The following is a 115,343-nucleotide window of genomic DNA, read 5'->3' as shown; positions in this document are numbered from 1 at the left end:
ATCTGAGGTATCGGAGTAAGCCAGTCTGCAGAGTAAGTTCTTGTAGGCTGTGTAAATCCAAAAGAAGAAATTACTACCAAAAACTTGCTGGAGTTGATCTTTGTGTCAAACTGGTTTACCCAATCTTTGTCTGTAGGATCACAGGTGATTTTAAACTGAATAAGATTAATGGGAGCCGGCGAATTAGGTACAAAAGAATCATTATACGCTGTAATTTTGTTTTCCGGCGCGGGAGATTTGATAATAAAAGTGTAATTCTCATCCGCTTTCAGTTTTTCCAGGGGTTGTTTAAAAACAATTCCTGATGTTTTCATTGTACCGTTTACGGTAAGTTCTTTTTCTGGTGTCGCAGTATTGATGCCAACCTGCGCACTCATCAACACATAGGTGCCCACCAGAGTGATCATCGAAATAATTTTTGTCATTGAGTTATGTGTTTATAAAGCTTATGCTCTTGGGTGGCTTATCTGAATTCTATTCTTATTTAAAAACAACAAAGAATGTCCATACCTCTGTAACCAGTGTATGAAATAAAAAGAATAAAATTTTGTGGATTAGCTAACAGCTTGGTTGCAAGAAGCATGCCATATGAAAGTGAATTAAGGAACTAAAAGGAACTTGATCCATAAAAAACAAAAATTATCACGTAACGGGGATAATTTAATTAAAGTAAACTTCTTTATAGAAGTAGCCAACAGACTTATGAAATTTGAAAATCAACATAATAATTTTAACAAACTTAAAAAAACTCTAGCTAGAGTGAAAAAAAATATAAAGATTCAATTTCAATATTTCATTATGAATTAATACAGATGCACAATTATTTATCGAAAAATAACTGAGAAGCATCGCCAGAGGCTATTGTTACAATATATTGAAATGGTATCAACGAAAAAAGACCACTTTAAAAGCAGTCTTTTTATATTTTATAAGTAATGTATTATACTTTTTCTACTTGCATGTAGCTCAGCTCCATCGGAGTTTTTCTACCGAAGATCAATACAGAAACTTCAATTTTCTTTTTGTCTTCAAGAATCTTCTCAACTGTACCATTGAATCCGTTGAAAGGTCCGTCGATTACTTTAACGTTTTCACCTACTACATAAGGAATTTCAACATCGCTTGCAAATTCTGAAAGTTCATCCATTCTTCCAAGCATTCTGTTTACCTCTGATTTTCTCATTGGAACAGGATCACCTCCTTTTGTTAAACTTAAGAAAGAAATAACTCCCGGGATATTTTTAATAACGTGAGGAATCTCTCCCATCAGGTCAGCTTCAATCATCAGGTAGCCAGGATAGTAAGGTCTCTCTTTAGGAACTTTTTTACCGTTTCTAATCTGGATCACCTTTTCCATAGGAATAACCACTTGAGTAACGTACTGCTCAAATCCTAAACGTTTGATTTCTGTCTCAATATAGTTTTTCACTTTATTTTCCTGTCCGCTGATTGCTTTCAGCACATACCATTTCAATTCGCTCATTATGGAAAATACTTAATTATTAATTGAACAAGTTGATTAGCATTCCTATTATGTTGCTGATTGCTTTTGAAAACAATTCATCAACTCCAAAGGTAAATAAAGCCAGAATAACTGTCGCAATAGTCACTACAATTGTAGAAGACTGAAGGTCAGCCCATTTTGGCCATTCAACTTTATGTCTGAATTCGTTATAAGAACCTTTTAAAAAATCGACAAATGAACTCATAATTTATATTTGCACGGGCACAAGGATTCGAACCCTGATCAACGGTTTTGGAGACCGGTATCCTACCATTGGACGATGCCCGTAGTTAAAAAAAGCTCCGTAAAGAGTGTTCCTTACGGAAGCTTTTTATATTGTTTTAGATGTGGATTAGTCGATGATTTCAGTTACCTGACCTGCACCTACTGTTCTACCACCTTCTCTGATCGCGAATCTAAGACCCTCGTTAAGAGCGATTGGCTGAAGTAATTCAACAGTGATTGTTAAGTTATCACCAGGCATTACCATTTCTACACCTTCTGGTAAGAAGATCTCACCTGTAACGTCAGTAGTTCTTACGTAGAACTGAGGACGGTATTTGTTGTGGAATGGAGTGTGACGTCCACCTTCTTCTTTAGAAAGGATATAAACCTCAGCTTTGAATTTTTTGTGTGGCTTAACTGAATCTTTCTTAGCGATAACCATACCTCTCTTGATGTCAGTTTTTTCAATACCTCTCAACAATAGACCTACGTTATCACCAGCTTCACCTCTGTCTAGGATTTTTCTGAACATCTCAACCCCTGTAATAGTAGAAGTTAATTTTTCATCACCCATACCTACGATATCAACTGGATCACCAGTGTTGATAACACCAGCCTCGATTCTACCAGTTGCTACAGTACCTCTACCTGTAATAGAGAATACGTCTTCGATTGGCATTAAGAATGCTTTATCCTGATCTCTAACAGGCTGCTCGATCCAAGTATCAACTGCATCCATTAATTCTTCAACAGTCTTAACCCACTTCTCGTCTCCGTTAAGAGCTCCAAGAGCAGATCCCTGGATTACTGGAGAGTTATCTCCGTCATATTCGTAAGTAGATAATAAATCTCTAAGTTCAAGTTCAACAAGCTCTAAAAGCTCAGCATCATCCACCATGTCAACTTTGTTCATGAAAACAACGATTCTTGGTACGTTTACCTGACGGCAAAGTAGGATGTGCTCTCTAGTTTGAGGCATTGGTCCATCAGTTGCAGCACATACTAAGATAGCTCCATCCATCTGAGCAGCACCAGTTACCATGTTCTTAACATAGTCGGCGTGACCTGGACAGTCAACGTGTGCATAGTGTCTGTTTTCAGTTTCGTACTCGATGTGAGCTGTATTAATAGTGATACCTCTTTCTTTTTCTTCTGGAGCAGAGTCAATAGAAGAGAAATCTTTCTTCTCAGCAAGACCCTTGTTAGCTAATACACTACTGATAGCTGCAGTAAGTGTAGTTTTACCATGGTCAACGTGACCAATAGTACCAATGTTCAAGTGTGGTTTGTTACGATTAAACGTTTCCTTTGCCATGATTTAAAATTATTTATTTATTGTTTTTCAAATTTTCGGTGTGCAAATATAATGAATTTTTAAATACCAAAAACTTTTTATTAAAAAAACTTTCAATATTATCATCCAGTGAAGGACAAACCTTATATTTCAACGTATTGAGACTGCAAATTTACACATTTTTCCGGATTGAAAAAATCTTTCTGAAACCTTTTATGAAAAAGCCTGAAACCCAATATAAAAAATAAGTTTCAGAAAGCAGCATTCACTCTTAGCTGTATTTATTTCAGAATATTATTCCGATCAGTCTTCCTTAATGACCGAATCAATAGATACAATGAAAATAAAAACGCACTTCCCAGCACAATAAGAGGTGTGGAAAGTTTGCAGAATGCAATAAGGGAGAAGAAACCGTTTATCACAGACCCCATTGTATTAATATTAAAAATTTTCAGTACTAAAAGGTACAGGATCACTACTGCAATAGCTGCTTTCCTATATTCCGGATTAAATATTCTGAGCATCCCATTCTTTATCCGGTTTCTGAAACCTGACGGCAGAAGCCATGCCGGAATAAAAAGACTGTAAAGTCCTATGGAATTCATAAAAGATATATTCAGCATCAATAATACATTAAGGTGAAAGAAAATAGTTACCAGCAACATATACCTGAAAAATTTCGGGGACATGAACGCTACAATAAAAACCATTTCAAAAATAACAGTAAAATAATCCAGGGCTTCCCAGAATATTTTAGAATTAATTCCTTCATAAAAATCCGAAAGCAGATCGTTCCACCCTATAATAAACCTATATTGCGTAAAAAATATCTGAGTATACTGAGTTTCAGTGCTTAGCCAGCCTCCCAGAATTTTAGAAAACCCGGCAGTAAACATTCCGAAGCTGAAAATCAAACTTATCATAAACAGAGGCCACGATTTTGCCAGCTCATCCGTTTCTTTTACGGGCTCAGGAAAGAAGCTAAAGGTTTTGTTCCAGGGAGAGAATGCCATTATCATGATCGGAAGTGTATAAATAAAATCGTGATTCACTTTTCCAAACGAATAGGCATAATTATTCGTCAGTACATACAGGATCATATACAATATTGCAAATATTCTAGGTTTATATCCTATCAGTATCAACAATAAACATGCGTAGATCATATATCTGCAAAGTACAAAAAATGCTTCAGAAGGGACAATATCAGTGAAAGACAGGATGCTGATAGGCGGATGCATAGCACTGTTAGGAATAGAATGGATCCAGCTGTTATCTGCTACTCCCGACCATAACAGAAACATGGAAAAGAATATCCTGTAAAATGCCAGGAACTCATAGCTGGGACGGTAAGAAACAAAGGGAAGTTCTTTTAGTTTATTCATCATTATTAGTTTAAAAAACGATAACTCAGTACAGTATCATACACTGATTTCTGGGTCATTTTTCTTGTGGTTATATCAAAATCTTTAGTTTCATTGATCACCTGTATAGCGGCGACTTTTTTACCGGGAAATCTTTTCTCCAGTCTGTTTACAATGAATTTTTTACTTTCTTCCATATCCACTTTTTTAATGTTCCGGTTAAGGATAGATTTTTTCAACAGGTAAAGCCTCTTTTTATAAGGAGGAAGGGAATTCACACGGCTGTCCAGAACCGGATATTTCCTTGGAAAAAGCAAATTCTGAATAAGGGTAATCTGTATGGTTCTCGGTATACTTTCTCCCAGGTAATCATTATTGACCAAAATACTGTCTGATCCGTCTTTAAAAAAGACATGGGAAGTGGTTTTGGTAAAATTAATATATTTTCCATCTTTTATGGGATAGGATGCAAATCCCGGAAAGTTAAATGAAGGATAGGTTTCTTCAATATTAATCTTAAAAACCAGTTGCAGAGGAAGCAAGACGATTAAAAAGCCAAACAAAAAAAGAACTCTTTTTTTGTAGCGTTTCATTTTGTGTTTTAACATTTGTGTATAAAGATGAGGGATTAATTATAAGATATCACTTGTTTATTTTTCTAATTGCCCAATTTAATTATTTTATTTGAAATCAGACGACAAGAAATAAAAAAAATCGCCTTAGGAATTTCCAAAGGCGAAATATTATAACAAAATTAAATTGATTGCAGTTTTCTTGTTCTGTTGAAGATCCAGAAAATAATCGGGAAAATAAGCAGGGTAAGCACTGTAGCTGTAATCAGTCCTCCGATAATGACAATTGCGAGAGGTTTCTGAGACTCCGATCCGATTCCTGTAGACAAGGCAGCCGGCATAAGCCCGATGGAAGCCATCAATGCTGTCATAATGACAGGTCTTGTCCTGGATTTTACTCCATTTAATATAGCGGTATCGATATCCATTCCGTCTTTAACATTCTGGTGGAATTCTGTAATAAGGATTACCCCGTTCTGGATACAAATTCCCAGGAGAGCAATCATTCCTACTCCGGCAGAGATTCCAAAATTGATTCCGGTAACATGTAAAGCGATGATTCCTCCAATCAAAGCAAAAGGTACGTTCGCTAATACCAGAAGAGAATCTTTCATATTGCCGAACAGAATAAACAAGAGGAAGAAAATCATCAGAATACTCACCGGTACTACCTGCGCCAGTCTGTGTGAGGCACGCTGCTGGTTTTCAAACTGACCTGTCCATCCTATTGAATAACCGTCCGGAAGTTCAATCGTTTCTGCTTTTTTCTGTGCATCCGCAATCGTACTTCCCAAATCCCGGTCACGGATGGAGAATTTAACCCCGATGTATCGCTTGATATTGTCTCTGTAAATAAATGCGGCTCCGTTATCTTTAACAATGGTGCTTATTTCTTTTAAAGGAATCTTTGCTCCATCCTGTGTAGGAACCATCAAAGCAGCAATGTCATTTTCATTGGTTCTGTATTCCTGAGAATACCGAAGACGGATCGGGAACTTTCTTTCCCCATCAAACATTTCAGAGGCAGTTTTTCCACCAAATGCCATTTCCAGCACAGCCTGAGCATCTGCGGGCATCACTCCATAAGCGGCCATTTTATCTCTGTCCAAAACCACGCTTACTTCCGGCTGGCCGATATTTTTAATAATTCCCGGATCCTTCACGCCTTGTACGTCTTTAATTTTAAGCAAAACTTCGTGGGCTAATTTGTCAAGGGTTTCCAGGTTATCACCATAGATTTTGATTCCGTTTTCAGCTTTAAAACCAGCCACTGCTTCTGCTACGTTATCGGAAATCGGCTGGGAGTAGTTGAACGTAATTCCCTGATAACTTCTGAGTTTTTTGTCTATTTCATTGATCAGTTCATCATAAGTAATTTTACGCTTCCATTCTTCTCTTGGCTTAAGATTTACCGCAAACTGTACAAATCCGAATCCGTTGGGATCTGTTCCATCATTACTTCTTCCCGTCTGGGCAAGCACATCTGTCACTTCTGAAAAGCTCATAATGTCCTTCTTTAAAAGATCAGCTGTTTTCAGAGATTCTTTTAATGAGGAGCTCATCGGCATTTCGGCTGTGATCCACAATGAACCTTCATTCAACTGAGGCAGGAACTCTGTTCCAAGGAATTTACCCGAAAACAGTGTAACAGCCAGAAAGGAAATCGCTACAATCATGCTCATCTTTTTATGTCTGAATGTTAAATTAAAGCCTTTCAAAACGATTCTGTCCCAGAAGTTCACAAACGGGTTGCTTTTTTCTCTTACATTTTTATTTAAAAGGATATGCGAAAGAACAGGAACAAGAGTTAATGTAAATATCAATGCTCCCATTAATGCAAACCCTAATGTAAATGCCAGAGGAGAAAACATTTTTCCTTCTACTTTCTGAAATGAGAAAATAGGAATCAAGGAAGTAATGATGATTAATTTTGAAAAGAAGATGGCTTTTCCCAGTCCTGTTCCGGTTTGCTTAATCCATCCTCCCTTGGCGAGTTTATTAAACTTCTCCGTCCCATACTTATGCGCTTTATGATCCAGCATTACGAAAAGGCCTTCCACCATGACGACGGCTCCATCTATGATAATCCCGAAGTCTACAGCACCTAACGAAAGTAGATTAGCACTCATCCCGGCCAGTTTTAAACATAAAAAAGCAAATAGCAAGGACAGAGGAATGATGATGGAAACAATCAGCGTAGTTCTCCAGTCTGCCATAAAGATCAAAACAATAACCGTTACCAGTACAATACCTTCAATAAGGTTATGCATTACGGTATGAGTGGTAAAATCCATCAGATTGTCACGATCGTAGAAAGTCACCATTTTAACATCTTTCGGAAGTACTTTCTCATTAAGCTCTTTAATTTTGGCCTTCACACCAACTAAAACTTCTCTCGGGTTCTCCCCTTTTCTCATAACAACGATTCCTTCTACCGTATCATCATGATGATTAAGAGCGGCCTGCCCTACTCTGGGCATGGAACTTTCATGAACTTCTGCAACATTTTTTACCAAAACAGGGTTTCCACTGTCATTCTGAATGGTAATATTTCCAATATCTGCAACAGATTTTACCAAACCTATACCTCTTACCACATAAGCCTGACCATTTTTTTCAATGACATCTCCTCCTACGTTCAGGTTACTTTTGGTGACAGCATCATATACCTGAAGCGGCGTAAGGTTGTATTTATCCAATGCCCTCGGATCGATACTCAGTTCAAAAACTTTATCCTGTCCTCCGAAAACATTGATATCCGCAACGCCGGGAACTCCTCTTAAAGCACGGTCTATTACCCAATTCTGCAAGGTAAGCAGCGCTCGGGAATCTTTTGTTTTACTTTCCAGCGTATATCTGAAAATCTCACCGGTTGGCCCGTAGGGTGGCTGTACTTCGGGATCTACCTCATCAGGAAGGCTAATGGTTCTTAACTGGTTATTGACCTGATTTCTGGCAAAAGTATCGTCCACCCCGTCGTCAAACAGAATTTTAACAATAGAAAGCCCAAACATGGTGGTACTTCTTACACTTGTTTTTTTCTGAACCGGGCTCATTGCCAATTCAATGGGAGTAGTAACAAAACGTTCTACTTCTTCTGCACTACGCCCATTCCATTGGGTAATGATGACAATCTGGGTATTGGTTACATCCGGAAAAGCTTCAATAGGCATATTTTTGAAACTGATAAAGCCGGAGATGGCTAAAATCGCTACCCAGATAAAGGTAAATGCTTTATTTTTTAATGAAAAAGCAATTATATTTTTTATGAATTTATTCATGATAGATACATTGATGACCTAAAAAAGCCGTTAAAGAAAAATGTCAGTATTCTTAATGGTTTAATAAGACTAGCTGTTCAGTGAACGGTAGATCAGCAGCTGGTTGTTGATAATTACTTCTTCTCCTTCTTTCAGACCGTCTGCAATATAGGTGACATCACCAACCTGCTTTAATACTTTGATTTCCCTGATCTTCACATCTGTCCTGGATTTAAAAATCACTACGAAGCTTTTATTATCATCAAAAATCACTGCTTTGGAGGGAACGGTAAGTGTAGAGTTGCTTTCCAGGCTGGTAACTTTTATCGTGGCTTTACTCTCTGGGATCAAAAGTCCGTTGGCATTGTCCAATACGACTCTTGCCTGCATGGCATTGGTCTGCGGATCAATAATCTTGAAAATTTTATCAATTTTCCCATCAAAAACTTTGTCCGGATAAGATAGAGTAGATACCTGAGCTTTCATTCCCAAACTAATTTTATCAATATCAGATTCATTGACATTCATAATGGCCCATACATTGGTGGTGTTGGCCACATCAAAAATATTATCACTTCTGTCACTTCTCAGCTGCATATCTTTATTGATACTTTTCTGAACAATATAACCGCTGATAGGTGCTACCACACTGTATATATTTCCGGTTTTCACATTATAAACCGTACTTACTGCGGCAGCTCTCTGTAACTGATCTTCGGCTTTTTGCAACTGGCTTTTAGCTTCCAGTACATCTCTTTCCGTATTAAGCTTTCCTTCGTAGAGTTCTTTTGCAACACGGAGGTTATTTTTGGCCACTACCAGATCTGTTTTTGCATCACTTACATCCTTCTGAATTTCTGCAAGCTCAGTACTTCTGATGGTTGCCAGTACCTGCCCTTTTTTCACATAGTCACCCAATTCTACATTGACGCTCATCACATTTCCTCCAACCAATGGGTATACATCTATATAGCTGTTTTTGTCTGCGGAGATTTTTCCGTAAAAACTGTATTCGTCTTCTATATTTCTTTTTTCAACCTTTGCCAGGGAAATAGAGTTCAGCATTGTATTGCTGAGTTCAAACCCTTTTTTGGTGTGGATATTTTTCTCTTCCTCTTTTTTTGAACAGGCTATTAATGAAAGAACCATCAATACGGGAATAATATATGTTTTCATGATTTAATAGAAGATTTTCGTTTGCACTAGTTGATTAAGTTGTTCTGCCGACTGCATGATCTCATTTTTCATATCGTAGATCTGAAGGGCTGTTTCCCTGTAGCTGTCCATAAAGTCTGTGAATTCAATCAGGTTAACATTTCCCTTTCTGAAATTGTTCAGCATTCCGTTATAAACAAGCTCCATATTCTGAAGATCTGTCGTTTTCACATCCTGCAGCTGATCATATTGTGCTTTCCAGGTTTTGTATGCAGACTGAACTTTAGTTTCCAGAGTCAGCTTTTGAAAGTCTGCATTTTTCTGGTTTTGTTGAATCGCATAATTTGCTTTTATCACATTCCCCTGGTTGGCTTTCCATAAAGGCAAAGGAATTCCCAGCGTAAGATTAGCTTCGTTATTAAAAGTTCCTCCCGCCTGATCCCATGCAGCTCCTACCGTAACATCAGGAACATTCAGTGATTTCTGCCATTGTGCATACAGCTTACTGTTATCAATAAGCTTCAGATTATACCGGTAATCTGCATTATTTTCCAGGGCTTTACCTTTCAACTCTTCTTCATTACCGAAAGGCTGTGCTGCCAAAGCTTCTTTAGCTTCGGTTTCGGACATCGTTGGCTCTATTTCTTCTGAAACTCCTGTCAGAACTTTCAGATTCTGTTCAAAATCAAGAATATTTTTGTTGATCTCCAGCTTATCATGATTAAGTTGGATAACTATGCTCTGTAATCTGACAGCATCTTTAAGAGAAACATTTCCTTTGGAAGACTGCACACGGTAAGCATCTAAGAGATCATTCATATATCCCAGCTGCCTGTTGGTGTTTTCCAGTTTTAGTTTTTCATAATAAAGATTGAAATAAGCAGAACGAAGCTGATATCGTAAATCTACCAGCAATTGGGAAAACTGAAGCTGGGCCAGTTCTTTATTGGACCTGGCAAAAGCAATTTCATTTTTCTTTTTGCCACCCATATAAATCAATTGAGTAATACCTGCTCCCTTAGAATGTCCTACATCAAAAAACTTTTTGTCCTGCGGATTGTAAGCATTGAACTGTCCGCTTAATTGAGGTAATTCCCAGATTTTAGCCTGCAGAATATCCGCATCAGCCATATTGATATTGTATTGTTCGGCGAGCAGCTGGAGGTTGTTCTTCTGAAACGCTTCTTCGCATTCCAAAAGAGACATCTGCTGTTGTGCCGCCATGAATGAGGAAACGGCGAGGCACAGCACTGCAATTCTGTTCATTATTTTTATTTTTAAATTACAAAATTGCTTTGATGCGATTAAAAGAAACTTAAATGACGCTTAAAAAAATATTAAAATAGGCTTGAGCAGGCCGTTTATCCAATAAATCACCAGATAAAACAAGTGAATTTTTCTCTAATTATTGAATTTTTATTAAAAAATCAATCGTAGGTTTAACAAAAAAACAACTGTTTTATATCAGTTGTTTTTCATTTATTTTTTAAAACTTAGGGTAAACTTATTGATGAAATCTGCTGGTGAAGAGTATAGAATGTCTGCATCATGATATTCCAGAATCCTTTTGACAATTCTAAGACCTAAACCAGAGCCTGCTATATTCTGTGCATTGTTTCCTCTTGTGAACGCTTCAAAAAGTTTAGTCTGCTCATCTTCAGAAATCGTGTTACCATGGGAAATTACTTCAACAGAAAGATTATCATTGGTTTCAGTAATCAGGACTTTCACCTCCGTATTGTCTGAATACACAGCAGCGTTTTTAAACAGGTTGATAAAGACAATCACCAATAATGACTGAATTCCCTTGATGGTTAAGAATGCATTTTCAAAACTATTTTCATTGATCAGAAAATCCAGTTTCAGTTGTGGATAACTTTTCTCTACAGCTTCAAAAGCTTCAAAAATAACTTCATCAATTCTTACTTCCTCATAAATACTCTGGATATTTTCTTTATCAAATTTTGTCAGCAGCAAAAGCGAGTTGGTCAGATCGGACAGTTGATATACATCTCTCTGGATTTGCTTTAAAGATGATAATGTCTCCGGAGAATGTTCTTCAAACTTAATCAGGTTTTCCAGTTGAAAGGCCATTCTTGTTATTGGGGTTCTGATCTCATGCGAAGCACTGGCAGTAAAATCTTTTTGGGACTGAAATACATCATCCAGCCTTCCAATCATTGTATTAAAGGATTTTGCCAGAACGCTTACTTCATCATTGGATTGCTCTACCGGAATCTGCGTGGTGAGTTTATGAGCCGTAACTTCAGAGATTTCTTTGTTCAGGTCTTCCAGAGGTCGGAGAAATTTTTCGACAAAATAATAACTGAAAAAACCGATGAGCATAGTACTCATCACATACGCTGTTATCAAAAGATATTTAAGATAACCTAATTTGGATTTTCCATTGGTATCAAAGGCACTTGTAAGGATATAGTAATTTTCACCGTTGATATTCCTGAGCGCAGCGTAGATTTCCGGGACGGTTTTTTCAGTATAGATAATCTTCTTTTTATCCAGCTCTTTAAGCATGGCACTGTCCCAAATGACATTCCGGTCTTTAATCGTGCTGTAGATGAGTTCTTTTTTTTCGTTGAAAATTAAAATCTTTTCATTCAAAAGGATATTATCTGAATTTTCATTGAAAAAAACTGGTGCTTCTTCTTCAAAGTCTTTGGATTTTGAAATGAAATGAGAAGTAAACTCAAGCCTCTGCCTGAATCTTTCTTTAAACTCATCTCTTCTGAAATCATTAAACGATAAATAAATGACTGCCATCACCATCCCAAATAATAATGAAAAGGCGATACTGATCGTTAGGGCTATCTTTCTCTTTAAAGACATTTATAATGGACTTAGGTAGTATCCGAAACCTGAACGGGTGTGGATCAGTTTTATTTTAAAATCTTTATCAATCTTTTTCCTCAGAAAATTGATATAAACTTCTACGGTATTGGTATTCGTATTAAAATTGTGTTCCCATACATGTTCTGTAATCTGTTGTTTGGAAACCGTTCTTCCCTGCGCTTCCGCAAGATAAACCAACAGCTGGAATTCTTTTAATGTAAGTGTTATTTCATTTCCTCCACGATAGACCTTCTGTTCTGTTTTATTGATAATAAGGTCGTCAACTCTTAGAATATCCTGATCTGAATTATCAGAAGGTGCCTTTCTTCTCAACAGCGAATTGATTCTTAGCAGAAGTTCTTCAAACTGAAAAGGTTTTACCAGATAATCATCGGCCAGTCTTGTGAAAGCATCTTTTTTATCAGAGATATCCCCATAAGCAGAGATGATAATGATGGGGGTATTTTTGTCAAAAGAGCGGATCGTCTGGCAGACATCAAGTCCATTTATCTTAGGAACATTAATATCGAGTAAATACAGATCATAACTACTGTTTTTTATCTGGCGGAGAAAAGTTTCCCCGTCATAGATTTTATCACAATTAAAATTATTTGATTCTAAAAATCTGCACAATTCTGCAGACAGAATGAGATCATCTTCCAGTAAAAGAATATTCATCAAAAATTTATTTTACACGAATTTAACGAAAATTTTATGATTGTGATTGTAAAGATGAAGTAAAAATTGGATCGACCTACAATATATTAAGCCCAACAGTTGGAGCTCCGTTGGAAGCGTTTGAATAAAATTAAAGAATTTTATGAAGCGAAAAACCTTTTTCACTTAGTATGTATTCTATATATTAAAGAAGTTTTAGAAAATGAAGATTCCCGCAATAGTGATTAAAAAAATATTTGTATACTTGTAAAGATCAACATATTAAAAACTAACAATTTAATATAAAAAAAAAACATTATGAAAAAAATCTATTTGCAGCACTTTTAGTTGCTGGAACAACTTTAGGGTTCGCTAAAGAAGTAAAAACAGAAGGTAATAAACCCAACGAAAAATCTTTTGCTACAAAAATTTTAAAGAAGGATTCTAAATTTCCCCTTCACGTCTTTTATTATTATACGACTTCTAATCCAGATGGAACAATAGATATGCATGTTGTTGATATGTGGATAGATGTTCCTATGTAGACAAAAATAGAGACTCTCGGAGAATATCAAAAATACTATATTACAAAAATGTAAGATAGGAGTCTAAAGAGAGTTTTTCGGATAGTCTCCTCTATTTTTTAATTAAAATTAATATAAAATGAAGATTTTATTTTCTATATGCTTTAGCTTGCTGTGTTCATTTGGATTTGCCCAAAATTCTGTTGAAAATAATACTCAGAAAGGAAATTTGATAAACAGTGTTTTTTATGAAGAATTACCAATTACTAATTTGGATGACTTAAAAGATATTCCAAAACAGTATCAGGAAATGATAAAAACAAGCAAACAAATTCCTAAATATTATGAACTATTATTTAATGGATCCGAAGCTTTGTATAAAAAGGAAGAGAAAAAGAGAGAAAACCCAGAGGATTTGAACACTGGAAATATGCAAATGAAAGAAACGGTAATTAAATTTGGTGGAATTGCTGAAATGTACAAAAACTTTAAAACAAAAACTTCAGTATCTTCAAGAACTATATTAGACAAAGAATTTTTAGTTTCAGAAAATCTTCAAAAAATTAATTGGGAATTAATTAATGAAACAAAAACAATAGGCAGTATTGACTGTAGAAAAGCACAAGCAAAAATAGGAGGAGATTTGATAGAGGCTTGGTATGCTCCCGGCATTCCTACTATGGCTGGACCAAGTATTTATTGGGGATTACCCGGGCTCATTGTAGAAGTTAGAAATAAGACACAACATTATTTAGCAATTCAAATCAAAGAGAATATAGCTGGTACGATAACAATACCAACAAAAGGTGAAAAAATAAGCCCTCAAGAGTTTCAAAAAAAGGTAATACAACATGCTGAAGATTATAAAAAAACAATGCCTCCAATGACTTTCGGCAGAAATTAGGAATCAAATTAAATATTCAAAATCTCCATAAAGTTTATGGAGATTAATTTTTGTAAAAGCTTTTAAATCATATGAAGAGTTCTATTTTTCTTATTTTCTGTTTTCCTGTTTTCTTTTTTTCTCAGATAAAAGTTAATGGAAAAATTTTAAATAAAAATCATAATCCTGTGGAAGATGCTATTGTTCAGATATTAGACAATAACGGAAAAACACTTTCTTTTCAAAACTCTGATTCAAATGGTAATTTCACTTTTCAGGTTAACAAAGAGCCCTCTTATACATTAGAGGTTAATAAAATACTTTTCGAACCTCTAAAAAGGAACATTACTATAAGCAATGATCAAAAATCAGTAGAATTAGAAATAATTCTTTCAGAAAAAATAAATCAGGTTGAGGAAGTTAAGATTATCGGACAGGCTTCAGCTTTAAAGCAAAGCGGTGATACTATATCCTATAAAACAAAATACTTTACAACGGGTTCGGAACATAACCTTAAAGATATTCTTAATAAACTTCCAGGGTTTGAAGTAGGAAATGATGGGCAAATCAAAATAGGAGGAAAAAAAGTAGATAACCTTCTTGTAGATGGAAAGGACTTTTTTGGTGATAATCATCAACTTGCCACTGAAAATTTAGATGCAGATATGATTGATGATATTGCAGTTATCAATCATTATTCAGATAATGCGAAAATAAAGGACTTGGAACCTTCGGATAAAACAGCCATAAATATTGGAATCAAAAAAGAATATAAAGGTAAAATAACGGGAAATACTACTTTAATCTCTGCATATGAAGGACGCTACAAAGCCGGAGTAAACTTGTTTAAATTTGATAAAACTACAAACATGAGCTTTATAGGAAATTCAAACAATATAAATGATGAAGTAATTACATTTGATCAATACTTTCAAATGATTATTTCTTCTAAAAATGATTTTGTAAGCAAACGCAATGTTGGCAACACAGATTTTATAATGCCAACAACTCTTATTAGTGATGACAGGATGACGAAAAAATATAACAATTTTGGAGCATTGAATCTCACTTCTTATCTCTCAAAAAAGACAAAACTTAACATATACAGTATCTTTAATAATGTTAACCAAAATAAAAACATCCTAAATAATACGCTTTTTTTCGACCAAAATTCAAGTTACAGCACTACTGAAAATATAAAAACAAAAGAGCAATTATTTTTTAACCGAACAAGAGCCAATTTGGACTATTTAGTCTCAGATAACAGTCTACTTACATATAGTTTAGCATTTGATCCATACAGTGGAAAAAAAGACGTTCAAATAGATCAAACTTTTGGTAATATAGAAAATAGAATTGACGAAAAAGTACATGATACCCCTTATACGCTATCTCAACAATTAAGCTATACTTCTAAATTATCTCCAACAAAGCTTTTGGCTTTGTATATTTTCAATGACATTAATTACCAACAAAATAACTTTCAGTTAGATAACTTCCCCAATGTTTTAAATTTAGATTCTCCGTTACTACAGGATAAAAAATATAATCAGGAAACTTATGGACTTTTGAGTACTTATACCTTTAAGCCCAAAAAACTGATTTATTATATAGGATTAGGATATTCTTTAACTCAAGATAGTTTTTTATCTTCAATCGAAAACTCTCAATATTCAAATAACAATAAAATCAGTAGAAATTTCTTCAATACTGAATTTAGTATTTATAAGCGTAAAGGTTTTTTTCAATTTTCTTTACAGAATACACTTTTATACTATACTTCTTTGAACAGGCTTTTATACTTGCCAAAAGCCAATGTAAAATTTCAGTTAAATCAATTATCTGAACTTAATTTATCTTATCAGGTAAAGAATGATTTTGCAAATACTAATCAGACTTTTATACAACCCATACTGGATGATTATAACAGAATTCTGCAAAATAACATCTTGGATTTAGGACTTCCTATGCGAAGTCATAATTTCAGCGTTTATTTAAGATATTTCAATTTGTTTTCAGGTACTATATTAAATCTAAGTTTCAATTATACTAAAAATGAAAAATCAATTATAACCGCTAGCCAATTGCTTCCACAATATATTGTAATAAGCCAAGTTCTTAACTCAACACCTACACAAAACTGGTTTACAAATATTAATTTAGATAAGAAAGTTAGTTTCCTTAAAGCTAAAATAAAATTAAATGGGTCTTATTCACACTCAAATTCAATAAATATAATAGATCAAATAGAAAATCCTATTACTTCACAAAATATCATTTTAAAAGCAAGTTTAATGAGTGTTTTTAAAAATGGAATTTTTAATTATGAAATAGGAGTTTCTAAACAAAAAAATATAAGTAGCTATACAAATTTAAATAAAAAAATATCTAATGATAGAACTGAACTATTTGCAGATTTTGATGGTATTATTAATAAACATTTTAAATACTACTTCCGAAATCACTATAATATTTATATCTCTGAACAAAAACAGCATTTTTTAAAGACCGATTTTGAAATTTCTTATGATTATAGTAAAAAATGGGAATATAGTGTCATTGGAAATGATATTTTAAATTTTAATAAAACTCAAATTATCTTATCTACACTACAAAATGTAACTCTTCAAACAAGTATTATTCAAAGATTACCTGGATATATTGGCGTAAAAGTAAAATATAACTTATAAAACTCCTACAATATTACTTATCTATTGTAATTTAGCCCTGAGTCAGGGCTATTTTAATGACACTATACCCAGTGTATAAGTTCAAAATTAATTTCACCGCTTTATAGTGTGAACTTCCCATTTTGTAAAGTTCAAAGACAATATTAAACACTTACCTTTTTTATATGTAAGAACCAAAATACTTCAGAACATATAAATCTTCCGTGATTCTTTTAGAACTCAGCAAAATCCTGTTTCATGCGGTTCCTTTTGCAATGAGATTCCATCTAAAATTAGGGCATAAAAAATCCCGAAGAAATTCGGGAAAATTAAGAGCCAACTACGGGACTTGAACCCGTGACCTCTTCCTTACCAAGGAAGCACTCTACCGCTGAGCTAAGTCGGCATCAACTAAAAAAATCACACTAAGTAGCGTGATTTTCGTTGAGCGGAAGACGGGGGTCGAACCCGCGACATTCAGCTTGGAAGGCTGACGCTCTACCAACTGAGCTACTTCCGCAATTTTGTTTCCAAAACTATTGGTAAACGCTGTGCAAAACTAAGAAAACTTATTTAATCTTGCAAGTTTTTTTTATAAAAATATAAAGTGGGGAGAGCAGGATTCGAACCTACGAAGCCGAAGCAACTGAGTTACAGTCAGTCCCATTTAGCCACTCTGGAATCTCCCCAGATATTTTATATTAAAATGAGCCTCCAGAGGGATTCGAACCCACGACCCCGAGATTACAAATCACGTGCTCTGGCCAACTGAGCTATGGAGGCATTTTAATAAAGGACTGAAACTGATCGAGAAACTCTACTCTACACATTCCAGTGTTAAAAAAATCACTCTTAATTGTGTGATTCTATTGAGCGGAAGACGGGGGTCGAACCCGCGACATTCAGCTTGGAAGGCTGACGCTCTACCAACTGAGCTACTTCCGCAATTTTGTTTCCAAAACTATTGGTAAACGCTGTGCAAAACTAAGAAAACTTATTTAATCTTGCAAGTTTTTTTTATAAAAATATAAAGTGGGGAGAGCAGGATTCGAACCTACGAAGCCGAAGCAACTGAGTTACAGTCAGTCCCATTTAGCCACTCTGGAATCTCCCCAGATATTTTATATTAAAATGAGCCTCCAGAGGGATTCGAACCCACGACCCCGAGATTACAAATCACGTGCTCTGGCCAACTGAGCTATGGAGGCAAATATAAAAAAGAATTCAAAAGATCGCTGTTCCTTTTTTGCGAGTGCAAATATAGAACGGATTTTTTGAATTCTCAAATTTTTTATAAACTTTTTTTAACTTTTTTTTCTACGCCATTTCTTTTTTCTTGATTAATAGCTTTTTAGCAGTATCAACGCAAAGGTCCAGACTTTCTTCAAAACTTGTAGTGGTCTTCTTTACTACGATATCGTCTCCCGGAACCGCTAAAATAATCTCGGCAGTTTTGTTGGCTTTATCCGAATTATTTTCAACTTTCAAGAACACCTTACACTCCTGAATTTTGTCATAGAAGGTATCCAATTTACTTACTTTTTTGTCGATGTGTGATTCTAGTGGTTCGTGTGGAGTTAAACCAATTGATTGTACTGAAATCTTCATAATTCTTCTTTTTTTGATGCTCGAGGGTGAGCCTGATTAAACACTTTTTTCAATTGTTCAATATTAGCATTCGTATAGACTTGAGTACTGGCAAGGCTGGAATGCCCTAATATTTTTTTCACTTTGGAGATCTCCGCCCCATTATCCAATACGTGGGTAGCAAAGCTATGCCGAAGGATGTGAGGACTTTTTTTTTCTTTCGTTGTTACAAGACTAAGGTACTTATTAACTACCACATAAACAAATTTTTCATTGAGTTTTTTCCCTTTCTTATTGACGAAAAAATATGATTTAAATTCTGTCTGCGGATTTCTTATTTCCAGATAACTTTTCAGAAGTTCAGACAATTCATTGGAAATGGGAATTACCCTTTCTTTGTTCCCTTTTCCTATTACTTTTAATTCATTTCCATATAAGTCAACATTCTCAAATATCAGGCCACAAAGTTCCGCTTTACGCATTCCCGTCTGATAAAGAACCTCCATAATGCACTTTTCAAGCACGTCATGTACCTGTTCAAAAACTCTTTCATTGAGATCTGTCATTTCCTCTTTAGACATAGGAATCTGTTTTTCAGCATAAAACTTCAGGGAAGAAATCCCTTCAACGGGAGAAACTGTAATTTCACCTATTTTTAAAAGAAAAAGATAAAAACTGCGGAGAGAAGATAATTTTCTATTGATACTTCTTTTCGAAATGTCGTTTTCACTCAGTTCGACAATAAAATTCCGGATAATTTTTTTGTCTGCCTTGGCTAAATTGTCAGAAGATTCTGTTCGGAGAAAGAAATGGGAAAAGTCTTCAAGGTCTTTTTTGTAGCTTGTGATGGTATGAGGAGAATATCTTTTTTCGAATTGTAAGTATTCTAAAAACTTTTCCAGCATCATAGGGTATAAAAATAAAAATTCACTCCTCAAATATAAGAATTTAAGAAGTGAATTAATATATGGTTAAGAAAAAATCTTAAGCCTGCTCTTCTTTGCTAAGCGCTCTTTGTTTGTAAGCCGCTTTTAGTCTAGCTTGTCTCAAAGTTACAGAAGGCTTAATAAACTGTTGTCTAGATCTTAATTGACGAACAGTTCCTGTTTTATCAAATTTTCTCTTGTATTTTTTTAAAGCTCTGTCGATGGATTCACCATCTTTTACTGGAATTATTAACATATTTTACATCTCATTTTGGATTGCAAAAGTAGACATTTTTTATCAGAACACAAAATATATTGCCATAAACAATCACTAATCCACCCTATAACTGTTTAAAAACCCCGTATTAAAGCCTGTTAACAAACAATAATATTTTTATCACAATCACTGGATATTCAATTCTTACTACCTTCAGGTTACTCATTTTATTTCGTAATTTCTATTAAAACCATCGATATTAATGAAATGTAAACAAAAAGCACTATCTTTGTATTCACTTTATTCATGGGGTTGACTGGTTTCGACAGCAAGACCAATGGGTAAGTAAGCATGCAGAGAACCGTAGCGCGATCTCTATAATCCCTTGCTACAAAATTTTAACTGGCAACGAAGAGTTCGCTCTTGCAGCTTAATATCGAAGTATAGTAGATCAAGCGTTTTCCCGAAGATTTTAGTAGGGAAGCAAGATATTCCACAAATGCTCTGTTCTGCAGCGTTTGATCCTGGGATATAGGAATGCAGAAATAAGGTTTTAGAAGCTTTGGCTAAAGCTCGAAAATTTCAGAAGATAAGCTGGTCGTTGGGTGTCTATCCTCTGCTTCCAGTCGAAAACCAATGGTAGAATAAGCATGTAGAAAGCTTATGTATTGCTTGTTTGGACGAGGGTTCGAATCCCTCCAACTCCACTTAAAACCCTGTAAATTATTGATTTACAGGGTTTTTTATTTCAAGGTGCTATTTTAGGTGCCATTAATTTTCAATTCAATATAATTTGCACTGTTTGCGTAATATCGTTTTATAAGTTGCTGATATTATCTTATCAGCATCAATCATTCCACCATAATTAATCATAGTTTATATCATCAAATACCATTGCATAAACCTCCTTTACTAAAGTTATTATAGTAAGAAGATAGTTATAGAGAAAAATAAAGGATAATGTTTGTAAAAATAATAATACAATAGATTTTACTTTACTGTAGTCAATATCTCCCGTTTCAATAAATTCTTTGACTTCCTTAACAACTTGTAAACCTTGCAAATTTGCTTTCATTAAAAATATATATAGTAATAAAAAAACTATTGATATAATTGCAATAGCAACCGAAAACAAAATAAGAGTTGTAATTTGTTCTGTAAAATCTTTATATCTTTTGAGATAAGATTGGGCTTCATCACTTTGATTACGGCTCATCTGATTTTTTCTCTTGGAATAATTTTCAGTTACAACAAAAATTACAGAAAAAAGCAGACCGGAAAATATGCTAATTGCACTTATAATATTTGAAATGATGTCATTGTCAATAGTAACACCAAATAGTAAAAAGATAATTGAAAGCATTATAGGAAAAAAAAGATGCCAAAATATTGTATAGAATATCTTTGGACTTACTCGAATTTCAGAGAAGCCATCTTTTAATAATTCTATTAAATTAAATTTTGAAAACATTTAATTTTTATATCCTATTTCCCTTTTTATTTTATTCAGAATACCGTCTGTGAATTTTTTAATTTTCACATAATCATAATGATGTGTTTCATTTGATTTTATTTCATCGGGTAAGAATATTGTTGGTGTAATATCCAACGTCTTATTTATACCTACATTTGCTAAATGCCCGTCTTCATCCTTATAATAAGCTTTCAGGTCGTATCCGTTTTGTTCTGATATATCAAGATCTTCTAAGTTAGCACCAATTAATTTATTTATACCTTGACCTTTCAATTTGCTCCAAAAATCTGTAACGTTGTGTTTAAAACCACTTACTGTAACGGTGATTTTGAGATTTTTTTCATCTGCGAAAATTGGGTTAATTATTTTTCTTTTACCTCTTGAAATATTATCTTTAATAATTTTCATCTCGTAGACGTGGCTATTTTTGAGATATTGATCTTTTATATCTTTTGGAGTGAATGGTGAATAAACTAAAGTAAAACCGTAACCAGTAATAAATTTACGTAGTACTATCTTAAACAATTCCGAAACCGTATAATCCGAATAACTTTGTATCATTAAAATTCCGGAATTATGATCAAAAGGAGTCCAAAGTTTTACAAAAAACGGGACTGATGCAATTTGATCCAATCCTATCTTTCCTTTTTCTTCAATAGCATTATTTAAATCATAGATGGTTTCTAAGTTACCGATGCTTCCGCCAAAAATTTCCCCATCTATAATATTTTGAGTACTTCTGGGCGTGAAATTATTGTCATTTGTTGTAGAAATACTTTTAGTCCCTTTACCGTCAGTTTTAAATTTACCATCAAACAAGCCTCTGTAGTCAGAAATAAACTGTAAATATGCTTCTTCCTTCTCTTCTCCTATACTCTTAAACAGATCCTTAAAATTTAAAAATTCTTTAGATCTCGAATTTCGTTTCTTTATTGCAATTTTGAAAATTTCTAATTTTAAATTTTGTGCCATATATAGTTTTCCTTGGTTAAGTCTTCTTGTGGAATATTTTAAATTTGTTATTCAAAATAAACTCTTAAATCGCTCATATTTTCATTTTGAAAAATAATTTTCCTAATATCGTGTATAGAAAATTTATTTGGTAAGTTATCTGCAATTCTTTCTAGAAAAGGATTAGCTCTCTGATATGGAATTCCATATTCAAAAAGTTTATTCATAATAACAAGTGTTTCGTGAGTAGGATTATCTATACCTATAAATTTGGAATAAAACTGAGCTTTTTTCCTCTTAGCCTCAACAATGACTTCAGTAGGAATTAAATTTTTATTCGTGTGTTTTTTGTACAAATCATCTACATCAATTATAAAATTAATTAACGGTATTATCTTGAATGGTAAAAAGCTGTAAATCATATCAATTAAAATTGATATAATTTGAGATTTGAATTTCTGTTTGTTTTTTGAATGTAATTCATTAACCATTGAACCAAATGTATTAAATCGGGAACTTAAAATTGTATTAAGACTATTTATATCTGTTCCGCCGATAAGTTTCCCTATTATACCGAGAAGAAGAACATTTTTCGTATTGGCTACGTACTCAAGTAAAATTGTAAATTGATTAACTGTAAAACCGTGATTGTTTAAGAGCGAAATAATTTCCTTTGAAGGAACATTAGAATAACTCGAATTTTCTAAATGTTTTTGTAATTTATCTTCGTGCGAAGTTTTACCTTCAGTATTTTTTTCTTTATCAAAATTTTCATCTCTATTTATTTCAATAATATCTGATTTATTTTCTAATAGGAATTCAATATTAATATTTTCATAAGATACGTTTGCATTTTCAAATTGCTTTTGATGCTTCTCAAAATAATATATATTTCCAACCTTATGCTCTCCTAATCTGCCCGCACGTCCAATTAAATTTTTATATTTGACTAAATTTTTATCTCCTAAAATATCTCTCGAACTGTATATATAGATATTTTTTGTAGGCGTATTAACCCCTTCAATGACAGAATTAGTAGCTAATACATTTTTTAGTTGGTTTGATTTGAAAAGATCAATTACTTTTTTCTGAATAAATTTAGGCATAGGACCATAATGTATACCAATACCAGATTTTAGAGCTTGAATAGGTAACCATTCCGAATGAAAATCTTCTTGTACTCTTTGTATCCAACTATCATTTAATTCAATCGAATTTTTGATTGATTTTAATTTTGAAAGATAAATTCTTTCTAATTCTTTGGGAGAATTAAAATATACAAGGTTTGTTATTTCGTTTTTTGATATTTCTTGATATATTGTTTGATCTAATTTTTTTATACTGTTAAAGCTCTTTGCTACAGGAGCATAATCAGATTTTAGAACTTGAAAAGTAAAATTTTCTAAACCTGTAATAGAATTAACTAATGGCATTAACAATATAATCTTTTCTGAGTTTTCTATTGTATCAATAAAAGAACGGTTTAAAATAACCTCTCTACTTCCTTTAATTGAATCTGTCAGTTTATAAGCCTCATCAATTACAAATAGATCAATTTTTTCTTTATAGAATCCCTTCAAATTATAATATTTTTCCTGAGTCCCGATGAAAATGCTCTTTTCAGAAATGACTTCTAAGCTTTTTACAGAATCAAAAATAATATAATCTAAAGCTGTAAAAAGTAATTTAAAATCATCCAACAATTCATCAGCCAAAGAATTTGTAGGAACAATAAATACAACTTTATTTGGTTGATTATTAAAAATAAACTCCTTAATCAACATTGTTTTACCAAAGCTGGTGGGAGCTGAAACAATGCACCGCCGGTTTTCAAGAATTCCATTATAGATTTTAAGCTGTTCAGAAGTAAATGAAATCTTCGAATTATGGCTCAGCTGGTTTGTTTCCTGAATAAATTCAAGTTGTTTGGAAAAAAAAGAATTGTCCAAATTTTCTTTATAGTATGGTGACAAATCATAGAGAAATAGATCTTCTAATTCTACTTTTATTTTTTTTTCATCAAGAATTTTTATAACTTCTTCACGATTATTCTGATTCAGTATTGTTTCTTCAGAGTTTATCACGATATTATTTCTTTAATTATTAAATCTAATGCTTTTCGTTGTGCTTTAAAGATCAATTCATTTTTTGACTCTATTGGTAGATGATATAAATGTATTTTATAATGAGTTGGAAAATTGGAAATAGCAACTTTATCAATCAGATTATAAGACGTATCATACTTTTTTATATCAGTTTCAGATGTATGCAGAACAAATCCAGATAATGTAAGAGGCATCTTTTTTATATCCTCAGATGTCTTTTCTGATATTTCTCCTGTAATACCCTTTAATATTATGACACTATCAGTATTTAAGATATTTTTTATATAATCTTCTAATTTACTTTTAAATGAAACATCTTTTATAATTTTACCTACACCTCCATATAATAAACTATAAAACTTTGCTTCACCTAAAACCAAACTACTATTCGAAAACATACAAACATCTGCTCCTGTAGAGATTTTAGTCAGATTTTCATTTACTGAGATAACACCTGTTACTAAGTCTTTATCTATATAATCTATATTTAATCTTGCCAATAATGCTTCAGCAAAAAAAGAATAATATGTTTCATTCTTATTGTCTGAAATAAACTTTCTGATTTCATCATCATCCACATCTTTCTCCCTGTTTTCAAACGAAGTTTCTATAAACCTTCGTAATTGCCTAAGTCTATCTTTTCGAGATAATGGTCTATCTTTTTGAAACAAATAATTAAGATTAGTTTCTTCATACATTATATCAAGAATATAGGAATCTAGATCTTCGAATGTCAAAGAATGTTCGTAAATAGAAAAATTATATTTTCCACAACTACTTTTTTTCTTTTCCGCAATACTAAAACTCATAAATCTATTTAATCAATTTTTCAGTAGACAAACGCAATCAAAGCAAATTTTGTCATTGGTTAGTCATTTTTTTTAAGAAGTTATCAATAATATCTTCATTTTTTTAAAGCTTGAAAAATACTAAAAATAAAGGAAAAGAAAATACGGAAAACCATAAAACATAAATAATAAAAACAAGTAATTCAAAATTCCAATTACTTCTTTGAAATGAAAATCATTAGATACATTTCTATAAAGCTCTAAAATTCAAATATTTAAATAATATTTTATTCAAATACACAGTAATAAATGTAAAGTTTAAGCCAACTTAAAATATATTATTTACTTTAACTAGGAAGTTTTATGGATATAGATAAGCCTACTAAATCCATCAAATGATAAGTTATCATCAAACTTGGTAATAATATAATACCTGCATAAACTATTATTCCTCACAAAAAAATCCTAACTTTCGTCAGGATTTTTTACTTTTAATTTCTTTAATATCGTATTTCTTATCTGGGATCGGCTCATTAGGAAGAAAATCTTTTATGGAGCATCCTAATGCTATTGCAATTAGATTTAGATGGATTAAATTATATTTTGCTTTTTTAGATGGTGCTTCTATCTGTGATATAAATCCAATATTCTTCCCAATAGAAAGAGAAAGTTCCTCTTGGGTAATATTCTTTGATTCTCGTATTTCTTTAACACGTTTTATAACATATCTTTCTATTTCATCTAATGATTCATTCATAAATCAAAGTGAATGAAAAACATCAAAAAATATTATGTACTATAGTACATATTTTGTAAAATATTTTTATATTTGTAAAATAAGTTATTGAAATGTAACTTTGCGATACTTCAAAGAAATATAGAAGCTATTGCTTAGAATCTCGAACTGAAAACTGGTAATTTTTAATATGCGAGAGGATAAGTAAAGTAGCTCACGACCTAGGCGTGAGCTCACTTATCTGCATATAAGGTATACCAGTGCCCCAGTTCGGATATGTTGAGTTTCACGCCATTTATTTGGAGGCAAGATGTAGTGAGATAGTGAAGAAAATGGTACAGATAACTCATTCGGGTATCTAAGCAGTTCTTTTAGCAATAATTAAGCTGAAAAATACTGCTTATGAAGACAACAAACTCACAACCCAAAAAATTGACTGATTTTCAGCTATATGTACAGCTGAAAAAAGGTAATCCAGCCTCATTAGAACATATTCATTTAAGGTACAAAAGACTTCTCTTCTGGATCGGAAAACAAATGCTTGACGATGATTTTGTCGTGGAAACACTGGTGCAGGATACATTCCTTAAACTCTGGTTACACCGTGATTCCATTGAAACTCCAAATCATATTCTTGGCTTTTTGCGGTTTGTTTTGAAAAGAGATTGTATAACGTATTTCAACACTCCCAAAAATAAATTCGCACGATTAACGGCATCACTTGAAAATTTTGAGAACTATCAGGATTATCTTATAGGTTTTGATCCCCAGAATGATAAAGAGAATCTCCTCAATCAGGAATCTGAACAAAAGAAATTTGATGAAGTTAAAAAGGTTGTAAACGTACTCGATCCCAAAAGAAAACACCTTATTGAACTTTGTCTTGAATATGGTTTTCAATACAAACCAATCGCAGAAGCAATGGGAAGTAGTGTGACAAGCATCAGCAATGAGGTGAGCAGAGCTATAAATGATCTTCGGAAAATTCTTAATAGAAGTTCTCTAGAACTTCCAACGGAAAAAGCTTCCGGCAACAAAGAGCAAACTGAAAAACTCAGTAGTCAGCAAATCGACATTATAAATAGAAGATTTGAACAGAAATCTTCATTTGCAGTCATTGCTCGAGAACTCAAACTTTCTGAAAAAGAAGTCCATCAGGAGTTTCTTTGTGCTTATCAATATTTACAGAATCGAAATAACTCTGAAATAACTACCTGATATGGAAGAATCAACAATTACACTCACACGAAAAATTCAGTTATTGATCGATGTTCCATCCGATCAAAAAAATGAAATGTGGGAAAAACTTTATCGGTATCAGAACCGTTGTTTCCGAGCGGCAAACTTAATTTCTTCCCATTTATATATTCAAGAAATGATCAAGGATTTCTTTTACCTCACCGAAGAAATACAATACAAGTTAGTTGATGAAAAAAAAGATCAGATGGGAATGTTTAATCGTTCGAAAACTGGCACTACAGCACGAATGGTGTTTGATCGTTTCAAAGGGGAAATTCCGACAGATATTCTGGGAAGCCTTAACAATACAATTCAATCAACTTTCTCTAAAAACAAAGCCGATTATTGGCAGGGAGCAAAATCACTTAGAAATTATAAAAGAGACATTCCAATCCCACTTCCGGTTAAATGCATCAGCAAAATGAAATATGATCCTGATAAGAAAGCCTTTTGCTTCAATATGTTTGCGATTCCTGTCAAAACATACTTAGGAAAAGATTATACTGATAAGCGAGCGATAATGGAACGCCTGCTAAAAGGAGACATAAAGCTATGCACCTCACAGATCCAACTGAAAGACAGGAAAATATTCTGGCTCGCAGTTTTTGAATTTGAAAAGGAAGAGCATCTTTTAAACCCCGAAATTATTGCTGAAGCTTACCTATCTCTGGAACATCCAATAGTTGCAAAAGCAAACAATACGCGAATTAACATCGGCTCAAAGGAGGAGTTTTTGTATCGCAGGCTCGCAATTCAGGCAAGTCAAAAAAGGATTCAGGAGGGTATCGCCTATTCCCGTTCAGGAAATGGAGTAAAACGTAAACAGAAAGCATTGTACAAAACAGAAAATCTTGAAAGCAAATATGTAAGTCATAGGCTTCACCTATACAGCCGAAAACTTATCGATTTCTGTATCAAACAACAGGCAGGCACACTCGTTCTTAAAAATCAGGAGGACAAAATTGGGATTGCAAAAGAACAGGAGTTTGTAATTCGCAACTGGAGTTATTATGAATTGCAGACGAAAATAAAATATAAAGCAGAAAAAGCCGGTATCGAATTGATCATCGGATAGAAATAAAATAACGAGGGTGCTTGTACACCCGTAGGGTGAGGTCTTGAACACTCACTAAATACTTAACTGTATATACAACGGCGTGGGTTCTTTTTCTACCTCAAGATAGCATAGGAACATAGAAATATCTAACAATTATAAAGAAATTACTAACTTCCATTAAAGAGAAGATTTTAACTATCAAGAAGTAAAAATTTTCATAATATTTTTTTATTTAAATTAGTCAATACTTATAACTTAAAAAAAAATTATTAAAATTAAAACTCTATTCTTCTGTCATTCGTTTTAAATAATTTAAAATGTTCTCTTTTATTCCCAATACTAAACACTCCGTACTTCCTCTAAATTTCAACAATGGTTTATATGACAAACTTGCATATTTCTTTTTTAATTTGACTTCAATTTTCATAGCTTCTTCTCCAATTTCAATTTTTTTTGAAAATAATCGTGTATATGAATATGGTAATTCACCTTTTAATGTCCTTGTTTCAATATCAGTAATTGTAACACCAAATTTTAAGAATTTTTCATTGTTTCCGTAGCATTCAATTAAATATATATATTTGCTTTTATCATACCATATACTTTTATGAAATCCACTTTTATGACTATTGTCACATTTTGGACAACCTCTGTTTTCTGCGTAGTGAGCACGTGGTCTCATATCAAATTCACCGTGCTCTGGACAAATTATTATTACTCTAGATTCGGTTGTTTTATAAACTACCTTTGAATAATCATATTTGTTACCATGAATTTCTTTAGATCTTCTTAAAAAATCTTCTAATGTCGTTCTTTGTGCCATAATTTTCTATAAGCTAGCTGATAGCCATTTGCAGTTTGGTGAATTGACAAACCATGAAGTGCTAAACCTCATTTGAAATGCTGATGATTATTTTATTAGTTGTTTAAATTCTGTCGCATATTTTTCTGCTAATTCTCTGCTATTTTCGATACTTATTGTTTCTCTATTCCATTTCGCTTTTGTTGTCCAATTATATGAACCGTGTACTATTGTTTTCAAGTCAATTATGCAAAATTTATGATGCATGATATTCTGATAGATTCCTGTTTTATGAACTCGTTTTGTTTCAAAATATTTCTCGTATTGAAAACCATTTTTAGCATTTATTTCATCGTCAAGTATAACCAAGCGGACATTTATTCCATTTTGCTTTTGTTCATAGAGTTCCCTCATTAAATCTTTGTCAGTAAACCAAGCTACTGCTACCCATATAGTAAATTTTGCAAGTCTAATTTGTTCGATTATTTGCCTTTGAATTTCTTCGAAATGCACTTCTACTTCAATGTCATCCGGTAATTCAGCACCAATGATTTTATATTTACCATCAATATCTTCAAGTCTATAACCGTCTTGCTGTAATAATACATTTATTTTTTCAACAGCAGTTGCAATATCCTTATTTACATCTTTCGCAAAGTGTCTTGGGTCAAAAACTATTTCTAATAATTGAATTAATTCTTTTTGTCCATTGATTTCAGTAAGTTTTTCTATTATATAAGCATTTCGGCTTAATTTTCGTGGCATTCCGCCTTCTTCCCATTTATAAACATCTTTAAAACCAACTTGATTAAAAAGTTTCAAAATTAATGGTCCAGAAAGTCCAGGAGTCAAACCATTGTCGCCTGATATAAATTCTTTAATGCTTTCTATTGTTAGGTCGGAAAGTTTCATTTGCTTTTAGTCTAGGTTTAAATTGTAGCTTATCAAAATAAAAATCCAATTTGCAGAATAGTGGAAATATAACTTTATACTTAATTCTACATTTTGCAAAACCTATGTTTGGCGAGATTTAGTTTTTGGAATTGGAGGAAAAGTTACAATTTTACCGAGCCCTTTGTAAATGGCATCTCTACATTTTTTCTTATAATTATCGTTATCATTTTCTTTTAAATATTTAATAACAAAAAATAAATCCGACGTTTTTACTAATGCTATTTTTTCTCTTTCAGCACCAATTTTGCACTTTTCTGTAAAATCTAAAGTTCTCGAATTTGGTTCAGATAATCTTTGAGGGTTTCCAAATAAAATACCGAAAGCTTTTTCTTGAACTTCATCTCTTGCAAAATCAGCATTTAAAGATTCTAAGAGTTGTCTAAATTTTGTGATATTAATATCTTTAGTATCTTTTCCCTCACATTCACCTATGAATCGGTGCTTTTCGGGACTTACTATGACTTGATCAAGTTCTAATACGCCATCTTCATAATTTTGTGCTTCGTAGCCCAAAATATTTAGAGCATTAGTTACCGCATCCTCCAATGGTTTACCCGATTCGAAAAGTAAATCTTTAATTTTATTTTCTTCAAGCAGTAAATCATTGTATTTAATATTGCTTTCTTTCAGCTCAAGTATCTTCTTATTATTAGTTTCGATAGATTTTTCAATAGATTTTGCTTTTGAAGTTACAAACTCATCTAACGAAGCCCAATCTGGGATAGGGGTTTTATTCGAATTACTTGTGAGATTTTTGTCAATTTCTAATAAATTTTGAATGAAGTTTTTACCAAAACTAACTCCTTCCTTTGTCCAAAAATATTTATCCTTTTCCTCATCGTACTTTGTGAAGTCTTTATTAAACTCTATCATCGGTAATGTTATCAAATGACCATTTCCAACTTTTTGAATTGAACCTAAAATTTTGTTTGTGTCTTTTCCGGTGTATACAATATTGCAGTTCTCTGAATTTTCTACGTAAGCTTTATAAACCAAATTCTTATTGTATTCTTTATTAAAATTAGCAAAAATCGAATTTCCCGTAAAAATTATTTTGTCACCAGATGCAGAGGTTAGCTTCCCAATACTAATTGGTAAAAAATCATAATTTGATGAGGAGGTTGTGTTGTATGTAGTTTGTCCTTTTCTGGGATGTGAAGTGCTTAAAGCAATAAGGAATGTATTTTTTTCACTTAAAAGTATAAAGATTGTTTTCCCAAGTTTAAGCATGTCAGTTAATTCTTTTTTCAAATGCTGCAACTTGTTAATAAAATTTGTCGAAGCTGACACATCATAACAACCGCCGCCACCTGATGAAAAGCTCACCCAACTATGACTACTTGGCTTTATTATTTCTGGACAAATAACAACAATATCAGCATCCATAAGGGATACGTTGGATGTTATATTTTTTTCAAAATTTGAATAACCTGGAATCTCAAATCCAAATGTAATGATATCTTTTTCCATATGTATTTTTCATGATGATAAATATTGCCTAGTGGTTGGGCGCTTGCCGAACAAGTAATTTCATTTATAGAACTTCCTATTGTAATTCTTATCACTAATTTAAAATTTATTTTGATGATTTGATAAATAAGCGCTTACAAATATTTATTATTTTTTAATTTTCTATGGATTTAAAAATGTTTTGTGAGAACAAATGCAGATAAAATGAACTCCATTGCTCTTATAAAAAATTGAAGTATTAATTCAATTATGAAAACATATTTTTAGTTTGGTGATCTTACATAGGAAAAATTTCCGGAATGAATAGATTCTTTTAACTCAAAGGCAAAAAGACACATTTTGACACTACTTGTATTTACAGTCTTTTTCTCCTCTTTTGCTTGCCAATTGGAATATCCTCAGTCATATAATTTGCATCATTAGTACCGAAACGTAGTATAGAGAAAAGCTGAACTGCCATCTCATTATTTTTAAAAATCTCATTAATAGCAGAGAATGGGATATTATTTTCTTTACAAATGTTTTCTGCAATCTGCCCCATTTCCGATATTAACTTTTGATTTTCTGTCCTGTCAATATTAGGATATTTATATCTTTCAAATTTGACCTTTCTTTTAAGAATATTGGTGACAGAATCTAAATATTTTTTCTTTTCTGAAGCAAAAACATTTGGCTCAGTCAATAGCACGGAATACTTATTTTTGAATGATTGAACTTCTTTATTTAAGCTATCAACTTTTGTACTGAGTTCAGCAATCTGTTTGGACTTAGATTCCAAGTCTGTTTTACTTTTTTGAATTGTGCTTCTATAGATTCGAAATGTTTTTTCATAATTCGCAATTGTTTTATCAGTATTGAGTCTTTTAAAACCCAAAAAATCATTTTCCTTTACAATCAGTTGCTGGGATTTATCTAAACTCATCTCAGATTTCATTTTGTTATACATTTCTTCCAAAACTTTGAGATCTTCTTCTTTCTTTTGAATCTTAAACTCAATAGCTTCCAATCTTCCTCTAGATCCAGAAATCCCCCTTTCCATATTCAGGCATTCAGCTGTCAGATCTTGCATTTTTGAATAGTGGTAAGATTGATGTTTAAGTGTTTTACCCGTTTCCAAATCTTGCCAATCAGCCACCAAATGAGCGTGGTAATTTGGCTTCCATTCTTTCGTGTCCTTATCGGTATGACCTTCATCTTTATGTATAGCAATTTGAAAAACACGGATTTTCAGTTCATCTTCCAGTCTTTTTGCCAAGTTTTGAAGTTCCAACATCGTCGTATTTTCTTTTATAACAACTACAGCTTCCCGAATTGGCATTGCATTCTTTTGCAATTTTCTTCCTGACTTAGCTTTGCAATATGCTTCAATCTTCTGCATTCTAATAGATATTTTCTGTTCTAACCAATATTCATTGTTTGGTGTCAGATCTTTACGGATGTAGTCGAAAGTTTTCTTTCTGAAATTATGAGTTTCAGAGTCCGATTTGACTGCCTTGAAATTTATCGAAGTCTTCATTAGTTTTCATCTTTGAAGTTTGTGCTATATGTTTCCAATCAAAATTGTTGTATAAAAATTATACAGCAATTAAATTTACCTGTGCATTTTTTACACACCTTCGTTAAAGACCTGCGTATTTTTTACACAGGTTGGTAAGAATCAACCTTATGCTATTTTACTCAGGTTGAAGCCTCGCAGAGCGTATTTGAAACTTTGTTGGGAGGAACGACCTTCAAAGTTGCGAATGCGCTCCTAACTTCTGCAGGTAGTTGGTAAAACATACAGCAAGCTTTATCAACGTTTCCTTTTAAAACCATTTAAATTTTTAAGTTCAGTTTCCTGATGTCTTATTTGCAATTCGTCCGCTTCAGGAAATTTTTCAGATTGTTTTCCTAATTTATTAACTACATCATTTTTTATTCGATGTATCAAAAATTCGTTGAGATCTTTATGGTTGGAATAAATTCCGGAGTAATCTTTTGCTTGCGAAAAAGATTTTATGATCTGAGATTTACATTTAATTCCTGCATTATCGTTGTCGAGAAACAGATTGATATCAGAGTAGTTTTTCAAACGTTCTATGGATTTGTTTAAAAGAGCAATGGAATTCATTACGAGAAGATCTCCGGCGAAAGATCTTTGCATTTCTATAAAAGACAAGGCATCCATAAAGCCTTCAAAAACCGCCACGGCTTTGATGTTTTTATCTTGAACATTTGATAAAGCCATTGCATTATTATTGAGATCGATTATTGAAATATCCTTTTTCAACAATGAACCTTTGTAAAATGAATTACGAAGCTCAAAGCCTCCGGATAAATTTTCGAATCCAATTGCGTAGAGTTTCTTTTCTCCGACTGTAAATCGTATTTCTTTAATGTGATCGTATATTTTTGAGGTCAAGCCTCGTCCCTGTAAATATTTTTTCAGGTTTGGATTCTCTAAATTCAGTATTCCATCAATTCTGTAATTTGGTTCCGACTTTTTAAAATGTTGTTGTTGCTGATGAAAAAAAGAAAAATTTTGTTTTTGTGCCCATTCCAGAACTTCATTGACCGAAGTTTTCAAATACTTTTTCATAAAATCGGTGTTATTCCCACCTATACCCTCTGAGTGAAGATACCAAGCGTTAATTTTTTTATCCAATTTAAAAGAGGCTTGGGATTCGCTGGCAAAGGGGTTGAGATACCAAGCTTCTTTTTCATTTTGTTTCGTGGGAAGGTGTCCGAGAGAAAGGAGGACTTCTTCCAACGATATGCTGTTAAATTTTTTGCAGTTCATTGTTATAATAATTAATGTTTTTTAATAATAAATAGAATATCCCCTGTTGGCGAAAGCGGATGAGTTTGTATTTGAGTAATTTTTGATGAATTGATGAGAAAGCTTTGGAAAAAATTGAATAACAATAATTTAAATCCTCATCAAAGTCTCATCGTCTCATCAAAGTGGAAATATTCTACTCATCATACTCTCATCAAAAACCAATATTAAAAAATTTGATGAGGCTTTTGATGAGATGTAACTAATTGATTTTATTTTCATTATCAATTAACTCATCATTTCATCAAATCTCTGAAGAATAAAATTTCTTTCTATTGTAAAATACCGTCCTGCTTTGTTCTGTTGGAAAAAACTCAAACCATAATCGAGGTCGTATTTTACATATGCCAAAGAATTACTTTGAGGTTCAAGTTTCCAGTTTTCTTTCAAGATTTTCCGGACATCATTGACTGTCCAATATTGTTTGCTGAACATCTTACCGAGCATATTGAAAATATCCTGAGGAATACAATGGATCTTGCTGTCTTCATTACTTTCGAAAAACTCATATAAAAGTTCGATAATCTTGGATTCCAGTTTATTGTTGTTCTTCCAAACCAATCTTTGAAGAGCCTTTGTTCTGATCTGTGAATCCGTGAACCACATCCTTGTCTGTTTATGACTGTGGAAAGGTCTTTGAATTAGGTATCGAAGAAAATACGGGATCTCTTCATTGAGATTTTTTAGAAATTCTGTGTTCTCGCTTTTGATTGATTTTACTTTGATAATCCAGAATCTGATCTCATTTTCATCGATCTGAATAAAGTTGTCCTCGTTATTGGAACAGAGAATGAATTTGCCAAAGAATTCGACTTCTTCACGGTCTTTTCCCTTTGCCTCCTTCTTATCTTTGTCAGTCGTCGAAAGATATTTTAAGCGTTCTGTGATTTCCTTTTTGTCAAAGAATACTTCGTCAATCGCAACGATCAGCATCGAAGTCCAATCTGAATTGAACTGACTGCTGAATGAGTCACCTTTGATGTAGGTCATATTTAATCCAAAGATGGATTTCAGCCATTTTATGAAAGTTGATTTTCCGGTAGATCTTTCCTTACTTACCAAACATAGAATAGGAAGTATCTGTGTTGGATATTCAAGCAATATCTTTATGTAATCTAAACCTAATTCTAATTGCTCTCCGAAAATATGCTCCATAAATTTAAGTGAGAATGGAATTTTGTTTTCTAAATCTTCAGAATTAGTATTTTCATTGATTGGTTGATAAGGAATCTCATTATAAATATTGTAGAATCCGTCAATGATCTGCTTGTAGTCAAGATGAGAAGGAATACAGCAGAAGCCATCATACTTTGAAACTTTTGATACGTAGATTTTTCCGTGGTCGCTAATTATCGTTTCACGGTTCCAACGCACCAAAATTGAAATCTTGTCTCCGGAGATCAATGGTTTCTCGATAGTTTTATAATAGGTTGTGCCTACTCTGAGGTATGGGATTTTTTCGCTCATATTTTTAAGGTTTGATTCTGTACAGGAAGTACAGAAAGGTGAATTACAATGCTTGATAAATAAAGTCTAACCTATCTTCTGTACTTAAGCGATTTGACCTCGTTTAAAGCATCCATCAGATCAAAATGGTTAACCCTGTAGAATCTTCCTATTTGCTCCGCTTTGATGTTACCTTTTAAAATGTGTGAGCGTACGGTCTGATAATCAAGTTTAAGAATTTCTGAGCACTCTTTGATAGAGTATAGTTTTTTTTTCAACTCAATTTCAGGTTCTTTTTTGAGAGAATAGAGTAAGTCTTTTACTTCCTCTAATTCGTCGAGAATGGTTTGGAATGGATTTGTTGCCTGCATAATCTGTTGTATTTATTTGCAGACAAAATTGTATGATTGGAATAACTAATGATGCAATTCTACTCAATTGCGTAAAGTTTAATACTTAGAATCGAGTAGTTCTCATCAGTGAAATATAGCAAATGAAGACATTTGCTGTGAGTTAAAATAAATATTATTTGTGTATTTTTTTTAAACTATCATTGAAAAAAAAGAAAGTAGCAAGTAATTATTGTGTGCCTTTTGCTAAAACGGCAGTATAAATTTTCAAGTCAGGAGTTAAATTAGTTTTTGGATTAAAAAGTAAGTTAATGGTACATAGCCCAGCATCAGATTTAGTACTTTATGCACTATAGTTAAGTGTTATCTTACACCAAATCTTATTTTATAAAGTTTCTTTGCGACTCTTTGAAAGCTTCTATGTTATTAGCAATCCATAGCCACAGCGGCGTAACTTGTATTAACAAACCTTTTCCCAAGGAAGTTAATTCATACTCTACTTTTGGGGGTACTTCTGGATAGACTGTTCTTTCGACGAGACCGTCTCTTTCAAGTTCACGAAGACATTTAGTCAGCATCTTCTGACTGATTCCTCTAATGTGTTGCTCTAAATTTGAAAAGCGCATCTTCCCATCAATACCAAGGGCGTGAATAACAAATAGTGACCATTTATTACCGACGTGATTCAGTATGTCACTTTTAATTTCATCTTGATCCTTATTCAAAACTTTGCAAATATCATCCCAGGCACCTTCTATTTCTGCGTCTGTCATTTTTATATTTTTATTTTACATTACGATGTTTAAAGATAAATTTTTCTAACGATTAATTTTTTATAATACAATAAATTTTTAGGCTTAATGATTTAGTAATTTTTTTTCCAATCAACCAAAAAAAATTGAACTCAAAATCAAAAAACTAACATTCAGGTAAGTTACATACCAACTGGTTTCCAATTGATTCCTAATCCAGAAAGTCTTAAATTTGCGTCTGAAAATGAACAGATTACATTTTGTAAATAGTTCATATATTAACATTATTATAAAATGAAAGATACATCAATCTTAATTTTGGGGGCAGGTGAACTCGGTATGCCTGTCATCCGAAACATTGCAAAAAAAGCTAAAAATAACAGTAATGTAAAAGTTACTGTTTTGCTTAGAGAAGCGACAATCAATACTGAAGATCCTGATAAGAAAAAGAACGTAACAGAAATTAAAGAACTTGGAGTGACCTTGCTTGCAGGAGATCTTTCTGCTCCATCTTCCGAACTTATTGCTATTTTTAAAAACTATGACGCCATTGTCTCCTGTACAGGTTACGGAACCGGAGCAGGTGGCTTTCAGCTGAAATTAGCACACGCTGTACTTGATGCTGGTGTTAAGAGATATTTTCCTTGGCAGTTCGGAGTTGACTTTGAAGTGATAGGACGAGGCAGCGCTCAAGATCTTTTTGATGAACAGCTTGACGTACGAGAGCTGCTGAGATCACAAAGTAAAACAAAATGGGTTATAGTTTCTACAGGGATGTTTACCAGCTATCTCTTTGAACCATTCTTTGGTATTTTAGATCTTGAGAAAAAATCGATTAATGCAATCGGTGGATGGGATACAGCGGTAACTTTAACGACACCGGATGATATCGGCAGACTTACCGCTGAGATCTTCTTTACAGAACCTGAGATTGAAAATGAGATTGTCTATATTGCAGGTGATACGATCACTTACGGCGATCTGGCTGATATTGCGGAATCTTTATCGGGTCAAAAGTATGAACGTACACTTTCGGATATGACGGAAATTACCGATGATCTTAAAAACGATCCCACCAATTTTGTTAAAAAGTACCGTTCCATATTCGGTGCAGGAAGAGGTGTTTCGTGGCCGATGGAAAATACATTCAATGGTAAGAACGGAATTTCGACAATTTCCGCGAAGCAATGGGCTAAGGAGAACATTGATTGGAACTCTCACGAATAATATCAATATTTATTCGTCAATTTTGTAAGAGACAAAGCTAAAATTTTACAGCGATTTTAAAGATAATAAATGGCTTCATTTTTTTATGAAGCCATTTTGGTATTTTAAGATTATAGTTGAATCATTGAGCGTAAAATCGAAATCTGAATACATAATTCTAATCTTTAATATTGAGCAATCTAGATAGTTCTTCGTAAATACTATCCTCAAAATCATTAGGCTTTACAGTTATTGCCCTTGAAAATGTTCCTTTGTCAAAATTGGTATTATATTCATTTTCCATAGCCTCGATTATTGTAGTATCTTGAAAATCTGGGTTTATGATATGATTGTCTTTTAGAAAACGGTGAATTCTTATAAATGAAGATTTCTGATCTACTAGCAGATTGTGATTTTCATCGATGAATTTTTTGTCTTTTAAAAAAGCAAGGAAAATTTTTGAACTGTCATCACCAATCAGAATATCTGATAAACTAATTTTTCTATTTGTTTTGTGTTTTAAGGCGAAATATAGAAAAAGTGTAGTTTCGGCACCATTTAAAAAATTACCTTGTAATTTCATCAGATTACTTGAACTTAAAATGCTGTTTGATTCTTTTTTATATTGATCCAAACAGTATTGGATCTTTTCTTCAAAATTGTGATTTCTTGATTCATCAATATCTTTGAAATGAAAGCTGAAGAAGTTATCTAACTTTTCATATCTAATCAAAAATTCATTTCTCAACTTTTCATCGAGAACAATTTTAGAGGATTTTTGTTGTGCTTTTTCAATTCTCCGTTGCAACCTCTCCTGAATCTTTTCTCGCTTTATCAAATGATAAATCATCATAGGATAACCAACAAACTCCTCCCAAAAATTCCAACGTCCGTAAAGTTTTTTTTGATCCATAACGTAAAGTGGTGATTATTTAAAAACTTCATTCATATAGTTGATCTTATCATCTTCACTTGGTCTGTAATAAGCATTAAAGACTTCTAAGCTAGTATGACCAGTGTAACTCATAATTACTTTATCCGGAACTCGTTTGTTCTTCATTATAGTGATGAAGCTTCTCCTTGCAGTATGTGAGGAAATTCTTGTCCAGAATTCAGCTTTTTGGTCTACCAACTCATCACCATACTTCATAGTCTTCTTTATTTCATCAGTAAATTCTAGCTTTTTAAAAACCTCCTTAATATACTCATTCATCTTCTGATTTGTAATACTAGGCAGGCTATAATCATACTTTTCGAGTATTGATTTAGAAATACTGTTTAAAGGAATTGCTAAGTTTTTAGATTTACTTTTTAAATCGATAACTCGTATGAAATTACCATCAACATCACTTCTTGAGATCGTGCTGTAATTGCCAAACCTCATTCCTGTAGTGCATCCAAAAACAAAAAGGTCACGTACCTTTTCCAATCTTTTGTTATCACTGAAGTCATAATTATATATGAGCTCAACTTGTTCATAATTTAAAGCTATTTCATCAGTTGTGAATTTCGCAGGTTTTTTGAACGTAATAAAGTTGTTATTATATGTATACTTTTTATTGAGAGCCCAAAGAAGAAAAGTTTTAAGCAGACCGACATTTCTGTGTAATGTATTTGCAGAATGCCTTTTTTCTTCAATACAATATTTTAAAAACTTATTATAAAGTTTATCATCAAATTTTCCCAGAGTGATCTTAACTTTACAATTGCTTTCAAAATCTTCGAGTAAGTTTTTATTGCATTTGTAACGCTTTAGAGTTGAGTTTGAAATCGAATTTCCTGTATAGTCATTTTCCTTCTCATCCAAAAACTCCTGGTAAATTCTAAAGAAATCACTTTTGACAGTAATTTTTTTGAACTTTTCATCAAATCTTTGTTTAAGAATATCGACTGTAAGTTCTTCATTTATGTTCTTATATCGATTAACGATCTCTGTAAAAAAACTGCTGTATCGATCTAATTGCATTTTGACGCTTCGATGAATTTCTGCCCTCTTAGTTCTTCCGTTTAGGTCATTTGGTTGTCTGCCTTCAAAATCCCATTCACTTGGTTTTATTTTCTCCCCCGTCGAATAGATAAAATTCTTATTTTCATTGTTGAAAAAAGAACGGAAATAAATCAAAGATTCCTTTGTACCATTGGGTTGCTTAAGTTTAAAAGTGTAGTTCATCAGGTGCCAGTTTAGGTGCTACTTCTTCTATATTTAGACATAAAAACTAAGTATATTAGTTTATACAAATATAGCTAAAATACTGATAAATAGACATATTACATATTTTGAAATATGTTAAAATATAGTAGGTTCGAAAACCTCCAACTCCACTGAAACCACTGATTATTCAGTGGTTTTTTACTTTAAAACAAGCTTATACCAAACTTCAATGATAAAACTTACTGTTATATATTAATATATTATATATATGATGAGTTTTTTAAAAAAATCTTGAGATGTATAAAGCTTATTTGAAATCTCTTTTGTTATCACGCTAAAAACAACCCTACTTTTTTGACCTACCATTCATCAATCAAACCTAACAATGATGAAGTTCAGAAGAATTATCTTCTATTTCTCTCTCTGTCATTCCATGATTGGTTTTATATTCCCTGAACACTATAAATATAACCACCTGAAAACTAAAAGACTAAAGCGAAACAATCTAAAATGAAAGCTTCCGGTCCACAAAAAAGACTAAAAAAATGTTTTATCGTAAAGAATTTTATATATTTGCACCATCTAACAATTAAAAAAATAATTTACTATGTCAGACATTGCATCAAGAGTAAAAGCTATCATCGCTGATAAGCTTGACGTTGAAGAAACAGAAGTAACTCCTGAAGCTAGCTTCACTAACGATTTAGGAGCTGATTCACTAGATACAGTTGAGTTAATCATGGAATTTGAAAAAGAATTTAACATTCAGATCCCTGATGATCAAGCTGAAAAAATTACTACTGTAGGACACGCTATCGCTTACATCGAAGAAGTAGTAAATAAATAATATTCTTCAACAAAAAAAGAAATTAAACAAAGTTTATGGAATTAAAAAGAGTAGTTGTAACCGGATTTGGAGCAATAACACCAATAGGAAATAATGCAAAAGAATACTGGGAAAATCTTGTGAAAGGTGAGAGCGGTGCCGCTCCGATTACTCTTTTTGATGCCACAAACTTTAAAACTAAGTTTGCTTGCGAGGTAAAAAATTTCGATCCGTTACAGCATTTCGATAAGAAAGAAGCTAAAAAAATGGATAGAAATACTCAATTGGGACTTGTTGCTGCAAGAGAAGCAGTAGCGCATTCCGGCATTATTGAAGACAATGTAGATAAAAACAGAGTTGGTGTAATCTGGGGTTCCGGAATCGGAGGATTAGAGACTTTTGAAACTGAAGTGTTAGGATGGGCCAATACGGAAATTCCGAGATTCAACCCTTTCTTTATCCCAAAAATGATTGCGGATATCACTCCAGGACATATCTCAATTGAATACGGTTTCCACGGACCAAACTATACAACTGTATCTGCATGTGCATCTTCAGCAAATGCTATAATTGATTCCAAAATGCTGATCCAGTTAGGAAAAGCAGACGTGATTGTGTGTGGAGGCTCTGAAGCAGCCGTTACAGCAAGTGGTGTCGGTGGATTCAACGCAATGATGGCACTTTCTACAAGAAATGACGATCCAAAAACAGCTTCAAGACCTTTTGACAAAGACAGAGATGGATTTGTATTAGGTGAAGGGGCAGGATGTATTGTTCTTGAAGAATATGAGCACGCTGTAAAACGTGGTGCTACAATTTATGCAGAATTACTGGGAGGTGGTTTAAGTGCTGATGCACATCACATGACTGCTCCACATCCTGAAGGCCTTGGTGCTTATCTGGTAATGAAAAACTGTTTGGAAGATGCAGGCTTAACTGCTGATGAAGTAGATCATATCAACATGCATGGTACTTCTACTCCATTAGGAGACATCGCAGAATCCAATGCAATTTCGAAATTATTAGGCGAGCATGCTTATGACATTCAGATTAATTCTACAAAATCAATGACTGGCCATCTTTTAGGTGCTGCAGGTGTTATTGAAGCTATCGCTGCATTGGGAACTATTATTCATGGTACTGTTCCTCCAACCATCAACCATTTTACTGATGATGAAAATATTGACAGCCGATTAAACTTTACGTTTAATACAGCTGTGAAGAAAGATGTAAAAGTAGCCATGAGCAATACTTTTGGATTTGGCGGGCACAACGCTTGCGTTCTATTTAAGAAAATCTAAATTCAATGAATGGAGTTACAGAAATACTTTTCTAAATTCCTTCTCAAAAAAAGAAAAAGACAATTAACGGAGAGAGAGTATTTTCTCAGTACCGAGCTTAGAAAAGTATTGGGTACCGAGGTACAGAATATTGCTCTTTACCGCGAAGCTTTTTCTTTGAAAAATTCTTCTAAAAATCAAGACAGTAATTACGAAAGACTTGAATTTTTGGGAGATTCTGTTTTGGGTACAATTATTTCTTGTCATTTGTTCCAGACTTATCCTCAGGCCAATGAGGGATACCTGACACAAATGAAATCTAAGATTGTTAATAGGAAAAACCTCAATAAATTAGGAGAAGATCTCAAGCTTACCAGCCTTTTGCAAAAGCAGAACAGCTCATCAGCTTTGGGAGAGAATATCTCTGGAAATTTATTCGAAGCCTTAATCGGTGCCGTTTATTTAGACTTCCATTATGATACCTGTAAAAGGATTATTCTGGAAAAGTTACTGACCCCTTCCGAGATCAATAAGCTTGAAAACAAAATTGTAAGCTATAAAGGTCTCCTGCTCGAATGGAGCCAGAAGAAGAAAGTCAATATAAAGTACGAAACCTGCGAGGAAATACAGGCTAATAAATCTGTCGTATTCAGGTGCCATGTATGGCTGGGAGACGAAAAGATTGCTAATGCAACAGAGACTTCCAAAAAGAAGGCAGAGGAAAAAGCAGCACAGAGGGCATTTTATATTTTAAACAAAAAAGAAAATATACTTGGAAATTCAAAAACTTTATGATCTTGATGATATAGAATTTGAAGATATTGCCATAGGATTGGTAAGATTAGCCAAAGATATACCTGCTCACGAGTTTTTCTACAAAATAAATCAAATCAACAACCTCAGTTTTTCAAGAAAGAAAGATCTTGTCTTTCATGGGGGATATTATGATTATTTTTTTCCAAGATATGAAGCCTATCACAAGTTTTCGAAGACCTGTTTTACCTTCATTTCCAATAAATCTTCCGAAAGTAAGCAAAAAAAAATCCAGACAGAACTCTTTACAGAAGAAGAAAACATTAAATTTTTATTAAATAATCAGGTAGATGTGGAATATATTCTGCATAGTTCGGAACAGTTTCCTGATTTTTCCGTAATTTTGCTCCCTGAAAATCTTGTTTTTCCAATTCAAGATTATACATTGAGTTCTGAAGAGGAACTTTATCAAATTATCCAGTATTATGAATAAGTATTTAAAGAAGACAAAAATTATCGCAACACTAGGGCCTGCTTCATCGTCGAAGGAGGTAATGTTAGATCTAATGAAAGCGGGTGTTGATATTTTCAGAATAAATTTTTCACATGCAGATTACGACTTAGTTCGAAAAAATATTGAAATAATTAGAGAGCTAAACAGTGAGTATGGTTATTCTGTAGGAATCCTCGGCGACCTTCAGGGACCTAAACTGAGAGTGGGAGTTGTAAAGGAAGGATCTTACCTGAACCCAGGTGATATTCTTACCTTCACTAATGAAAAGATGGAGGGAGATTCCACAAAGGTATACATGACGTACCAACAGTTTCCACAAGACGTAAAAGTAGGTGAAAGAATCCTTATTGATGATGGGAAACTAATGCTGGAGGTTATCGAAACCAATGAAAAAGATACTGTAAAAGCAAAAACTATTCAGGGAGGTCCGTTAAGTTCTAAAAAAGGAGTTAATCTACCTAATACAAATGTTTCTCTTCCTGCCTTGACAGAAAAAGATGTTCAGGATGCTAATTTCATGCTTGACATGGAAGTTGACTGGATTGCTCTTTCTTTCGTACGTCACGCACAGGACATTATTGACCTGAAAGAATTAATTGCAAACCACCCGAACGGTAAATTCAAGACTCCTATTATTGCGAAGATTGAAAAACCTGAAGGCGTTAAAAATATTGATGAAATCCTTCTTGAATGCGACGGATTAATGGTAGCACGTGGAGACCTTGGGGTAGAAGTTCCTATGGAGGAAGTTCCTGCGATCCAGAAAAACCTGGTAGAAAAAGCAAGATTCTACTCTAAACCTGTTATCATTGCCACTCAGATGATGGAAACGATGATCAACAGCTTAACACCAACAAGAGCGGAAGTAAACGACGTTGCGAACTCTGTATTGGACGGAGCTGATGCTGTAATGCTTTCCGGAGAAACTTCAGTAGGCAGATATCCGGTACAGGTTGTGGAAAACATGGCTAAAATTGTAAAAAATATCGAAACTACTCATTTCTACCAACACAAAAATGAGCCTATCGAGAAAGATTATAACTGTATTGATGAAAGATTCATTACCAACAGGGTTTGTCTTGCAGCAGTAAGAATTGCTAAAACAACCAATGTTTCTGCTATTGTAACCCTTACTCATTCAGGATATACAGCCTTCCAGCTTGCAGCACACAGACCAAACTCCCACATCATCGTATATAGTGGTAACAGAAGAGTAATTACGATGTTGAACCTTCTTTGGGGTGTACATGCCTATTACTACGATATGAAGAAGTCTACTGACGAAACGATCATCCAGGTCAATATGTTAACGCATAACTATGGTTATATTGAAACCGGAGATTTCGTCATCAATATCAATGCTACTCCATCATATGAAGGTGGAAAAACGAATACATTGAGACTTACGACAGTATAAGCAATAAGCAATAAGCAATAAGCAATAAGCAATAAGCAATAAGCAATAAGCAATAAGCAATAAGCAATAAGCAAAATTACTTTTTGTCAAAGCATAAAAAACTCCCGGAAACAAGTTTCCGGGAGTTTTTATTTTATAGTGTAAAGTTTACTGTTAACTTATAAATGGTAGTTTGTCATTCTGAACGCAACGAAGTGAAGTGAAGAATCTCTGAGATTCCTTGTTTCCTCGGCATGACATTTTATCCTTTTAATTTCCTACAATCGTCTTAGCTGTTACAAATTCTTTTAAAGCCAGTAAAGACAATTCTGTTCCATATCCGGAAGCTTTTGATCCTCCGAAAGGAAAACGGGGATCAGAGCTTGTCATACGGTTGATATTGACTGTTCCAGATTCAAGGTTTTCAATGAAGAATAGCTGACGGTCTTTATTTTTAGTCCATACGGAATTGGAAAGCCCGAATGGAATATCATTGGCCATTTGTAAAGCCTCTTCATCATTTTTTGCAATCATCACCATACCCAGAGGTCCGAAAAGTTCTTCTTTTAAAATAGGATTTCCTTCCTTCACTCTGATTAAACCTGGTTTAAATTCATTTTCAGAAACTCTTTCCAGAGGAATAATAATTTCAGCACCATTTTCCAATGCCCTGTTGAACTGAGCTTCCAGTTCATCAGCAAGGTCAGGTCTCGCCATTCCGGCCAGTTTGGTTTCTTTATCTAAAGGATCTCCAATCTCATATTTCTTATATTCTTCAATGAAGATTGGTAAGAACTGATCTTCAATTTTTTCATCAATGATAAATCTTTTTGCCGCAGTACAGGTTTGCCCGCAGTTTTGAAGTCTTGATTTTACACCGGCTCTGGCTGCTTCTTCAAGATCTGCATCATCAAAAATAATAAACGCATCACTTCCACCTAATTCAAGCAAAGATTTTTTGATATTTAAACCGGCTATTGAAGCAACTTCTCCTCCGGCTTTTCCGCTGCCTGTCAAGCTTACCCCTTTTATAGTATCATGTTCAAGGATTTCCTTTACCGCTTTATGTCCTACCTCAAGATTCTGGAAAACACCTTCCGGAAAACCTGCTTCCAGAAGAACTTCTTCAATGGCATTTCCGCTTCCGAAACAAATTGAAGCATGCTTCAAAACTATTGTATTTCCTGCTAAAATGGCAGGAGTAGCAAATCTCAATACCTGCCAGAAAGGAAAATTCCACGGCATTACACCTAAGATTACTCCTTTCGGAGCATAGTGAACTTCAGAATAAGCAAATTCCGATTCTACTTTTTCTGGTTGTAAAGTATTCTCGGCGCCTGCATAATAATTCATCATTAAAGCACACTTTTCCACTTCAGCAATAGATTCTGAAATGGGTTTATTCATTTCTGTTGTAATTATCTTTCCAAATTTCTCCGAATTATTCTTTAAAATTTCCGCTGCTTTTGCAATTAACTTCTGCCTTTCCTCAAACGGCACTTTTCTCCACACTGAAAACGCTTTATCTGCTTTAATAAGCTTGCTTTCAATTAATTGTTCCATAATATAAATTTCTGTTTTAAATTCAGCTAATGAATTTATAAGCGCCTTTATTTTAAAAGCACGGTGAAATCAGCAAATTCCATTCCTTAAGGGTCAATAAAATAATGATTTTCTCTATCGGAAGAATATAACTTTATCTTAAATCATTAGCCATTCATTCACAAGACATGCTGCCAGTCTTGCTGTTCTGTCCTGGATATCGAAAGAAGGGTTCACTTCTGCCACGTCCAGCGCTACCAGTTTTTTATTTTTTAAGATATGTCTGTAAAAATGCATAAAAGCTGTATCTGCAAAGATACCGTTATATGCCGCCGCGGAAACTCCGGGAGCGACTGATGCATTAAAGACGTCCATGCAAATGGTAAGATAGGCATAATCTACACTGTCCAGCAGTTCGTCAATACGCTGATAGACGGAGGTAAGATTTTCAAAAAATAATTCGTCTGCCAGAATATATTTCATTCCATACTGATGAGCGGTATCAAAAAGCTTTAATGTATTGGAGTTTCTCTGGATTCCAATATGCAAAGAATGGATAGGTCCTTCCTGAGCAATCTGCCAAAACCCGGTTCCGGAGCTTGGTCCTACTCCTTTTTCCGGCTGTCTGTTATCGAAATGGGCATCGATATTGATGATTCCTATTTTCTGTTCCGGAAAGGCTGTTTTAACGCCCAGATAATGAGCATACGTCACTTCATGACCTCCACCTAAAACAAGAGATTTTCCTCCTTTTAAAAGTACTTTTGACACATTTTTGGCAAGGTTATTCTGTGTATTTTCCAGATTGCCGTCTTCACAGGTAACATTCCCAAAGTCCAGCATGGAAAAGTCAGGAAGAATCACCGGAAAATTAGACATATTTTTCCTGATCACATCTGGAGCATCTTTTGCTCCCTGACGGCCTTTGTTTCTTCTTACTCCTTCATCTACAGCAAAACCGTGCAATGCAAAATCTCCTGTAGAAATATTGTCGTAATTACGTTCTTCTTTTACCCGTTGAAATATTCTGTGATAGAGAAGTTCTTCTCCGTCCAATCTGCCTTGCCAAATAGTACTCATTATTCAGTCATTTGCCTATTGTCTGTTATTCAATCAGCATCGATTGAAGAACAAATATGGTTATTTAATAATTTTATATAAGATTTCCATCAATATAAACATGTTCAGTTTTCAGGCTTCCCTGGTTATACAGTATATTCTGGAAATTATTGGTTTTAAAAGTGACAAAATCTGCCTTTTTCCCTGTTTCCAATTGTCCTCTGTCTTCAAGATCCAATGCAAAAGCAGCACGGAAGGTCATCCCTGCCAAAACTTCAGCTGTTGTAAGCTTTTGGAAGGTGGCTAAAATAGATGCCTGGGTAATGAGATTTCCCATTGGAGCAGAGCCCGGATTCCAGTCACTAGCAATAGCCACGATAGCACCTGCGTCTAATAATTTTCTTGCAGGGGTAAATTTCTCGCCAAGTCCAAGGCTCGCTCCGGGAAGAGCTGTTGCTACGGTGTCAGACTCTGCAAGGAATTGAATATCTTCATCAATGGTTGCTTCCAGATGGTCTGCAGACTTCGCTCCTACTTCTACTGCAATTCTTGAACTTCCAGGGGTAAACTGATCTGCATGAACGGTAATTTCAAAACCTAATTCTTTTGCTTTTAATAAGAATTCTTTACTTTCTTCAGGCTGAAAAGCAGATTTTTCAATAAAAATATCTACTCTGTTTGCCAATTCTTCTTCTTTTACTTTCGGTAAAATTTCGGTAAGGATATATTCCAGATATTCAGGGTTGCTTCCTTCAAAATCTTTTGGTTTTAAATGTGCTGAAAGGCAGGTAGGAACTAAAGTGGCTTTAGTTTCATTCTGTGCTTTTTTAATAATTCTAAGCATCTTCAACTCGCTTTCCACATCCAGACCGTAGCCGCTCTTCACTTCAATGGTGGTAATTCCCAGATCAACCAAAAAGTTGATTCTTTCTATTAAAGTTTTTAACAGTTCTTCTTCTGATGCATTTCTTGTATGCTGTACGGAACTCCAGATTCCACCACCGCTTTCTGCAATTTCAAGATAAGTTTTCCCTGCATTACGCATCGCAAAATCGTTGGCACGGTTTCCTCCGAAACAAATATGGGTATGTGAATCTACAAAAGCAGGAAGAACAACCTGCTCTCCTTCAATATGTTCAATTTCTATAGTGGGATTTTCTGTTTTTAATGTTTCAAAACTTCCAACTTTCTGAATGGTATTCTGATCTACTACAATTCCTCCGTCTGCAATAATTTCAAGCTGTTCATCAGAAAGTTTTCCTCTTAAGGGTAAGTTAGCAAGTGTTACCACCTGCTTAAATGGTCCTATTAATTTCATTAATATGTATTAATAATTTCTTCTCTCAAAAATACTTAAAATATCCCAATTATTTAAATCTTAGCGGTTCTCATTTTCAACCCAGGCTTAAACCGCTGTATCAATCTCAACGTTTTCTCAATCTGGCCTTCAACCTTTGTCTAAATTTGCTATCTTTGAAGTAAATGAAATGAATTAATGCCAGATTTTTTACATCCAGATAAGGAAAACTACTCAAACGAGGAGCTGATGCAGGAAGAGCAGATCCGTCCCCAAAGCTTTAAAGATTTTGCGGGACAGAGAAAAACGCTGGAGAACCTTGAAGTTTTTGTTACCGCTGCGAAAAGACGTGGCGGAGCACTAGATCATGTTTTATTACACGGTCCGCCGGGGCTTGGTAAAACGACTTTGGCCAATATTATTGCTAATGAACTTGGGGTAAACTGCAAGATTACTTCCGGGCCAGTATTGGATAAGCCGGGAAGTTTAGCGGGCTTATTGACCAATCTGGAAGAAAATGATGTTCTTTTCATTGATGAGATTCATCGTCTTTCTCCTGTAGTGGAAGAATACCTGTATTCTGCTATGGAAGACTATAAGATTGATATTATGCTGGAAACAGGTCCCAATGCCAGAAGTGTACAGATCGCCTTAAATCCGTTTACTCTGGTGGGAGCTACTACAAGAAGTGGAATGCTTACGAAGCCAATGCTTGCCCGATTCGGGATTCAGAGCAGGCTGGAATATTATTCTATTGAACTTTTATCAACCATTATTCAGAGAAGTGCAAGGGTTTTAGGAGTTGTCATTTATGAAGATGCTGCGATAGAAATAGCAAGAAGAAGCCGTGGAACGCCAAGGATTGCCAATGCATTACTGAGAAGAGTACGTGATTTTGCCGAAATCAAAGGAAACGGTGAGATTGAGATCAAGATTACCAAATATGCTTTGGATTCTTTAAACGTGGACGAATTTGGTCTGGATGAAATGGATAATAAAATCATGCGTGTCATGATTGAAAATTTTAAAGGAAAACCGGTTGGTATTTCTGCCCTGGCAACATCAATTGCCGAAAATCCGGAAACCCTGGAAGAAGTATATGAACCGTTTCTGATCCAGGAAGGTTTTATTATCCGAACTCCAAGAGGACGGGAAGTTACCGACAAAGCTTACAAACATTTGAATATTACAAGACCTAAAAACCCGGGAGAACTATTTTAATTCAAAGTTTTGGGTTTGAAGTTCAACGTTTAAAGTTTAGTTTAAGGTTAATGAGAATTGATTAGTTTATGTTTATACCTAAATTATACAGAAGCGAAGATTACAATTTGATGAGAGAGATTATCAAAGAAAACTCTTTTGCTTTACTGATTTCTTCTGTTGATAAGATACGGGCAACCCATTCTATGATGATGCTTAATGAAGATGATCCTCAAAATGTCTATATTGAAACTCATATTTCAAGAGCAAATCCCCAGGCAAAAACCTTACAGGATGGTGATGAAGTTCTTTGTGACTTTTTGGGAGCCCACACTTATATATCCAGCAGCTGGTATGATCATATTAATGTTTCCACTTGGAATTATGAGGCGGTACAGATTCACGGAAAATTTGAAATAATGGGTCGTGATGAACTGTATGTCCATTTGGATAAATTAACGTCCAAATATGAAAATTTCCAGCAATGTCCAATGATGGTGAAAGACATGGGAAGGGAATTTGTGGAAAAGGAAATGAAAGGTGCTTTTGGGATTAAAGTTATTCCAACCGAAATATTCATCAAACAAAAACTTTCTCAGAACAGAAAAGAAAGTGATTTTAATAATATTATCAGCCAACTTGAACAGTCTGATGATAACGCAAGAAAAATTGCGGAGAAAATGAAATTAATAAAGAAATAATCAAAATATACATATGAAGTTATATCCAATACAATGTGGAAAATTTAAACTGGACGGCGGTGCTATGTTCGGAGTCGTCCCGAAGAGTCTGTGGGAAAAAACAAACCCGGCAGACGAAAAAAACCTGATCGAGCTGGGAACCCGTTCTCTGCTTATTGAAGATGGAAAAAAATTAATCCTGGTAGACTGCGGTCTCGGTAACAAACAGGATGACAAGTTTTTTGGACATTATTCTCTTTGGGGAGACGATACTCTTGATAAAAATCTTAAAAAATACGGCTTTATAAAGGAAGATATTACGGATGTATTCCTTACTCACCTTCACTTCGATCACTGCGGCGGAGCTATAGAATGGAATGACGACAGAACCGGATACAGACCTGCCTTTAAAAACGCCAACTTCTGGACGAATGAAAACCACTGGCAATGGGCTATAGAACCCAATGCAAGGGAAAAAGCCAGCTTTCTGAAGGAAAATATTATGCCGATGCAGGAAAGCGGACAACTTAACTTTTTACCACTTCCCACTACCGGAAATTACGGTTTCGCTCCTGATCTGAAGATGGATGTTATCTTCGTAGACGGACATACGGAAAAGCAGATGCTTCCGGTAATCCAATATCAGGAAAAAACGGTTGTTTTTGCAGCCGATCTTATTCCTACCGCAGGACATATCAATCAGGTATACGTGATGGGATATGATACCAGACCTCTTTTAACACTGGAAGAAAAAGGGAAATTCCTTAAGCAGTGTGTAGACAACGAATATTTATTGTTCTTTGAACATGATGCTCATAACGAACTGGCAAGTCTTAAAATGACCGATAAAGGGGTAAGACTTGATGAGACGTTTAGCTTTAATGATGTTTTTGGATATTAATTTTTAATTATGGAAGAATTACATTCAGAAACACAGCAGACAGAGCCGGAACCAGCACCCAAGATCATTGGTTTAACAGGAGGAATAGGTTCCGGAAAAACCACAGTTGCGCGCTTCATAGAGGAATTCGGCTTTCCGGTTTATTATTCCGATGACAGAGCAAAAGCTATAGTTAATGAGAGTGAAGATCTGAAAATAAAAATCAAAGAACTTCTTGGCGAAGATGCTTATGATGAAAACGGATTGTATGACAGAAAATTTGTAGCGGATAAAGTTTTTAATAACAGAGATCTGCTTCAGCAGTTGAATGAAATTATTCATCCCGCTGTAAGAATTGATTTTGAAAACTGGGTTAAGAAACAAAGCAAATATTTAGTTTTTAAAGAAACAGCTTTACTGTTTGAACTGAAACTTAACAGACAATGTTATAAGTCTCTTCTGGTAACAGCCGAGGATAACATCAGGATCAAAAGAGTAATGGACAGGGATAATAAAACCTACCGCGAGGTAGAAACGGTCATGGAAAAACAAATGCCCGAAAGGGATAAAATTAAAATGGCAGACTGCATTATCTACAATAATACCAATCTGGAAGAATTAAAAGAAGAAACTGAAAAAGTGATCTTCAGTATTGAATAAATAAAAACTCGTTAGAAACTTTTCTAACGAGTTTTTTTCTGCAAAAAATTTTTCCTGAGGGGACGGATTCTTCCGAGATCTTTTACAAAAAAATAAGCCTCCATTTCCGGAGGCTTATTCTATTTGAAATCTAAATGATTATTCTTTGATAAATTTCTTTTGGGTAGTAGTACCGTTGTCATCGATATCAATTACATAAACACCGTTAATCAATCTGCTTACATTGATCTGGTTGTTGAGTAGGATACCGTCTGCGATAACCTGTCCGGCTGCATTGTAGATCTTATATTTAGCCCTCTTGCTAACATTTTTTACAAACAGTACTGAGCTTACCGGGTTAGGATAAATCATAACACTTGTCTGATCAACCGGGTTAGCGACAACAGGTTTAGAGATTCTTACCGTGTAATCCTCTACTTCTCCGTTTTTGAAGTCAGTACAGTTTACAGGGATACCGTCTCTCGACATGGCTACTCTCATCACTACATACTTATAATCTGTCATACTTACAAAGGCATCTGCCGGTACATTGAATTTACCTGAAACAGGGCTGTTTGAGTTTGGTGAAGAAGTAAATACTCTTTCATTGATGTCAAACTCTCCGTTTCTGTTGAAGTCAATCCAAACTGCGATTCCTTCGTTGTAAGTAGTTCCTGTCCATTTTTTCTCAATGATGATCTCATTGTCAGTGGAGCCCTGGATCATCTCGATGAATGTTTTAGGAACTCCTGTGTAATCTGTATACGTCGATGCTCCGGATTCATTCTCCATTGTTTTCTTACCAGTAGGCTTCACTGTAACTTTAGAGATATGCTCTCCTGTTGAGTTTTCAGCCTTCATCTTACAGTAGATTACTGTAGGAGTTGTAAAGTAGTAAGGAGGAGTATAGTTTCCTGGTGTACCGTTACAGATATTCACTACCTGCATTTCATATTTTGTTAATTCTGTAAGACCTGTCAATACAAGGTTATTAACTAATGATGGTACTTCTGTCCAGCTCGGAATTCCTACTTTTCTATATCTAAGAACATATGTTGCTCCCGGGAACGGATCCCACTGAATTGCCGCTGATGTAGGAAGCAATTGGGTAATTGTTAGTCCCGGAGGCGGAATCTCACATATTCTTTCTGTTGTAAATACTTTAGGATTTGAATATGGATTTAATGTACTTTCACCGTTACACTGGTTAGCAATCTGTACTTCATAAGTTGTGTATGGCTCCAGAGGAGTTGCACTTCCTAATACATAAGTATTGGCAGGAGCTGCCGGTAAACTCACTATATTCCATGGCCCTGTACTACCTACTTTTCTCCATCTCATGGTATACGTAGAACTTGCTGCAAGCGGAGACCACGTAATCAATGCTGTTGTTGGAGTAATATTAGTTACTGTTACATTCGGAGGAGTAGGATCACATCTTGTAGTAAATGTTTTGATTGGTGTTGCCGTTCCAACGATATCTCCACAGATTGCCGCAACCTCTACTTCATAAGTAGTTGCTGGAGTCAATCCACTGATTACTAAAGGAAGGTTACCTAATTGTGCAGAAGCATATACCTGCGTCCAGACAGTTGTTCCCTGCACTCTGTATCTCACCACATAACTTACTCCTGCTCCTGTGATGGTAACAGTAGCTGTTGTATGCGTTGTTGTAAATGTTGGTGCGTTAGGAGTTGCATTGCTGCAAGGTCTGATTCTTACTCTGTAGTCTTCTACTTCTCCATCTACTGCGTTCTGACACATTACAGGAGCATTTGTACGTTTCAGTACAACCCTCATTGTAGTTGTTAATAGTCCTGTGTAAGCATTCGAAGGAACTGCAAAAGTAGCCGTCACCGGAGTTGTTGTGTTGGCTGGAGAAATTAAAATTCTCTCGGCATCTGTAAACTGTCCGTTTCTGTCAAAGTCGATCCAGGCTGTTACAGCATCGTTACCTGTTGCACCTGTCCAGCCTTTTGCTACGGAAATTTTATTATTCTGAGAATCTACATCTAAAGTAATAAGAGTTTCCGGAGAAGTATAACTGATATAATTGGTCTGTACCGAAGTATTATTCATCGGAGGAACTCCAAGGTTCGAAGAGGTAACTGTTACATTCGAAATATGGTCATTCGTACCCGTTCCTGTCATTTGACAGTAAGTTAATGGAGGGGTTGTGAATGTTACTGTTGACGAGTAAGAACCTGTGGAACCGTTACAAGTTGTAGAAACCTGAACATCATAATTAGTCTGCTCTGTAAGACCAGTAATTCCATAGAAGTTCTGACCCGCAGGAACTGTAGCTGTCTGCCACACTCCACCCGGAGAAACTCTCCATCTGATATTATAAGTAGCTCCTGCAGTAGCAACCCATGATACCGTTGCTGTAGTAGCTCCGATATTATTTACTGTAATATTTGTTGGAGCGGCCGTTGAACAAGGCTGAGCATCTACAAATTTTACTGCATAATCTTCTACCTCTCCCTGAGTGAATGTACCACAAGGGTTAGCATTATCAAAATATCTCATTACTACACGCATACGGGTAGGAAGAGTTCCTGTATACACGTTACCACTTGCAACGGTAGGTACTGAGAAAGTAGCCGTTACAGGAGTAGTTGTATTGTATGTGGTATTAAGAATTCTTTCACTGGTTTCAAATGTTCCGTTTCTGTTAAAGTCTACCCAGGCTGAAACTGCATATGAAGAAGGAGAACCCGGCCAGTATTTGTTTACAGAAATTTTATTATTTGCTGAACCTCTTTCAAAGATTACTACTCTTGTAGCATCCGGTGTATAATCTTTATAATTGTCAGATCCGGAATTACTCATCATAATAGGAGTATTCGTAGGAGTAACAGTTACATTATTAATATATCCGCTTGTTGCAGTATTGCTTGTAGGACCTGCTGTACAATAAGTAAGAGTAGGTGTTGTAAAGGTAACAGTTGGTGAGAATGCCCCTGTAGTACCTCCACAAACAGTGGCTACCTGTACATCGTATGCAGTCTGTTCCAATAATCCGGTAAGTAATTGGTTACTGATTAATGGTGTATTTACTGCAATCTGCTGCCATGCTCCGGAAGGAGAAACTCTGTATCTTACGATATAAGTAGCTCCTGTAGTGGATGTCCAAGTAACATTCGCTGAAGAAGGGGTTACATTATTAACCATGATATTAGATGGCGGTGCTGTAGAACATCCAGCCAAATCGATAAGTTTTACTGCATAGTCTTCAGTTTCACCATAATAATAAGTTCCACAAGCACTAATTGGGCTGTATTCATTTAATACAACACGCATTTTTGTAGTCAGGTTTCCTGTATAAGCACCACCGGCAGCAGTTGGTACTGTAAATGTAGCGGTAACCGGAGTTGTTGTATTACTTGGTGAAGTAAGTACTCTTTCACTCGCTTCAAAAACACCATTACGGTTAAAGTCAATCCAAACTCCTGTCAAGAAGCCGTACTGGTAGCCTGGCCACGTTTTTGAAACTGAAACGGTAGCTGTACCTCCTCTTACCAAAGTAACTACTCTTGCAGGATCTGTACTGTAATCTGTATAGCCACTCTGACCGGAGTTGCTGTACATAGACGGAGCACCTTGTGCATTTACAGAAACCTGATTGATATATCCATCAATATAGGTACTCGTAGCAGCGGAATTACAATAAGTAAGTGCAGGAGTTGTAAAGTTGACGCTGGAAGAGAATGCTCCCTGTGTTCCTCCACAGACAGTCGCTACCTGAACTTCATACTGAGTCTGCTCAGTTAATCCGGTAATAATCTGGTTTGCGACCATAGGAGTTGTCACATTGATTGTTGTCCAAGCTCCTCCTGATACAGGTCTGTATCTTACAACATAAGTGGCACCTGCAGAAAGGTACCAGCCTATATTAGCAGAAGTTGTTGTCAGGTTTGAAACTGTAATATTGGTAGGCGGAGCTGTTGAACAAGCCGGAAGCGGGTGGCTTTCCAACTGTATTCTGGGAATATCTGCAAGTCTGTCTTTTGCAGAAGGAGGTGCTGCAGGATCAGGATTTGCGCTATCTTCATAATAGATGATCCCCCTGTTTGCTCCTGCATTGTATGATCCCCAGGCCGTACCTGGAGAAGATGCATAATCAGGAGTTTTTTCATTTACAGCAACCACAAGGTTGTCTGTTCCATTCCATAAAAATGGTGTAGACAATTGAAGAGTTACCCAGCTTCCATTCGTTAAGTTAGGTAAAACTCCGTCAAACACCTGAGTCATAGAACTTACCGGAATCCAGCTTGTATTGGTGGCAAAGTTATTCTGGGTTGTATTTCCCATGTATACCACCCAATCCTTATATACAGCCTGAGAGGATGCAACGGTGGTGGAATAAAACTTTATAGCCGTGATATAGTTTGACGTACCTATAGCAGTCGTAAGCTCTGCAGCAGTATAAATCTGCTGAGAATAACTATACCCATAATAGGAACGTATGGGGAGATACACAGAGGTACCCGTTCCTGTCCCGATCTGGCCTGCCTGAGCCGAGACTTTGGATACAAAGCCTGTGCAAATCAAACAGAGAAACAGAATTAAAGAGGTAAAGAATTTCTTCATAATGTTTTCATTATAATATTAATCACACAAATCTAATCATTTTTTATTATTAATTTATAAGTACATTTATGTTTTTTTTATAAAAAAATAACAAATTAACTACTTATGATCTAAATAAAGAAATCCCCGGGTAGTTCCGGGGATTTACTAATATTTAAAGGTTATCTTTATTTCTTGATAAATTTAGATTTGAACTGTTCAATTCCTTTATCATCAATAGTAATTATATAACCACCTTTCACTAAAGCTGAAACATTTACTTTTCCATTATTGATATTTCCTCTGTCTACTAATTGTCCGGCAGCACTATAAATTTTATAAGTTGCTTTATCTGAAACTTTAGTAATATTTAAAACATCAGTTGCAGGATTTGGATAAATCTGAATACCATTATTTTTAACATCGTTTTCAGAAGTAGAAAGGTTACCTGTGATCACTACATTATAGTCTTCAATTTCTCCATATTGGAAGTTAACATCACATACATATTCTGCAGGTAATGACAGACCAACGTTTCCATTTCCGGTTCCGGCACCTACATAGAATGCCACAACTCTCATTCTTAATGGCTGTCCTTCTACTGCATTACTTGGAATCGCAAAGTTTCCACTTACTACCGTTGATGGCTGTGTTAAGGTCACAGGATAATTCAATACTCTTTCTGAATCACTGAAAACACCATCCTTGTTAAAGTCAATAAATGCTGCTACAGCATCGTAATCTGCAACATCAGGATTCCCCACTTTAACAGATATAGGATACGTATTTCCTTTTGTTAAGTTAATCTGAAGAGCTGAATTTGTTGTATAGTTTGTATAGGTACTGTTTGCAGAAGTATTATTTACATTCGCTACTGTTACATTCGCAATATACTCATAGTTTGCCTGAGCTGTAGAAGCTGTACAATAAGTAAGAGCAGGTGTACTGAAGTTTACAGAAGCAGAATATGTTCCTACTGTAGTACCGCAAACTAAAGCTACCTGAACTTCATACGTTGTATCATCAATTAAATTGCTAAGGTTGATTGAAGGAACTGCTGTATCAGCTTCAGTCCATACAGTTGTACCTACTTTTCTATAACGTACTTTATAAGTTGCACCAGTATAAGACATCCAGGATACACTTCCTGAAGACACGGTGATATTGCTTACCACAACGTTAGTTGGCGCAGCACTGCTACAAGCAGATAGAGGTGCGATAGTAACAGGTCCTACTGCATAGAAAACATTTCCTATTGAAGAAACTCTTACTTTAATAGTCTGACCGTTCAATGAAGAAGGGAAAGTAAAGTTTTCAGTTCCGTCGTTAAGTGTTGAAGCAGATAATACAGTCCAGTTTGTACCGTTATCTGTAGTATAGTCAATTTTTACATTCGTAACATTATAAGGAGATGCATTGGTATTGGCAACAATCCATTGAATTGGAGTTGGCGTATTCACATCAGCATATTGGTTAGCTAATCTGAAAGGACCATTATCTCCTACAACAATAGTCTGAATTTTAAAAGCAGATTGCTGTTGGGCTACATTGGAATTATTATCTCTTACCGTTAATGCAAAATTTGTAGTTCTTGCCTTAGTAGATACGGCTTCCCATGTATTGTTCGCGTTATTTAAAACTCCGCTCATTACAGAAGTAAATTTCGGGAAGTATCTTGTCGGGCTTGCGTTTGGAGCAGCAGATCTGAATGAAGCTCCTGATGTTGTATTTCCTAAATTATACTTATCAATAGAAACTGAAGCATCATCTACCTCTTCCCAGGAATAAGTCATTGGATCATTTTCAGGATCTGTAGCAGAACCTGTTAAAGCAAAAGCAGTACCTTTAGGTATAGTATATGTTGGAAGATCGGCAATTACCGGTGGATTGTTGGTAATTGTAGTTTCTACATCACAAGTTTTTGCAATTAAATTAGCCTGTACCTGACCGATACTTGCTTTATGGAAATAAGGATCAGAGTTTTGCTGAACATCTGTATCAGGGCCGGTAATACCTGCATATCCCATGATGGTAGTTCCTGAACCTGGTTCCATATTTACTCCGCTTCCTTCAAGATTATGAGAGAAAGTATGGTTAGCTCCTAACTGGTGCCCCATTTCGTGTGCAACATAATCGATATCAAAGGCGTCACCAGACGGAATTCCATTCGCCGGAGAAGTAAATCCTGAACCTTTTCCTTTAGGAACTGTAGTTGTAGGATTGATACATACACACCCGATACATCCGGCGTTTCCTCCACCTCCTGATTTACCGAACAAGTGTCCGATATCATAGTTTTCGTTTCCAACATTGGCTGTCAAAGCTGCTTGCAGCTGTGTGTTCCAAGCCCCTTGTGATCCCGTTGCAGCTGCTGCATATGGATCGGTTGCCGGATCAATATAAATTACATTTGGAAAATTCTGCAGGTTCAAGTGTAGTGCAAAATCTTTCTCAAAAACTCCATTTACTCTGGTTAGGGTATTATTGATAGCAACAAGAGCAGGAGCTCTTTTCTCGGCATCTGTAGCAGTGGCAGGCACGTTTGCAAGTGTCATAAAGTATTGTGTATACTCACCTGTAACAGACATTGCCAGTCTCATTGTTCTGTATTTCTTATCAGAACTTTTGTTAAAAGTTGTTGGCTGATTAGAAAAAGACTGCCCATTTTTCAATAAAGCATCTATTTCCTTCTTAGCAGCAGGAGATTCTTCTGTAGAACACAGGAAACCGTTCTTATCCTTTTTTGTTTTAGGATGAACAGCATAAATCGTTTTGTCTGCTGATGCCGGATCGATAAATTCATATTTATCTCCATGGATAATCATTGACTGAAAATCGTTAGGAGCGATACTGAATCTTAAGTATTTGGTAGGGTCATCGACACTTGTTCCAACATAAGATCCTAATTCATACTTGTCTGCCAGTTCTTTTACAACTACCGGAAAACTGTATACATTAAACCTTTCAATCTTCCCGCTCATAGTAGGAAGAGAAATTACTACAGGAGTGGAATTAGCTCCCATTTCCTGTGCATTCTTCAGCTGAGATCTCAGTAAGTTCAGGTCCAGTTTATAGTACCCGTTACCTCTTACATTAGATTGATCTACTCTAAATCCTGTACTTCTTTTGTTGTCGTCTCCTTTTTTAAGAGAAGTAGGTGTCCATTGCCCGAACACTGCCCCTCCTATGCAAGTTAACATTAAAGCAGTAAATACTCTTTTCATAAATTAAAACACAATTATAATTTCCGCCAAATATAGCTATTTTATAAATCAAACAAATGAAATAACTTAATATTTTTTAATATTATACATCTAAAAAACATATTCATTAAAAAAAACACAAATCAAAGAATATGATTAATTTTATATTCTATATATTGTACAATTCAAGAATTATCATTTATAAAAATTATAAGTAACATTCATTAAAAAAAACACAAACTTTAGGACAATCTAAAGTTTGTGTTTTTTTATATTTTAAATGGTAAGAGCAGTTATTTCTAGAACTTATAAGCAATATTCCATGCAAACCCCATATTAAACTTTGAGGAACTTCTTCCAAAGCCGGGAACGATCATTGGAGAAATATCATCCTGTTTGGAAGTGTAAACCATATATCTTGGCTGAAGATTTACATCTATATAAAAATTGGAACTAAACAATTGCACTCTGCCCCCCAATGTACCTTCAAGCCAGAAAGAAGACTGAGAGGATGAAGGAAATGCTTCAGAGGAACTGCTTCCCCCAAATCCGCGAACGGGAATTGCCATATATTCCTGGTTATAGAATGATCCTGCTGCTTTTCCACCAGCATAAAATCCGTTGAATTCATTCTCTGCATCTTTTGCCAGCATATAGAAAGCCCCCAACTTAACGAAGGGACCGCTTGCTTTTGCATCATAACCATTCTTCTGATACACATTCTTTTCAAAACCTGCTTCCGCAATAGCATGCAGATTTCCTTTTATCTTTGACGAAATAAATCCCTGATACAGTTTTCTGTCTGAAAAGAATCCGGCTCCGGTGTTCAGTACATCAAGGCCAACCATAAAATTGGGTTCATATTTCTCATGAACTTTCTTTTCTGCTTCCTTTTTTTTCTCTTGTGCCCAGCTTATTATTCCCAATAAACTAAAAAGAAAGGTAAAGATTAGTCTTGTCTTCATTCTCTATTTGATTTTGCCCGGCTTCCAGTTTCAGAACAGGATTCGGAGTTACTAATTCTGAACTTAAATTCTCATAAGATTTTTTGATTCCGCACCCCGGAGATACATAGGTAGACTTTGTACTATAGCTGATTCTTACATGAGACTCCGGCCCTTTGAATCTGGTTTTGAAATAAACATCCGTATAGGGTGAGTTGTCTACACGTAAAGGAATTAACCTGGAATCAATGTTGGCAAGTTTTCCCAAATCCACCTTTCCTCCGCCATAGTCTACTGATACATACAATGTATCTATGGTTGTATCCTTTCCTTCCACCAATGTTCTGAAACCTACCTTCATTCTGGGAGTTCCTTCTCCGCTTTCACAGATATCATCATCTCCGCCACAGGAAAAAAGCATTCCTAAAAAGCAGATTGCTATGAGAAATTTAAAGTACTTCATATTAAGATTTGAAATTCAAATTTAAATAATTTATTTTTTAACAAGCAATGCAATGTTCTCAACATGGTGCGTTTGCGGGAACATATCTACCGGTAAGATCTTTACTAAAGTATAATGATCTTTCATCAGGGCAAGATCTCTCGCCTGTGTTGCTGAGTTACAGCTTACATAAACTACTTTTTCAGGTGACAGTTTTAAAATCTGCTCTACAACCTTCTGGTGCATTCCATCTCTTGGAGGATCCGTGATTAACACATCTGCTTTAGGATGATTCGCCATAAATTCATCATTGAAAATATCTTTCATATCTCCACAATAGAACGTTGTATTTGTCAATCCGTTCAATGCGGCGTGTTCTATAGCTGCGTCTATGGCTTCCTGTACAGATTCTATTCCAATCACCTGTTTTGCATTTCTTGCTACATACTGGGCGATTGTTCCTGTTCCGGTATAAAGGTCATACACTACTTCATCTCCTTTAAGATCTGCAAACTCCAATGTTTTTCTGTATAGCTCCAGTGCCTGTTTGTAGTTGGTCTGAAAGAATGATTTCGGACCGATTTTAAACTGCAGTCCGTCCATTTCTTCCATAAGGTATCCTTCCCCGAAATATACATTGATATTTAAATCATAAATAGAGTCATTCTGCTTAGGATTAATAGCATATACCAATGTTTTAATCTGCGGGAATTTTTCTAATAAGAATTCAAAAAGTTTTTCTCTGTTTTCTTTTTCTTCTCTGTAAAGCTGGAAAAGAACCATCCATTCTCCTTTGGAGTTCTGTCTCATCATTAAGGTTCTTAAGAATCCTTCCTGATTTCTCACATCAAAAAAGTCAAGGCCAGTATTAACGCCATATTCTTTTACAGCCAGTCTAATGGCATTGGAAGGATCTTCCTGAAGGAAACACTCTTTCAAATCAAGAATCTTGCTCCACATTCCCGGAATATGAAAACCTAAGGCATCTTTGCTCCCGAAATTTTCTTCGGAGCTTATTTCATATTGAGTAAGCCATCTCGCATTGGAGAAGGAAAACTCCATTTTATTTCTGTAAAAATATTGTTCTTCAGATCCTAGAATCGGAACCGTTTCAAAGTCATCAATTCCTCCGATCCTTTTGATATTATTATAGACTTCTTCCTGTTTAAAATCAAGCTGTTTTTCATAGCTCATATTCTGCCACTTGCATCCTCCGCAAGTACCAAAATGAATACATTTAGGCTCAACTCTGTACGGTGATTTTTCAAGAACTTCAATGGCTTCGCCTTCATAGTATTTAGACTTTGCTTTCTTCACTCTCACATTCACAATATCACCTGGAATGGCGCCTGTTACCATTACCGTTTTACCTTCCTCTGTTTTTCCTATTGCCACGCCTTTTGCTCCAGCTGTCAACAATTTTATATTTTCAAGAGTTAGATCTCTTTTTTTCTTCCTACTCATTCTAAAATTTTCTATTTTCCTAATTGAAACTTTAACGTTCCGGTTTGCAAAAATACAATAAAAAAAACCTTATCCGAAGATAAGGTTTCTATACAGTGTTAAAGTTTATTATTTTGTTGGAGCCGGCTGTGGATTTGCTGGCTGTGGGGCTTGCTGCATTGCAGATGGATCAAGCTGCAGTTGTGGCTGCATTTGCGCATTCGGATCTACTTTCGGAGCAGAAAGACCTGTCAGCTTATCAAGAATTGTCACCAATTCCTGCTCACCAAGGTTGACGAAAGATCTGCTGGCAATTTTACCGTCTTTATCAATGATTACAAAGCAAGGTAATTTGAATCCGTATACCCCATATTTCTTAGCGATATCTGAGTTCAATCCTCCTTCTCCATAAACATTTACTCCCTGAATTCCTTTTAATAAAGAATTACTTGTTTTAATGAACTGGTCTTTTGTATCATCAACGTTTACAAATACAAAATTCATTTTAGACTTATAGAAGTTTACAACTTCTTTTAATACAGGTACGGTAGCTTCGCTGATGTAAGGATTCCATGAAGCATAGAAAAACAGCATATAAGGTTTCCCTTTGTTTTCAGAAAGCTTGTAAGCTTTTCCGTCTTGTTTTGCTAAAGCTGCTTCGGGAGCTGCCTCTCCGATTTTAAGTCCTGTAATCGCTACCTGCATTTTTAAAAGGTCGCTTTTAATAGTAGCATCTTTAATATCTGAATCGATGATCTTCTTAATCTTGTCGATATTAGCAGCCGGAGTTGTTGGATGAATATCAGCCTGAGCCATTACAAATGCAAGAAGATAATCTTTTGTTGTCTGAGATAAATCTTTTTTAGTTTTTAAATACTGGGCAAACATCTCAGAAGTTGTAATACCTGTTTTTCCTTTGCTGTTTGCTTCAGCATATTTCTGGAAATCAGGAGTCATTTTTACCAGAAGATACTGTCTGTAAAGAGGAATGGTTTTCACCATTGCTTCTTTGTCTGTTTCTAACTGGGTTTCATAATCTTTAAAAGCTTTAGAAGATTTGTAAGAAGGGTTTCCGGACATTGGGCCGTGAGACATTTCATAGTTGGCAAGCAAATTAAGAATGGTTACTTTCACATCATTTTTTTTCCACTCTAATAGTCCCTTGCTTGGATTATTTTTCTTAGCAAGGTCATCCACGTTTTTATTAATATCTGCTTCAATTTTATGCATCCCTTTTAAAAATGCAGCTTCATCTCCTGCCATCAAAGCGCCTAAGTTAACTTTATTACCATACTCAGCTAAAAACTTCTGAGAAGCCGTAAGGAAATCATTATTCTTTTTAGCATCTCCGGTAATCACATATTCATTTGGGAAGGTAGCTCCGTTTCCTGAGATATTCACTTTCTGTCCTCCTTCAAGATAGATCAGGCTTTGTCTGCCTGCATAGTTGATTACGTACATCCCATCCTTAGGAGCATCAAAACTTCCTGAAAAGTTTCCGTCTTTATCGAGACCTATATTAATTAAAGGCAGGGTTCCTACTCCTGAAGCTTCTACAAATTCAATTCTTTCCAATGGTGAGCTTCCGGTAATTTTTCCTTTTACTTCTACTTTTTTTGAACAAGACATCACAAAGAATGTGATGATAAACAATAAAAGATATTTTTTCATTTCAATTTTTAATATTACACAAAAATACGCTTTTTAGGGCTTGCTAATTCACACTAATTATTTTTTTTAAAAATTTTATTATTACCGTTCAAAAGGGGTATTCCAATTATTGAATGATACCTTTTTGATGGTAAAAAGCATTTGAAAGATTTTTCAGAAAAACGATTCAACTACCTTTCAAATATATAGTTTATAAATAAAGAATGACGAAGATCTGCCCATAAGTTAACAAACTTTAACAGAGTCTTCTTTTTCATAAAAAAATCGCCTCCAAAAATGAAGGCGATTTTCTATGTATTTGAATCAATTCTATCCTTGATCTACAAGAGCAGCCATGTATTCTCTGTTCATTCTTGCAATGTTTTCAAGAGAAATTCCTTTAGGACATTCTACTTCACACGCACCTGTGTTTGAACAGTTACCAAATCCTTCTTCATCCATAGCTTTTACCATGTTCAGAACTCTTCTCTTAGCTTCTACTCTACCTTGTGGAAGTAATGCATACTGAGAAACTTTTGCTCCAACGAATAACATTGCAGATCCGTTTTTACATGTCGCTACACAAGCTCCACATCCAATACAAGCTGCAGCATCCATTGCTTTGTCTGCATCTTCTTTCGGAACAGGAATAGCGTTAGCATCCAATGTATTACCGGAAGTGTTCACAGAAATGAAACCTCCTGCTGCCATTACTCTGTCGAATGCGCTTCTGTCTACCATCAAGTCTTTGATAACAGGGAAAGCAGCACTTCTCCAAGGTTCAATAACGATAGTCTCTCCATCTTTGAACATTCTCATGTGAAGCTGACAAGTTGTGATACCTGTATCAGGTCCGTGAGCTCTACCATTGATGTAAAGAGAACACATACCGCAGATTCCCTCACGACAGTCGTGGTCGAAAGCGATTGGTTCTTTTCCTTCGTTAATTAAATTTTCGTTCAGGATATCTAACATCTCTAAAAATGAAGAGTCTGTAGATACATCTGATATTTTATAGGTCTCAAACTGACCTTTAGTTTTACTATTTTTTTGTCTCCAAATTTTCAGCGTAAGATGTAAGCCTTTTTTTGCACTCATAATGTTATATTTATAGGTTGGAGATTATTTATAACTTCTAGTTTTAACCTCGATGTTCTCGTAGATCAGTTCTTCTTTATGCAACACTTCCGCGTTGATATCGTCTCCCTGATATTCCCAAGCTCCGACGTATTTGTAGTTTACGTCGTCTCTTTCCGCTTCTCCGTCAGGAGTTGAATGATCTTCACGGAAATGTCCACCACAAGATTCGTTTCTGTGTAGTGCATCGATAGCCATTAATTGTCCAAGCTCAAGGAAGTCCGCCACTCTGAATGCTTTTTCAAGCTCAGTGTTCATTCCTTCTCCTTCTCCCGGAACTTTTACATTTTTCCAGAAGTTGTTTCTTACTTCTTCAATTTCCTTGATCGCTTCTCTTAACCCTTCAGGAGTTCTTCCCATTCCTACTTTATTCCACATAATGTTTCCTAACTGCTTGTGGAAATAGTCTACAGAATGAGTTCCTTTATTGTTTAAGAAGAAATTAATTTTCTCTTTAATTCCTTTTTCAGCCTCGTCAAATGCTGCTGAATTGGTAGGAATAGTTCCTGTTCTGATATCTGCAGAAAGGTAATCTGCAATCGTGTAAGGAAGTACAAAATATCCATCAGCAAGACCCTGCATCAAAGCAGAAGCACCCAGTCTGTTTGCCCCGTGATCTGAGAAGTTAGCCTCACCGATTACGAAACATCCAGGGATCGTAGACTGAAGATTATAATCAACCCATACACCACCCATTGTATAGTGAACCGCAGGATAGATCTTCATTGGAGTTTTGTAAGGATCATCAGCTGTAATTTTTTCGTACATTACGAATAAGTTACCATACTTCTCCTCAACCCACTTTTTACCAAGATCATAGATCTGCTGATCTGTAGGATTATGAATATGTTTTTCGATAGCGGCTTCTTTACCTTTTTTCATGATCTCTGTAGAGAAATCAAGGTAAACACCTTCTTTAGTATCATTATTTTCAATTCCGTATCCGGCATCACATCTTTCCTTAGCAGCTCTGGAAGCTACGTCTCTAGGTACAAGGTTACCGAATGCAGGATATCTTCTTTCCAGATAATAATCTCTATCTTCTTCTTTAATATTTTCAGGTCTTAATTTACCTTCTCTGATCGCTACTGAATCTTCAATTTTCTTAGGAACCCAGATTCTTCCTGAGTTTCTTAATGATTCAGACATCAAAGTCAGTTTAGACTGCTGTGTTCCGTGAACTGGGATACAAGTAGGGTGAATCTGTACGTAACATGGGTTTGCGAAGTAAGCTCCTTTCTTATGGATTTTCCACGCAGCTGAAACGTTCGATCCCATTGCGTTGGTAGAAAGGAAATATACGTTTCCGTATCCTCCTGAAGCAATTACCACTGCGTGAGCAGAGTGTCTTTCAATTTCTCCTGTTACAAGGTTTCTTGCAATAATTCCTCTTGCTTTTCCGTCAACAATAACAAGATCCAACATCTCATGACGGTTGTACATCTTAATTCTTCCTTTACCGATCTGACGGCTCATTGCAGAATAAGCACCTAATAATAACTGCTGTCCGGTTTGTCCTTTTGCGTAGAAAGTTCTTTTTACCTGAACCCCACCAAATGAACGGTTATCCAGCTGACCACCGTAATCTCTTCCGAAAGGAACCCCCTGGGAAACACACTGGTCAATAATATTTGCAGAAACTTCAGCTAATCTGTAAACGTTAGCTTCTCTTGCTCTATAGTCACCACCTTTGATGGTATCGTAGAATAATCTGTAAGTAGAGTCACCATCTCCCTGGTAATTCTTAGCTGCGTTGATCCCTCCCTGAGCGGCAATCGAGTGAGCTCTTCTTGGAGAATCCTGGTAGCAGAATGCTTTTACGTTGTATCCTTGCTCAGCTAATGTAGCTGCAGCAGAACCTCCTGCCAAACCTGTACCTACAACAATAATATCAATCTTATCTCTGTTGTTTGGTGCAACAAGGTTCATATGGTCTTTATGATTTTTCCACTTGTCTTTAAGAGGACCCGCTGGAATTCTTGAATCTAATTTACTCATATTAGTATATTGATATTATTGAGTTATAAAATGGAAAACTGCTACGATGATGAATCCTGCAGGAATAAGGATGGAATACCATTTCCCGAAAGCTTTGATCACCGGCGTATATTTTGGATGTCTGGCACCGATAGACTGGAATGAAGACTGGAATCCGTGAGCTAAGTGTAATCCTAACAAAACAAAAGAGATTACATATAGAGCCACTCTCCAAAGATCAGCAAACTTTTCATGGAGCTCAGGCCAGAAACGTTCTGCATCAGGAGTCAATCCTTCTACATACTTGTAATTCATTTCGTGTAGCCAGAAATCATATAAGTGAAGCGCCAAGAAAGCTAAAATAACAGCTCCTGAAATAATCATATTTCTGGACATCCATGAAGAATTCACTGATGCGTTGTTTGCTGCATACTTTACCGGACGCGCTTTATTATTCTTGATCTCCAATACAAATCCCATTACAAAATGGAAAATTACTGCAAAACCAAGAATAGGCTGCATTAAGAACTGCACAAAAGGATTATAGCCCATAAAGTCGGATGCTGTATTGAATGCATCTTTGTTTAGAACTGATAACAAATTGGTTGTCAAATGCAGTATAAGAAAAATCAGCAAAAACAGAGCTGATAATGCCATAGCGTATTTTCTACCTATCGTAGAACTCGTTAAACCTGCCATATAAGTTTAAATTTGAATTTCCACAAAATTAAGAAAGTTTAACAATATCGAAAAGTGAGAAATCTCACAAATAGACAGTTTGTAATCTTTCTAAATAAGATTTTCACCCGTTATAAATACAGGAAAATGGCTAAATTCAGAACCATCATTTCAGATCATAAGTCTTATCCCTGAAAACTACTTTTTGGATGGAGGGTGACAAGGTTTTTATCTCAAAATAGTCTACTCTTCTGGATGCACAATATGGGTTGATTATATACTGTAAAACCCCCGCCTTATTTTTCATATCCGAAATCCAGAAACATACTCTGCTACCATTTTTTACTGAAAAAATCCTGCTTTTATTAAAATGATGAACCAATATCTCTTCTTTCTGATGTTCAAAAGCCGTGATTCCGCTTCTTATCATCAGAAATAGTAAAACTGTCATCAGCAACCTCATCGTGTTTTTCACCTTGAATTTCAGAATAGCCGGCCTTAACCAATATACAAATACAGATGCAGACATCACTTCTATCCCACTCATTGGAATATTTTCAAAGAAAAGAAAATCAACCTCAGCAAACCAGTGGATCATCTTCAGCAGAACCTGAATAACTTCATCATACACTCTGTTTATAAGATCAAAATCAATTCCCAAAGAAATAAGACCGGTCATTACAAATGAAAAGACAATGATGATCTCAGAAAAAGGAACAATAATAACATTGGCAATAATTGATATAAATGAAAACTGATGAAAATAACAGAGCACCAGAGGAAGTGTTGCCAGCTGTGCTGATAGAGAAATTGTAATGGTGTTATACAAAAGTTTTTCAATATCATTATTCTGTTTTGGAAAGCATTTCAGCAATGGCTGATTCAACCAGTAAATTCCCAAAACAGCCAGAAAGCTAAGCTGAAAACCCAGATCAAAAAGCTGCTGGGTATCTCCAATCAGAATAAAAAAAGCAGATAAAGCAAGTGAATGAAGAAGATCCGGTTTCCGCTGGAGCAAAACGAAAATAAAATAAACACTCAACATGATACAGGACCGCAATACTGAATTGCCCAATCCGATAAAAGCAGCAAATAACCAGATAAAAATCAAACTGAGAATGACTGCATATTTTCTGAGTTTTAAGGTTATAAAACGAGTCAGTAAAAAATAAAAAATCCCAAAAACAACAACAATATGAGTTCCGGAAATGGCCAGAAAATGAACCAGTCCTGACCTATTGAAATCTCTGACGGTGCCTGCATCAATCTCTGTTCTATCGGCCAGAATAATAGCTTTTAGAAATTCTTTGGTTTTTTCTGAAATTCCTGTTTCCTCAATTTTTTTAAGAACCTCAAGCCGGTATTGCCTAAGCCGGTCTGCCCATGTTAAGTCATTCCGCTCCGCAGAAACAATTCCTTCTGAAATATAAATCTGGTAATGAATATGCTTCCTTTTCAGGTATTGGGCATAATCGAACTGAAAATCATACGATGGCACCTGAGGTTGCGTAATATAAGCCTCAGTTTTGTAGTAGTGAATAAAATCCAGTTCTTTCCTGTCTTTTGGAATATAAAAAATTGAATTGAAACAAGTTCCTTCTGCCTGTATTACGCCTTCATATTTTCTATACTTTTCAGAAGAATTTAATTTCTGAGAGATCTTAAATGTAACTGTTTCATGTTTCTTTATCAGAAGCTTATCGTCTGACAAAGAGGTATTATAAAAATGAAGAATAATGCCTCCTCCAAACAATAGGAGCATCAGTAAAACAGTTTTGGTTTTATGTAGAAAATAAGAATGAAAGCAGATTACAACAAGCAGAACCGAACAAGTTACAGCAACCCCATCAATAAAATATTCTGCCAATGCTATTTTATCCTGAAAAAGAATTCCAAGAATAAAACATACTGCCAGAATAAGAAGAGGCTGCTTGTTCAATTTCCATTAATTATCCTTTTAAAATAAGTGATTAAAGGAGAATTTATAAACTCTTAAAGAACTAAATAAGCGCTTTGTCTTCATCAAAAATGTCAACAGAACGCTTTATTTTTTGTTTTAAAAATTAAGTTTGAAAGTATATTATTTCTTTTTCAGAAATTTATCCGTCAAACGCTTCGTTTCTTTTATATAAAATAAAGGATCTTTACCGTAATCTTCATATTTGAAATCACCTGCTTTTTTAGGAACAGCAGGCTCTATTTGTGTTCCTTCATGCCATTCATTGAATGATGTAATTCCAATAAATTCCGGTTTTACCCTGATGGCTGCATCAAACATCTTCTCATAATATTTTCCGTTGTCTCTGCTTTTGAAATTGGCTTCGTTCCATGGGCGGATTCTTGTATCTGAATATCCGGGACCTACACAAGGAATAAAAATCAGATGATGATCTTTAGCAAATTTGGCCATAAAATCCCAGTTGGCTGTTGTACTTCCATACACAAACCCTTCACTGGCAAAATAAGTGTAGAAACCGTCAAAACCTGAGTTATTAAAAAATTTAGCATCATTTTTCTCCACCCAAAGCCCGATATAAAGTGCATCTAAATCTGTGTTTCTAACTGTTTCCTCGCCATTTTTGGATAATATTTTCATCCATTCTTCTTTGGGGATTTTATAACTGTCATAGACATAAAACAAAGGCTTCCCTTCTTTTTTATAGAAAGCATGATGATGAGAGTAAGTTTTTACCAGATAAGAAAGCTGTTCTTTTAATTCTGATGTATTTTTATAGAACGGCTCAATATGAAAGGCAATTTTTAAATCAAAGCGATCTGCAATATCCAGATATTTGATAAGACTTTTATCCGTAAACGAATCTTTTCCCAGCCAGCTTACCACCACCACTCCCACCCCGGAGTCTTTGATCATTTTCATATGCTGCTCTATGATTTTTGTGTCATTCGAGCTATAATTTCCAAGCGCCGGGTAAAAATTAGCACCAATATCATCTCCTCCTGTGTGATGGCCCAGATTATTCCATTTCGGATTACTCCAGTGAGGAAGGATCTCATGATTCCAGTGCTGATAACTTCCGTCCGTTGCAGGATTTCCATACCAACCGTAATAAAATATCTGGATTTTATCTCTTTTATCGTTCTGCTGGGCAAAACTGTTTGAGAAAAATAATGTAAACGTTAATAATAGGAGAAAACGGCTAAAATAATTCATAGTTACAATGTAGATTAAATTCTCAAAAGATTTGATAAAGACTATACTTTCAATATCACCTCAGCAGCATGCTCACTTGCACCTTTTCCACCGAGCTTTTCTCTCAGAAGGTTATAGTCATTCAGAACCTGTTCTCTTTTCTCTCCAGCTATGATTTTATTCAGTTCTTCTACCAGATTTTTAGTATTCAGATCATTCTGAATCAATTCTTTTACGACTTCTCTGTCCATAATCAGATTAACCAGAGAAATATAATTGATATTTTTCACTAATCTTTTAGCAATGGCATAAGAAATTTTACTTCCACGATAGCAAACCACTTCAGGGATATTCAGCAAAGCTGTTTCCAGTGTTGCAGTTCCGGAAGTCACAAGAGCCGCCTTCGAGCATCTTAGCAGATCATAAGTTTTATTGGAAACAAAATGAACATTATCATCTACATATTTCTGATAAAATTCTTTTGGTAAACTTGGCGCTCCGGCAATGACAAACTGGTAATTTTTAAAATATGATCTTACGGAAAGCATGATTTCAAGCATTTTTTCCACCTCCTGTTCTCTGGAACCGGGCAGCAATGCTATGATTTCTTTTTCGTTCAATCCATGCTCCGACTTGAATTTTTCAATACTGATTTCCTGCAGATCCGAAATAGCATCCAGCAAAGGATGACCTACAAAATGAGAGTGAACGCCGTGTTTTCTGTAAAAATCTTCTTCAAAAGGAAGAATCACCATCATTTCATCCACATACTTTTTGATAATTTCTACGCGGCCTTCTTTCCACGCCCAAAGCTGTGGAGAAATATAATAAACAACTTTAATTCCCAATTCTTTGGCAAATCTTGCAATTCTCAGATTGAATCCCGGATAATCTACCAGAATGAGGACGTTAGGTCTGTTTTTCTGAATATCCTCTTTACAGAATTTGATATTATTCAGAATAGTACGGAGGTTCATCACCACTTCCAGAAATCCCATAAAAGCAAGATCACGGTAATGCTTCACCAACGTTCCGCCCTGAGCTTTCATCAGGTCGCCACCCCAAAATCTGAATTCCGCTTGGGGATCCTTGTGTTTTAAGGCTTTCATCAGATTGCTTCCATGTAAATCGCCGGAAGCTTCTCCTGCAATAATATAATACTTCATTTCTATAGTAAGGATAGAGAACAAATTAAGACAGATATGATCTTAATTCGTAAATTTGTTCAAAGATAATGATAAAAAATGTCAGAAGAATTTGAAATCCGGAATAAAGTTGCAGAAAGCGGCCTTATTAATTTTGACCTTACCACTTTACTGCCAAAAGGGGAAAGAAAAGGTATAGACCTTAAAGATTTCCTTTTTCAGGAAATGATCCTTAAAGAAAAGGATTTTCGTGAAAAGGTAGATGCTATCGATACGGAACAATATAAAGATACTTATATATACATCTACAATTCTGTAGATACCATTATTCCTCTTTGGGCTTATTTTGTTTTAACTGCAAAACTTACAGATGTAGCCAAGAAAATAGTTTTTGGAAGTCGTGAAGACCTGGAAGTTATTTTAATGCATAATGCCATCCAGACTCATGATTTTGAGGAAATGAGAGGAAAGAGAGTCCTTGTAAAAGGATGTTCAGATAAAGAAATTCCCGAAAATGCTTATATTGAATTGGTAGAACAATTAAAGCCAATGGTAAAATCCCTGATGTTCGGAGAAGCATGTTCTAATGTTCCTATTATCAAAAATTAAAGGCTGCTGAAGCATTCCTTAAACTTTAACAATATTTGTGAGAGCCGGTTATTTTCTGAGGCATATTTTTTGATAACTTTGGTTTACTTAATACTTAATAAACACAAAAATGAGTTTAATTGACCTTCTTACAGGGAACACCGGCAATCAGGTTGCTGAACAGGCTGAGAACAAATTCGGAATCAGCAAAAATCAGGTAATTGCCCTATTAGCCGTTGCTGCACCTCTTATCATTTCTTATCTTAGAAATAAATCTCAGGATGCTAAAGAAGCGGAAGCTTTAAATAATGCTTTAGATAAAGACCATAACGGCAGTATTTTAAATGATGCTTCACAAATTGAGGCAAGACAGGCTGAAGGCGGATCGATCCTTGATCATATCTTTGGCGGGCAAAAAAGTACTGTTGAAAACCAGTTATCACAGAACACAGGAATTTCAATAGACAAAATTGGTCCTATCCTTGCGATGCTGGCACCTGTAGTTATGGGCTATATCGGACAGCAGAAACAACAGAGTAATGTAGGAGCAGGCGGCCTGGGAGATCTTTTAGGAGGAATTCTTGGAAACGCTTCCAATCAGGCTCAAGCCCAGCAGTCTAATCCTTTGAATGACATTCTTGGAAGTGTTTTGGGAGGTGGCGGACAATCTCAATCATCAGGAAATCCCCTGAACGATATACTGGGAAATGTATTGGGTGGTGGAGGAAACCAACAACAAGGCGGCGGCGGACTAGGCAGCATCCTTGGCAATATTTTAGGTGGTAAATAATTAATTTAATTTTCATAAAAAAGACCGGAGATATGATCTTCGGTCTTTTTATTTTGATTACTTTTTAGATTTTTCTTCAGAAGCGGCAAAAGATTTTGAGGCTTTTTTAGGTCTTCTTTTACCATAACTTCCGGAATTAATTTTTCCTCTTCTTGATTTTTTGTCTCCTTTTCCCATAGTATTATGTATTTGTTGTCCTACGAATTTAGAAAATACAATACTAAAATCCAATTAATGAAGCTGTTAAAGTTTTATAAATTAGGGAGGAAAGCTGGAGAATTCCATCACCCACGCTTTCTACACTTTTATTGTCTTCCATTTTCCTTTTTTAAATAAGATAAAGGCAACAATGGTAATCAATGTTTCTGCGGCTGGAATTGATATAAAAACTCCTTTGGGTCCCAAGTCAAGATATTTTGATAAAAAATAGGCCAGCGGAATCTGAAACAGCCAGAAACCAAAAAGATTAACCCAGGTAGGTGTCCATGTATCACCAGCTCCATTAAAGGCATTGATCATCACCATCCCGATTCCATAGAAAATAAACCCTATACTCATAATCTGAAGTGCATTTTTAGCAAAATCTTTAATGGCAGTTTCCTGAGTAAAAAAGCCTACTAAAAAATTCCCCATAAAAAGAAAGATCAGACTTACAATCAGCATAAAGATGACATTATATTTCACGGTTTTCATCACCGACTGTTCCGCTCTCAACATTTCATTCGCTCCCATATTCTGCCCTACCAATGTAGACGCAGCATTACTCAATCCCCAGGCTGGAAGCATAAAGAACATCATCAGTCTTAAAGCGGTCTGATAGCCTGCCGATGCATTCTCTCCTCCTGTAGTTGCTACCAGTTCTGCAAGGAAAATCCAGCTGCAAGAAGCAATGACAAACTGAAAAATACCGGGAGTTGCAATTTTTATAATAGATTTGATTAATCCGTAATTCGGTTTAAAATAAGAAATCAGAATACGGATCTGAGTATCCGCAACCAAAAGATGGTACAGCTGATAAATTACACCAATACTACGTCCGATTGTTGTTGCCAAAGCAGCTCCCGTAAGCCCCAAAGCAGGTACAGGCCCCAATCCCTTTATCAGAATCGGACAGAGAATAATATTGGCAATATTGGCTATCCATAAGCTTTTCATCGCAATCATCGCGTTTCCGGCTCCTCTGAAAATACCATTAATTAAAAATAAAAGCATAATGATTGTACTGCTTCCCATCATAATTCTGGTGAAATTTTTTCCATAAGCGGCAGCTTCTGGTTTTGAACCCATCAGGATCAGGATTTCTTCTGCGTAGAGGACTCCCAGTAAGCTTAAAATAAAAGTAACCGTAAAAGAAACCAGCAACACCTGCGCAGCACTTCTGGAAGCCTGTTCCGGGTTTTTCTCACCAATTCGTCTTGCTACCAATGCTGTTGCCGCCATACTCATCCCAATCGCAATAGAATACATTATCGAAAGTACAGATTCGGTAAGCCCTACAGTTTGAATAGCAAAACCGCTTTCTTTCAGATGGCCGACAAAATAAAGATCCACAAGAGCAAATACGGATTCCATTGCCATTTCCAGCATCATGGGAATGGCTAAAAGCAGCACAGCACTTCTGATATTCACTTTCGTAAAATCGGTCTCTTCACCACTGAATGCTTTTTTCAAAAATTCAATATATTTTGTCATTTCGCAATTAATATTTTGTGTAATCCCAAAAATACAAATCCAATTATTAGAAAAACTTAGCAATTGGTAATAAAATTTAATTTAGATTTGTATATTCTTAAAAATTATTCTTATGAAAAAAATAATCTCTACTACCTTTCTATTTGGAATGTTACTGTCTGGCAGTATGTTATCTGCCCAGAAGATGACTCAGGAAAAGATGAAAGCCATTTATTCTGATGATATATCAACATTTAAAAAACAGTTTGCTCCGGGAGATTACAACAAATGTTTCCTTGTTGGAAATATACTTTATTCACCTCTTGGTTTCAGTGTAATGTCCGACAGAAAAAACATTATCAACTTCCTTTTGGACAGCAAGGCTAATGTCAATAAAAAATGTCAGAACAAAACGCCTCTTGAAGTAGCTGATGAGACTAAAGGCAGCGAAGAAGTGAAAAGAATTCTTATTGCAAAAGGCGGTAATAGAGATTAAAAAACTAAAAACAATAGATGAAACTTCCGAAAGGAAGTTTTTTTTATTTATAAAACCTGCAAAAATCTTATCTTTGCCAACGAAAAATTCAAGGTCCGGAACTGGACCTTAAACATTGAACTTTAAACAAATAATTATGTTTCGATCACACACCAACGGAGAGCTATCTCTGAAAAATCTGAATGAAGAAGTTACACTATCAGGATGGGTACAGACTATCCGTGATAAAGGATTTATGATTTGGGTAGATCTTCGGGATCGTTACGGAATTACCCAGCTGGTTTTTGACCAGGAGCGTTCTTCTGCACAATTGATGGAAGAAGCTAAAAAACTGGGCCGTGAATTTGTGATTCAGGCTACCGGAAGAGTTATTGAAAGAGTAAGCAAAAACCCTAATATTCCAACAGGGGAAATCGAAATTCTGGTAGAGAAACTGACAATTCTGAACGATTCTCAGCTTCCTCCCTTCACCATTGAGGATGAAACGGATGGTGGTGAGGAGTTAAGAATGAAATACCGTTACCTGGATATCAGAAGAAATCCGGTAAAAGATAAACTGATCTTCCGCCACAAAATGGCACAGAAAGTAAGAAATTATTTATCTGACGAAGGTTTCATTGAAGTGGAAACACCTGTTTTGATCAAGTCTACTCCAGAGGGAGCAAGAGATTTTGTTGTACCAAGCAGAATGAATCCGGGGCAGTTTTATGCATTGCCACAGTCTCCACAAACTTTCAAACAGCTTTTGATGGTAGGTGGAATGGATAAATACTTCCAGATTGTAAAATGTTTCCGTGATGAGGATTTAAGAGCAGACAGACAGCCGGAGTTTACACAGATCGACTGCGAAATGGCTTTCGTAGAGCAGGAAGATGTCATGAACGTATTTGAAGGGATGACTAAAACTCTTTTAAAAGATATTACAGGTCAGGAATTCGGAGATTTCCCAAGAATGACTTTCGCAGATGCGATGAGAAAATATGGAAATGACAAACCGGATATCCGTTTCGGAATGGAGTTCGTAGAATTGAATGAACTGGTAAAAGGAAAAGACTTTAAGATATTTGATGATGCTGAATTAGTAGTCGGAATCAATGTAGAGGGTTGTGCAGACTATACAAGAAAGCAGATTGATGAACTTGTTGATTGGGTAAAACGTCCGCAGATTGGTGCTTCAGGAATGGTTTGGGCAAAATTCCAGAATGACGGAGTAAAAACCTCATCGGTAAACAAATTCTACAACGAAGAAGATTTAACAAAGATCATCGAAAAATTCGGAGCAAAAGAAGGTGACTTGATGTTGATTCTTTCCGGAAACGAAAATAAAGTAAGAGCTCAGCTTTCTGCATTAAGAATGGAACTTGGAAACCGTTTGGGATTAAGAAAAGGAAATGAGTTTGCTCCACTTTGGGTAGTAGACTTTCCGCTATTGGAATGGGATGAAGATACCGAAAGATACCATGCAATGCACCACCCGTTCACCTCTCCGAAGCCAGAGGATATCCACTTACTGGAAACTGATCCTGGTAAAGCAAGAGCCAACGCTTATGATATGGTTCTGAACGGAAACGAAATCGGTGGAGGATCTATCAGAATTTTTGACAGAGATCTTCAGTCTAAAATGTTTGATTTATTAGGATTTACCAGAGAAGAAGCAGAAGCTCAATTCGGATTCCTTATGAATGCCTTCAAATACGGAGCACCACCACACGGAGGTTTAGCATTCGGATTTGACCGTCTGGTAGCAATTCTTGACGGAAACGAAGTCATCAGAGATTATATCGCATTCCCTAAGAACAATTCAGGACGAGATGTAATGATCGACGCACCTGCTTCTATTGCAGATGCACAGCTCGACGAACTGGAATTACAATTGAACTTAAAAGCATAAATGTAAAGCGGGATTTTCATCCCGCTTTTTTACTATGAAAACTTTCATTCAACTACTTTCTTTAATTAACTATGTATCAATTTTGGGGTTTGTAATATCTATGATACTAATACTATTAAAAAAAGTAATATACTATCCTTCCAATATAATCAGGCAAGCAAAAGAAAAATCTTCGAAATACCGATCTATAGCTGGATTATGCATTTTTGTAAGCATTGCTTGTACTCTAGGTAGTAAAGAACTTATAAAACATGATTTCCAAAAAAAGCTGAAAGAAAATAGGATTATCCAGGTGGAAATCAACGGGTTTACCTTCGCTCAGGAAGATGCTGCTGATATTTTTACAAAATTTGAAGGTGATCCCGGACGTTTTCATTGTGAATCTTATTTAGGATATATTACTTTTGAAAATAATGAGTTTATTCCTATTGAAGTTATTCAACATTGTTATGAGGAAAACAAATACATTATCATCTCTAAGAAATATTCAACAGATACTACAATTGGCGTTATCACAACTTCCAAATTCAATTATATAAAAAATAGAGCTTCTACAGATCAACAATAATCTTAAGGGAAATTATTGCATTTTCAACATCTGCTCCCTTCCCGGCCCTGTCGACAGATAGCCTACAGGAATTCCCAATTCTGCTTCCAGAAATGACAGAAATTCAATCACTTCCTTTGGCAGCTCCGAAGGGCTTTTCATTGCAGAAAAATCAGTATCCCAGCCATTCATCCACTTCAATACAGGTTTTCCATTTTCAGGAAGTAAACCTGAAACATCCACTGTTTTTCCATCTTCCAGTTCATAATGGGTACAGACTGCTACAGATTTTAATCCACTCAAAACATCCGCTTTTGTCAGAACCAGCTGAGTAACCCCGTTGATCATTACCGCATATTTTAAAGCAGGTAAATCCAGCCATCCGGTTCTTCTCGGACGTCCTGTATTGGAACCAAATTCATTTCCTTTCATTCTGAGATCATCTCCAAACTCATCTAAAAGCTCCGTTGGAAATATACCATTTCCCACACGCGTACAATACGCTTTCGCTATCCCGTAAATTTCACCGATCTTTTTCGGTGAAACACCTAGACCGCTACTCGCGCCTGATGCTGTCGTTGAGGAAGACGTTACATAAGGATAAGTACCATGATCAATATCCAGCATCGCCGCCTGAGATCCTTCTGCCAATACCTTTTTACCTTCAGATAAAGCTTTGTTGATATAAATTTCAGTTTCTGTACAATTGAATTTTTTAAGGAATTCCACCGCATCAAAAAACTCTTTACTGATTTCTTCTAAAGCAGGCAAAACAATCATTCCTCCTTCTTCAAGCATCCTGTAATCTCTATTCAGAATATGCTGCGCCCTGCTTTGAAAATCTGGTAAAAATATATCTCCTGCTCTCAGGTTTTGTCTTAATATTTTGTTTGAATATGCCTGGGCAATTCCATTTTTTGTAGTTCCGATAGTGGTATACTCAGGACTTTGTTCCATGAAAATATCCAGAAGCTTATGCGTTGGCATTACCAGGTGTGCTTTTTTGGAAATAATGATATTGTTTTCCGGCTGAATGGTTTTATCAAATACCTGAAGATTCAGAATTTCTTTTTTAAAACTTACAGGATCAATAACAGTTCCCGTGCCGATCACATTCTGTACTCCTTTCATAAAGATTCCCGAAGGAATCATTTTAAGCGTTATTCTGCGCCCGTTTCTTTCAATGCTGTGCCCAGCATTAGATCCGCCATTAAAACGAGCTGTAATGTCGTAATTTTCACTGATCAGATCAATGAACTTTCCCTTTCCTTCATCTCCCCATTGTAGTCCTAATACAATATCCATATTCGTACTTTAAATTTTATGAAGCAAAGCTATGGCAGTCAGCAGGAAAGACCATTGTCATTTGACAAAAAGAGATTGATGAGATGTTTGCAGTTTGAAAAATCGACAAACTCTATTGCCCCTGCACACTCATTAAGATCATCTATCAATTATCATTTATCAATAATAATTCTAGACAATATTTCTCCTGATCCTGCTCAGTGAAGACGGCGTAACACCAAGGTAAGAAGCCAGCATAGATTGAGGAACTCTGTTGGCAAGGCCGGGATAATGATTTAAAAAATGAATGTACCGTGATTTCGCATCCTGATTAAGCATGATACTGGCGACCTTCAGTTTATTTTCCACTACAAAAGCATGGATTCTTGCAAACAAAACAGGCCATACCGCAATTTTCTCTTCCAGAATTTTAAAATGTTCACGGTCAATGACCAGCAATACAGCATCGGTAATCGCTTCAATATCTTCATGCGCGGGCAGTTGATCCGTAAAGCCCTGAAAGTCCCCAATAAATCGCCCTTCATAAATAAAATACCGTGTGAAATCGTCACCTTGCTTGTTGTAATACAAAGACCGGAAAACCCCTTCTTTCACAAAGGCAATTCTCTGACTTACTTTCCCGGCTTCTATAAAAGGCTCTCCTTTTTTTACTGTCATTTCCTGAATTCCTTCAGCAATCAGCAGCTCGTCCTGAGGATTCAGTGTTCCGAATTTTTTGATATAAGTAAAAAGCTCTTCCATATTTTGATATCACCACGGATTGCGGAAATATAAAGATATAAAAGTCGGAGATAAAAACAATTGTCATTTGGCAACAAAGTCCATGAAAGGTACCACATGGGCTTCTGTCGGCATATTAATTGCTTGATTTTTAAAAACGTAAGACAATGAAAGCAATTTGGAACGGCGCAATTGGCTTCGGATTAGTCAACATTCCTGTAAAAATTTATTCCGCAACGGAAACCACAAAACTGGATCTCGATATGCTCGACAAATCTGATTTTTCAAACATCCGGTTCAAGCGAGTAAATGAAAATACAGGAAAAGAAGTAAAATGGGAAAACATTGTTAAAGGTTATCTCATAGACGACAAATATATCGTTCTTGATGAAGAAGATTACGAGGCTGCAAGCCCGGAAAAAACAAAAATCCTTTCTATTGACCAGTTTGTAAAGGAAGTAGAGGTAGACAGTATGTATTTTGAGACTCCGTATTATCTGGAACCTCAGAAAAATGGTGAAAATGCCTACAGACTTTTATTAAAAGCTCTTGAAAAAACAGCCATGGTAGGAATAGGAACTTTTGTACTCCGCGAAAGCGCCGCTATTGGGATGATCCGTCCTTACAATGACGACATACTGGTCCTTAACCGCCTGAGATTTGATCAGGAAATAAGAGACTATTCAGATTTAAAAATTCCTGCCCAAAAAGCTCCGAAACCTGCAGAACTGAAAATGGCTGTCAGCCTGATTGAACAGCTTTCTCAGGAATTTGATCCCGCAATGTATAAAGATACCTATTCTGATGAGCTGATGAAGATCATCAAGCAGAAAGCAAAAGGCAAAAACGTAAAAGCCCAAAAAGCGCAGCCTGCTAAGGAAGGTAAAGTGATTGACCTTATGGCGCAGTTAAAAGCCAGCCTGAATACCTCTAAATCCAAATCCGCATCGTAATGGCTCTCAAAGATTATCATAACAAAAGAAAGTTCGATGAAACCAGTGAACCTAAAGGAAAAACAAAGAAAAGCAAAGACAAACTGATTTTTGTGATTCAGAGGCATGCAGCCTCCAGACTTCATTATGACTTCCGGCTTGAAATGGAAGGTGTACTGAAGAGCTGGGCTGTTCCGAAAGGCCCGTCTTTAGACCCAAAAGACAAACGTCTTGCCATGATGGTAGAAGATCATCCTTATGATTATAAAGATTTTGAAGGAAACATCCCGGAAGGAAATTATGGTGCCGGACAAGTGGAAGTGTGGGACAGCGGAACCTATGAACCTTTGGAGGAGAATTCAAAACTTTCTGATGAAAAAGAACTTCTGAAGGAACTCCATGCCGGTTCTTTAAAATTTATTTTGCATGGCAAAAAGCTGAAAGGTGAATTTGCTCTGGTTAAAATGAAAAATAATGATGACAACTCATGGTTGCTTATTAAACATAAGGATGAATTTGCAGAAAGTCCTTACGATGCTGAAGAAAACACTTCACCAAAATCTTTGGTCACCCAATTTTTAGAGGAAAAAAAAAACCTAAAAATAAAAGAAAAAAAGAAGTCGTAACTTCTGAAAAATCTTTCAGAAACTTCAATTCTTTGACAAATGAAAAAAAGCTTAAGTCTTTCATTAAACCAATGCTGGCTAAACTTTCAGAGGAAGCCTTCAATGATAAAGACTGGATCTTTGAAATAAAATGGGATGGCTACAGAGCTATTGCAGATCTCAGCCATGATACTTCGCTTTTCTATTCCCGGAATGGAATTTCCTTTTTATCAAAATTTGACAAAATTGCTCAGGATTTCGAACAACAAAAACATCGTATGATCCTGGATGGCGAAGTTGTGGTCTATAACGAACAGGGAAGGCCCGATTTTCAGCTTTTGCAACAAATCGGTGATAACCCTGGTGCCGCCCTTGCCTATCAGGTTTTTGATATTCTATGGCTCAATGGCCATTCTACAGAAGATCTTCCTTTAATTCAACGAAAAGAACTTTTAAAAGAAGCTCTGACAGAAACCGAACGGATCAAGTATTGTGATCATATTCCTGAAAAGGGCATTGAGTTTTTTGCGCAAATGAAAGAAATGGAACTGGAAGGGATGATCGCAAAAAGGGCAGACAGCCTGTATGTTGAAAATCACAGAACTACCGATTGGCTTAAAATCAAGTTTTCCAATACAGAAGAGGTCATTATTTGTGGTTTTACGGAACCCAGAGGATCCCGGGAAAGCTTCGGAGCGTTGATATTAGGAAAATTTATCGATGGGCAGCTTACTTACTGTGGTCATACAGGAACAGGTTTCAATACGGCTTCTTTGAAAGAAGTGTATGAGAGACTTCAGAAAATAATTGTAAAGTCAGCTCCATTCGAAACAGCTCCGAAGACCAATATGCCGGTAACGTGGGTAAAACCTGAGCTGGTATGTGAAATCAAATATTCTGAAATTACCAAGGATGGAATCTTCAGACATCCGGTTTTTATCACAATCAGGGATGACAAAAGCCCGGAAGATACTAAAGATCCATCCTTCACCGAAAAATCTAAAGATATGAATACGAAAGCTTCATCAAAAAAGACAAAGACTTCTGAAAAAGAGATTACCTTAGACAAGCATTCCGTAAAGCTTACCAATCAGGATAAGGTATATTTTCCTGAAGATGGCATTACAAAAGGAGATGTCATTGAATATTATCAGTCTGTAGCACGTTATATTCTCCCTTATTTAAAAAATCGTCCGCTTTCTCTCAACCGCTTTCCCAATGGAATTGAAGAGCAGAGCTTTTATCAGAAAGATGCAGGAGATCATGTTCCTGACTGGATAAAAACCACACAGGTATATTCGGAATCCAATGATAAACATATCGATTATATTTACTGTAATGACAAAGCTACTATGGCTTATCTTAATAATTTAGGCTGCATTGATTTCAATCCATGGAACAGTTCTTTACCAGATCTTGAGCATCCGGATTATCTGGTTTTAGACCTTGACCCTTCTTCAAAAAATACATTTGATGAGGTGATTGAAACGGCACTTCAGGTGAATGAAGTTTTAAAATCAATTAAAATAAAAGGTTACTGCAAAACCTCAGGAAGTACAGGAATTCACATTTATATTCCGATGGGTGGTAAATATGATTTTGACCAGGTAAAAGATTTCGCTCATATCCTCATGAAGCAGGTGAATGATAAACTGCCCAAGATTACCACGCTGGAAAGAAGTCTTCAAAAAAGGGATAACAAAAAAATTTACCTTGATTACCTGCAAAACAGAACAGGGCAGACTCTGGCAAGTGCATACAGTCTGAGACCAAAACCCGGAGCTTCAGTTTCCATGCCTCTGGAATGGGACGAATTGAAACTGGGAATGAAACCTACAGATTTTACTATTAACAATACCCTTGAAAGAATTAAAGAGAAAGGAGATTTGTTTAAACCAGTTTTGGGTAAGGGAATTGATATGATGAAGGCTTTGGAGCTGCTGCAGAATATAGAGTAAAAAAAAGAGACGAGAAAATTCTCGTCTCTTTTTTATTCCTTTATAAATTTGTTGGTTATACTTCCGATTTTCAGATAATATATCCCGTGTTCAAGATTACTAACGTCTATCTTATTATCTTTAATAATTGCTTTCAATATATTTCTTCCACTTGCATCTGTAATTTCTACATTATTATCCTTCATTTTTCTGGAATTAATATTCAGGATATTCTTTACAGGATTAGGATATATACTTACACTTTCATCCTTAATTCTCTCCTCTTTAGCCGTTAATATATTTCCATTATTTAAAACCTTTGTAATAATACCTTTATTCGGCGTCTGATGATTTCCAAAAATCAATATTTTCTGATCAGCCGTCATGATTGCAGATCTCATAAATTCCTTATAATTTAAATCAACATCAACTATTCCGTTATTCCCAAAACCCGAATCTACGGAACCATCCGTATTAAATTTTTTGATAAATTGGTTAAGGTCTGCTGCGTTTCCCGTGGGGCTTGCCATACATACCAAAAATAAATGGTTGCTATTATCTAATAATAAAGTAGGATAAAGGATATTATTGTCAACATAATAATTATTGCTATTATAGTAAGATTCATTAACAATACCATTCGTTCCAAAACTATTGTCCAGATCTCCATTTTGATTTAATTTCATCAACGTGATCAGAGATACTGGTGAAGCAGCAGAAGACGAAACTCCATATATGTAAGTGTTATTATCTTTACCTGTTGCCGTACAGAAATAAGTTGAATAATTTTGAATCGGGGTATAAGATATCGAATTATTATTATAAGTAGTATCTAAAATGCCATCTGCAGAATACCTTGACTTTATAAATTGTCCATCTGTTTTTTGCCCGATTAATAGTAATTTTGAATCATTTTGAAGTACCAGGCGTCCTAAATTTGCTTCCTGCAGCACAAGACCATTATTTCCAAACGTGGTATCAATAGAACCATTTTCATTAAGGCGGAGAACGGCTAATTTTGATAACTGGTTATCTACTACTGTTGTGCACAGCAAAATTTTGTTATTACTAGTTAAAATTACATTATGAAAATTAAAAGGGCCAGACAGTCCAAGGGTGTCAAAAAATGAGTTAAATACAGAATTAGCAACCACTCCATTAGTACCAAACCCTATATCATAAGTTCCGTTTTCATTCAACCGGATTAACTTATTGCCCAAAATATCACCAAGGATAATTTTTTGATCAGGCTGAATACACATTTTAATCAAACGGGAAATCGGGTTGGAAGAAACTGGCGGAATAAATACTGTATTGAAACTGTTATCTATAGTACCATCAGCATTCAGCCTTTGAATTACATTGGTAGTAGACTGACTGCTATTGGGTATATTGTAAAAGGTTCCACTTACCATAATTTTCTGCTGTGCAGTAAAAGCTCCGGTTTCATAAATAAATCCGTATGCATTGTTAGGCGTGTATGTATATATTCCATTATTGCCAAAAGAAGGATCTAAAAATTGGCTTTGTGCTGTTACAGATGTTACTGCACTAAAAATTCCTATAAAAAGGAGCAGTTTATTAATCATAGTTAGTAATTTTTTGCAAATATAATGTAATATTTGAGCAGGCAATATTAATCTTAAATATTTGTAGCAACAGCAGTTATTCGCATAACTCAGTAATAAAAACTCCCACATAATATAACGCAGGAGTTTCTTTAAAAAAATTAAATATAATTATTGATTGTAAATATGCACATCCCTTTGAGGAAAAGGAATTCCGATTCCTGCTTTATCGAGAGCTTCTTTACAACCGATGATTAATTCTTCATTCATTGTCCAGAAGTTTTCAGTGGAAGTACTTACTCTTACCGATACATTGACAGCACTGTCTCCAAGCTCTGTTACTACTACCTGGGGCGCAGGTGTTTCAAGAGCATATTGATTATTTTTAATAACTTCCATTAGAATATCCTTGGTCTGCCTAAGATCCGCATCATAAGCAACTCCGATATCCAATGATGTTCTTCTTGTTCCCAGCTGGGTAAAATTGGTAATGCTATTATTTGACACTACCCCATTAGGAATAACAATCAGTTGGTTTTGTGGTGTAACCAGCTTTGTATGAAAAATATCAATAGCCTGTACAGTTCCTGACACACCTGAACTGGTAGAAATAAAATCTCCGATTTTAAAAGGTTTTAATAATAAAATTAAAATTCCACCTGCAAAATTCGTTAAGGATCCCTGTAAGGCTAAACCTACTGCCAGACCTGCGGCACCAATCATGGCAACAAATGCAGAAGTCTGTACTCCAAGCTGTGTTACAACAACAATAAACAAAAGAATATTCAATCCCCAGTTGATAATATTTAAAAGAAAGTGCTGGAGCGAAGCTTCCATGTTTCGTTTTTTGAAAGCTTTTTCAACCAGCTTTTTGATCATTCTGATCATCCATGAGCCAATCAGGTAAATTAATAATGCAGAAATGATTGCAGTAAAAATCCTCGGTGCCCATGAAATTGCTGAAGAAATTAAGGTGTCCCAGTGTTGTTGAATCTTGTTCAATTCTAAATCGTCCATTTTTATACTATGTGTTACTATTTATATCAATATTATATCAATACAGCATTGATATCTTCTGCAGGATTTGAAAAAAGAATTCTACCCTTCCCTACCTGAGCGAAGGTGAATCATATTTATCCTTGAAATAGATTGACAGCAGAAAAAGAATGTTTCAGCTTTATTCAATAATCATTCAGAAACTGAATCTTGCAGGAAGAAATAATTTTTGGGACATAGAATTACAAAAACGATACCGAACTGTCTGCTATTAAAGAAAAATAATATTAATGAAAATTCATTAAGGTAATTTCGCAACCAGGCTTTCCGGCAAAAGTCTAAGAATATGATAAATCATTTTCCATTTAAAATTTGGAACAATGGTAAAAGAGTTTCCTGCACCGACAATAAATTTCGCCACATAATCCGGTTCCATGATCAGGGATTGATTCAGTTCCAATCCTTCATTGATTTTTGTTCTGATATACCCGATAATCAAAGCATTCACGATGATTTTACGGGAAGCTAATTCCTGCCTCAGCCCTGCCAGAAACTGCGTAAATGCAGCCTTGGTACTTCCGTAGACAAAATTGCTTTTTCTCCCTTTTACCCCTGACAAGGATGAAAGACCAATTATTCTTTCCAGGTTCGTATTGCTTTTATCCATTGCAATAATACTCAGAATAGACACACCTCCCATATAATTGACCTCCATCATTTGCTTTGCTCCCTTGAAATCAGTGAGAGCTTGTTGGTTGTCTACTAAAAAACCTGCAGCATAGACTACAATATGAGGCTTTACAGAAAGATTGTAATAAAACTGATGATGAGAACCAAAATCAGCAGCATCAAAATACAAAATAGAAACTTTTGAGCGGTCAAGATTATTTGAATCAACAAAATGATCCAGAGATGTTGTATTTCGGGAAGCAGCAATGACTGTGAATCCTTTTTCAACATATTGTATCATACATTGTTTTGCTACATCTGAATTAGCACCAAGAATAAGAACGGTTTTGTTTGTGTTTTGATTCATGAAGCAAAGATAATTTTTTTATTAAACACTATTCCCACTCATTGCTTTCACAATTGGACCCAAAAGCAGCCAAACATATTAAAAATATGGGAAGTAAATACGACTTATGAGATCAAAATCTTATAAAAAGCTGCGGCGGGTGAACAAAGTTCACCCGCCGCAGCTAAATATTTTCAGACTGAATTATTTCTTTTCTTCAGTGGCTGTCTCTTTTTTGTCATCTGCCTTATCAGCAGATTTTGCTCCAAAGCGCGCTTCTGTCATTTCTCTTGAAACCGCTGCTTTTTCGAATTTCAGTTTTCCGGATAATGTTTCAATAACAAAACCATCATCCTGAACCTGAGCAATTCTTCCATGAAGACCCGATGTAAGAACTACTCTTGTTCCTACTTTAAGGTTTTCCTGAAAGTTTTTCTCCTGCTTTTGCTTTCTCATCTGAGGTCTGATCATCAGGAAATAAAACCCTACGAACATCACACCCATTGCTATCATCATCATTGATGAAGATCCTTGTGGCTGTGCCTGTAAAAATAATGTCAACATATTTTAAATATTATGGTTGAATGTTCGCTGTGAACGTTAATCTGATTGGCGATTTTTCTACGTTTGCAAAAACGTCAGCATACTTCTGAACATTTCCGTCGAAGCTTGAAGAATCAAAGTGCAAAGTAACTTTTCCTTTTTTACCCGGCATGATTGGCTCTTTTGTAAAATCAGGAGCTGTACATCCGCATCCTGGCTTCACTTCAGAAATAATTAATGGATTTTTCCCTGTATTGGTAATTTCATATACATGCTCTACTTTATCTCCTTTTTTGATTTTACCAAAATCAAAGTTGTTTTCAGATAAAGCTACAGAAGTAGATGGTTCGTTGGAAACCGGAGCTGCCGTTTCACCGGTTACAGCTGCTGCTGTAGAATCAGTGGTTACCGGAGCCGCAACAGCTGCAGAATCAGTAGTTGCAGTTTCCGTACTTTGAGTTTCTTTGTTTTCTTTTTTACATGAAACTAACCCAAAGCCTATAATTGACAAGGCGATAATTGATAACGTCTTTTTCATTTTATATTCTATTTTGATCTTTACAATATTTATCTAAAATACCATTGATGAAGATATTGGAACGGTCTGTAGCAAATACTTTCGCAATTTCAATATATTCATTAATGATCACTCTTGAAGGTGTGAAAGCAAAGTTGTCAAGCTCTGCAATAGCTGTAGATAAAATTACTTTATCCATAAGAGAAACTCTTTCCAGATCCCAGTTTTCGAGTCTTTCTTCCAGCTTCTTTTCATTGTTCTCCCAGTTGTTCAGGGTATCTCTCAACAATTTTGCAGCAAATGTTTTATCTTCTTCATCTTTAATCATTTTGATCAAAGTTCTGCTTTCTTCATCTTCTCTCAGGAAACCGATTGTTTTTTGTACCATTGAATTGGCGATATGGATATCATCATACCATGAAAGTTCCTTATCACCTAAATAATCATGAAAATCTTCATTCTCAGCAATATATCTTAAGAATAATTTCCCAATAAATTTCTGATCTTCTTCAAAAGAATATCCTTCTTCTTTCATGAAATCCTGATAACGTTTTCCAGCAGTAATTCTCTGGAAAGTTTTTACCAATAAGTCATCATGCATATCCCATTTCAATTGCTTGTGCTGACCTGTAAAAAATAATCTTTCAGGATTTTCTTCCAGTTTACGCAATACCTGGTTGTTGATGAATTTTTGGTTAGGATTAATATCAGCATCAGTTTTAAGAAATTTATTCTTACCAATTTCGATCTGATTCTCTGCCAAATCTTTCAGACCCACCAAAAAGTTGAGCTGATAGATGTATAGATAATAGATTTTCTCTATCCCGGCAAACATGTTTTTCTCTAAAACATCAAATTTTACAGGATTTTGGTAGTAAGAATACACGGTCTGTACTACTTTTTCACGGATTTGTCGTCTTCCTAACATTCAAAGAGCTTTTTATGGCTGCAAAGATACAAAATTTAAAATTGATGAAATTCGTAGTGTGATGACATTTTTGTAATTTTGTCAAACTATATGAAAGCGCTAAAAACCTTAAACCCTTATTTTTGGAAACACAAAATACTATTGTTTTGGGGGGTACTCTTTATCATTGCCAGTAATTTCTTTAATATATATAAGGTTCAGTTTGTAGGAAAATCTGTTGATGAACTTACAAAAAATGGGAATCTCGGCTTCAACCAACAGGTTTTAATCTATGTTGGAATTATTGTAGGATGTTCTCTTTTAACCGGATTCTTCACTTTTATGATGAGACAGACCATTATTGTTGCGTCAAGGAGAATAGAATATGAACTTAAAAATAAAATCTACAGACATTATCAGGATTTATCTTTAACGGATTATAAACAGACCACCATCGGAGACTTAATGAACAGATTGAGCGAAGATGTTGTTGCAGTAAGAATGTATCTTGGTCCCGGGGTCATGTATGTAGCCAATCTGATTGTCTTAGTATTGATAACGGCGATCTACATGGTAAAAACAGATGCTTCCATGACGATGTGGACTTTACTTCCTCTTCCTATTTTATCGTATGCTATTTATAAGGTAAGTTCAATCATCAATAAAAAGTCAAAAATCATGCAGAAAAGCCAGTCTGCGATTTCAACTTTTGTACAGGACAGCTTTTCCGGAATCCGTGTGGTAAAATTTTTCGCCAGAGAAAAATATATCGAAAAAAACTATGGCATCAAAGTTACTGATTATCAAAACAAAGCCTTGGATCTGGCCAAGACAGAAGCCTATTTCTTCACCATTATTCTTTTCGTTATCGGTTTATTAAACGTAGCCATCATCTGGATTGGAGGTGCCAAATATATTGCCGGAGAATTAAGTATCGGTAAGATTGCTGATTTCTTCATGTATATCAACACCCTGATTTTCCCGTTCTCTATGGTAGGATGGGTAACTTCTGTGAATCAGAGAGCTGAAGCGTCTATGCAGAGGATCAATGAATTCATGGATAAGAAATCGGAGATCATTAATACCAATTTTGAAAACTATCCTATCAAAGGAGATATTGAATTCAGAAACGTTTCTTATGTATATCCAAATACGGGAATCAGGGCACTGGATAATTTAAGTTTTAAAGTAAAAGCCGGAGAGTCATTGGCTATTATGGGTAAAACCGGTAGTGGAAAATCAACAATTGCCTTGCTGTTGTGCAGATTAATAGATCCTACAGAAGGGGAAATTTTAATTGATGGCAAAAACCTGAAGGATCATAATCTGGAGAACTACAGAAACTTTATCGGGTATATTCCTCAGGAAAGTTACTTATTTTCTGATTCTATTGAAAATAATATTGGTTTTGCCATTGATCATCCTTCTCACGAGAAAGTAGTAGAATACTCAAAAATTGCAGATGTTCATAAGAATATTGTAGAGTTTAAAGATCAATATAAAACACTTGTTGGTGAACGCGGAGTAATGCTTTCGGGGGGACAAAAGCAGAGAATTTGTATCGCAAGAGCCTTAATTAAGAACCCCAATATTATCATTTTTGACGATTCTTTGTCTGCTTTAGACACAGAAACTGAGCAGAATATTCTGGAAAATATTGATAGAAAAATCAGCAATGCCACTTCCATAATTATCACACACAGAGAGTCTAGCGCTCAAAAAGCCCATCAAATTATCAACCTTACTGAAATTGCCAATTCTGTAACCGCTTAGCCATTTCATTCTCAATTGTTAAATAAATCATAAAAAAAATTTTGTGATTAAAAGAATTCTTTTATATTTGTTCTTAACAAGATTAAAAAATATCTAACAATGAGTGAATACAAGGAACGCCATGAAAATGAGATTTTCACGAAGGTGTTAAAAGCAGGGAGAAGAACTTATTTCTTTGATGTGCGCGAGACGAAAGCAGGAGATTATTATCTTACAATCACTGAGAGTAAGAAGAATTTCGGAGAGAATGGGGAAGCTACATTCGAGAAGCATAAAATTTACCTTTACAAGGAAGATTTTAAAAGTTTCCAGGAGATGTTTAATGAGTCCACAGATTTCATCATTAATGAAAAGGGTGAGGATGTAATTTCAGAAAAACATGACAAAGACTTCAAAAGCAGATCTTTTACAATTGATTCTGACGACGAAGTTTAAAAAAGAATATCTAAAAACACAAGCATCTGAAAAAGATGCTTTTTTTGTGCTCTGAAATTGTTTAAATATAAAAAAACGGGCTAAAGCCCGTTTCTTTGAATATTATGATTCTATTAGCGCAAACTTAAAGAAAAGACCCCAAAAATTTTGAAAGGCTATCAATAGGTTAAAATTTAGAAATGACTTATTCCTTAATAAATTGTTCTTTTATTATTTTATTTTCTGCGACTATATTTAGGATATAGTTTCCCTTTGGAAATGCTGAAACATTTATTGTTGATTCTTTTGTAGTTTTTATGAGCTGTCCTGTTGAGTTGTAAATTTCAACCTTTAAAATTTTATCAGCAGTTTTTATATGTACAAAATCTTTAGCGGGATTTGGATAAATTTTAAAATCGTGAATTGGTAATTCTGCAACACCAAGGTTTCCCATCAATTCGTAAGCTCCAACATCTGGATTACCCATACGGGCTGTTCCTCTTATATCGTCTGAGGGCGCATCTGTCAGCATTCCGTAATTGACAGCAACGCTATTGGGTAACAAGGACAAACCATCATCTGAAGTTCTTAAAACTCCATCAGCTCCAAAAATATTGGCTTCATCTGTAAAACCAGGATTAGTCTGGAATATATTATTAGGATAACCATATAAAGAATTTTGGTTTGCCAAAGTATAAAATCCCTGCGGCAACTGAAACAGGTTATTATAGAAGTAATTTTCAGCCGGCCAGTCATTATGATTTTTATAATCTGCTCCAGGCTGATTATCCGTACCATTAATATTACCCCAGAATATATTGTTTTTCACATAATTATTTCCCAGATAGGTAAAAAATCCGCCGCCTCTTGTTCCTATATTTTTATAAATGGTGTTATTGATCACTTTATTGCTTCCATAATAAAGAAAAATTCCTCCTCCCATATAGTTTGAAGTATTTTCATAAAGCAGATTATTGACGATGAGATTTGAACCCTTTTCAGTATAAATACCGCCGCCACCATAATAATAGGTATCAATCTGGCTGATCCCGGCTTTATTTTTAGCAATTACATTTTTACTGATTACATTATTTACACCCAAAACCGCATAGATACCTCCACCATCGCCGGTAGCAGTATTATCGTGAATATAGTTATTGGTAATGGTATTGGTTCCTTGAAATACAATCACACCTGCGCCGTCATAAAAAGCTTTATTATTATAAATCTCATTGTTAGAAATGATATTATTACCATTTGAAGTATAAATGCCTCCACCGGAATAGCCGGAGTTCAAATAAATCCTGTTATTGGAAATTGTATTATTTCCATTAATAAAATAGATAGCAGGACCTGCTAATCTCGAAACAATATTTCCGCTTACATTATTATTAACAGTGCCAACAGCAAAACCATTGGAAATGGAAAATCCGTCTAATTTTACTCCAATAGCGCTGGCAATATTCGCTGCAAACAGCACCACATGATAGCAATTATCATTTTTAGTTCCTAAATCTCCCAGGTCGCCGCTTAAGAGCGTTATATTAGTGTTTAAATTCCGGTCTGTTAAAGAAGTTTCTGTTCCATTAAAACCACCGTAGACTGAAATACCATCTTTTAAATAAAACGTCTTATCTCTGATATCTGAAGGAGAAGGATTTCCAAACGGATCTCTGGTAGGAAAATATGTTCCGGCGGCAACCCAGACTTCATCTCCAATCTGACTGCTATTGATTACTTCCTGCAAATCATTGCCTGCTGTAGCCCATGAAGTGTAGGGTGCGCTTCCGGTGGTGGAATTAATATTCACATATCGTACTGTTGAGGAAATTACAATGAAATTGAATATAAAAAGTAAAAAGTAGATCTTTTTCATTACCCGATAATGTTTTATAATTATCGTGCAAATATACTTTTTCTAAGCCAGGATAAAAAAAATAACACACCAAAAAGTGTCATTTCAATACAACTTGATTGTTTTTGGGACATAAAAAAAGCACATTTTCTTTTTGAAAATGTGCTAATTTAGGGTGAATGATGGGTCTCGAACCCACGACCTTCGGAACCACAATCCGACGCTCTAACCAACTGAGCTACAATCACCGTTTTCTGAGTGCAAATATAGGACAATTTCCTCAACTACCAAACAATTCCATCAAAATTTTTCAAAGAAATTAATCTTTCAGACGTAAAGCCCTCAGCATAAGCAACTCCCGATAACCGTCCTAAATCCTGTGCCCGGTACGTTAAGCTTTCATAGAAGTCTTTTGTCGTAATGGGAGTCTCAGGTTCTTTAGAAGTTGGGTCATAAAACTGAGTTTTGTACGCCATACAAGCTTCCAGTTTTTTAGGCAGGTATTCTGAAATGTCAATAACAAATTCCGGTTTAATATCTTTCCACTGAATATAATGAAAAATATGTTTTGGCCTCCACACTTCCTGAGATTCACCTTCCAGTACGGTTTCAATTTTTCTCAGTCCGGACAAAAAGCACGCATCCGACACTAATTTCGCTCCTTTTGCATGATCCGGGTGTCTATCATCAATTGCATTAGCCAAGACGATTTCTGGCCTGTATTTGCGGATCATTTTTACAATCCTCATTTGATATTCTTCGGAATTTACCAAAAATCCATCTTTCATTCCAAGATTCTCTCTTGCGGAAAGCCCAAGGATTTTGGCTGCATCTGCTGCTTCAGTCTTTCTGGTTTCATCTGTACCTCTTGTTCCAAGCTCTCCCCTGGTAAGATCTACAACAACGCATTTTTTTCCTTCAGAAACCATTTTAGCAATAGTTCCGCCACATCCAAGTTCTACATCGTCAGGATGTGCACCAAAAGCAAGTATATCAGTTTTCATAAACTCAAAGATAGGATTTAAAATAAAAACTTCCCAAACATTACGCATGGGAAGTTTTAATATCTATAATTTAAATTTTAAATTACTTGTTGATTTCTGCATTTAATTTTACAGCATCCTGATAAGTAGGGTCTAGCTGTAAAGATTTAGCTACATAATCTTTTGCTTTTGCCATATCAGAATCTTTACTCATATATGCTACTGCAAAGTAAGCGTAAGCAAGAGTCTGTTTGTTAGCTTCCTGATCAGCAGGTTTTACTGTGCTGATGAATTTCTCATAAGCCAATTTTGCTGCTTCATTGTTTCCTGCCTGCTGGTAAGAATACCCCTGGCTGTAATATGCCGGAGCCCAATCAGGAAGAAGTGCTGACATTTTTTGCCATGTAAGAATTGCTCCATTCCAGTTTTTGACATCCTGGTAAGCTGTTGCTAACTTAAATAATGAATCAGAATCCTGGCTGTTGGCAGCAACTTTCTGTTTTAATGCTTCAATTTCAGGAGTAGTAGGTCCTTTGTCAGCTTCTGCCTGAGAAGCTCCACCACCACCTGCGATGTTTGCCAATTCAAGATCCCACTTCATTGTTTCATCCTTAGCAGCTTTTGCAATACCTACTTTTTGCTGAGCTTCAGCCATTAAAGCAGATTTTTTAGCAGCATCTTTTTCATCTTTTGCTAAACCGGCAGCAATAAGTCCCTGTAAACCTTGGTCTGCAGGCAATACTCTTGTTTTCTCTGCCTGAGAAACGAAAGTATCCATATTTTGCTTGGCGTCTGCATAATTTCTATCTGCATATGCATTATAAGCTCTCAATTTGAATTTGATAGGATCATCAATTTTATCAAAAATCTTATCTAATACCATTTTAGAGTTTGCATAATCTTCATTCGTGAAATATAGTTTTGCAATTTCTAATTGAGTATATGGATCTTCATCAGCATATTTTGTATAGTTGATAAGATCTTGAGTAGCCTTTGCATTTTGCTGGTATCTGATATCGTAACCAGCCAATGCTTTGTACGCAGGAGCGTATGTAGGATCTACAGCAATTGCTTTATCAACGCTTTCTTTCGCTTTTTGCCACACTTGAGCAGCCATCCATAAAGTAGCCATTCTCGTGTAAACTGAAGCTTTATTTTTTGCTACAGGTAACGCCTTGTCGTAAGCAGACATGGCTTCTCCCGGAGATCTTTTCAATCTGTAAGCATCTCCTAATGTATAATAATAATGTGCAGGAACACCTTTTTTCTCAGCTTTCTCAATAGCTTTAGTCAAAAACTGGATTGCCAGGTCCGGTGAACTGTTTTTCTCGAATAAAGTTAAAGCTTCTGCTGCTCTGAAAAGAACTTCAGCATCTTTTTCTCTTGAATCAGCAACTACTTTTTGAATTTCAGCAACAGCATTTTTATCGCCTTTACCTAATTTAACAGCAGCTAAACCAATTTTGTTCAGATAGCTTTTACCGTCTGCAGCTAATCCTTTGTTAAAGTTTTCAGTTGCCTTAGCATAATCCGGTTCTCCTTGTCTTAAGAAAGTATTTCCCAAATAGAAGTAGTTTTCAGCTGTAGGCTCTTTAGCGATCATGTCAGTGAAGTTTGTTTTTGCCTGCGCAAATTTATCACTGTCTATACTGTTGATACCATCCTGCAGTGTTTGTGCAGAGGCAAAACCGGTAAAAAATACCACGGCTGCTCCAAAAGCAATCTTCTTTACATTCATATTCATTATATCTTTCATTTTATATTTTCTAATAATTGAGTTTTATTATACACAATTTTCAGACCAAATCAAAATTTTTAATAAGGACAAATTGTGAATTTAATATTTTTTAACGCATCTGAACTTCTCTCTTATAAATGTTATAAGGTTGTAAGCCTTCTTTCTGCACAATTTTCTGTCCTAAATGGGTACATGAAAATCTTATAAAGCCATTGGCAATATTAAAGTTACCTTCATTAATCAGGAAATAAAGAACTCTGGTAAACGGGTATTCCATCGTGCGAAGTCCATCAAAATCTGCAGTATACGATTTTCCTTTCTCTACCACAGGAAGTACCTTCACCATGTCTCTCAGCTTTTCTGAAGTTTTATCATAGGAACGGCTGAAAGTATTCAATCCGATAACGCCTATTTTATCAGGATATTTCCCCAATTCCTCTATAATCTTCTGATTTCCCGGAATAATGGAAAATTTCAGGTCTTTTGGCTGTTTTTTTAATTTCTCAGCAACAAAGTTCAGGTTACTGGAGTTGGTCCCATCAAAAATAAATTCTTTTTTATCAGACATCAGACCGCTGCTGATTTCTTCCATTGAAATACTTTCTTTCGGAGAATCTTTAGGAACTACAAAAACCACTGCATCCGCAGCAAATTTAGCAGGAAGGAACTTCAGATCTGTTCTTTCCTCATATGTTTTAATTTCTTCAGGATTAAGATTTCTGGACATCACCACTACTTTAGCACTTCCTTTCAAAAGATCAAGAAGTCCTAAGTCTTCTTTCTTGGTTTCTACTTTGATATGTGTTTCAGGATAGTTGATCATATAGCCATCAGCTAATGCTTCTGTGACGCTTTGAAAAGATTCATCAGTGAAAATGGTAAGATCACCTTTGTGATAGGAAGGAGTATTTTTCTCCTTTTTGCAGCTTGCAAGCATTATGCTCAGAACAAAAATTACTGCAAGCTTGAAACTATTCTTCATTTCTCGATTTTTTAATTCTTGAGATCGCCCTGTAAATTCTGAAAATACCATAAATAATGAGCACCACTCCCAATGCATAAGCAACAGCAGGCTCTAAAATAGTAAAGAAGAATTTGTAGACAATCACTACAATTCCTAAAACGATATAAAACAATCCCGTAACCAGGGATAACCAATTGAACATCATGTAACAAAAATACCAAAAAAAATAAAAAGAGAAGCATAAGCCTCTCTTTTTATTTATATTTTGAATAAATAAGTCTTATTCAAAGTTCATCGTAAATGGTACGCTATAGTAAGATCTAACGCTCTCCCCGTTTCTTTTCGCAGGAGTCCATTTTTTAAGTTTCTTAACTACACGCATCGCTTCACTGTTGAAGTCGCCGTTTGGAGATTTCTCTTCAATCGTTACATTCGAAACAGTACCGTCTTTTTCTACAACGAACTTAAGCTTCGCTTTAAGTGTTCCTTCACCTCCTTCCATCAAAGAAGTATCAAAGTTATCACCCAGGAACTTTCTCAATGCTCCCATACCTCCAGGATATTCTGCAGACTGGTCAACATCTTTATAGATCTCGTTAGGGTTGTTTGCTTTCACTTCTACTGTACTAGCTTTAGTACCTGTAGATGGTGGTGGCGGTGGTGGTGTATAAGCCGGAGCTTTTACCCCCTCCTGATTCTGTAAACCAGTTGTTGTTTCCAACTGCTTAGAAATCGGTGGTGGTGGAGTTTCAATTTTCGGAGCTTTTACAGGCTCAGGAACTACGTTCTGAATTACCTCAATTTTCTCCTCTTCTTTTGGAGGTGGAGGTGGTGGAGGTGGTTCTTCTTCTTTAGGCTGCTCGATAATCGGATCTTCTTCGATAATATCTACAAGATCTGCCTTCACTTCCTGCTTAGGCGGAGCTGTAAGATTTTTAATCGTAAGATAGATGAACGGAGACAAAGCTGCCAAAAGGAATAATGCTGTTCCGATAATAAAAGACTTTGTTAAAAGTCTCGGATACTGATGTCTAAGATCATAGGCACCATATTCCTTGTTTCTATTTTCAAATACGATCTCGTCTAAAGTAAGATTCTGACCGTATACATTTTCATCTGCCATAGATTAGATATAACAATTTTATGGTTAAATTACTTTGTAGCAGCAGCCGGTGCAGCAGCACCTCCTACTTTTTTCTCATAAATAGCTTTCTCCCAAGGTTTGATATCAGTAACCCCGTACTGCTCACTTTTGGTAATTGCCATTTCATCAAGAATATCAACAAAGTTCTTATATACAGCATCGTCAGTTGGCTTAATGATCACGGTAAATTTCGTTTGATCTGCAGCTCTAGATTTTGCCTGCTGAATTACTTTTCTAATTCCTTCTCTATCAAGGGTAGTTTCCATAAGAGTCTGGTCATTCAAGGAAGTAGCATCCTGCTGGTGCCAGAAAACTCTGTTATTTTTTCCTAATAAGATAGAAATTGAGTTAGAAAGTTTAATTTCTGTTGGAGGTGGTTTTTGTTTTTCATCTTTCGGTTTAGCCGGAAGACCCAAATCCATAACGTTCGGTTTACTGAACGTAGTTGTGAACATAAAGAAGGTAATCAATAGAAAACCCAAGTCCACCATCGGAGTCATATCGACTCTGGTACTTTGCTTCTTGGAACGGACCTTGCCGCCCTTGCCGCCTTTCTCTTGTACTTGTACTTCTGCCATTTCTATCGATATTATTCGTTAGGTTTACCTTCTTGTGATGTAATCAACCAAAATTTAAGAAAATCAATGTCTCTTAAACCCTCAAATAGACTTTTAACTTTAGGATATTCTGTTGTAACGTCACCTTTAATAGCTAACTTGTAGTCAGGGTTAACGCTCAAACTTTCTTTTACCCAATCAATTAATTGTTTATTTGTACTGTCCATAGGAATACCTGTAGGACTCTTATAATTTTTCTGCTCATCTGCAGGCAGATCCAAATACCCTTTAAGTTGGTTCATTGGAACTCCAATTGCCTGAATTTTCTGGAAAGCTGCTTTTTGGTTGTTGTCAAAAGTAATACCATACTTTTGTCCCATTTTATCCAAAAGTGCAAGTCTTTCTGATGCATTTTCTACTGGCTGGAAATAGAATTTTCCGTCCGGAGTAGCGTTGATAGTCATTAAACTAGCATCAGGAAGCAATTTTTCCGAAATTGAAGATGGCGGTTTGATCTGCTCCACGTCAGGTTTTTTAAACTGAGTGGTCAAGATAAAGAACGTAAGGAGTAGGAACGCAACGTCACACATTGCAGTCATGTCCGTAATTACTCCATGTCTTTTTGGTTTGACTCTCGCCATTATTATAAAATATTTTTAATTAAACTTCTTTTAATTGCTAATGCAAATATCTTGCTAATTCTTAGTTGAATTCAGCGAAAGATTGTTGGATACTCATAGAGATCTCATCGATCTTGTAAGTTAATCCGTCAATTTTAGAAGTAAAGAAGTTATAAAGGATAATAGCGATTGCTGAAGTACCAATACCTAAAGCTGTGTTGATCAAGGCTTCAGAGATACCAGTAGATAGAGCAGCAGCATCCGGAGTACCACCTCCTGAACCTAATGCGAAGAACGCCTTGATCATCCCGATTACCGTTCCAAGTAGTGCTACTAACGTTGCAACAGTACCTAAAGTAGAAAGGATCATCATGTTTTTCTCAAGCATTGGCATCTCAAGAGTAGTAGCTTCTTCGATAGCTTTGTTAAGCGCTACCATTTTCTGCTCTTTATTTAATGTAGTATCGTGAGAAAGTGCTTTGTAAGTAGTAAGACCTTCTTTTACCACGTTACCAACAGAACCTTGTTGTCTGTCACACTCTTCGATAGCTTCGTCGATTTTGTTTTGGTTTAGTAAGCTTCTTACCTGTACAACAAAGTTGTCTAAGTTTCCTTTTCCAGCTGCTTTACCAAGAACGAAATATCTTTCAAAAGAGAAAACGATTACAGTAATCATGAAAGTAATCAAGATTGGTACGATAACCCCTCCTTTGTAGATAATACCTAAAAACGATTCTGGGTGAATGTCTTTTCCTTCAACACTTGAAAAAGCTACAGAACCACTTCCTAGTTTATCTGCATCTTTAAAGTTTCCTGGGCTACCAAGAACGAATAAATAAATACATACTCCTATAGCAAATAGAATAGGAATAATAACAGCTGGATTTAAACCTCCTGCCTTTCTAGCAACTACTTGCTCATCATTTTTTGAAACATTCATTTCCATATTTAACTAAATTATATTGTTTTAAAATTTTACAGGGTGTAAATTAAAGGCAAAATTAATTAAAATGCAAGAGTCTTAATTAAACATTTTGCTTTTTTTTGATAAAGAAATTTTAATACGATTTCGAAATAATAATTATTTTAAATTATTTTATTTATTTTTTCCAAATTTAACATTTGAATTAAAAAATCAAAAAAATAAGACACCCATTTTTTTTAATTTCCCAATGTTAATTTTTTTTTAAATTACGATATTCACAATACGGTGAGGGACTACAATGATTTTTTTAGGGGTTTTACCCTCCAAAATCTGTTGCATTTTCTCGTTCGAAATCACCAAATCTTCCACTTCCTTGGCAGATAATTGAGCTGAAAGCGAAATTTTGAACTTCATTTTACCATTTACGCTTACCGGATACTCAATTTCATCTTCAACCAGATAATCCTCATTCAATGCCGGGAATCTTTCAAATTCTATCGATGTACCGTGTCCTAGTAGACTCCACAATTCTTCACAGATGTGAGGAGCATACGGAGAAATGATAACGGCAAGCGGTTCTAAAATATTGCGCTTGTTGCATTTTATTTTCTGAAGCTCGTTTACAGCAATCATAAAGGATGATACTGAAGTATTGAAAGAGAAGTTTTCAATATCATATACTACCTTCTTTATTAAGGTATGTAAAACTTTGTATTCCGCTTTTGTAGGTTCTTCGTCTGAAACTTCAAATACGTCTCCGTTGAAATACAGGTTCCAGAATTTTTTAAGGAAACCATATACTCCGCTTAATCCTTGAGTATTCCAAGGCTTGGATTGTTCTAACGGTCCTAAGAACATTTCATATAATCTTAATCCGTCTGCTCCGTACTCTTCACAGATATCATCAGGATTGACTACATTATATTTTGACTTGGACATTTTTTCTACTTCACGGTCTGTGATGTATTTTCCGTCTTCCAGAATAAATTCTGCATCTGCATAATCCGGTCTCCATGCTTTGAAGGCTTCAGTATCCAATTCATCCGAAGTTCCCTTTAATAAGGATACATCTACGTGAATCTGCTGAGTCTGGTAATCTTTAGCTAAATTTTTAGATACATACTGATTCGTTCCGTCAATTCTGTACACAAATGCACTCATCCCTAAGATCATCCCCTGGTTGATCAGTTTCTGGAATGGTTCATCATGGCTGATATAGCCTCTGTCTTTTAAGAACATGTTCCAGAAACGGGAATATAATAAGTGGCCGGTTGCATGTTCACTTCCTCCTATATATAGGTCTACCTGTCCCCAATAGTCTGCCAGTTCTTTTTTAACAAAAGTTTCTTCATCATTAGGATCCATATATCTAAGGAAGTACCATGAGCTTCCTGCCCAACCTGGCATTGTAGATAATTCTAACGGGAAAATAGTTTTGTCATCAATAAGATCTGTAGCAACTACTTTCTGGTTTGCCTCATCCCAGGCAAATTCTTTTGCATTTCCTAGTGGTGGATCTCCATCTTCTGTAGGTAAGTATTTTTCAACTTCAGGAAGTTCCAAAGGTAAAGCGGAAGTTGGCAACGTGTAAGGCATTCCATCCTTATAATATATAGGAACTGGCTCTCCCCAATAACGCTGTCTTGAGAAAATAGCATCACGCTGTCTGTAGTTGGTTGTTCCATGACCGATTCCTTTCGTTTCGATCTCGGAAATCATTTTTGCTTTCGCTTCATTATAGTGTAATCCGTTTAAGAAATCAGAGTTTACACAAACAGAATCTTTGGAATCAAAAGATTTCTCCTGAACATCCTCTTCAGTTTCTACAACTTTCTTGATTTCAAGATTAAATTTCTTAGCGAATCTATGGTCACGCTCATCATGTGCCGGAACTGCCATCACAGCTCCTGTTCCATATCCCATCAACACATAGTCTGAAATATAGATCGGCATTTTTTCATTGCTGAAAGGATTGATTGCATAACTTCCTGTGAAAGCTCCGCTCACGTTTTTCACGTCAGACATTCTGTCTCTCTCCGTTTTCTTGGAAGTTTCTTCAATATAAGTATCTACTTCTACTTTTTGAGCATCTGTAGTAATCGTTTCCACTAAAGGATTTTCCGGAGCCAGTACCATAAAGGTCGCTCCAAAGATCGTATCAGGTCTTGTTGTAAAAACCTCAACAGTTTCGTCATGTCCTTCTACTTTGAACTGAACCTGTGCTCCCTGAGATTTCCCAATCCAGTACTCCTGGGAATCTTTCAACGGCTGCGGCCAGTCCAGAGTGTTTAATCCCTGTAATAATCTTTCAGAATATGCGGAAATTCTCATACTCCACTGCATCATTTTCTTCTGGAAAACCGGGAATCCGCCTCTTTCGGATTTTCCATCCTTTACTTCATCGTTGGCCAATACAGTTCCTAATGCAGGGCACCAGTTTACAGTGGTTTCTGCTCTGTAGGCAAGACGGTAGTTTAAAAGGATATCTTCTTTATCAATATCGGAAGCATTCTTCCATTCTTCTGCAGTGAAATTTAATTCATCATTCTGATTGGCATTTAATCCTTCTGTTCCTTTTTCTTCAAAATGTCTGATCAAAGAATCAATAGATTCTGCCTTATCTGTATTTTTATTATACCAGGAATGATACAACTGGATAAAAATCCATTGTGTCCATTTATAATAAGAAGCATCTGAAGTTCTTACTTCTCTGCTCCAGTCGAATGAGAAACCGATTTTTCTCAGCTGCTCTTCATATCTGTTGATATTTTGTTCTGTAGTAATAGCCGGATGCTGTCCTGTCTGAATAGCATATTGTTCAGCAGGAAGTCCAAAGCTGTCATATCCTACCGGGTGGAGTACATTAAACCCCTGATGTCTTTTATATCTTGCATAGATATCCGATGCAATATATCCCAGCGGGTGACCTACGTGAAGGCCTGCTCCTGATGGGTACGGAAACATATCGAGTACATAAAACTTAGGTTTGTCTGTGTTATTAGAGGTTTTATAGGTTTGATTTTCCTCCCAGTATTTCTGCCACTTTTTTTCTATCTGCTGATGATCGTAAAACACTTGATATATATGTTATATGTTAGACTGATTATTTTTTCTTTTTGTCAAGATTCACAAAATTAATGATTTTAAAGTAAATAGAAATTGAAATTATGATGAATTACAAATTCTACCTCAACAAAAAAATCCCATCCGGAGATGAGATCTGTTTTATATCCTGAAGTATATACTATTATTGAGTAACTCTCTTGAAGGTATATGTTCTTGTCTGGAATATAGTAGGATCCTGAGTTTCCTCTCTTACCGCAAGATTGAGCGTTGTAGCATCCAAAGTAATCACCTTTGCATTCTGCGGCTCTACGATTCCCTGAATTTTCATCTGAACGTCTTTTCCTTCCTTATTATAAGTGTAATTGAATTTTATATCTGAAAGAATAGCACACTGACCTGGTGTAGCAGTATCTCCCCAGTTCGTTTTCCCTCCCTTGGAGTCAGCGCTGAACCACCATCTTGTCTTTTTCTGACAGTCTGTATAAGTAATCGTGTTAGAAACCGGGTCTTCACCAACTTCCACAGTGGTAACTACTTCTTTTAACGGTTGCCATGTCCCAACAAGAGGAGCTTCCATAACAGTATCGTTGTCACTGCTGCAGCCTGTAGCGGCAGCAAACAAAGATAAACCTGCAAATAGTAATGCTAATTTCTTCATAGATCAATTTTTTCAAGCGCTAAAATTATAATTTTTTTGATTTATATTACTATTTTTTATGAAAAATTATTTCATCGACGATTATTTATATATATTTAAAAATAGGGACACCTCATTTTCCCTTTATTTAACAAATAATGAATACATGAGCATCGTTCATTCTATTAAAAAAGTTATTTTTGCAGGAAACAAAATACAAATGCAGGATATTACGAGAAACAATTTTGATTTTATACGTGTTCTCCTTGCCTTTATTGTCTTTTTGGGACATCTTGGCACACTCAGCGCTTCTCCTGACCTCAAGATTTTTGAGCACAGCCCTATAGAAATTGCAGTTTTCGGCTTTTTTGCGGTGAGCGGATTTCTTATTGCAAGGAGCTATGAAAGGTCTTCAAGCCTGAAAAGCTATTTAAAAAAGAGAATCAGAAGAATTGTTCCCGCCTACTTATTGGTTATTTTTTTATGTGCAATTTTATTAAGTCTGGTAAGTACCTATTCCTTCATTGAATATTTCAGCAATACACAAGTTTATAAATACCTATTTTGGAATTCATTATTTTTAAACTTTAAAGCACCCTGGCTTCCCGGAGTTTTCGGGAATCAAGCAGTGAATGGTGCCCTATGGACACTGAAAATAGAAATGTGCTACTATTTTGCGGTTCCTCTGTTGTTTTTGCTTTTCGGAAAAAACAATAAATACAGAAATGTAAGTTTGGTTATTCTATACTTCTTATCACTTATTTACCTCAATTATTTTGAATCTTTAAATAAAATTTCGATTGCCAAACAGCTCCCTGGAACATTATCCTATTTTATCCCTGGAATGTTGATTTACTTTAATTTTGATAAATTCATCCAGCATAAAAATCTCATTTTCATCATTGCATTCGTTACGGTGTGGATTGACTTATTTTTAAAAGTTCAGCTTTTTTCTCCAATGATGATCGGGGTTATCGTAATGTACATTGCCTATTCATTCAAATTCTTAAATAATTTTGGAAAATATGGTGATTTCACCTACGGAATCTATATTTTCCACTTTCCTATTATCAGAACTTTTCAGACTTTAGGATTGTTTGAAGATTACAATCCATTTGTAATGGCTTTGGTATGTATGTTGGTGGTTATTGCGGTAGGTGTAAGCTCATGGCATCTTTATGAAAAAAGATTTTTATAATTTAGCAGTTTAAAAAACACAAATGAAAGATCTTGTCTCCATCATTACTCCCTGTTATAATTCTGCGGAATTTATCGAGGAAACCATACAGTCTGTTCTTAATCAAACCTACGAAAACTGGGAGTGGCTGATTACAGATGACCTTTCCAAAGATAATACTCTTGAGATCATTAGAAAATATAATGATCCGAGAATAAAACTGCAGGTACTGAAGAAAAACGGTGGTGCAGGAAATGCAAGAAACAACAGCCTGGAAAGAGCCCAAGGAAGATATATTGCGTTTCTGGATTCTGACGACTACTGGTATCCTGAATATCTGGAAACAATGACGGATTATATGCAGGAACACAATGCAGAACTGGTATATTGTAACTATTCAAGATGTAACGAACAACTTCAGCCTATTCTGAAAGATTTTCTGGCGGACAAAGTGGTTACCTTCTCCAATCTGCTGAAGACATGCCGCCTTGCCCCGGTTTCCACAATGTACGACACGAAAAGGGTTGGAAAATTTTTGTTCCCAGTGAAAAGCAAACGCGAAGATCATGTGATGTGGCTGAATCTTTTAAAAGTAATTCCGGAAGGAATTCCTGTACAAAAGACACTGGCAAAATACAGAATGCGTGAAAACAGCGTTTCAAGAAATAAAAAAAATATCATCAAAGATCAGTATCTTGTCTATAAAGATTTCATGGGATTCTCAACAGTAAAATCATTGTATTATACGGCTAACTGGGCCGTAAACGGATTCCTGAAATATTCGAAAATTTTTAATTAATGGAATATTCAAAAGAGTTCAAAGCTGCGCTGAGTGCTTTTTCCGGAACGGAGAAAGACAAACTGATTTTCAGACTCCTGAGAAAGGATAAATTATTGTCGAAAAAGCTCTACTTTGAACTGATAGATCCGGAAACTACCGATGATAAAAGAAATGCCATGGAAGAACATGTGGAGGAACAGGTTCTTCTTGCATCAAAATACGTGGGAAATGCCAAATATTTTCTGTCTGTTGTCCGGAAAATAAGTGCTGAAATCACGGAGCATGTAAAAATAACGACCGATAAATTCGGAGAGGTTTCCCTGAATCTTCTTCTCGTGAACAAGGTATTGGAAAACAATGGTGATCTCAGCAGACAAAGGTTTGACAATGTTTACAAACTTTATATTTACATCATCAACAAAATCTTCAAATCTTTGGTCCTTATAAAAAAACTGGATGAAGATTACTGGATGGAAATTGATGAAAACCTTCGTGATACCCAGAATAAAGTTTTAGAAAATCATTATCTCCAAAAGCTATGCATCAATAATGGTCTTGACTTTAACTGGTTTGAATGCGACAGAATTCCTGAAAACATTGATCAGATCATGAAAGAGATTAAAAGCCAGGGATTTTTACGATAGAATTTTCTGAAGAATCATTCTCGTAGAGTCTGGCTTCCCATCTACAAATCTTTCTGCATTTTGAGACATTTCAGTAAGTTCTTCTTTGTTATCTTCATTCGTTAGAAATAAGACAAATTCTGAGGCCGTATACTCATCAGAGAAAGATTTCCCTCCATTGGCAGAGATCAGGTCGTCAGCTTCCGGATTTTTTTTGTAATGATTCCCAAAGATCACCGGAACACCAAAAGTAGCTGCTTCCAGAATATTATGAAGTCCCGCATCATGAAATCCCCCTCCTACAACAGCTACATCTGCGTAAGAATATAATTTTGATAATAAACCAATGCTGTCTATAATCAGAATTGAAGCATTGAAAGTTGAAGGCCGGGTACTTTCTATTTCACTGTACAATAAGGCATCCGGGAATATATTTTTCAAATGCTCTACTCTTTTCAGATCGTGGGGTGCGATAATAAGTTTTACCGTATTATTTTTACGGGAAACCATTTCTGCTATTTTCTCTTCCGCATGCCATGAACTTCCAAAGACTATTGCTTTATTTTCGCCAATAAAGTCTGCAATGAAATCTACATGATTATTTCTTTCCCGCAGCTGTTTTACCCTGTCAAATCTTGTATCTCCTGTTACGGAAGACTTTACCAGTCCTATACTTTTCGCCAATGCCAAAGAAAACTGGGTCTGATGAAAAAACCAATCCACATTTTTCTGAAGCTGTTTTACAAACCATTTTCCGTAGGAAGTAAAGAAAGATTGCCTTTCATAGAACAGCGCCGAAATAACATAAATTTTTGTGCCTTTACTTTTCAGTTCAGCGAGGAGGTTGTACCAATAATCGTATTTAACCGTAAAAAATAGTTCAGTATTAAATTGATCTGTAAATTCTTTGACAGTCTTTTTATTGTCGAAAGGTAAATAACAAACAACGTCAGCAATGTGTTTCTTCTTAACCACATTTTCATATCCTGACGGAGAAAAGAACGTCACCAGAACTTTGTGCTGAGGAAAATTCTCTTGGAGTTTCTCCAGAACAGGTAATCCCTGCTCATATTCACCCAGACTTGCCGCATGCATCCAGATGACTTTATCTGTTTTTGAAAATGAAGATTTTACTTTATCCAAAGACTGCGTTCTCCCTTCAACGCCTTTTTTAGTTTTATCATTAATCAACGCGAAAGCCTTCATTCCGAAGGTAAGGAGACTGATGAAAATATTATATAAAAAAGCCATTTTACTTATTCTTTAATTTCAATTCTGTCATGATCCGTAGGAGGATTGGATATGACCAAAAACTCAATCTCTTCAGTGGATTCATTGGAGATAAAATGTTTTGCTCCCGGCTCAACAGAAATAGATTCTCCCTGGTTAACCAGGAATTTCCTTTCGTTGATATAAAATACGGCTTCTCCTTTCAAAATATAGAAAAACTGTTCTGCCACTTTATGAAAGTGCAGTTTCTCCGAAGTTGCTGCAGGCATCTTCTCCTGCTTTACGGATAAGTCCCGGGTATTTTTAAGGATCCAGCTGTCACATTGGTTCCCCCATGTATAATGTTCTGAATTATTTTTAGAATGTATCATTTAAACAGATAAGCAATAAAGAGTAATGCAGGAGTAAATAAAACGACTGATAAAAAGATCTTGGCCATTGAAATTCTGGGTTTGGCTTTATCATCAGCAGCATATCTGAACATATAGTCCTGAAGGTTGAGAAAAACCATTGCCAGTACAACAAAAAGAATTCTCAGTCCGATTTTCATAATTAAAAACTGAGCACTTATGTTCTGGTCTGTAATTTCTACCGGAAAATTAGTGTCTTCGGGATGTCTGGTGCCATAAGTGAATACAGCATACAATCCCAGCGCCAGTACAGGCATCAGAAAAGCATACATTTTCCCTCCAAATCCATCCGCTTTTCCTTCCATATCAAAATGGACGGGAATTCTCTCTGGCAACGTGTTATAGTTTTTCAGGGTAAATCCCCATAAAAAAGCGACCCATCCAAAATTTAAAATATCAAAAATTGTAAAAAGAATATTTTCCATTTAAGATGAGATTGAATGAGGATTAAATTACACTTTTCAACACTCTCAGTTTATGAGTATGCTTATTCATTTCTTTATTGAAGATTCCGGTGGAATCCAGCGTGTCTATTCTTACTTTTCCGGAAGCATGAATGATCTTCTGATTCTCCAGCATAATTCCTACATGGATAATCTTTCCTTCTGCATTTTCAAAAAAAGCAAGATCACCAGGCTGTGTTTCTTCCACGAAAGTAAGCGGTTCTCCTACTTCAGCCTGTTGTGAAGCATCTCTGGGTATTTTTATATTGTGAATTTTATAAACCAACTGGGTAAATCCGGAGCAGTCTACTGCAAAAAAGCTTTTGCCTCCCCACAGATAAGGCACGTTCAGGAACTCTTTTGCCGTCAGAGCGATGCTTTCGCGCACATCATGACTTCTTCTTGAAGCTACTACCGGAAATTCCACTTCTGAACCCATAGAAAGCAAAGTTTTTCCATCGTTCATTAATACGGAAGAAAAATCTTCGGTAACCACAGTCACTTTTCTTTTGGCCAGCTCTTCGTCTGTTACAGGTTTCAACTGTTTGGTGTCCATCCATCCTTCGTAGCCATCATAATGCATCTTTATTTTGGTCCAGTTTTTATCCACTTCCAGAATATCCGCACTTTCTCCAAACAATATTTCCGTAACAATTTCAGCTCTGTCAGAATTTTCTGCACGAACCGGCGCTACTGTAACAATACAAACTCCTTTATTCATTAATTTTCAATTTAAAGATTGAATAATTTAAAGATTAAAATACAATGTTGTATCTCTTTAAATGTTTAATCCTTGAATATTTCAGTTACTTTCTGCGAAGAAAGTTTACTCCATCACGCAAAGGTAAAATAAGATTTTCAAAATCTTCGTCTTTTGCTGCCAAATCATTTAATTCCTGGATCGACTGGGTAGATTTCAGTTTCGGATTTTCTTCCAGCACTTTCCCATACCATAATACATTGTCAAATAACACTACTGTTCCGGATTTTGTATGAGGTTTAATCAATCTGAAATATTCGGCATAGTTTTCCTTATCAGCGTCTACAAAAATCAGATCAAAAAATTCATCTGTTTCTTTTAAATATTCCTTGGCATCCTGAAGTTTAAAATCGATCTGGCTGGCATATTCGCTGGATTCAAAATATTTTTTAGGAAGATAGGCAAGATCTTCATTCACATCCAATGTGGTGATTTTTCCGTCTTTTGCCAGTCCTGATGCAAGACATAAAGTAGCATATCCGGTAAATGTTCCTATTTCAAGAATATTTTTCGGCTGCAGCATCTGGGATATAATCGTCAGCAGTCTTCCCTGCTGATATCCGGAAATCATATGAGGCTGTGTTGTTTTCTGATACGTCTCTCTTCTCAGCTTTTTCAGAATTTCGGATTCCGAAGAAGCGTGCGCCTCCAAATATCTGTCCATTTCAGGATTCTTTTCTTCAAAAAAACTCATACCATTTTAATTTAAACAAATTTAAGGATTTTAAAGCTACTTTTTTAATTCAGGAAGAAGATAAAAAAAAGAGAGAAATTAATCTCCCTTACATGCATCTATATACTTTAAAAGTTTATTATATTGCTATACAATATTCTCTTATACCAGCACAAACCCATCCCGGGCAACACTTTGTTTGCAGGCTGGTACAAAATATCTGTGGATTACACCCGTTAATAGCACCTTGTACAGTTTTCATTTCTCCTCTTGAAAGTTTTTTGGAATTTTTCATAATAATTTTAGTTTAGTATTAATTTCCTACTCTTTAAGATTTTCGGACACCTCTGTTTTTATTTCCTTATATGGAGATTTAAATATACACATTCTTTTATTAATCAGACAATTATATCATACATATTTGATTAATAAATTAAAATTTTACATAACACAGGGAAAAACCCCATATAAAATACCGTAAAAACACGGATGGTATTTTTGTGGTATTAGTTATAAGTTTGCAGTAAGAATAAGGGGTAAAAACACTAAGAGAAAACATGATGATTGCAGGAGAGACACAAACTAACCATGAGAATCACACTAAAGTTGTACTGAAAAGTAGAACTGATTCTTCTGCAGCAAAAAGTAAGAAAGAAATATCCACTTCATTTTTGCAACGAATTATTTCGCTCCTGAAAAAGGAAGAATTAATTTGATTAAGAATAGATCCCGGCCACCTTCGGGATTTATTTTTGTTTTAAACGGTCGAATTCATTCCAAAAAATAAAGACAATCTTTTCTTCAAAAAAAATTGGCAGATTCTATTCCGAAACAGATTAACACATCATAAAAAAATCCCGAATTGCTTCGGGATTTGTAATGATATAGGGTGTAGTCATTATTTCTTAGGAGCGATATCCATCAGTTTCATAAACTCATCAAGTTTAGGCATAATGATGATTTCCGTTCTTCTGTTTTCTGCTCTTCCGGAAACGCTCATGTTAGTCGCTTTCGGGTTGTATTCAGAACGTCCACCAGCAGTAATTCTTGCCGGATCTACTCCAAACTGAGTCTGAAGAACTTTAGCAACTGAAGTACCTCTTAATGCAGAAAGATCCCAGTTGTCTCTTGGAAGATTTGGAGAGTTCAACGGAGCGTTATCCGTGTTACCTTCGATCAATACAGAGTATTTATCATAATCGTTGATTACTTTTGCTACTTTACCCAACACTTCCTGAGCGGCAGGCAGGATGTTGTAATCTCCTGTTTTGTATAGCATTTTATCAGAAAGGGAGATCATTACTACTCCTTTCAATACTTTTACCTGTACATCTTCATCAGATACATTATCCAAAGATCTCTTCAGTTTATTAGACAATGCCAGGTTCAAACTGTCATTTTTAGCATTACTGGAGATCAATTGCTTGATATAAGAATTGGAAGCATTGATTTCCCCTACCAGTTTATCAATGTTAGCAGAACTTTTTCCTGTGTTCGACAAACATGCATCAAGTGATGATTTTAAAGCATCATGCTGGCTTTTCAACAAGTTGTTTTCACCCGCCAATGCAGAGTTCTGAGATTTCAAATCCTGAATTTCTCTTTGTCTTTCTCCAATATTTTCAATACACTGCTTATAGTTTGTGCTCAAAGCATCATACTGCTTTTTGCTGACACAAGATGTCATCCCCAGCGCCATTGCAGAAACTGCTAAAATTTTTAAAATCTTCATAAATAATCATTTTTAGACTACTCAAAGTTAGGAAAATTCAATTGAATTATATCGGTTATCTTTGCATAAAAGAAATTCTCAACATATATGTTGAATAAATCAGCCTTTATCAGTCAGTTAAAAAATCTCGTTCACGAGCCGGAAAATCACACCTATCTTTTAGCGGTAAGCGGAGGAGCAGATTCTATGGTTCTGGCCTCATTGTTCAGGGATTTCAGGCAGGAAATTCAAGATGCCGGGTTTCAGTTTCAGGTAGCTCATATCAATTATAAACTTCGGGGGAATGATTCGGATCTGGATCAGAAAACAGTGCAGGATTTTTGTGAGAAAAATCATATAAAATTTCATTTGTATGAAGTTTCAGAAAAAGATCAGAAACCCGAAAACTCTATTCAGCTATGGGCAAGAGAGCTTCGATACGCCTTTTTTAAAGAAATTCAGGAAAAGGAAAAACTGGAATTTCTTGTTACCGCCCATCATCTTAATGACCAGCTGGAAACGTTCATTATTAATCTGTCCAAAGCTGCCGGCATTAATGGATTGAGTGGAATTCCATCGAATGATAATAACATCCTTCGTCCCCTTTTAAATGTTTCAAAAAAAGAAATTTACCAGTTTGCTGAACAGAATACTATTGAATTTCGGGAAGATCTTTCTAATAAAAAAAGTGATTATCTGAGGAATAAGATCAGGAATGAGATTTTTCCGGTGCTGATGGAGACCAACGATCATTTTCTGGAAAATTTCAGAAAAAGTTCTTTATATCTGAATCAAACCAAAGAGTTTGTACAACAACAGATCCAGGAGATAGAAAATCGCCTGACCGTATTTAACCAAAACTATAAAATCTTATCAAAGGGAAAGCTGGATAGTGAAAGTGATTTTGTAAAATTTGAAATTTTAAAGAAATACGGATTCAATCAGGAGGAAGAAATTCCGAAAATTTTTAAAGCCGGAAATAACAGTTCTTTTTTTTCAAAGGAATATCAGTTGATTGTCAACCGGGATGAACTCATCTTTATTGATAAAAGTGGAAAAAAGGAAACTCCGGAAGAAATAGTATTGATTGAACACTTTGATTTTTCTGAAAACCAGATGAGCATCAATCTCGTAGATGATATTGAAAACATTTCCGGAATCAATAAAGGATTTGAATGGGATTTCGATGCTGAAAAGCTTCAGTTCCCACTTCTTTTGAGGAAAAAGCAGGACGGAGATGAATTTTATCCGACAGCGTTTTCAGGGAAAAAGAAAGTTTCTAAATTTTTCAGGGACGAAAAATTATCTGCTTTGATTAGGGAAAAGATCTGGTTATTATGTGACTCCGGGAACCATATCCTGGGAGTTATCCCTCTCAGACAGGATCGCAGGTATCAGGCAGACAGCACTACTCAAAAAAAGATAACTGTAAAGTGGACAGAAAAACAACTAATTCGTTAGCTGTTGATGATTTTAAGAAAGACAGCAATATAGCTTTTGGAATTTTATACCAACAGTATTTTGGTTATACCCAGAAATTCATTCTCAAAAATAAAGGAAATCTTGAAGATGCAGAAGATATCTTCCAGGATGCACTGCTCATTCTTTACGAAAAGCTGAATGCTGATGACTTCAAAGTCCAAACCTGTCTGGGAAATTATATTATCGGAATTGTAAAAAATCTGTGGTTTAAAAAACTAAAAAACAGAAACTTTTATGTTGAGTCTCCTGAAAACTACTTCATGGAACATCGGGAGGAAATAAGTACGGCCATTGAAAATGAAAGATATTATTGGGAAAAGCTAGCCGGTTATATCAAGTCTATTTCCTCACATTGCCAGAATCTGATTCATGACATTTTTATCGAAAATAAAAGTATAGAGGAAATTCAGAATAAATATCAGTATTCCAGCAGGCATAATGCTCAGAATCAAAAATACAAATGTGTAGAGCAGATCAAAAGGATTAAAAACAATAGCATTTTTTCTACCTGACAATCAAATCATTAAAAAAATAATTTAATCTATGGGTGATTTTTTCATGAATCAGGGAACTTAATAAGAAAAGAAATATATGTTCAAAAAAATCATTTTGAGTTTTCTTATAGCAATAGGAATTTCATTACATGCACAAAGCACAGGCATCAGTTTTCAAAAAATTGATTTGGAGGCTGCAAAAAAAGTCGCAGCAAAAGAAAATAAACTGATCTTCATTGATCTGTTCACTACCTGGTGTGGCCCATGCAAGCTCATGGCAAAAAACACTTTCACAGATTCCAGAGTCGGAGAAATGTTCAACAAAAATTTTGTAAACCTGGCCATAGACGCGGAAAAAGAAGGCTTAAGCCTGGCCAAAGAATTTAAAGTAGTCAACTACCCTTCTTTTTTATTCCTGGATCCAAAAGGAAAACTGGTTCAATATGATTTCGGCTATTATAATGCTGAACAGTTTTTAGGCGTAGGAGCAGCTGTTATTGAAAAAAAAATGCCTCAGTCCGGTAAAACTTTAGATCAGGTAAAAGGAAAAATGATTGGAGATGAGATAGGTAATTTCAGTGCGAAAGATCATTTGGGAAATACATTTTCTTCATCAGCAGAAAACAAAAAACTGGTGGTTGTTTTTATTCGCGGACAATGGTGCCCTTATTGTAACAAATATATTGAAACATTACAGAATCTGGCTCCTGAACTGAAGTCGAAAAATGCAAAACTCGTTATTATTTCTCCTGAAAAACCGGAATTTATCGAAAAGACAATCAGTAAAACAAAGACCGATTATACCGTTTTATATGATGAAGGCTATAAAATAGCAGAAGCATTTGACGTCCTTTATACTCCTGACAGTGAAACTCTTAATTTATATAATTCAAAATTAAAGGAGGATTTTGCTGACAGCAGATCAGATCATTCCGGAAGACTTCCTGTATCGGCAACCTTCATCCTTAATGAGGATAAAGAAATTAAATGGAGGCATTTTGATACAGATTATAAAAAGAGAGCATCTGTAGAAGATATTGTAAAAAACCTGAATTGATTGGTCCAAAACTTTTATCATGACAAACGATCATCATAATACCACGTTGGCAAAATTGACAAAATCAATAATCACTTTAAATGATGAAATAAGTGATACCGCCATGGTGATGAAGGCAGAAGACGAAATATTTTTAGGCATCAGGCTTAAAAAAAGAAAGTTTCTAAATTTTTTAGGGACGAAAAATTATCTATTTTAGCGAGGCAAAAAATCCGGACACGCACTCATCAGGAAAAATACTGTATTTGACAGCTATCCTTCAGGGAAAACAGAAGATATGCAAAGAATGAGAAAACGAAATGGAGTCTCAAAACTTTAATGAAATGAACAATGAAATTTAGAAACTGGTTTTTATTAATTCTACTATTTTTAGCGACAGGAATTAATGCGCAGATAAAAAATCCTG

General features: G+C 35.4%; 103 protein-coding genes, 9 tRNA genes and 1 other RNA gene (1 of these 113 running past the window's edge). 32 read left to right on the top strand and 81 right to left on the bottom strand.

The window, feature by feature from the left end; translation table 11 throughout:
* From AC59HC_RS08470 to AC59HC_RS08415, 12 genes are all read right to left on the bottom strand, one after another.
* Positions 1-425, bottom strand: partial view of a hypothetical protein gene (locus tag AC59HC_RS08470; RefSeq protein ID WP_110008218.1) — the 5' portion only. Its footprint begins 196 nt before the window's first position; 425 of the gene's 621 nt are visible here — the first part of the coding sequence; its start codon is at positions 423-425; its stop codon lies beyond the left edge, outside the window.
* A 515-nt stretch (positions 426-940) separates the two neighbouring features.
* A complete protein-coding gene (gene nusG, locus AC59HC_RS08465) occupies positions 941-1,483 on the bottom strand; it encodes a transcription termination/antitermination protein NusG (RefSeq protein WP_002976412.1) in 543 nt (180 codons plus the stop codon).
* A 19-nt stretch (positions 1,484-1,502) separates the two neighbouring features.
* Positions 1,503-1,709 (bottom strand): preprotein translocase subunit SecE, encoded by a 207-nt coding sequence (gene secE, locus AC59HC_RS08460; RefSeq protein ID WP_002976410.1) that lies wholly within the window; start codon positions 1,707-1,709, stop codon positions 1,503-1,505.
* A gap of 12 nt (positions 1,710-1,721) precedes the next feature.
* Positions 1,722-1,792, bottom strand: a tRNA-Trp gene (locus tag AC59HC_RS08455).
* A gap of 64 nt (positions 1,793-1,856) precedes the next feature.
* Entirely contained in the window at positions 1,857-3,044 is a 1,188-nt protein-coding gene (gene tuf, locus AC59HC_RS08450) for an elongation factor Tu (RefSeq protein WP_110008219.1), read from the bottom strand.
* 260 nt (positions 3,045-3,304) lie between these two features.
* On the bottom strand, positions 3,305-4,411 hold the full coding sequence (locus AC59HC_RS08445; RefSeq protein WP_482399657.1) for an HTTM domain-containing protein: 1,107 nt from the start codon (positions 4,409-4,411) through the stop codon (positions 3,305-3,307).
* A gap of 2 nt (positions 4,412-4,413) precedes the next feature.
* Positions 4,414-4,980, bottom strand: coding sequence for a hypothetical protein (locus AC59HC_RS08440; RefSeq protein ID WP_146207822.1), 567 nt, complete (start codon positions 4,978-4,980; stop codon positions 4,414-4,416).
* Between the two features lie 161 nt (positions 4,981-5,141).
* Positions 5,142-8,240 (bottom strand): efflux RND transporter permease subunit, encoded by a 3,099-nt coding sequence (locus AC59HC_RS08435; protein ID WP_496558427.1) that lies wholly within the window; start codon positions 8,238-8,240, stop codon positions 5,142-5,144.
* Positions 8,241-8,309: 69 nt separating this feature from the next.
* Positions 8,310-9,395, bottom strand: coding sequence for an efflux RND transporter periplasmic adaptor subunit (locus tag AC59HC_RS08430; protein ID WP_496558426.1), 1,086 nt, complete (start codon positions 9,393-9,395; stop codon positions 8,310-8,312).
* A gap of 3 nt (positions 9,396-9,398) precedes the next feature.
* Positions 9,399-10,640, bottom strand: coding sequence for a TolC family protein (locus AC59HC_RS08425; RefSeq protein ID WP_110008225.1), 1,242 nt, complete (start codon positions 10,638-10,640; stop codon positions 9,399-9,401).
* 213 nt (positions 10,641-10,853) lie between these two features.
* Positions 10,854-12,218, bottom strand: a complete 1,365-nt coding sequence (locus AC59HC_RS08420; RefSeq protein ID WP_496558425.1) for a sensor histidine kinase — start codon at positions 12,216-12,218, stop codon at positions 10,854-10,856.
* On the bottom strand, positions 12,219-12,899 hold the full coding sequence (locus AC59HC_RS08415) for a response regulator transcription factor (RefSeq protein WP_137905192.1): 681 nt from the start codon (positions 12,897-12,899) through the stop codon (positions 12,219-12,221).
* Between the two features lie 642 nt (positions 12,900-13,541).
* On the opposite strand from AC59HC_RS08415, the gene AC59HC_RS08410 reads away from it, so the two are divergent.
* Both AC59HC_RS08410 and AC59HC_RS08405 read left to right on the top strand, forming a co-directional pair.
* On the top strand, positions 13,542-14,306 hold the full coding sequence (locus AC59HC_RS08410) for a GLPGLI family protein (protein WP_411413377.1): 765 nt from the start codon (positions 13,542-13,544) through the stop codon (positions 14,304-14,306).
* A 71-nt stretch (positions 14,307-14,377) separates the two neighbouring features.
* The gene (locus tag AC59HC_RS08405; RefSeq protein WP_343644019.1) at positions 14,378-16,975 is read left to right on the top strand and encodes a carboxypeptidase-like regulatory domain-containing protein; all 2,598 of its coding nucleotides are present in this window, start codon (positions 14,378-14,380) and stop codon (positions 16,973-16,975) included.
* Between the two features lie 313 nt (positions 16,976-17,288).
* On the opposite strand, the gene AC59HC_RS08400 is transcribed toward AC59HC_RS08405, so the two are convergent.
* The 10 genes from AC59HC_RS08400 to rpsU form a co-directional block, all read right to left on the bottom strand.
* Positions 17,289-17,360: transfer RNA gene (locus AC59HC_RS08400), tRNA-Thr, on the bottom strand.
* 41 nt (positions 17,361-17,401) lie between these two features.
* Positions 17,402-17,474: transfer RNA gene (locus AC59HC_RS08395), tRNA-Gly, on the bottom strand.
* 88 nt (positions 17,475-17,562) lie between these two features.
* A tRNA-Tyr gene (locus tag AC59HC_RS08390) sits at positions 17,563-17,643 on the bottom strand.
* Positions 17,644-17,663: 20 nt separating this feature from the next.
* A tRNA-Thr gene (locus AC59HC_RS08385) sits at positions 17,664-17,737 on the bottom strand.
* Positions 17,738-17,826: 89 nt separating this feature from the next.
* A tRNA-Gly gene (locus AC59HC_RS08380) sits at positions 17,827-17,899 on the bottom strand.
* 88 nt (positions 17,900-17,987) lie between these two features.
* A tRNA-Tyr gene (locus AC59HC_RS08375) sits at positions 17,988-18,068 on the bottom strand.
* 20 nt (positions 18,069-18,088) lie between these two features.
* Positions 18,089-18,162, bottom strand: a tRNA-Thr gene (locus AC59HC_RS08370).
* A gap of 109 nt (positions 18,163-18,271) precedes the next feature.
* Positions 18,272-18,562: an HPF/RaiA family ribosome-associated protein gene (locus tag AC59HC_RS08365; protein ID WP_002976393.1), complete on the bottom strand. Its 291-nt coding sequence runs from the start codon at positions 18,560-18,562 to the stop codon at positions 18,272-18,274.
* Positions 18,559-19,446 carry a tyrosine-type recombinase/integrase gene (locus AC59HC_RS08360; RefSeq protein ID WP_343643282.1) on the bottom strand — a complete coding sequence of 296 codons (888 nt, stop codon included), beginning with the start codon at positions 19,444-19,446 and terminating at the stop codon, positions 18,559-18,561. The genes AC59HC_RS08365 and AC59HC_RS08360 overlap by 4 nt, the downstream gene beginning before the upstream one ends.
* Positions 19,447-19,525: 79 nt before the next feature.
* Positions 19,526-19,723, bottom strand: a complete 198-nt coding sequence (rpsU, locus tag AC59HC_RS08355) for a 30S ribosomal protein S21 (protein ID WP_034693154.1) — start codon at positions 19,721-19,723, stop codon at positions 19,526-19,528.
* Positions 19,724-19,992: 269 nt separating this feature from the next.
* Here rpsU and ssrA point away from each other — a divergent pair.
* Positions 19,993-20,394: a transfer-messenger RNA gene (gene ssrA, locus AC59HC_RS08350) on the top strand.
* Positions 20,395-20,549: 155 nt separating this feature from the next.
* On the opposite strand, the gene AC59HC_RS08345 is transcribed toward ssrA, so the two are convergent.
* From AC59HC_RS08345 to AC59HC_RS08325, 5 genes are all read right to left on the bottom strand, one after another.
* Positions 20,550-21,155: a hypothetical protein gene (locus tag AC59HC_RS08345; protein ID WP_496558424.1), complete on the bottom strand. Its 606-nt coding sequence runs from the start codon at positions 21,153-21,155 to the stop codon at positions 20,550-20,552.
* The gene (locus AC59HC_RS08340; protein ID WP_089796360.1) at positions 21,156-22,130 is read right to left on the bottom strand and encodes a hypothetical protein; all 975 of its coding nucleotides are present in this window, start codon (positions 22,128-22,130) and stop codon (positions 21,156-21,158) included. It abuts the gene before it with no gap.
* Between the two features lie 47 nt (positions 22,131-22,177).
* Complete coding sequence (locus AC59HC_RS08335) at positions 22,178-24,193, bottom strand: DEAD/DEAH box helicase (protein WP_496558423.1); 2,016 nt, start codon at positions 24,191-24,193, stop codon at positions 22,178-22,180.
* The gene (locus tag AC59HC_RS08330) at positions 24,190-25,023 is read right to left on the bottom strand and encodes a hypothetical protein (protein ID WP_089796365.1); all 834 of its coding nucleotides are present in this window, start codon (positions 25,021-25,023) and stop codon (positions 24,190-24,192) included. The genes AC59HC_RS08335 and AC59HC_RS08330 overlap by 4 nt, the downstream gene beginning before the upstream one ends.
* A gap of 454 nt (positions 25,024-25,477) precedes the next feature.
* Positions 25,478-25,759 carry a helix-turn-helix domain-containing protein gene (locus AC59HC_RS08325; RefSeq protein WP_089796368.1) on the bottom strand — a complete coding sequence of 94 codons (282 nt, stop codon included), beginning with the start codon at positions 25,757-25,759 and terminating at the stop codon, positions 25,478-25,480.
* 381 nt (positions 25,760-26,140) lie between these two features.
* Here AC59HC_RS08325 and AC59HC_RS08320 point away from each other — a divergent pair, with 381 nt between their 5' ends.
* Complete coding sequence (locus AC59HC_RS08320) at positions 26,141-26,956, top strand: RNA polymerase sigma factor (RefSeq protein WP_089796370.1); 816 nt, start codon at positions 26,141-26,143, stop codon at positions 26,954-26,956.
* 1 nt (position 26,957) lies between these two features.
* Positions 26,958-28,052, top strand: a complete 1,095-nt coding sequence (locus AC59HC_RS08315) for a hypothetical protein (RefSeq protein ID WP_089796372.1) — start codon at positions 26,958-26,960, stop codon at positions 28,050-28,052.
* 265 nt (positions 28,053-28,317) lie between these two features.
* On the opposite strand, the gene AC59HC_RS08310 is transcribed toward AC59HC_RS08315, so the two are convergent.
* The 8 genes from AC59HC_RS08310 to AC59HC_RS08275 form a co-directional block, all read right to left on the bottom strand.
* Positions 28,318-28,857 (bottom strand): DUF723 domain-containing protein, encoded by a 540-nt coding sequence (locus AC59HC_RS08310; RefSeq protein ID WP_336686507.1) that lies wholly within the window; start codon positions 28,855-28,857, stop codon positions 28,318-28,320.
* Between the two features lie 87 nt (positions 28,858-28,944).
* A complete protein-coding gene (locus tag AC59HC_RS08305) occupies positions 28,945-29,748 on the bottom strand; it encodes a phospholipase D-like domain-containing protein (RefSeq protein ID WP_496558422.1) in 804 nt (267 codons plus the stop codon).
* Between the two features lie 102 nt (positions 29,749-29,850).
* On the bottom strand, positions 29,851-31,260 hold the full coding sequence (locus AC59HC_RS08300; protein WP_089795803.1) for a hypothetical protein: 1,410 nt from the start codon (positions 31,258-31,260) through the stop codon (positions 29,851-29,853).
* Between the two features lie 355 nt (positions 31,261-31,615).
* Positions 31,616-32,638, bottom strand: coding sequence for a hypothetical protein (locus AC59HC_RS08295; RefSeq protein ID WP_496558421.1), 1,023 nt, complete (start codon positions 32,636-32,638; stop codon positions 31,616-31,618).
* 414 nt (positions 32,639-33,052) lie between these two features.
* Positions 33,053-34,039 (bottom strand): DUF8464 domain-containing protein, encoded by a 987-nt coding sequence (locus AC59HC_RS08290; protein WP_089795799.1) that lies wholly within the window; start codon positions 34,037-34,039, stop codon positions 33,053-33,055.
* Positions 34,040-34,306: 267 nt separating this feature from the next.
* On the bottom strand, positions 34,307-35,545 hold the full coding sequence (locus AC59HC_RS08285) for a primase-helicase family protein (RefSeq protein WP_089795797.1): 1,239 nt from the start codon (positions 35,543-35,545) through the stop codon (positions 34,307-34,309).
* Positions 35,546-35,616: 71 nt separating this feature from the next.
* Positions 35,617-35,895: a helix-turn-helix domain-containing protein gene (locus tag AC59HC_RS08280; protein ID WP_089795795.1), complete on the bottom strand. Its 279-nt coding sequence runs from the start codon at positions 35,893-35,895 to the stop codon at positions 35,617-35,619.
* A 359-nt stretch (positions 35,896-36,254) separates the two neighbouring features.
* On the bottom strand, positions 36,255-36,647 hold the full coding sequence (locus AC59HC_RS08275; RefSeq protein WP_496558420.1) for a winged helix-turn-helix transcriptional regulator: 393 nt from the start codon (positions 36,645-36,647) through the stop codon (positions 36,255-36,257).
* Positions 36,648-36,920: 273 nt separating this feature from the next.
* Between AC59HC_RS08275 and AC59HC_RS08270 the strand changes: the two genes are divergently transcribed.
* The gene (locus AC59HC_RS08270) at positions 36,921-37,853 is read left to right on the top strand and encodes an aromatic alcohol reductase (protein WP_496558419.1); all 933 of its coding nucleotides are present in this window, start codon (positions 36,921-36,923) and stop codon (positions 37,851-37,853) included.
* Between the two features lie 157 nt (positions 37,854-38,010).
* Here AC59HC_RS08270 and AC59HC_RS08265 read toward each other — a convergent pair whose 3' ends face one another.
* Positions 38,011-38,745 carry a hypothetical protein gene (locus tag AC59HC_RS08265; protein WP_496558418.1) on the bottom strand — a complete coding sequence of 245 codons (735 nt, stop codon included), beginning with the start codon at positions 38,743-38,745 and terminating at the stop codon, positions 38,011-38,013.
* A gap of 15 nt (positions 38,746-38,760) precedes the next feature.
* Positions 38,761-40,002: a site-specific integrase gene (locus AC59HC_RS08260; RefSeq protein ID WP_496558417.1), complete on the bottom strand. Its 1,242-nt coding sequence runs from the start codon at positions 40,000-40,002 to the stop codon at positions 38,761-38,763.
* Between the two features lie 589 nt (positions 40,003-40,591).
* On the opposite strand from AC59HC_RS08260, the gene AC59HC_RS08255 reads away from it, so the two are divergent.
* From AC59HC_RS08255 to pyk, 5 genes are read left to right on the top strand one after another with little or no spacing between them, the layout of a single operon-like run.
* Complete coding sequence (locus AC59HC_RS08255; protein WP_002976354.1) at positions 40,592-40,831, top strand: acyl carrier protein; 240 nt, start codon at positions 40,592-40,594, stop codon at positions 40,829-40,831.
* 35 nt (positions 40,832-40,866) lie between these two features.
* Positions 40,867-42,111: a beta-ketoacyl-ACP synthase II gene (fabF, locus tag AC59HC_RS08250; protein ID WP_002976350.1), complete on the top strand. Its 1,245-nt coding sequence runs from the start codon at positions 40,867-40,869 to the stop codon at positions 42,109-42,111.
* A gap of 9 nt (positions 42,112-42,120) precedes the next feature.
* Entirely contained in the window at positions 42,121-42,885 is a 765-nt protein-coding gene (gene rnc, locus AC59HC_RS08245) for a ribonuclease III (RefSeq protein WP_076594972.1), read from the top strand.
* A complete protein-coding gene (locus AC59HC_RS08240; protein ID WP_110008247.1) occupies positions 42,863-43,336 on the top strand; it encodes an IPExxxVDY family protein in 474 nt (157 codons plus the stop codon). The genes rnc and AC59HC_RS08240 overlap by 23 nt, the downstream gene beginning before the upstream one ends.
* A complete protein-coding gene (gene pyk, locus AC59HC_RS08235) occupies positions 43,329-44,774 on the top strand; it encodes a pyruvate kinase (RefSeq protein ID WP_110008248.1) in 1,446 nt (481 codons plus the stop codon). Before AC59HC_RS08240 ends, pyk begins: the two co-directional genes overlap by 8 nt.
* Positions 44,775-45,023: 249 nt before the next feature.
* Here the strand turns inward: pyk and AC59HC_RS08230 are convergent, their stop codons facing one another.
* The 3 genes from AC59HC_RS08230 to hutI all read right to left on the bottom strand — a co-directional run bounded on the left by AC59HC_RS08230 (position 45,024) and on the right by hutI (position 48,672).
* Positions 45,024-46,316, bottom strand: coding sequence for an aldehyde dehydrogenase family protein (locus AC59HC_RS08230; protein WP_202841480.1), 1,293 nt, complete (start codon positions 46,314-46,316; stop codon positions 45,024-45,026).
* Positions 46,317-46,454: 138 nt separating this feature from the next.
* The gene (gene hutG, locus AC59HC_RS08225) at positions 46,455-47,375 is read right to left on the bottom strand and encodes a formimidoylglutamase (protein ID WP_202841482.1); all 921 of its coding nucleotides are present in this window, start codon (positions 47,373-47,375) and stop codon (positions 46,455-46,457) included.
* A gap of 73 nt (positions 47,376-47,448) precedes the next feature.
* Positions 47,449-48,672, bottom strand: coding sequence for an imidazolonepropionase (hutI, locus tag AC59HC_RS08220; protein ID WP_202841484.1), 1,224 nt, complete (start codon positions 48,670-48,672; stop codon positions 47,449-47,451).
* Between the two features lie 177 nt (positions 48,673-48,849).
* Between hutI and ruvB the strand changes: the two genes are divergently transcribed.
* The 4 genes from ruvB to coaE all read left to right on the top strand — a co-directional run bounded on the left by ruvB (position 48,850) and on the right by coaE (position 52,071).
* A complete protein-coding gene (gene ruvB, locus AC59HC_RS08215) occupies positions 48,850-49,872 on the top strand; it encodes a Holliday junction branch migration DNA helicase RuvB (protein ID WP_202841486.1) in 1,023 nt (340 codons plus the stop codon).
* A 68-nt stretch (positions 49,873-49,940) separates the two neighbouring features.
* Positions 49,941-50,552, top strand: coding sequence for an FMN-binding negative transcriptional regulator (locus tag AC59HC_RS08210; protein ID WP_496558416.1), 612 nt, complete (start codon positions 49,941-49,943; stop codon positions 50,550-50,552).
* Positions 50,553-50,565: 13 nt separating this feature from the next.
* The gene (locus tag AC59HC_RS08205; protein WP_202841490.1) at positions 50,566-51,432 is read left to right on the top strand and encodes an MBL fold metallo-hydrolase; all 867 of its coding nucleotides are present in this window, start codon (positions 50,566-50,568) and stop codon (positions 51,430-51,432) included.
* 9 nt (positions 51,433-51,441) lie between these two features.
* A complete protein-coding gene (gene coaE / locus AC59HC_RS08200) occupies positions 51,442-52,071 on the top strand; it encodes a dephospho-CoA kinase (protein WP_202841492.1) in 630 nt (209 codons plus the stop codon).
* A 138-nt stretch (positions 52,072-52,209) separates the two neighbouring features.
* Here coaE and AC59HC_RS08195 read toward each other — a convergent pair whose 3' ends face one another.
* The 12 genes from AC59HC_RS08195 to lpxB form a co-directional block, all read right to left on the bottom strand.
* Positions 52,210-56,643 carry a GEVED domain-containing protein gene (locus tag AC59HC_RS08195; protein WP_202841494.1) on the bottom strand — a complete coding sequence of 1,478 codons (4,434 nt, stop codon included), beginning with the start codon at positions 56,641-56,643 and terminating at the stop codon, positions 52,210-52,212.
* 167 nt (positions 56,644-56,810) lie between these two features.
* The gene (locus AC59HC_RS08190; protein WP_496558415.1) at positions 56,811-59,846 is read right to left on the bottom strand and encodes a reprolysin-like metallopeptidase; all 3,036 of its coding nucleotides are present in this window, start codon (positions 59,844-59,846) and stop codon (positions 56,811-56,813) included.
* Positions 59,847-60,124: 278 nt separating this feature from the next.
* Positions 60,125-60,790 (bottom strand): DUF6048 family protein, encoded by a 666-nt coding sequence (locus tag AC59HC_RS08185; protein WP_202841497.1) that lies wholly within the window; start codon positions 60,788-60,790, stop codon positions 60,125-60,127.
* A complete protein-coding gene (locus AC59HC_RS08180; RefSeq protein ID WP_411413374.1) occupies positions 60,756-61,232 on the bottom strand; it encodes a hypothetical protein in 477 nt (158 codons plus the stop codon). The genes AC59HC_RS08185 and AC59HC_RS08180 overlap by 35 nt, the downstream gene beginning before the upstream one ends.
* Positions 61,233-61,262: 30 nt before the next feature.
* The gene (rlmD, locus tag AC59HC_RS08175; protein ID WP_110008260.1) at positions 61,263-62,675 is read right to left on the bottom strand and encodes a 23S rRNA (uracil(1939)-C(5))-methyltransferase RlmD; all 1,413 of its coding nucleotides are present in this window, start codon (positions 62,673-62,675) and stop codon (positions 61,263-61,265) included.
* 108 nt (positions 62,676-62,783) lie between these two features.
* A complete protein-coding gene (locus AC59HC_RS08170) occupies positions 62,784-64,325 on the bottom strand; it encodes a TlpA family protein disulfide reductase (RefSeq protein ID WP_227944177.1) in 1,542 nt (513 codons plus the stop codon).
* Positions 64,326-64,634: 309 nt separating this feature from the next.
* The gene (locus AC59HC_RS08165) at positions 64,635-65,402 is read right to left on the bottom strand and encodes a succinate dehydrogenase/fumarate reductase iron-sulfur subunit (RefSeq protein ID WP_062675785.1); all 768 of its coding nucleotides are present in this window, start codon (positions 65,400-65,402) and stop codon (positions 64,635-64,637) included.
* Positions 65,403-65,426: 24 nt separating this feature from the next.
* Positions 65,427-67,439, bottom strand: a complete 2,013-nt coding sequence (locus AC59HC_RS08160) for a fumarate reductase/succinate dehydrogenase flavoprotein subunit (protein WP_202841501.1) — start codon at positions 67,437-67,439, stop codon at positions 65,427-65,429.
* Positions 67,440-67,454: 15 nt separating this feature from the next.
* Positions 67,455-68,117 carry a succinate dehydrogenase cytochrome b subunit gene (locus AC59HC_RS08155; protein WP_062675783.1) on the bottom strand — a complete coding sequence of 221 codons (663 nt, stop codon included), beginning with the start codon at positions 68,115-68,117 and terminating at the stop codon, positions 67,455-67,457.
* Between the two features lie 145 nt (positions 68,118-68,262).
* Entirely contained in the window at positions 68,263-70,035 is a 1,773-nt protein-coding gene (locus AC59HC_RS08150) for a ComEC/Rec2 family competence protein (protein WP_496558414.1), read from the bottom strand.
* Between the two features lie 141 nt (positions 70,036-70,176).
* Positions 70,177-71,268, bottom strand: a complete 1,092-nt coding sequence (locus AC59HC_RS08145) for a glycoside hydrolase family 99 protein (protein ID WP_496558413.1) — start codon at positions 71,266-71,268, stop codon at positions 70,177-70,179.
* Positions 71,269-71,309: 41 nt separating this feature from the next.
* Positions 71,310-72,413, bottom strand: a complete 1,104-nt coding sequence (gene lpxB, locus AC59HC_RS08140; RefSeq protein WP_496558412.1) for a lipid-A-disaccharide synthase — start codon at positions 72,411-72,413, stop codon at positions 71,310-71,312.
* Between the two features lie 78 nt (positions 72,414-72,491).
* Between lpxB and AC59HC_RS08135 the strand changes: the two genes are divergently transcribed.
* Positions 72,492-73,001 carry a DUF2480 family protein gene (locus AC59HC_RS08135; protein ID WP_202841509.1) on the top strand — a complete coding sequence of 170 codons (510 nt, stop codon included), beginning with the start codon at positions 72,492-72,494 and terminating at the stop codon, positions 72,999-73,001.
* 109 nt (positions 73,002-73,110) lie between these two features.
* A complete protein-coding gene (locus AC59HC_RS08130) occupies positions 73,111-73,770 on the top strand; it encodes a DUF937 domain-containing protein (RefSeq protein ID WP_202841511.1) in 660 nt (219 codons plus the stop codon).
* Positions 73,771-73,827: 57 nt separating this feature from the next.
* Here the strand turns inward: AC59HC_RS08130 and AC59HC_RS08125 are convergent, their stop codons facing one another.
* Together AC59HC_RS08125 and AC59HC_RS08120 are read right to left on the bottom strand one after the other, a co-directional pair.
* Positions 73,828-73,947, bottom strand: coding sequence for a 30S ribosomal protein THX (locus AC59HC_RS08125; protein WP_065119703.1), 120 nt, complete (start codon positions 73,945-73,947; stop codon positions 73,828-73,830).
* Positions 73,948-74,067: 120 nt separating this feature from the next.
* On the bottom strand, positions 74,068-75,462 hold the full coding sequence (locus AC59HC_RS08120) for an MATE family efflux transporter (protein ID WP_202841513.1): 1,395 nt from the start codon (positions 75,460-75,462) through the stop codon (positions 74,068-74,070).
* Between the two features lie 112 nt (positions 75,463-75,574).
* Between AC59HC_RS08120 and AC59HC_RS08115 the strand changes: the two genes are divergently transcribed.
* The 3 genes from AC59HC_RS08115 to AC59HC_RS08105 all read left to right on the top strand — a co-directional run bounded on the left by AC59HC_RS08115 (position 75,575) and on the right by AC59HC_RS08105 (position 78,396).
* Positions 75,575-75,937: an ankyrin repeat domain-containing protein gene (locus AC59HC_RS08115; RefSeq protein ID WP_202841515.1), complete on the top strand. Its 363-nt coding sequence runs from the start codon at positions 75,575-75,577 to the stop codon at positions 75,935-75,937.
* A gap of 136 nt (positions 75,938-76,073) precedes the next feature.
* Positions 76,074-77,828, top strand: a complete 1,755-nt coding sequence (gene aspS / locus AC59HC_RS08110; protein WP_202841517.1) for an aspartate--tRNA ligase — start codon at positions 76,074-76,076, stop codon at positions 77,826-77,828.
* 34 nt (positions 77,829-77,862) lie between these two features.
* Positions 77,863-78,396 (top strand): hypothetical protein, encoded by a 534-nt coding sequence (locus tag AC59HC_RS08105; protein WP_496558411.1) that lies wholly within the window; start codon positions 77,863-77,865, stop codon positions 78,394-78,396.
* Positions 78,397-78,408: 12 nt separating this feature from the next.
* Here the strand turns inward: AC59HC_RS08105 and AC59HC_RS08100 are convergent, their stop codons facing one another.
* Entirely contained in the window at positions 78,409-79,680 is a 1,272-nt protein-coding gene (locus AC59HC_RS08100) for an adenylosuccinate synthase (protein ID WP_496558410.1), read from the bottom strand.
* 171 nt (positions 79,681-79,851) lie between these two features.
* The gene (locus AC59HC_RS08095; protein ID WP_227944166.1) at positions 79,852-80,421 is read right to left on the bottom strand and encodes a Crp/Fnr family transcriptional regulator; all 570 of its coding nucleotides are present in this window, start codon (positions 80,419-80,421) and stop codon (positions 79,852-79,854) included.
* A gap of 146 nt (positions 80,422-80,567) precedes the next feature.
* On the opposite strand from AC59HC_RS08095, the gene ku reads away from it, so the two are divergent.
* The 3 genes from ku to ligD all read left to right on the top strand — a co-directional run bounded on the left by ku (position 80,568) and on the right by ligD (position 83,895).
* A complete protein-coding gene (gene ku, locus AC59HC_RS08090; protein WP_496558409.1) occupies positions 80,568-81,353 on the top strand; it encodes a non-homologous end joining protein Ku in 786 nt (261 codons plus the stop codon).
* Positions 81,353-81,958, top strand: coding sequence for a DNA polymerase ligase N-terminal domain-containing protein (locus AC59HC_RS08085; protein WP_496558408.1), 606 nt, complete (start codon positions 81,353-81,355; stop codon positions 81,956-81,958). The genes ku and AC59HC_RS08085 overlap by 1 nt, the downstream gene beginning before the upstream one ends.
* Before the next feature lie 71 nt (positions 81,959-82,029).
* On the top strand, positions 82,030-83,895 hold the full coding sequence (gene ligD, locus AC59HC_RS08080; RefSeq protein WP_411413366.1) for a DNA ligase D: 1,866 nt from the start codon (positions 82,030-82,032) through the stop codon (positions 83,893-83,895).
* Between the two features lie 32 nt (positions 83,896-83,927).
* Here ligD and AC59HC_RS08075 read toward each other — a convergent pair whose 3' ends face one another.
* From AC59HC_RS08075 to AC59HC_RS08050, 6 genes are all read right to left on the bottom strand, one after another.
* The gene (locus AC59HC_RS08075; RefSeq protein WP_343642805.1) at positions 83,928-85,463 is read right to left on the bottom strand and encodes a T9SS type A sorting domain-containing protein; all 1,536 of its coding nucleotides are present in this window, start codon (positions 85,461-85,463) and stop codon (positions 83,928-83,930) included.
* 150 nt (positions 85,464-85,613) lie between these two features.
* Entirely contained in the window at positions 85,614-86,459 is an 846-nt protein-coding gene (locus tag AC59HC_RS08070) for a mechanosensitive ion channel family protein (protein ID WP_202841532.1), read from the bottom strand.
* A gap of 280 nt (positions 86,460-86,739) precedes the next feature.
* A complete protein-coding gene (locus tag AC59HC_RS08065; protein WP_202841535.1) occupies positions 86,740-87,474 on the bottom strand; it encodes an SDR family NAD(P)-dependent oxidoreductase in 735 nt (244 codons plus the stop codon).
* Between the two features lie 183 nt (positions 87,475-87,657).
* Complete coding sequence (gene yajC / locus AC59HC_RS08060; RefSeq protein ID WP_202841537.1) at positions 87,658-88,017, bottom strand: preprotein translocase subunit YajC; 360 nt, start codon at positions 88,015-88,017, stop codon at positions 87,658-87,660.
* Between the two features lie 10 nt (positions 88,018-88,027).
* Positions 88,028-88,534: a DUF1573 domain-containing protein gene (locus AC59HC_RS08055; protein ID WP_429812457.1), complete on the bottom strand. Its 507-nt coding sequence runs from the start codon at positions 88,532-88,534 to the stop codon at positions 88,028-88,030.
* Position 88,535: 1 nt separating this feature from the next.
* On the bottom strand, positions 88,536-89,441 hold the full coding sequence (locus AC59HC_RS08050; RefSeq protein WP_110008282.1) for a transcription antitermination protein NusB: 906 nt from the start codon (positions 89,439-89,441) through the stop codon (positions 88,536-88,538).
* Between the two features lie 90 nt (positions 89,442-89,531).
* On the opposite strand from AC59HC_RS08050, the gene AC59HC_RS08045 reads away from it, so the two are divergent.
* Positions 89,532-91,193, top strand: a complete 1,662-nt coding sequence (locus tag AC59HC_RS08045) for an ABC transporter ATP-binding protein (RefSeq protein WP_202841539.1) — start codon at positions 89,532-89,534, stop codon at positions 91,191-91,193.
* 99 nt (positions 91,194-91,292) lie between these two features.
* A complete protein-coding gene (locus AC59HC_RS08040) occupies positions 91,293-91,628 on the top strand; it encodes a DUF3276 family protein (protein WP_027375472.1) in 336 nt (111 codons plus the stop codon).
* A 184-nt stretch (positions 91,629-91,812) separates the two neighbouring features.
* Here the strand turns inward: AC59HC_RS08040 and AC59HC_RS08035 are convergent, their stop codons facing one another.
* From AC59HC_RS08035 to AC59HC_RS07980, 12 genes are all read right to left on the bottom strand, one after another.
* On the bottom strand, positions 91,813-93,483 hold the full coding sequence (locus tag AC59HC_RS08035; protein WP_496558407.1) for a right-handed parallel beta-helix repeat-containing protein: 1,671 nt from the start codon (positions 93,481-93,483) through the stop codon (positions 91,813-91,815).
* 152 nt (positions 93,484-93,635) lie between these two features.
* A tRNA-His gene (locus AC59HC_RS08030) sits at positions 93,636-93,711 on the bottom strand.
* A 35-nt stretch (positions 93,712-93,746) separates the two neighbouring features.
* Positions 93,747-94,466, bottom strand: a complete 720-nt coding sequence (gene bshB1 / locus AC59HC_RS08025) for a bacillithiol biosynthesis deacetylase BshB1 (protein ID WP_062675760.1) — start codon at positions 94,464-94,466, stop codon at positions 93,747-93,749.
* An 82-nt stretch (positions 94,467-94,548) separates the two neighbouring features.
* Positions 94,549-96,201, bottom strand: a complete 1,653-nt coding sequence (locus AC59HC_RS08020; RefSeq protein ID WP_202841542.1) for a tetratricopeptide repeat protein — start codon at positions 96,199-96,201, stop codon at positions 94,549-94,551.
* Positions 96,202-96,292: 91 nt separating this feature from the next.
* Entirely contained in the window at positions 96,293-97,165 is an 873-nt protein-coding gene (locus tag AC59HC_RS08015; RefSeq protein ID WP_496558406.1) for a PstS family phosphate ABC transporter substrate-binding protein, read from the bottom strand.
* Complete coding sequence (locus AC59HC_RS08010; protein ID WP_171006307.1) at positions 97,155-97,352, bottom strand: DUF308 domain-containing protein; 198 nt, start codon at positions 97,350-97,352, stop codon at positions 97,155-97,157. The genes AC59HC_RS08015 and AC59HC_RS08010 overlap by 11 nt, the downstream gene beginning before the upstream one ends.
* Positions 97,353-97,427: 75 nt before the next feature.
* The gene (locus AC59HC_RS08005) at positions 97,428-98,270 is read right to left on the bottom strand and encodes an energy transducer TonB (RefSeq protein ID WP_062675757.1); all 843 of its coding nucleotides are present in this window, start codon (positions 98,268-98,270) and stop codon (positions 97,428-97,430) included.
* Between the two features lie 29 nt (positions 98,271-98,299).
* Positions 98,300-98,869 carry an ExbD/TolR family protein gene (locus AC59HC_RS08000; protein WP_202841545.1) on the bottom strand — a complete coding sequence of 190 codons (570 nt, stop codon included), beginning with the start codon at positions 98,867-98,869 and terminating at the stop codon, positions 98,300-98,302.
* Positions 98,870-98,880: 11 nt separating this feature from the next.
* Positions 98,881-99,489, bottom strand: coding sequence for an ExbD/TolR family protein (locus tag AC59HC_RS07995; protein WP_047435560.1), 609 nt, complete (start codon positions 99,487-99,489; stop codon positions 98,881-98,883).
* 61 nt (positions 99,490-99,550) lie between these two features.
* Positions 99,551-100,414: a MotA/TolQ/ExbB proton channel family protein gene (locus AC59HC_RS07990; RefSeq protein ID WP_076594929.1), complete on the bottom strand. Its 864-nt coding sequence runs from the start codon at positions 100,412-100,414 to the stop codon at positions 99,551-99,553.
* 240 nt (positions 100,415-100,654) lie between these two features.
* On the bottom strand, positions 100,655-103,468 hold the full coding sequence (gene leuS, locus AC59HC_RS07985; RefSeq protein ID WP_496558405.1) for a leucine--tRNA ligase: 2,814 nt from the start codon (positions 103,466-103,468) through the stop codon (positions 100,655-100,657).
* A 172-nt stretch (positions 103,469-103,640) separates the two neighbouring features.
* A complete protein-coding gene (locus AC59HC_RS07980; protein ID WP_343643691.1) occupies positions 103,641-104,117 on the bottom strand; it encodes a lipocalin-like domain-containing protein in 477 nt (158 codons plus the stop codon).
* A 145-nt stretch (positions 104,118-104,262) separates the two neighbouring features.
* On the opposite strand from AC59HC_RS07980, the gene AC59HC_RS07975 reads away from it, so the two are divergent.
* Genes AC59HC_RS07975 through AC59HC_RS07965 form a run of 3 tightly spaced genes read left to right on the top strand, consistent with a single transcriptional unit; the run spans position 104,263 to position 106,698 of the window.
* Positions 104,263-105,294: an acyltransferase family protein gene (locus tag AC59HC_RS07975; protein ID WP_171006308.1), complete on the top strand. Its 1,032-nt coding sequence runs from the start codon at positions 104,263-104,265 to the stop codon at positions 105,292-105,294.
* A gap of 22 nt (positions 105,295-105,316) precedes the next feature.
* Complete coding sequence (locus AC59HC_RS07970) at positions 105,317-106,072, top strand: glycosyltransferase family 2 protein (protein ID WP_202841548.1); 756 nt, start codon at positions 105,317-105,319, stop codon at positions 106,070-106,072.
* Complete coding sequence (locus tag AC59HC_RS07965; RefSeq protein ID WP_496558404.1) at positions 106,072-106,698, top strand: calponin homology domain-containing protein; 627 nt, start codon at positions 106,072-106,074, stop codon at positions 106,696-106,698. The genes AC59HC_RS07970 and AC59HC_RS07965 overlap by 1 nt, the downstream gene beginning before the upstream one ends.
* Here the strand turns inward: AC59HC_RS07965 and AC59HC_RS07960 are convergent.
* The 7 genes from AC59HC_RS07960 to AC59HC_RS07930 form a co-directional block, all read right to left on the bottom strand.
* Positions 106,690-107,928, bottom strand: coding sequence for a 3-deoxy-D-manno-octulosonic acid transferase (locus AC59HC_RS07960; RefSeq protein ID WP_202841551.1), 1,239 nt, complete (start codon positions 107,926-107,928; stop codon positions 106,690-106,692). The genes AC59HC_RS07965 and AC59HC_RS07960 overlap by 9 nt on opposite strands.
* Positions 107,929-107,933: 5 nt before the next feature.
* Positions 107,934-108,278 carry a cupin domain-containing protein gene (locus tag AC59HC_RS07955; protein WP_202841552.1) on the bottom strand — a complete coding sequence of 115 codons (345 nt, stop codon included), beginning with the start codon at positions 108,276-108,278 and terminating at the stop codon, positions 107,934-107,936.
* Positions 108,275-108,742, bottom strand: a complete 468-nt coding sequence (locus AC59HC_RS07950; protein ID WP_496558403.1) for a DUF1648 domain-containing protein — start codon at positions 108,740-108,742, stop codon at positions 108,275-108,277. The genes AC59HC_RS07955 and AC59HC_RS07950 overlap by 4 nt, the downstream gene beginning before the upstream one ends.
* Before the next feature lie 22 nt (positions 108,743-108,764).
* Positions 108,765-109,481 carry a C40 family peptidase gene (locus AC59HC_RS07945; protein WP_110008296.1) on the bottom strand — a complete coding sequence of 239 codons (717 nt, stop codon included), beginning with the start codon at positions 109,479-109,481 and terminating at the stop codon, positions 108,765-108,767.
* Between the two features lie 85 nt (positions 109,482-109,566).
* Entirely contained in the window at positions 109,567-110,214 is a 648-nt protein-coding gene (locus AC59HC_RS07940; RefSeq protein ID WP_202841554.1) for an O-methyltransferase, read from the bottom strand.
* A gap of 118 nt (positions 110,215-110,332) precedes the next feature.
* The gene (locus tag AC59HC_RS07935; protein WP_407936191.1) at positions 110,333-110,488 is read right to left on the bottom strand and encodes a CCPGW family putative bacteriocin; all 156 of its coding nucleotides are present in this window, start codon (positions 110,486-110,488) and stop codon (positions 110,333-110,335) included.
* A 603-nt stretch (positions 110,489-111,091) separates the two neighbouring features.
* On the bottom strand, positions 111,092-111,925 hold the full coding sequence (locus AC59HC_RS07930) for an OmpA family protein (protein WP_202841555.1): 834 nt from the start codon (positions 111,923-111,925) through the stop codon (positions 111,092-111,094).
* An 87-nt stretch (positions 111,926-112,012) separates the two neighbouring features.
* Here AC59HC_RS07930 and tilS point away from each other — a divergent pair, with 87 nt between their 5' ends.
* The 4 genes from tilS to AC59HC_RS07910 all read left to right on the top strand — a co-directional run bounded on the left by tilS (position 112,013) and on the right by AC59HC_RS07910 (position 115,136).
* A complete protein-coding gene (tilS, locus tag AC59HC_RS07925) occupies positions 112,013-113,365 on the top strand; it encodes a tRNA lysidine(34) synthetase TilS (RefSeq protein WP_343643696.1) in 1,353 nt (450 codons plus the stop codon).
* Entirely contained in the window at positions 113,338-113,898 is a 561-nt protein-coding gene (locus AC59HC_RS07920) for an RNA polymerase sigma factor (protein WP_202841557.1), read from the top strand. Before tilS ends, AC59HC_RS07920 begins: the two co-directional genes overlap by 28 nt.
* Before the next feature lie 97 nt (positions 113,899-113,995).
* Positions 113,996-114,937: a redoxin domain-containing protein gene (locus AC59HC_RS07915; RefSeq protein ID WP_395971798.1), complete on the top strand. Its 942-nt coding sequence runs from the start codon at positions 113,996-113,998 to the stop codon at positions 114,935-114,937.
* 19 nt (positions 114,938-114,956) lie between these two features.
* Positions 114,957-115,136, top strand: a complete 180-nt coding sequence (locus AC59HC_RS07910; protein ID WP_343643698.1) for a hypothetical protein — start codon at positions 114,957-114,959, stop codon at positions 115,134-115,136.
* The last annotated feature ends 207 nt before the right edge of the window (positions 115,137-115,343 follow it).

The organism is Chryseobacterium sp. DZ-32, assembly GCF_059587025.1.
This window is presented reverse-complemented; position numbering and strand designations above follow the sequence as displayed.

Coding starts and splice junctions, on each gene's coding strand:
- AC59HC_RS08255 (WP_002976354.1), top strand. CDS start 40,592: ATGTCAGACATTGCATCAAGAGTAAAAGCTATCATCGCTGATAAGCTT.
- yajC (WP_202841537.1), bottom strand. CDS start 88,017: ATGTTGACATTATTTTTACAGGCACAGCCACAAGGATCTTCATCAATG.
- AC59HC_RS08440 (WP_146207822.1), bottom strand. CDS start 4,980: ATGAAACGCTACAAAAAAAGAGTTCTTTTTTTGTTTGGCTTTTTAATC.
- AC59HC_RS08315 (WP_089796372.1), top strand. CDS start 26,958: ATGGAAGAATCAACAATTACACTCACACGAAAAATTCAGTTATTGATC.
- AC59HC_RS07980 (WP_343643691.1), bottom strand. CDS start 104,117: ATGAAGAAATTAGCATTACTATTTGCAGGTTTATCTTTGTTTGCTGCC.
- AC59HC_RS08015 (WP_496558406.1), bottom strand. CDS start 97,165: ATGAAGAATAGTTTCAAGCTTGCAGTAATTTTTGTTCTGAGCATAATG.
- AC59HC_RS08055 (WP_429812457.1), bottom strand. CDS start 88,534: ATGAAAAAGACGTTATCAATTATCGCCTTGTCAATTATAGGCTTTGGG.
- AC59HC_RS08425 (WP_110008225.1), bottom strand. CDS start 10,640: ATGAACAGAATTGCAGTGCTGTGCCTCGCCGTTTCCTCATTCATGGCG.
- AC59HC_RS08075 (WP_343642805.1), bottom strand. CDS start 85,463: ATGATTAATAAACTGCTCCTTTTTATAGGAATTTTTAGTGCAGTAACA.
- coaE (WP_202841492.1), top strand. CDS start 51,442: ATGGAAGAATTACATTCAGAAACACAGCAGACAGAGCCGGAACCAGCA.
- AC59HC_RS08155 (WP_062675783.1), bottom strand. CDS start 68,117: ATGGCAGGTTTAACGAGTTCTACGATAGGTAGAAAATACGCTATGGCA.
- AC59HC_RS07945 (WP_110008296.1), bottom strand. CDS start 109,481: ATGAATAAAGGAGTTTGTATTGTTACAGTAGCGCCGGTTCGTGCAGAA.
- AC59HC_RS08405 (WP_343644019.1), top strand. CDS start 14,378: ATGAAGAGTTCTATTTTTCTTATTTTCTGTTTTCCTGTTTTCTTTTTT.
- AC59HC_RS08265 (WP_496558418.1), bottom strand. CDS start 38,745: ATGGATCAAAAAAAACTTTACGGACGTTGGAATTTTTGGGAGGAGTTT.
- AC59HC_RS07910 (WP_343643698.1), top strand. CDS start 114,957: ATGACAAACGATCATCATAATACCACGTTGGCAAAATTGACAAAATCA.
- AC59HC_RS08360 (WP_343643282.1), bottom strand. CDS start 19,446: ATGCTGGAAAAGTTTTTAGAATACTTACAATTCGAAAAAAGATATTCT.
- AC59HC_RS08290 (WP_089795799.1), bottom strand. CDS start 34,039: ATGAACTGCAAAAAATTTAACAGCATATCGTTGGAAGAAGTCCTCCTT.
- AC59HC_RS08300 (WP_089795803.1), bottom strand. CDS start 31,260: ATGGAAAAAGATATCATTACATTTGGATTTGAGATTCCAGGTTATTCA.
- AC59HC_RS08010 (WP_171006307.1), bottom strand. CDS start 97,352: ATGATGTTCAATTGGTTATCCCTGGTTACGGGATTGTTTTATATCGTT.
- AC59HC_RS07955 (WP_202841552.1), bottom strand. CDS start 108,278: ATGATACATTCTAAAAATAATTCAGAACATTATACATGGGGGAACCAA.
- AC59HC_RS08310 (WP_336686507.1), bottom strand. CDS start 28,857: ATGGCACAAAGAACGACATTAGAAGATTTTTTAAGAAGATCTAAAGAA.
- AC59HC_RS08345 (WP_496558424.1), bottom strand. CDS start 21,155: ATGTTTTCAAAATTTAATTTAATAGAATTATTAAAAGATGGCTTCTCT.
- AC59HC_RS07975 (WP_171006308.1), top strand. CDS start 104,263: ATGAGCATCGTTCATTCTATTAAAAAAGTTATTTTTGCAGGAAACAAA.
- AC59HC_RS08100 (WP_496558410.1), bottom strand. CDS start 79,680: ATGGATATTGTATTAGGACTACAATGGGGAGATGAAGGAAAGGGAAAG.
- lpxB (WP_496558412.1), bottom strand. CDS start 72,413: ATGAAGTATTATATTATTGCAGGAGAAGCTTCCGGCGATTTACATGGA.
- AC59HC_RS08065 (WP_202841535.1), bottom strand. CDS start 87,474: ATGAATCAAAACACAAACAAAACCGTTCTTATTCTTGGTGCTAATTCA.
- AC59HC_RS08095 (WP_227944166.1), bottom strand. CDS start 80,421: ATGGAAGAGCTTTTTACTTATATCAAAAAATTCGGAACACTGAATCCT.
- AC59HC_RS08445 (WP_482399657.1), bottom strand. CDS start 4,411: ATGATGAATAAACTAAAAGAACTTCCCTTTGTTTCTTACCGTCCCAGC.
- AC59HC_RS08035 (WP_496558407.1), bottom strand. CDS start 93,483: ATGAAAAAGATCTACTTTTTACTTTTTATATTCAATTTCATTGTAATT.
- tilS (WP_343643696.1), top strand. CDS start 112,013: ATGTTGAATAAATCAGCCTTTATCAGTCAGTTAAAAAATCTCGTTCAC.
- rlmD (WP_110008260.1), bottom strand. CDS start 62,675: ATGAGTAGGAAGAAAAAAAGAGATCTAACTCTTGAAAATATAAAATTG.
- hutG (WP_202841482.1), bottom strand. CDS start 47,375: ATGAGTACTATTTGGCAAGGCAGATTGGACGGAGAAGAACTTCTCTAT.
- aspS (WP_202841517.1), top strand. CDS start 76,074: ATGTTTCGATCACACACCAACGGAGAGCTATCTCTGAAAAATCTGAAT.
- AC59HC_RS08415 (WP_137905192.1), bottom strand. CDS start 12,899: ATGAATATTCTTTTACTGGAAGATGATCTCATTCTGTCTGCAGAATTG.
- bshB1 (WP_062675760.1), bottom strand. CDS start 94,466: ATGAAAACTGATATACTTGCTTTTGGTGCACATCCTGACGATGTAGAA.
- AC59HC_RS08180 (WP_411413374.1), bottom strand. CDS start 61,232: ATGAAGTACTTTAAATTTCTCATAGCAATCTGCTTTTTAGGAATGCTT.
- ku (WP_496558409.1), top strand. CDS start 80,568: ATGAAAGCAATTTGGAACGGCGCAATTGGCTTCGGATTAGTCAACATT.
- AC59HC_RS08305 (WP_496558422.1), bottom strand. CDS start 29,748: ATGAAACTTTCCGACCTAACAATAGAAAGCATTAAAGAATTTATATCA.
- AC59HC_RS08020 (WP_202841542.1), bottom strand. CDS start 96,201: ATGAAAGATATAATGAATATGAATGTAAAGAAGATTGCTTTTGGAGCA.
- tuf (WP_110008219.1), bottom strand. CDS start 3,044: ATGGCAAAGGAAACGTTTAATCGTAACAAACCACACTTGAACATTGGT.
- AC59HC_RS08230 (WP_202841480.1), bottom strand. CDS start 46,316: ATGGAACAATTAATTGAAAGCAAGCTTATTAAAGCAGATAAAGCGTTT.
- AC59HC_RS08115 (WP_202841515.1), top strand. CDS start 75,575: ATGAAAAAAATAATCTCTACTACCTTTCTATTTGGAATGTTACTGTCT.
- pyk (WP_110008248.1), top strand. CDS start 43,329: ATGAATAAGTATTTAAAGAAGACAAAAATTATCGCAACACTAGGGCCT.
- AC59HC_RS07935 (WP_407936191.1), bottom strand. CDS start 110,488: ATGAAAAATTCCAAAAAACTTTCAAGAGGAGAAATGAAAACTGTACAA.
- AC59HC_RS08135 (WP_202841509.1), top strand. CDS start 72,492: ATGTCAGAAGAATTTGAAATCCGGAATAAAGTTGCAGAAAGCGGCCTT.
- AC59HC_RS07970 (WP_202841548.1), top strand. CDS start 105,317: ATGAAAGATCTTGTCTCCATCATTACTCCCTGTTATAATTCTGCGGAA.
- AC59HC_RS08145 (WP_496558413.1), bottom strand. CDS start 71,268: ATGAATTATTTTAGCCGTTTTCTCCTATTATTAACGTTTACATTATTT.
- AC59HC_RS08130 (WP_202841511.1), top strand. CDS start 73,111: ATGAGTTTAATTGACCTTCTTACAGGGAACACCGGCAATCAGGTTGCT.
- AC59HC_RS08050 (WP_110008282.1), bottom strand. CDS start 89,441: ATGTTAGGAAGACGACAAATCCGTGAAAAAGTAGTACAGACCGTGTAT.
- AC59HC_RS08430 (WP_496558426.1), bottom strand. CDS start 9,395: ATGAAAACATATATTATTCCCGTATTGATGGTTCTTTCATTAATAGCC.
- rpsU (WP_034693154.1), bottom strand. CDS start 19,723: ATGTTAATAATTCCAGTAAAAGATGGTGAATCCATCGACAGAGCTTTA.
- AC59HC_RS08420 (WP_496558425.1), bottom strand. CDS start 12,218: ATGTCTTTAAAGAGAAAGATAGCCCTAACGATCAGTATCGCCTTTTCA.
- AC59HC_RS08340 (WP_089796360.1), bottom strand. CDS start 22,130: ATGGCACAAAATTTAAAATTAGAAATTTTCAAAATTGCAATAAAGAAA.
- ruvB (WP_202841486.1), top strand. CDS start 48,850: ATGCCAGATTTTTTACATCCAGATAAGGAAAACTACTCAAACGAGGAG.
- AC59HC_RS08185 (WP_202841497.1), bottom strand. CDS start 60,790: ATGAAGACAAGACTAATCTTTACCTTTCTTTTTAGTTTATTGGGAATA.
- AC59HC_RS08005 (WP_062675757.1), bottom strand. CDS start 98,270: ATGGCAGATGAAAATGTATACGGTCAGAATCTTACTTTAGACGAGATC.
- AC59HC_RS08070 (WP_202841532.1), bottom strand. CDS start 86,459: ATGGACGATTTAGAATTGAACAAGATTCAACAACACTGGGACACCTTA.
- AC59HC_RS08435 (WP_496558427.1), bottom strand. CDS start 8,240: ATGAATAAATTCATAAAAAATATAATTGCTTTTTCATTAAAAAATAAA.
- AC59HC_RS08320 (WP_089796370.1), top strand. CDS start 26,141: ATGAAGACAACAAACTCACAACCCAAAAAATTGACTGATTTTCAGCTA.
- AC59HC_RS08210 (WP_496558416.1), top strand. CDS start 49,941: ATGTTTATACCTAAATTATACAGAAGCGAAGATTACAATTTGATGAGA.
- AC59HC_RS08045 (WP_202841539.1), top strand. CDS start 89,532: ATGAAAGCGCTAAAAACCTTAAACCCTTATTTTTGGAAACACAAAATA.
- AC59HC_RS08325 (WP_089796368.1), bottom strand. CDS start 25,759: ATGAATGAATCATTAGATGAAATAGAAAGATATGTTATAAAACGTGTT.
- AC59HC_RS08195 (WP_202841494.1), bottom strand. CDS start 56,643: ATGAAGAAATTCTTTACCTCTTTAATTCTGTTTCTCTGTTTGATTTGC.
- AC59HC_RS07990 (WP_076594929.1), bottom strand. CDS start 100,414: ATGGAAATGAATGTTTCAAAAAATGATGAGCAAGTAGTTGCTAGAAAG.
- AC59HC_RS08125 (WP_065119703.1), bottom strand. CDS start 73,947: ATGGGAAAAGGAGACAAAAAATCAAGAAGAGGAAAAATTAATTCCGGA.
- AC59HC_RS07960 (WP_202841551.1), bottom strand. CDS start 107,928: ATGGCTTTTTTATATAATATTTTCATCAGTCTCCTTACCTTCGGAATG.
- AC59HC_RS08170 (WP_227944177.1), bottom strand. CDS start 64,325: ATGAAAAAATATCTTTTATTGTTTATCATCACATTCTTTGTGATGTCT.
- AC59HC_RS07995 (WP_047435560.1), bottom strand. CDS start 99,489: ATGGCGAGAGTCAAACCAAAAAGACATGGAGTAATTACGGACATGACT.
- AC59HC_RS08190 (WP_496558415.1), bottom strand. CDS start 59,846: ATGAAAAGAGTATTTACTGCTTTAATGTTAACTTGCATAGGAGGGGCA.
- secE (WP_002976410.1), bottom strand. CDS start 1,709: ATGAGTTCATTTGTCGATTTTTTAAAAGGTTCTTATAACGAATTCAGA.
- nusG (WP_002976412.1), bottom strand. CDS start 1,483: ATGAGCGAATTGAAATGGTATGTGCTGAAAGCAATCAGCGGACAGGAA.
- ligD (WP_411413366.1), top strand. CDS start 82,030: ATGCTGGCTAAACTTTCAGAGGAAGCCTTCAATGATAAAGACTGGATC.
- AC59HC_RS08270 (WP_496558419.1), top strand. CDS start 36,921: ATGAAAGATACATCAATCTTAATTTTGGGGGCAGGTGAACTCGGTATG.
- AC59HC_RS07940 (WP_202841554.1), bottom strand. CDS start 110,214: ATGAGTTTTTTTGAAGAAAAGAATCCTGAAATGGACAGATATTTGGAG.
- AC59HC_RS08105 (WP_496558411.1), top strand. CDS start 77,863: ATGAAAACTTTCATTCAACTACTTTCTTTAATTAACTATGTATCAATT.
- hutI (WP_202841484.1), bottom strand. CDS start 48,672: ATGAAATTAATAGGACCATTTAAGCAGGTGGTAACACTTGCTAACTTA.
- AC59HC_RS08085 (WP_496558408.1), top strand. CDS start 81,353: ATGGCTCTCAAAGATTATCATAACAAAAGAAAGTTCGATGAAACCAGT.
- AC59HC_RS08260 (WP_496558417.1), bottom strand. CDS start 40,002: ATGAACTACACTTTTAAACTTAAGCAACCCAATGGTACAAAGGAATCT.
- AC59HC_RS08275 (WP_496558420.1), bottom strand. CDS start 36,647: ATGACAGACGCAGAAATAGAAGGTGCCTGGGATGATATTTGCAAAGTT.
- AC59HC_RS07950 (WP_496558403.1), bottom strand. CDS start 108,742: ATGGAAAATATTCTTTTTACAATTTTTGATATTTTAAATTTTGGATGG.
- AC59HC_RS08040 (WP_027375472.1), top strand. CDS start 91,293: ATGAGTGAATACAAGGAACGCCATGAAAATGAGATTTTCACGAAGGTG.
- AC59HC_RS08365 (WP_002976393.1), bottom strand. CDS start 18,562: ATGAAGATTTCAGTACAATCAATTGGTTTAACTCCACACGAACCACTA.
- AC59HC_RS08330 (WP_089796365.1), bottom strand. CDS start 25,023: ATGAGTTTTAGTATTGCGGAAAAGAAAAAAAGTAGTTGTGGAAAATAT.
- fabF (WP_002976350.1), top strand. CDS start 40,867: ATGGAATTAAAAAGAGTAGTTGTAACCGGATTTGGAGCAATAACACCA.
- AC59HC_RS08285 (WP_089795797.1), bottom strand. CDS start 35,545: ATGAGCGAAAAAATCCCATACCTCAGAGTAGGCACAACCTATTATAAA.
- AC59HC_RS08000 (WP_202841545.1), bottom strand. CDS start 98,869: ATGGCAGAAGTACAAGTACAAGAGAAAGGCGGCAAGGGCGGCAAGGTC.
- AC59HC_RS08160 (WP_202841501.1), bottom strand. CDS start 67,439: ATGAGTAAATTAGATTCAAGAATTCCAGCGGGTCCTCTTAAAGACAAG.
- AC59HC_RS08410 (WP_411413377.1), top strand. CDS start 13,542: ATGAAGATTTTATTTTCTATATGCTTTAGCTTGCTGTGTTCATTTGGA.
- AC59HC_RS07965 (WP_496558404.1), top strand. CDS start 106,072: ATGGAATATTCAAAAGAGTTCAAAGCTGCGCTGAGTGCTTTTTCCGGA.
- AC59HC_RS08280 (WP_089795795.1), bottom strand. CDS start 35,895: ATGCAGGCAACAAATCCATTCCAAACCATTCTCGACGAATTAGAGGAA.
- AC59HC_RS08295 (WP_496558421.1), bottom strand. CDS start 32,638: ATGCAGAAGATTGAAGCATATTGCAAAGCTAAGTCAGGAAGAAAATTG.
- AC59HC_RS08165 (WP_062675785.1), bottom strand. CDS start 65,402: ATGAGTGCAAAAAAAGGCTTACATCTTACGCTGAAAATTTGGAGACAA.
- AC59HC_RS07930 (WP_202841555.1), bottom strand. CDS start 111,925: ATGAAGATTTTAAAAATTTTAGCAGTTTCTGCAATGGCGCTGGGGATG.
- AC59HC_RS08205 (WP_202841490.1), top strand. CDS start 50,566: ATGAAGTTATATCCAATACAATGTGGAAAATTTAAACTGGACGGCGGT.
- AC59HC_RS08120 (WP_202841513.1), bottom strand. CDS start 75,462: ATGACAAAATATATTGAATTTTTGAAAAAAGCATTCAGTGGTGAAGAG.
- rnc (WP_076594972.1), top strand. CDS start 42,121: ATGGAGTTACAGAAATACTTTTCTAAATTCCTTCTCAAAAAAAGAAAA.